At 20.3% G+C, this 115,343-nt stretch carries 115 protein-coding genes, 14 tRNA genes, 1 other RNA gene and 2 pseudogenes (2 of these 132 cut by a window edge); 28 read left to right on the top strand and 104 right to left on the bottom strand.

The window, feature by feature from the left end; all coding sequences use genetic code 11:
- Positions 1 to 807, top strand: the 3' portion of a protein-coding gene (locus GJT89_RS01070) for a homoserine O-succinyltransferase (protein WP_168894707.1). Its footprint begins 102 nt before the window's first position; 807 of the gene's 909 nt are visible here — the last part of the coding sequence; the start codon falls outside the window, past its left edge; it ends in the stop codon at positions 805 to 807.
- Between the two features lie 26 nt (positions 808 to 833).
- A complete protein-coding gene (locus GJT89_RS01075) occupies positions 834 to 2,123 on the top strand; it encodes an aminoacyl--tRNA ligase-related protein (RefSeq protein WP_168894708.1) in 1,290 nt (429 codons plus the stop codon).
- Here GJT89_RS01075 and tilS read toward each other — a convergent pair.
- The 10 genes from tilS to rpsB all read right to left on the bottom strand — a co-directional run bounded on the left by tilS (position 2,098) and on the right by rpsB (position 15,324).
- Positions 2,098 to 3,429, bottom strand: coding sequence for a tRNA lysidine(34) synthetase TilS (gene tilS / locus GJT89_RS01080; RefSeq protein WP_168894709.1), 1,332 nt, complete (start codon positions 3,427 to 3,429; stop codon positions 2,098 to 2,100). The two genes, GJT89_RS01075 and tilS, sit on opposite strands and share 26 nt — an antisense overlap.
- A gap of 63 nt (positions 3,430 to 3,492) precedes the next feature.
- Entirely contained in the window at positions 3,493 to 6,996 is a 3,504-nt protein-coding gene (dnaE, locus tag GJT89_RS01085; protein ID WP_168894710.1) for a DNA polymerase III subunit alpha, read from the bottom strand.
- 41 nt (positions 6,997 to 7,037) lie between these two features.
- A complete protein-coding gene (gene fabZ / locus GJT89_RS01090; protein WP_168894711.1) occupies positions 7,038 to 7,505 on the bottom strand; it encodes a 3-hydroxyacyl-ACP dehydratase FabZ in 468 nt (155 codons plus the stop codon).
- A gap of 66 nt (positions 7,506 to 7,571) precedes the next feature.
- Positions 7,572 to 8,096, bottom strand: a complete 525-nt coding sequence (locus tag GJT89_RS01095; protein WP_168894712.1) for an OmpH family outer membrane protein — start codon at positions 8,094 to 8,096, stop codon at positions 7,572 to 7,574.
- A 37-nt stretch (positions 8,097 to 8,133) separates the two neighbouring features.
- On the bottom strand, positions 8,134 to 10,629 hold the full coding sequence (gene bamA / locus GJT89_RS01100) for an outer membrane protein assembly factor BamA (RefSeq protein ID WP_168894713.1): 2,496 nt from the start codon (positions 10,627 to 10,629) through the stop codon (positions 8,134 to 8,136).
- A complete protein-coding gene (rseP, locus tag GJT89_RS01105; protein WP_168894714.1) occupies positions 10,610 to 11,974 on the bottom strand; it encodes an RIP metalloprotease RseP in 1,365 nt (454 codons plus the stop codon). The genes bamA and rseP overlap by 20 nt, the downstream gene beginning before the upstream one ends.
- A gap of 97 nt (positions 11,975 to 12,071) precedes the next feature.
- Positions 12,072 to 12,806: a polyprenyl diphosphate synthase gene (gene uppS / locus GJT89_RS01110; protein WP_168894715.1), complete on the bottom strand. Its 735-nt coding sequence runs from the start codon at positions 12,804 to 12,806 to the stop codon at positions 12,072 to 12,074.
- 78 nt (positions 12,807 to 12,884) lie between these two features.
- The gene (locus GJT89_RS01115) at positions 12,885 to 13,439 is read right to left on the bottom strand and encodes a ribosome recycling factor (protein WP_168894716.1); all 555 of its coding nucleotides are present in this window, start codon (positions 13,437 to 13,439) and stop codon (positions 12,885 to 12,887) included.
- A gap of 347 nt (positions 13,440 to 13,786) precedes the next feature.
- A complete protein-coding gene (gene tsf, locus GJT89_RS01120; RefSeq protein ID WP_168894717.1) occupies positions 13,787 to 14,593 on the bottom strand; it encodes a translation elongation factor Ts in 807 nt (268 codons plus the stop codon).
- Between the two features lie 17 nt (positions 14,594 to 14,610).
- Complete coding sequence (gene rpsB / locus GJT89_RS01125; protein WP_168894913.1) at positions 14,611 to 15,324, bottom strand: 30S ribosomal protein S2; 714 nt, start codon at positions 15,322 to 15,324, stop codon at positions 14,611 to 14,613.
- 168 nt (positions 15,325 to 15,492) lie between these two features.
- Here rpsB and map point away from each other — a divergent pair, with 168 nt between their 5' ends.
- The gene (gene map / locus GJT89_RS01130; protein ID WP_168894718.1) at positions 15,493 to 16,281 is read left to right on the top strand and encodes a type I methionyl aminopeptidase; all 789 of its coding nucleotides are present in this window, start codon (positions 15,493 to 15,495) and stop codon (positions 16,279 to 16,281) included.
- A gap of 62 nt (positions 16,282 to 16,343) precedes the next feature.
- Here map and rpoD read toward each other — a convergent pair whose 3' ends face one another.
- From rpoD to rpsU, 3 genes are all read right to left on the bottom strand, one after another.
- Positions 16,344 to 18,146, bottom strand: a complete 1,803-nt coding sequence (gene rpoD, locus GJT89_RS01135) for an RNA polymerase sigma factor RpoD (protein ID WP_168894719.1) — start codon at positions 18,144 to 18,146, stop codon at positions 16,344 to 16,346.
- 124 nt (positions 18,147 to 18,270) lie between these two features.
- On the bottom strand, positions 18,271 to 20,019 hold the full coding sequence (gene dnaG / locus GJT89_RS01140; RefSeq protein ID WP_168894720.1) for a DNA primase: 1,749 nt from the start codon (positions 20,017 to 20,019) through the stop codon (positions 18,271 to 18,273).
- Between the two features lie 48 nt (positions 20,020 to 20,067).
- Positions 20,068 to 20,283, bottom strand: a complete 216-nt coding sequence (rpsU, locus tag GJT89_RS01145) for a 30S ribosomal protein S21 (protein ID WP_168894721.1) — start codon at positions 20,281 to 20,283, stop codon at positions 20,068 to 20,070.
- Positions 20,284 to 20,418: 135 nt separating this feature from the next.
- Between rpsU and tsaD the strand changes: the two genes are divergently transcribed.
- Both tsaD and GJT89_RS01155 read left to right on the top strand, forming a co-directional pair.
- Complete coding sequence (gene tsaD, locus GJT89_RS01150) at positions 20,419 to 21,429, top strand: tRNA (adenosine(37)-N6)-threonylcarbamoyltransferase complex transferase subunit TsaD (protein WP_168894722.1); 1,011 nt, start codon at positions 20,419 to 20,421, stop codon at positions 21,427 to 21,429.
- 79 nt (positions 21,430 to 21,508) lie between these two features.
- On the top strand, positions 21,509 to 22,312 hold the full coding sequence (locus GJT89_RS01155) for an undecaprenyl-diphosphate phosphatase (RefSeq protein ID WP_168894723.1): 804 nt from the start codon (positions 21,509 to 21,511) through the stop codon (positions 22,310 to 22,312).
- An 11-nt stretch (positions 22,313 to 22,323) separates the two neighbouring features.
- Here the strand turns inward: GJT89_RS01155 and GJT89_RS01160 are convergent, their stop codons facing one another.
- Positions 22,324 to 23,553, bottom strand: coding sequence for a multifunctional CCA addition/repair protein (locus GJT89_RS01160; RefSeq protein ID WP_168894724.1), 1,230 nt, complete (start codon positions 23,551 to 23,553; stop codon positions 22,324 to 22,326).
- A gap of 220 nt (positions 23,554 to 23,773) precedes the next feature.
- Here GJT89_RS01160 and ribB point away from each other — a divergent pair, with 220 nt between their 5' ends.
- Positions 23,774 to 24,421 carry a 3,4-dihydroxy-2-butanone-4-phosphate synthase gene (gene ribB, locus GJT89_RS01165; RefSeq protein ID WP_168894725.1) on the top strand — a complete coding sequence of 216 codons (648 nt, stop codon included), beginning with the start codon at positions 23,774 to 23,776 and terminating at the stop codon, positions 24,419 to 24,421.
- A gap of 15 nt (positions 24,422 to 24,436) precedes the next feature.
- Here ribB and GJT89_RS01170 read toward each other — a convergent pair.
- The 5 genes from GJT89_RS01170 to trxA all read right to left on the bottom strand — a co-directional run bounded on the left by GJT89_RS01170 (position 24,437) and on the right by trxA (position 26,636).
- A tRNA-Pro gene (locus tag GJT89_RS01170) sits at positions 24,437 to 24,510 on the bottom strand.
- Between the two features lie 16 nt (positions 24,511 to 24,526).
- Positions 24,527 to 24,599, bottom strand: a tRNA-His gene (locus tag GJT89_RS01175).
- Positions 24,600 to 24,665: 66 nt separating this feature from the next.
- Positions 24,666 to 24,739 (bottom strand) — tRNA-Arg (locus GJT89_RS01180).
- Between the two features lie 88 nt (positions 24,740 to 24,827).
- Positions 24,828 to 26,087, bottom strand: coding sequence for a transcription termination factor Rho (gene rho / locus GJT89_RS01185; protein ID WP_168894726.1), 1,260 nt, complete (start codon positions 26,085 to 26,087; stop codon positions 24,828 to 24,830).
- A 222-nt stretch (positions 26,088 to 26,309) separates the two neighbouring features.
- Positions 26,310 to 26,636, bottom strand: coding sequence for a thioredoxin (trxA, locus tag GJT89_RS01190; RefSeq protein WP_168894727.1), 327 nt, complete (start codon positions 26,634 to 26,636; stop codon positions 26,310 to 26,312).
- Positions 26,637 to 27,103: 467 nt separating this feature from the next.
- On the opposite strand from trxA, the gene dksA reads away from it, so the two are divergent.
- A complete protein-coding gene (dksA, locus tag GJT89_RS01195; protein ID WP_168894728.1) occupies positions 27,104 to 27,556 on the top strand; it encodes an RNA polymerase-binding protein DksA in 453 nt (150 codons plus the stop codon).
- Positions 27,557 to 28,069: 513 nt separating this feature from the next.
- On the opposite strand, the gene GJT89_RS01200 is transcribed toward dksA, so the two are convergent.
- From GJT89_RS01200 to tsaC, 3 genes are read right to left on the bottom strand one after another with little or no spacing between them, the layout of a single operon-like run.
- Positions 28,070 to 28,687: a Fe-Mn family superoxide dismutase gene (locus GJT89_RS01200; RefSeq protein WP_168894729.1), complete on the bottom strand. Its 618-nt coding sequence runs from the start codon at positions 28,685 to 28,687 to the stop codon at positions 28,070 to 28,072.
- A gap of 31 nt (positions 28,688 to 28,718) precedes the next feature.
- Positions 28,719 to 29,546, bottom strand: coding sequence for a shikimate dehydrogenase (gene aroE / locus GJT89_RS01205; RefSeq protein WP_168894730.1), 828 nt, complete (start codon positions 29,544 to 29,546; stop codon positions 28,719 to 28,721).
- Between the two features lie 2 nt (positions 29,547 to 29,548).
- A complete protein-coding gene (tsaC, locus tag GJT89_RS01210; RefSeq protein ID WP_168894731.1) occupies positions 29,549 to 30,106 on the bottom strand; it encodes an L-threonylcarbamoyladenylate synthase type 1 TsaC in 558 nt (185 codons plus the stop codon).
- Positions 30,107 to 30,231: 125 nt separating this feature from the next.
- Here tsaC and def point away from each other — a divergent pair, with 125 nt between their 5' ends.
- Together def and fmt are read left to right on the top strand one after the other, a co-directional pair.
- Entirely contained in the window at positions 30,232 to 30,768 is a 537-nt protein-coding gene (gene def / locus GJT89_RS01215; RefSeq protein ID WP_168894732.1) for a peptide deformylase, read from the top strand.
- Complete coding sequence (fmt, locus tag GJT89_RS01220) at positions 30,765 to 31,739, top strand: methionyl-tRNA formyltransferase (RefSeq protein WP_168894733.1); 975 nt, start codon at positions 30,765 to 30,767, stop codon at positions 31,737 to 31,739. Before def ends, fmt begins: the two co-directional genes overlap by 4 nt.
- Here fmt and rplQ read toward each other — a convergent pair.
- The 28 genes from rplQ to rpsJ form a co-directional block, all read right to left on the bottom strand.
- Positions 31,732 to 32,118, bottom strand: a complete 387-nt coding sequence (gene rplQ / locus GJT89_RS01225) for a 50S ribosomal protein L17 (protein ID WP_168894734.1) — start codon at positions 32,116 to 32,118, stop codon at positions 31,732 to 31,734. The genes fmt and rplQ overlap by 8 nt on opposite strands.
- Positions 32,119 to 32,151: 33 nt before the next feature.
- Entirely contained in the window at positions 32,152 to 33,165 is a 1,014-nt protein-coding gene (locus GJT89_RS01230; RefSeq protein ID WP_168894735.1) for a DNA-directed RNA polymerase subunit alpha, read from the bottom strand.
- Positions 33,166 to 33,190: 25 nt separating this feature from the next.
- Positions 33,191 to 33,811, bottom strand: coding sequence for a 30S ribosomal protein S4 (gene rpsD, locus GJT89_RS01235; RefSeq protein ID WP_168894736.1), 621 nt, complete (start codon positions 33,809 to 33,811; stop codon positions 33,191 to 33,193).
- A gap of 58 nt (positions 33,812 to 33,869) precedes the next feature.
- The gene (gene rpsK, locus GJT89_RS01240) at positions 33,870 to 34,259 is read right to left on the bottom strand and encodes a 30S ribosomal protein S11 (protein ID WP_168894737.1); all 390 of its coding nucleotides are present in this window, start codon (positions 34,257 to 34,259) and stop codon (positions 33,870 to 33,872) included.
- Between the two features lie 24 nt (positions 34,260 to 34,283).
- Positions 34,284 to 34,640: a 30S ribosomal protein S13 gene (rpsM, locus tag GJT89_RS01245; protein ID WP_168894738.1), complete on the bottom strand. Its 357-nt coding sequence runs from the start codon at positions 34,638 to 34,640 to the stop codon at positions 34,284 to 34,286.
- Between the two features lie 54 nt (positions 34,641 to 34,694).
- Positions 34,695 to 34,811: a 50S ribosomal protein L36 gene (gene rpmJ / locus GJT89_RS01250; RefSeq protein ID WP_168894914.1), complete on the bottom strand. Its 117-nt coding sequence runs from the start codon at positions 34,809 to 34,811 to the stop codon at positions 34,695 to 34,697.
- Between the two features lie 40 nt (positions 34,812 to 34,851).
- A complete protein-coding gene (gene secY, locus GJT89_RS01255) occupies positions 34,852 to 36,174 on the bottom strand; it encodes a preprotein translocase subunit SecY (RefSeq protein ID WP_168894739.1) in 1,323 nt (440 codons plus the stop codon).
- Positions 36,175 to 36,181: 7 nt separating this feature from the next.
- Positions 36,182 to 36,610 carry a 50S ribosomal protein L15 gene (gene rplO / locus GJT89_RS01260; protein ID WP_168894740.1) on the bottom strand — a complete coding sequence of 143 codons (429 nt, stop codon included), beginning with the start codon at positions 36,608 to 36,610 and terminating at the stop codon, positions 36,182 to 36,184.
- Position 36,611: 1 nt separating this feature from the next.
- Entirely contained in the window at positions 36,612 to 36,791 is a 180-nt protein-coding gene (gene rpmD, locus GJT89_RS01265) for a 50S ribosomal protein L30 (protein WP_168894741.1), read from the bottom strand.
- Positions 36,775 to 37,305, bottom strand: a complete 531-nt coding sequence (gene rpsE, locus GJT89_RS01270) for a 30S ribosomal protein S5 (protein ID WP_168894742.1) — start codon at positions 37,303 to 37,305, stop codon at positions 36,775 to 36,777. Before rpsE ends, rpmD begins: the two co-directional genes overlap by 17 nt.
- 24 nt (positions 37,306 to 37,329) lie before the next feature.
- Entirely contained in the window at positions 37,330 to 37,683 is a 354-nt protein-coding gene (gene rplR / locus GJT89_RS01275; RefSeq protein ID WP_168894743.1) for a 50S ribosomal protein L18, read from the bottom strand.
- A 31-nt stretch (positions 37,684 to 37,714) separates the two neighbouring features.
- Positions 37,715 to 38,248, bottom strand: a complete 534-nt coding sequence (gene rplF / locus GJT89_RS01280; protein ID WP_168894744.1) for a 50S ribosomal protein L6 — start codon at positions 38,246 to 38,248, stop codon at positions 37,715 to 37,717.
- Between the two features lie 18 nt (positions 38,249 to 38,266).
- The gene (gene rpsH / locus GJT89_RS01285) at positions 38,267 to 38,659 is read right to left on the bottom strand and encodes a 30S ribosomal protein S8 (RefSeq protein WP_168894745.1); all 393 of its coding nucleotides are present in this window, start codon (positions 38,657 to 38,659) and stop codon (positions 38,267 to 38,269) included.
- A 32-nt stretch (positions 38,660 to 38,691) separates the two neighbouring features.
- Positions 38,692 to 38,997 carry a 30S ribosomal protein S14 gene (gene rpsN, locus GJT89_RS01290; protein ID WP_168894746.1) on the bottom strand — a complete coding sequence of 102 codons (306 nt, stop codon included), beginning with the start codon at positions 38,995 to 38,997 and terminating at the stop codon, positions 38,692 to 38,694.
- Between the two features lie 18 nt (positions 38,998 to 39,015).
- Positions 39,016 to 39,555 carry a 50S ribosomal protein L5 gene (gene rplE, locus GJT89_RS01295; RefSeq protein WP_168894747.1) on the bottom strand — a complete coding sequence of 180 codons (540 nt, stop codon included), beginning with the start codon at positions 39,553 to 39,555 and terminating at the stop codon, positions 39,016 to 39,018.
- Positions 39,556 to 39,573: 18 nt separating this feature from the next.
- Complete coding sequence (gene rplX / locus GJT89_RS01300) at positions 39,574 to 39,888, bottom strand: 50S ribosomal protein L24 (protein ID WP_168894748.1); 315 nt, start codon at positions 39,886 to 39,888, stop codon at positions 39,574 to 39,576.
- A gap of 18 nt (positions 39,889 to 39,906) precedes the next feature.
- Positions 39,907 to 40,278, bottom strand: coding sequence for a 50S ribosomal protein L14 (gene rplN / locus GJT89_RS01305; protein WP_168894749.1), 372 nt, complete (start codon positions 40,276 to 40,278; stop codon positions 39,907 to 39,909).
- Positions 40,279 to 40,369: 91 nt separating this feature from the next.
- Positions 40,370 to 40,624 (bottom strand): 30S ribosomal protein S17, encoded by a 255-nt coding sequence (rpsQ, locus tag GJT89_RS01310; RefSeq protein ID WP_168894750.1) that lies wholly within the window; start codon positions 40,622 to 40,624, stop codon positions 40,370 to 40,372.
- A gap of 4 nt (positions 40,625 to 40,628) precedes the next feature.
- Positions 40,629 to 40,826, bottom strand: coding sequence for a 50S ribosomal protein L29 (gene rpmC / locus GJT89_RS01315; RefSeq protein WP_168894751.1), 198 nt, complete (start codon positions 40,824 to 40,826; stop codon positions 40,629 to 40,631).
- An 8-nt stretch (positions 40,827 to 40,834) separates the two neighbouring features.
- On the bottom strand, positions 40,835 to 41,236 hold the full coding sequence (rplP, locus tag GJT89_RS01320; protein ID WP_168894752.1) for a 50S ribosomal protein L16: 402 nt from the start codon (positions 41,234 to 41,236) through the stop codon (positions 40,835 to 40,837).
- A 19-nt stretch (positions 41,237 to 41,255) separates the two neighbouring features.
- Positions 41,256 to 41,963, bottom strand: a complete 708-nt coding sequence (gene rpsC, locus GJT89_RS01325; RefSeq protein WP_168894753.1) for a 30S ribosomal protein S3 — start codon at positions 41,961 to 41,963, stop codon at positions 41,256 to 41,258.
- Between the two features lie 20 nt (positions 41,964 to 41,983).
- On the bottom strand, positions 41,984 to 42,319 hold the full coding sequence (gene rplV, locus GJT89_RS01330; RefSeq protein ID WP_168894754.1) for a 50S ribosomal protein L22: 336 nt from the start codon (positions 42,317 to 42,319) through the stop codon (positions 41,984 to 41,986).
- Between the two features lie 37 nt (positions 42,320 to 42,356).
- The gene (gene rpsS / locus GJT89_RS01335; RefSeq protein WP_168894755.1) at positions 42,357 to 42,644 is read right to left on the bottom strand and encodes a 30S ribosomal protein S19; all 288 of its coding nucleotides are present in this window, start codon (positions 42,642 to 42,644) and stop codon (positions 42,357 to 42,359) included.
- Between the two features lie 9 nt (positions 42,645 to 42,653).
- Complete coding sequence (gene rplB, locus GJT89_RS01340; RefSeq protein WP_168894756.1) at positions 42,654 to 43,475, bottom strand: 50S ribosomal protein L2; 822 nt, start codon at positions 43,473 to 43,475, stop codon at positions 42,654 to 42,656.
- An 18-nt stretch (positions 43,476 to 43,493) separates the two neighbouring features.
- Complete coding sequence (rplW, locus tag GJT89_RS01345) at positions 43,494 to 43,799, bottom strand: 50S ribosomal protein L23 (RefSeq protein ID WP_168894757.1); 306 nt, start codon at positions 43,797 to 43,799, stop codon at positions 43,494 to 43,496.
- Positions 43,796 to 44,401: a 50S ribosomal protein L4 gene (rplD, locus tag GJT89_RS01350; protein ID WP_168894758.1), complete on the bottom strand. Its 606-nt coding sequence runs from the start codon at positions 44,399 to 44,401 to the stop codon at positions 43,796 to 43,798. Before rplD ends, rplW begins: the two co-directional genes overlap by 4 nt.
- 39 nt (positions 44,402 to 44,440) lie before the next feature.
- Positions 44,441 to 45,076 carry a 50S ribosomal protein L3 gene (gene rplC / locus GJT89_RS01355; RefSeq protein WP_168894759.1) on the bottom strand — a complete coding sequence of 212 codons (636 nt, stop codon included), beginning with the start codon at positions 45,074 to 45,076 and terminating at the stop codon, positions 44,441 to 44,443.
- A 45-nt stretch (positions 45,077 to 45,121) separates the two neighbouring features.
- Positions 45,122 to 45,433 (bottom strand): 30S ribosomal protein S10, encoded by a 312-nt coding sequence (gene rpsJ / locus GJT89_RS01360; RefSeq protein WP_168868468.1) that lies wholly within the window; start codon positions 45,431 to 45,433, stop codon positions 45,122 to 45,124.
- Between the two features lie 243 nt (positions 45,434 to 45,676).
- Here rpsJ and ruvX point away from each other — a divergent pair, with 243 nt between their 5' ends.
- From ruvX to hemW, 3 genes are all read left to right on the top strand, one after another.
- Complete coding sequence (ruvX, locus tag GJT89_RS01365) at positions 45,677 to 46,108, top strand: Holliday junction resolvase RuvX (protein ID WP_168894760.1); 432 nt, start codon at positions 45,677 to 45,679, stop codon at positions 46,106 to 46,108.
- 73 nt (positions 46,109 to 46,181) lie between these two features.
- Positions 46,182 to 46,742 (top strand): hypothetical protein, encoded by a 561-nt coding sequence (locus GJT89_RS01370; RefSeq protein WP_168894761.1) that lies wholly within the window; start codon positions 46,182 to 46,184, stop codon positions 46,740 to 46,742.
- A gap of 9 nt (positions 46,743 to 46,751) precedes the next feature.
- A complete protein-coding gene (gene hemW / locus GJT89_RS01375; protein ID WP_168894762.1) occupies positions 46,752 to 47,900 on the top strand; it encodes a radical SAM family heme chaperone HemW in 1,149 nt (382 codons plus the stop codon).
- Here the strand turns inward: hemW and trmB are convergent.
- Positions 47,897 to 48,595 carry a tRNA (guanosine(46)-N7)-methyltransferase TrmB gene (trmB, locus tag GJT89_RS01380; protein ID WP_168894763.1) on the bottom strand — a complete coding sequence of 233 codons (699 nt, stop codon included), beginning with the start codon at positions 48,593 to 48,595 and terminating at the stop codon, positions 47,897 to 47,899. The two genes, hemW and trmB, sit on opposite strands and share 4 nt — an antisense overlap.
- A 71-nt stretch (positions 48,596 to 48,666) precedes the next feature.
- Here trmB and GJT89_RS01385 point away from each other — a divergent pair, with 71 nt between their 5' ends.
- Positions 48,667 to 48,900: an oxidative damage protection protein gene (locus tag GJT89_RS01385; RefSeq protein ID WP_168894764.1), complete on the top strand. Its 234-nt coding sequence runs from the start codon at positions 48,667 to 48,669 to the stop codon at positions 48,898 to 48,900.
- Positions 48,901 to 48,930: 30 nt separating this feature from the next.
- Here the strand turns inward: GJT89_RS01385 and GJT89_RS01390 are convergent.
- Both GJT89_RS01390 and GJT89_RS01395 read right to left on the bottom strand, forming a co-directional pair.
- Positions 48,931 to 49,003: transfer RNA gene (locus GJT89_RS01390), tRNA-Ala, on the bottom strand.
- A gap of 8 nt (positions 49,004 to 49,011) precedes the next feature.
- A tRNA-Ile gene (locus tag GJT89_RS01395) sits at positions 49,012 to 49,085 on the bottom strand.
- A gap of 475 nt (positions 49,086 to 49,560) precedes the next feature.
- On the opposite strand from GJT89_RS01395, the gene GJT89_RS01400 reads away from it, so the two are divergent.
- From GJT89_RS01400 to GJT89_RS01410, 3 genes are all read left to right on the top strand, one after another.
- Positions 49,561 to 50,388 carry a TatD family hydrolase gene (locus tag GJT89_RS01400; protein ID WP_168894765.1) on the top strand — a complete coding sequence of 276 codons (828 nt, stop codon included), beginning with the start codon at positions 49,561 to 49,563 and terminating at the stop codon, positions 50,386 to 50,388.
- 75 nt (positions 50,389 to 50,463) lie between these two features.
- The gene (gene asnS / locus GJT89_RS01405) at positions 50,464 to 51,867 is read left to right on the top strand and encodes an asparagine--tRNA ligase (protein ID WP_168894766.1); all 1,404 of its coding nucleotides are present in this window, start codon (positions 50,464 to 50,466) and stop codon (positions 51,865 to 51,867) included.
- Between the two features lie 83 nt (positions 51,868 to 51,950).
- The gene (locus GJT89_RS01410; protein ID WP_168894767.1) at positions 51,951 to 53,123 is read left to right on the top strand and encodes a porin; all 1,173 of its coding nucleotides are present in this window, start codon (positions 51,951 to 51,953) and stop codon (positions 53,121 to 53,123) included.
- Between the two features lie 91 nt (positions 53,124 to 53,214).
- Here GJT89_RS01410 and GJT89_RS01415 read toward each other — a convergent pair whose 3' ends face one another.
- The 14 genes and pseudogenes from GJT89_RS01415 to GJT89_RS01480 form a co-directional block, all read right to left on the bottom strand.
- Complete coding sequence (locus GJT89_RS01415) at positions 53,215 to 53,853, bottom strand: MBL fold metallo-hydrolase (RefSeq protein ID WP_168894768.1); 639 nt, start codon at positions 53,851 to 53,853, stop codon at positions 53,215 to 53,217.
- A gap of 99 nt (positions 53,854 to 53,952) precedes the next feature.
- A complete protein-coding gene (gene rpsA, locus GJT89_RS01420; RefSeq protein ID WP_168894769.1) occupies positions 53,953 to 55,620 on the bottom strand; it encodes a 30S ribosomal protein S1 in 1,668 nt (555 codons plus the stop codon).
- A gap of 229 nt (positions 55,621 to 55,849) precedes the next feature.
- Positions 55,850 to 57,148: a 3-phosphoshikimate 1-carboxyvinyltransferase gene (gene aroA, locus GJT89_RS01425; RefSeq protein WP_168894770.1), complete on the bottom strand. Its 1,299-nt coding sequence runs from the start codon at positions 57,146 to 57,148 to the stop codon at positions 55,850 to 55,852.
- A 42-nt stretch (positions 57,149 to 57,190) separates the two neighbouring features.
- A complete protein-coding gene (gene serC / locus GJT89_RS01430) occupies positions 57,191 to 58,288 on the bottom strand; it encodes a 3-phosphoserine/phosphohydroxythreonine transaminase (RefSeq protein ID WP_168894771.1) in 1,098 nt (365 codons plus the stop codon).
- A 41-nt stretch (positions 58,289 to 58,329) separates the two neighbouring features.
- Positions 58,330 to 59,445, bottom strand: coding sequence for a rod shape-determining protein RodA (rodA, locus tag GJT89_RS01435; RefSeq protein ID WP_168894772.1), 1,116 nt, complete (start codon positions 59,443 to 59,445; stop codon positions 58,330 to 58,332).
- A gap of 25 nt (positions 59,446 to 59,470) precedes the next feature.
- A pseudogene (gene mrdA / locus GJT89_RS01440) lies at positions 59,471 to 61,126 on the bottom strand (penicillin-binding protein 2); the annotation flags it as partial.
- Between the two features lie 14 nt (positions 61,127 to 61,140).
- Positions 61,141 to 61,335, bottom strand: a complete 195-nt coding sequence (locus GJT89_RS01445; protein WP_168894773.1) for a hypothetical protein — start codon at positions 61,333 to 61,335, stop codon at positions 61,141 to 61,143.
- 33 nt (positions 61,336 to 61,368) lie between these two features.
- Positions 61,369 to 62,391, bottom strand: a complete 1,023-nt coding sequence (gene holA, locus GJT89_RS01450) for a DNA polymerase III subunit delta (protein ID WP_168894774.1) — start codon at positions 62,389 to 62,391, stop codon at positions 61,369 to 61,371.
- Positions 62,392 to 62,427: 36 nt separating this feature from the next.
- The gene (gene leuS, locus GJT89_RS01455) at positions 62,428 to 64,980 is read right to left on the bottom strand and encodes a leucine--tRNA ligase (RefSeq protein ID WP_168894775.1); all 2,553 of its coding nucleotides are present in this window, start codon (positions 64,978 to 64,980) and stop codon (positions 62,428 to 62,430) included.
- 106 nt (positions 64,981 to 65,086) lie between these two features.
- Positions 65,087 to 65,545 (bottom strand): rRNA maturation RNase YbeY, encoded by a 459-nt coding sequence (gene ybeY, locus GJT89_RS01460; RefSeq protein ID WP_168894776.1) that lies wholly within the window; start codon positions 65,543 to 65,545, stop codon positions 65,087 to 65,089.
- A 15-nt stretch (positions 65,546 to 65,560) separates the two neighbouring features.
- Positions 65,561 to 66,901 (bottom strand): tRNA (N6-isopentenyl adenosine(37)-C2)-methylthiotransferase MiaB, encoded by a 1,341-nt coding sequence (gene miaB, locus GJT89_RS01465; protein WP_168894777.1) that lies wholly within the window; start codon positions 66,899 to 66,901, stop codon positions 65,561 to 65,563.
- A 63-nt stretch (positions 66,902 to 66,964) separates the two neighbouring features.
- Positions 66,965 to 67,036: transfer RNA gene (locus GJT89_RS01470), tRNA-Gln, on the bottom strand.
- Positions 67,037 to 67,041: 5 nt separating this feature from the next.
- Positions 67,042 to 67,130 (bottom strand) — tRNA-Leu (locus GJT89_RS01475).
- Positions 67,131 to 67,144: 14 nt separating this feature from the next.
- Positions 67,145 to 67,219: transfer RNA gene (locus tag GJT89_RS01480), tRNA-Met, on the bottom strand.
- A 105-nt stretch (positions 67,220 to 67,324) separates the two neighbouring features.
- On the opposite strand from GJT89_RS01480, the gene glnS reads away from it, so the two are divergent.
- Complete coding sequence (gene glnS, locus GJT89_RS01485; RefSeq protein WP_168894778.1) at positions 67,325 to 68,965, top strand: glutamine--tRNA ligase; 1,641 nt, start codon at positions 67,325 to 67,327, stop codon at positions 68,963 to 68,965.
- Between the two features lie 48 nt (positions 68,966 to 69,013).
- Here glnS and fldA read toward each other — a convergent pair whose 3' ends face one another.
- Both fldA and GJT89_RS01495 read right to left on the bottom strand, forming a co-directional pair.
- Complete coding sequence (gene fldA, locus GJT89_RS01490) at positions 69,014 to 69,526, bottom strand: flavodoxin FldA (RefSeq protein ID WP_168894779.1); 513 nt, start codon at positions 69,524 to 69,526, stop codon at positions 69,014 to 69,016.
- Positions 69,527 to 69,553: 27 nt separating this feature from the next.
- Entirely contained in the window at positions 69,554 to 70,333 is a 780-nt protein-coding gene (locus GJT89_RS01495; protein WP_168894780.1) for an alpha/beta fold hydrolase, read from the bottom strand.
- A 173-nt stretch (positions 70,334 to 70,506) separates the two neighbouring features.
- On the opposite strand from GJT89_RS01495, the gene pgi reads away from it, so the two are divergent.
- Entirely contained in the window at positions 70,507 to 72,123 is a 1,617-nt protein-coding gene (gene pgi / locus GJT89_RS01500) for a glucose-6-phosphate isomerase (protein WP_168894916.1), read from the top strand.
- 186 nt (positions 72,124 to 72,309) lie between these two features.
- Here pgi and GJT89_RS01505 read toward each other — a convergent pair whose 3' ends face one another.
- The 30 genes and pseudogenes from GJT89_RS01505 to ung all read right to left on the bottom strand — a co-directional run bounded on the left by GJT89_RS01505 (position 72,310) and on the right by ung (position 105,899).
- Positions 72,310 to 74,007: a DEAD/DEAH box helicase gene (locus GJT89_RS01505; RefSeq protein WP_168894781.1), complete on the bottom strand. Its 1,698-nt coding sequence runs from the start codon at positions 74,005 to 74,007 to the stop codon at positions 72,310 to 72,312.
- A gap of 202 nt (positions 74,008 to 74,209) precedes the next feature.
- Positions 74,210 to 76,321 carry a polyribonucleotide nucleotidyltransferase gene (gene pnp / locus GJT89_RS01510; RefSeq protein ID WP_168894782.1) on the bottom strand — a complete coding sequence of 704 codons (2,112 nt, stop codon included), beginning with the start codon at positions 76,319 to 76,321 and terminating at the stop codon, positions 74,210 to 74,212.
- A 76-nt stretch (positions 76,322 to 76,397) separates the two neighbouring features.
- Positions 76,398 to 76,667 (bottom strand): 30S ribosomal protein S15, encoded by a 270-nt coding sequence (gene rpsO, locus GJT89_RS01515; protein ID WP_168894783.1) that lies wholly within the window; start codon positions 76,665 to 76,667, stop codon positions 76,398 to 76,400.
- A 48-nt stretch (positions 76,668 to 76,715) separates the two neighbouring features.
- Positions 76,716 to 77,660 carry a tRNA pseudouridine(55) synthase TruB gene (truB, locus tag GJT89_RS01520; protein WP_168894784.1) on the bottom strand — a complete coding sequence of 315 codons (945 nt, stop codon included), beginning with the start codon at positions 77,658 to 77,660 and terminating at the stop codon, positions 76,716 to 76,718.
- A 35-nt stretch (positions 77,661 to 77,695) separates the two neighbouring features.
- The gene (gene rbfA / locus GJT89_RS01525; RefSeq protein ID WP_168894785.1) at positions 77,696 to 78,049 is read right to left on the bottom strand and encodes a 30S ribosome-binding factor RbfA; all 354 of its coding nucleotides are present in this window, start codon (positions 78,047 to 78,049) and stop codon (positions 77,696 to 77,698) included.
- A gap of 49 nt (positions 78,050 to 78,098) precedes the next feature.
- Complete coding sequence (gene infB, locus GJT89_RS01530) at positions 78,099 to 80,345, bottom strand: translation initiation factor IF-2 (protein ID WP_168894786.1); 2,247 nt, start codon at positions 80,343 to 80,345, stop codon at positions 78,099 to 78,101.
- A 36-nt stretch (positions 80,346 to 80,381) separates the two neighbouring features.
- Complete coding sequence (gene nusA / locus GJT89_RS01535; RefSeq protein ID WP_168894787.1) at positions 80,382 to 81,872, bottom strand: transcription termination factor NusA; 1,491 nt, start codon at positions 81,870 to 81,872, stop codon at positions 80,382 to 80,384.
- Between the two features lie 287 nt (positions 81,873 to 82,159).
- Positions 82,160 to 82,236, bottom strand: a tRNA-Met gene (locus GJT89_RS01540).
- A gap of 55 nt (positions 82,237 to 82,291) precedes the next feature.
- Positions 82,292 to 82,383: transfer RNA gene (locus GJT89_RS01545), tRNA-Leu, on the bottom strand.
- Between the two features lie 9 nt (positions 82,384 to 82,392).
- Positions 82,393 to 82,662 (bottom strand): preprotein translocase subunit SecG, encoded by a 270-nt coding sequence (secG, locus tag GJT89_RS01550; RefSeq protein ID WP_168894788.1) that lies wholly within the window; start codon positions 82,660 to 82,662, stop codon positions 82,393 to 82,395.
- A gap of 296 nt (positions 82,663 to 82,958) precedes the next feature.
- Positions 82,959 to 84,761: pseudogene (gene ftsH, locus GJT89_RS01555) on the bottom strand (ATP-dependent zinc metalloprotease FtsH); the annotation flags it as partial.
- 47 nt (positions 84,762 to 84,808) lie between these two features.
- Positions 84,809 to 85,444 (bottom strand): RlmE family RNA methyltransferase, encoded by a 636-nt coding sequence (locus tag GJT89_RS01560; RefSeq protein WP_168894789.1) that lies wholly within the window; start codon positions 85,442 to 85,444, stop codon positions 84,809 to 84,811.
- Positions 85,445 to 85,571: 127 nt separating this feature from the next.
- Complete coding sequence (gene rpoC / locus GJT89_RS01565) at positions 85,572 to 89,783, bottom strand: DNA-directed RNA polymerase subunit beta' (protein WP_168894790.1); 4,212 nt, start codon at positions 89,781 to 89,783, stop codon at positions 85,572 to 85,574.
- Between the two features lie 49 nt (positions 89,784 to 89,832).
- Complete coding sequence (gene rpoB / locus GJT89_RS01570; protein ID WP_168894791.1) at positions 89,833 to 93,852, bottom strand: DNA-directed RNA polymerase subunit beta; 4,020 nt, start codon at positions 93,850 to 93,852, stop codon at positions 89,833 to 89,835.
- A 107-nt stretch (positions 93,853 to 93,959) separates the two neighbouring features.
- A complete protein-coding gene (gene rplL, locus GJT89_RS01575; RefSeq protein WP_168894792.1) occupies positions 93,960 to 94,325 on the bottom strand; it encodes a 50S ribosomal protein L7/L12 in 366 nt (121 codons plus the stop codon).
- Between the two features lie 56 nt (positions 94,326 to 94,381).
- On the bottom strand, positions 94,382 to 94,870 hold the full coding sequence (gene rplJ, locus GJT89_RS01580) for a 50S ribosomal protein L10 (RefSeq protein ID WP_168894793.1): 489 nt from the start codon (positions 94,868 to 94,870) through the stop codon (positions 94,382 to 94,384).
- A 141-nt stretch (positions 94,871 to 95,011) separates the two neighbouring features.
- A complete protein-coding gene (rplA, locus tag GJT89_RS01585) occupies positions 95,012 to 95,713 on the bottom strand; it encodes a 50S ribosomal protein L1 (protein ID WP_168894794.1) in 702 nt (233 codons plus the stop codon).
- A 6-nt stretch (positions 95,714 to 95,719) separates the two neighbouring features.
- Positions 95,720 to 96,148 (bottom strand): 50S ribosomal protein L11, encoded by a 429-nt coding sequence (gene rplK, locus GJT89_RS01590; RefSeq protein WP_168894795.1) that lies wholly within the window; start codon positions 96,146 to 96,148, stop codon positions 95,720 to 95,722.
- Between the two features lie 65 nt (positions 96,149 to 96,213).
- Positions 96,214 to 96,759, bottom strand: a complete 546-nt coding sequence (gene nusG / locus GJT89_RS01595; protein ID WP_168894796.1) for a transcription termination/antitermination protein NusG — start codon at positions 96,757 to 96,759, stop codon at positions 96,214 to 96,216.
- A 4-nt stretch (positions 96,760 to 96,763) separates the two neighbouring features.
- Positions 96,764 to 97,141: a preprotein translocase subunit SecE gene (gene secE / locus GJT89_RS01600; protein ID WP_168894797.1), complete on the bottom strand. Its 378-nt coding sequence runs from the start codon at positions 97,139 to 97,141 to the stop codon at positions 96,764 to 96,766.
- A 150-nt stretch (positions 97,142 to 97,291) separates the two neighbouring features.
- A complete protein-coding gene (tuf, locus tag GJT89_RS01605; protein WP_168894798.1) occupies positions 97,292 to 98,476 on the bottom strand; it encodes an elongation factor Tu in 1,185 nt (394 codons plus the stop codon).
- 76 nt (positions 98,477 to 98,552) lie between these two features.
- The gene (gene fusA / locus GJT89_RS01610; RefSeq protein WP_168894799.1) at positions 98,553 to 100,673 is read right to left on the bottom strand and encodes an elongation factor G; all 2,121 of its coding nucleotides are present in this window, start codon (positions 100,671 to 100,673) and stop codon (positions 98,553 to 98,555) included.
- A gap of 161 nt (positions 100,674 to 100,834) precedes the next feature.
- A complete protein-coding gene (gene rpsG, locus GJT89_RS01615) occupies positions 100,835 to 101,305 on the bottom strand; it encodes a 30S ribosomal protein S7 (protein WP_168894800.1) in 471 nt (156 codons plus the stop codon).
- 62 nt (positions 101,306 to 101,367) lie between these two features.
- The gene (gene rpsL / locus GJT89_RS01620) at positions 101,368 to 101,739 is read right to left on the bottom strand and encodes a 30S ribosomal protein S12 (RefSeq protein WP_168894801.1); all 372 of its coding nucleotides are present in this window, start codon (positions 101,737 to 101,739) and stop codon (positions 101,368 to 101,370) included.
- A gap of 58 nt (positions 101,740 to 101,797) precedes the next feature.
- Positions 101,798 to 102,097, bottom strand: a complete 300-nt coding sequence (gene tusB / locus GJT89_RS01625) for a sulfurtransferase complex subunit TusB (protein ID WP_168894802.1) — start codon at positions 102,095 to 102,097, stop codon at positions 101,798 to 101,800.
- A gap of 20 nt (positions 102,098 to 102,117) precedes the next feature.
- Entirely contained in the window at positions 102,118 to 102,483 is a 366-nt protein-coding gene (tusC, locus tag GJT89_RS01630) for a sulfurtransferase complex subunit TusC (protein ID WP_168894803.1), read from the bottom strand.
- Entirely contained in the window at positions 102,483 to 102,881 is a 399-nt protein-coding gene (tusD, locus tag GJT89_RS01635) for a sulfurtransferase complex subunit TusD (protein ID WP_168894804.1), read from the bottom strand. Before tusD ends, tusC begins: the two co-directional genes overlap by 1 nt.
- A gap of 56 nt (positions 102,882 to 102,937) precedes the next feature.
- Positions 102,938 to 103,786 carry an FKBP-type peptidyl-prolyl cis-trans isomerase gene (fkpA, locus tag GJT89_RS01640; protein WP_168894805.1) on the bottom strand — a complete coding sequence of 283 codons (849 nt, stop codon included), beginning with the start codon at positions 103,784 to 103,786 and terminating at the stop codon, positions 102,938 to 102,940.
- A gap of 154 nt (positions 103,787 to 103,940) precedes the next feature.
- Entirely contained in the window at positions 103,941 to 105,050 is a 1,110-nt protein-coding gene (gene asd / locus GJT89_RS01645) for an aspartate-semialdehyde dehydrogenase (RefSeq protein ID WP_168894806.1), read from the bottom strand.
- A 168-nt stretch (positions 105,051 to 105,218) separates the two neighbouring features.
- Positions 105,219 to 105,899: a uracil-DNA glycosylase gene (gene ung, locus GJT89_RS01650; RefSeq protein ID WP_168894807.1), complete on the bottom strand. Its 681-nt coding sequence runs from the start codon at positions 105,897 to 105,899 to the stop codon at positions 105,219 to 105,221.
- Positions 105,900 to 106,036: 137 nt separating this feature from the next.
- Between ung and rpsF the strand changes: the two genes are divergently transcribed.
- From rpsF to trpS, 10 genes are all read left to right on the top strand, one after another.
- Positions 106,037 to 106,399 (top strand): 30S ribosomal protein S6, encoded by a 363-nt coding sequence (gene rpsF, locus GJT89_RS01655; protein WP_168894808.1) that lies wholly within the window; start codon positions 106,037 to 106,039, stop codon positions 106,397 to 106,399.
- A 52-nt stretch (positions 106,400 to 106,451) separates the two neighbouring features.
- Positions 106,452 to 106,679 (top strand): 30S ribosomal protein S18, encoded by a 228-nt coding sequence (gene rpsR / locus GJT89_RS01660; protein ID WP_168894809.1) that lies wholly within the window; start codon positions 106,452 to 106,454, stop codon positions 106,677 to 106,679.
- A gap of 56 nt (positions 106,680 to 106,735) precedes the next feature.
- Positions 106,736 to 107,185: a 50S ribosomal protein L9 gene (gene rplI / locus GJT89_RS01665; RefSeq protein ID WP_168894810.1), complete on the top strand. Its 450-nt coding sequence runs from the start codon at positions 106,736 to 106,738 to the stop codon at positions 107,183 to 107,185.
- A 51-nt stretch (positions 107,186 to 107,236) separates the two neighbouring features.
- Positions 107,237 to 107,331: signal recognition particle sRNA small type (ffs, locus tag GJT89_RS01670), an RNA gene on the top strand.
- A 48-nt stretch (positions 107,332 to 107,379) separates the two neighbouring features.
- Positions 107,380 to 108,471: a DNA polymerase III subunit gamma/tau gene (gene dnaX / locus GJT89_RS01675; RefSeq protein WP_168894811.1), complete on the top strand. Its 1,092-nt coding sequence runs from the start codon at positions 107,380 to 107,382 to the stop codon at positions 108,469 to 108,471.
- A gap of 143 nt (positions 108,472 to 108,614) precedes the next feature.
- On the top strand, positions 108,615 to 110,498 hold the full coding sequence (gene htpG / locus GJT89_RS01680) for a molecular chaperone HtpG (protein ID WP_211080458.1): 1,884 nt from the start codon (positions 108,615 to 108,617) through the stop codon (positions 110,496 to 110,498).
- A gap of 260 nt (positions 110,499 to 110,758) precedes the next feature.
- The gene (aroK, locus tag GJT89_RS01685; RefSeq protein WP_168894812.1) at positions 110,759 to 111,286 is read left to right on the top strand and encodes a shikimate kinase AroK; all 528 of its coding nucleotides are present in this window, start codon (positions 110,759 to 110,761) and stop codon (positions 111,284 to 111,286) included.
- A 42-nt stretch (positions 111,287 to 111,328) separates the two neighbouring features.
- On the top strand, positions 111,329 to 112,426 hold the full coding sequence (gene aroB / locus GJT89_RS01690) for a 3-dehydroquinate synthase (protein WP_168894813.1): 1,098 nt from the start codon (positions 111,329 to 111,331) through the stop codon (positions 112,424 to 112,426).
- Positions 112,427 to 112,469: 43 nt separating this feature from the next.
- A complete protein-coding gene (gene rpe / locus GJT89_RS01695) occupies positions 112,470 to 113,135 on the top strand; it encodes a ribulose-phosphate 3-epimerase (RefSeq protein WP_168894814.1) in 666 nt (221 codons plus the stop codon).
- Positions 113,136 to 113,197: 62 nt separating this feature from the next.
- Positions 113,198 to 114,205 carry a tryptophan--tRNA ligase gene (trpS, locus tag GJT89_RS01700; protein ID WP_168894815.1) on the top strand — a complete coding sequence of 336 codons (1,008 nt, stop codon included), beginning with the start codon at positions 113,198 to 113,200 and terminating at the stop codon, positions 114,203 to 114,205.
- Between the two features lie 17 nt (positions 114,206 to 114,222).
- On the opposite strand, the gene crp is transcribed toward trpS, so the two are convergent.
- From crp to GJT89_RS01725, 5 genes are all read right to left on the bottom strand, one after another.
- On the bottom strand, positions 114,223 to 114,852 hold the full coding sequence (gene crp / locus GJT89_RS01705; RefSeq protein WP_168894816.1) for a cAMP-activated global transcriptional regulator CRP: 630 nt from the start codon (positions 114,850 to 114,852) through the stop codon (positions 114,223 to 114,225).
- Positions 114,853 to 114,928: 76 nt separating this feature from the next.
- Positions 114,929 to 115,003: transfer RNA gene (locus tag GJT89_RS01710), tRNA-Thr, on the bottom strand.
- 31 nt (positions 115,004 to 115,034) lie between these two features.
- Positions 115,035 to 115,108 (bottom strand) — tRNA-Gly (locus tag GJT89_RS01715).
- A gap of 50 nt (positions 115,109 to 115,158) precedes the next feature.
- A tRNA-Tyr gene (locus GJT89_RS01720) sits at positions 115,159 to 115,240 on the bottom strand.
- Positions 115,241 to 115,300: 60 nt separating this feature from the next.
- Positions 115,301 to 115,343: transfer RNA gene (locus tag GJT89_RS01725), tRNA-Thr, on the bottom strand; it runs 30 nt beyond the window's last position.

Here is a 115,343-nt window from a genome sequence, read left to right on the forward strand (position 1 = left end):
ATTAAAATTATTTTATTAAATTTAATGTTTAAAAAAATTGAAACAGAAAATCAAATAATTAGGTTGTTATCTCATTCTTCATTATTAATAGATTTATCTTTATTATGTGTTCATGATGAAAAATCATCTAATAAATCATCAATAAATCATATAAGAAAATTTTATTTTAATTTAGATCAAATATCCAGTAAATATTATGATGGATTAATTATTACAGGAGCTCCTTTAGGTCTAATTGATTTTATCGATGTTAGATATTGGAAAGAATTTGAAAAAATTATATATTGGGCACAAGATCATGTTAATTCTATTTTATCTATATGTTGGTCTGTACAAGCTGTATTAAATATATTATATAATATCCCAAAAAATATTAATAAAAATAAATTATTAGGTATATTTAAACATAATATTTTATTAAAAAATAATTTTTTAACTAAAGGTTTTGATGATTATTTTTTTGTACCACACTCAAGATATTCTAATTTTTCTTTAAATTTTATTAAAAATTATAATAATTTTAAAATTATTTCAGCTTCAAAAAAAGCTGGTATTTATCTTTTTACTAGTAAAAATAATAAATATGTATTTGTTACTGGACATCCAGAATATGATTCTTTAACAATACACGAAGAATATTTAAGTGATTTGAAAAAAGATAAAAAAAATATTAAAATACCTTATAATTATTATCCATTAAATAATCCAAATTTAATACCTCAAATTAATTGGAAAAGTCATGGTAATTTATTATTTTTAAATTGGTTAAATTATTTAAATTATAAAAAAAATAATATTATTTATTAATAATTAATTTTTTAAAAGAGGTTTGAGTGTTAACTACTAACTATTTATTTTTTACATCTAAAAATAAAATATATAATCAAAATAAAAAAGATAGTTATTCTTTAATGATTAAAGCGGGAATGATTAAAAAATTATCTTCTGGAATATATATTTGGTTACCAACTGGATTAAGAGTAATTAAAAATTTTGAAAAAATAATACGTTTTTCAATGAATAATATAAATGCAATAGAATTATTATTACCCATAATACATCCAAGTAGTCTTTGGGAAAAAAGTGGACGTATAAATGATTATGGTGATGAATTATTAAAAATTTTAGATCGTAAAAAAAAGAATTTTATTTTAGGTCCTACTCATGAAGAGGTTATTAATTACTTAATAACTCATGAAATAAAATCTTATAAATTATTACCTATTCATCTATATCAAATACAAACAAAATTTAGAGATGAAATTAGATCTCGTTTAGGAGTTATACGTTCTAAAGAATTTATTATGAAAGATAGTTATTCATTTCATATGAATAAAAAATGTTTACAACAAACATATAAAATTGTATTAAATACTTATAAAAAAATTTTTGATTTAATAAAAATAAATTATTGTATAGTACAAGCAAATAATAGTTTTATTGGGGGAAATATTTCTCATGAATTTCATATTTTTTCAAAAAATGGAGAAAATAAAATATTTTTAGATAAAAAAAATAATTATTTTTTAAATAATAACTTTAAAAATAATTTAACTTTTAATCAACAAAATATAATAAAAATTAAAAATAGTATAGAAATAGCTCATATTTTTAAAATTGGGAAAAAATATTCTGAATCAATGAATGTTTATCTATATAATAAAAAAAAAATCAAAAAAAAATTATATATGGGATGTTATGGAATTGGAATATCAAGATTAATTGCTGCTGTTATAGAACAAAATTTTGATTCAAAAGGTATATATTGGCCTAATTCATTATTAGCTCCTTTTTTAGTAGCAATTATTCCTATTAATATGTATAACTATCCTATAGTTAAAAAAAAAGCTTTTTTAATTTATAAAAAATTTATTTCATTAGGTATAAAAGTTTTATTAGATAATAGAAAAGAAAATCCTGGTGTTATGTTTACAGATATAGATATTATTGGAGTACCACATATTATTATTATTAATAATAATAATATTATTAATAATAATATCGAATATAAATATAGAAAAACAGGATTTCAAAATATTATTGCTTTAGATTTGATTATTGATTTTATTTTAAAAAAACTTAAATTAAATAAATGTTTTAATATTTTTTTTCCCAAAAAATAAAAAAATTATTCTTTTTATTAAAAGAAGCTTTACCTTCTTGTGTAATCAAATTATTTTCTAGGTCAGCAATAAATTTATTATTATAAAATAATAATGGTATTTGTTCTCTTTTCCATTTAGGAATTAATAAATTTTTCCATATATCATTTATATTTTTTTTATATTTAAAATTATTTAAATAATATTTACCCGAAATATTAAATTTTATATATATTATTTCATAAATTTTTGGTTTTCTTATATATATCGATAAATTTTTATAATTTATATTAATATTTAAAATTATTAATTTTCCTAATTTATTAGGTAATACGAATGGAATATTTAAATTATCCCATTTAAATAAAATATTTTGTAAATTATCAAAATATTTTACACAATATAAATAATCTTTATATTTACGAATTATATATTTACCTATTTTAATTTGTGGATTTTTATTATGTTTACAACAAATTACTTCATTCCATATAATAAATAGCATTTTTCTAGAAGGCATATAATAAAATTTATTATATTCAATCCATTTTCTAAGTATAAAATTTCTTTTTATTATACTAAATTTATATAATGGAGTAATTAATAAACTATTATTTTTTTGTATTAATTTTTTTAATATTGGATTAATTAAGTCTGTTAAAAGTTTTTCTTGTTCTTTACAAATTATTGAAGATCTATAAACTGAATTTTTAAAAAAAGACCATCTATTTGTAATTTTAGGTAAAATAACATTTCTTAAAAAATTACGATCATATTTTATGTCTTTATTACTAGGATCTTCTATCCAATTTAATTTTTTTTTTATAGCATATTTATATATTTGATGTCTAGTTATTTCTAAAAAAGGGCGAAATAGTTTTATATTATTTAATATAGTTATTTTAGACATTCCTGATAATCCTTTAGGTCCACTTCCTCTTTTTAAAGAAAGTAAAAAAGTTTCACATTGATCATCTAAATTATGAGCAGTTACTAAAACTTCATCTTTTTTAAGAATATTTTGAAAAATTTTATATCTTTTTATTCTGGCATATTTTTCTATGTTATTTGTTTTTTTTATTTCTATGTTTTTCTTTATAAAAAGAACGTTCCATTTTTTACATTGTAACATACATGTTTTTAACCAATTATTTGATAAAACATTTAGGTTATGATTTATATGAATAACTCTTAATATAATTTGATATTTTTTTTTTAATTGTATCAAATTATATAATAGTACTGTAGAATCTATTCCTCCACTATATGCTATTAATATTTTTTTAAATTTATACAATATTAATTGTGTTTCATTTGTTATTAACATAATTTTATTTATAATAAAATATTTTATTAAATTTATAAAATTTAAATTTAATTACATATAAACTTAACTAAATTCAAACTTAATATTATCATTATCTAATAAATAAATGAATTTATTTTCTTTAATGGAAATATAATAAGATTTTTTAAAAAAAATTTTTTTTTTAATTCCAAAATTATTATAATAAAAATATATTTGTACTAAATTTTTATTATCATTTTTTTCAAAAAAAATTAATTTTTTAAGATTTTTTAAAAAAATATTTGTTTTTAAAAAAAAATTATTCATAAAAATAATATTTATATTATGTAAATATTTTTTTCTAGCTTGTTCAATATCTATTATATAAAAAGCATCACATATAAATAATTTTAAAAAGTTATTAAAATATATAATTCCATGTATTATTACTATATTATTTAATATAATTAAATTATTATTTAATTTATTTAACAAAATATGTACTTCAATTATATTGGAACTATCATCTAAATTAAAAATTAAAATTTTTTGTTTTTTTTTATTATAAGAAGTACGTATATTACTTATTATTCCTCCTATTTTTATAGGTAAATAAATATTTTTTTTATAATTAATAAGTATATTATTAATACTTTTATTTTGAGTATAAAACATAATTTCTTTAAAATAAATGTATATTGGATGACCTGTTAAATAAAATCCTAAGATATTTTTTTCTTTTATTAAAATATTTTTTTTAGACCAAAAATATTTTGTATTAGTATTCATAGAATTTATGTCAATGATTAATTTTTTATTATTTGTATTAAAAAAATCTATTTGTCCTGTCTGTTTTTCTTGTAAATATTTATTAATCATTTTTATAATTTTTTCTAAATTATTTACTAAAATTCCTCTATTGATATTAAAACAGTCTAATGATCCAGATGTTATTAATACTTCTAAAATTCTTTTATTTATTTTTTTAAAATCTATTTTAATAAAAAAATCAAGTATAGATTTAAAAAATCCGATCTTTTTTCTAATATTTAGTATATTATATGCTTGTTGTTTTCCAATTCCTTTTATTGCTCCTAATCCGTATATAATATCATTATGTTTATTAACATTAAATTTGTATAAACTATAATTAATATTAGGAGGTAAAATATTAATTTTCATATTTTTACATTCAGATATTAAATGAATAATTTTATTGGTATTATCCATTTCTGATGTTAAAACAGCAGCCATAAATTCTGAAGGATAATAAAATTTTAACCATAAAGTTTGGTAAGATATTAGAGCATATCCAGCAGAATGAGATTTATTAAATCCATATGAAGAAAATTTTTCTAAATAATCAAAAATTTTCATAGATAAAATATTATTAATTTTCATTTTTTTAGAACCTTGTAAAAACCGTTTTCTTTGTTCCAACATTTTTTCATGTTGTTTTTTACTTATTACTCTTCTTAAAATATCAGCTTCTCCTAAACTATATCCTGCTAATATTTGAACTATTTTCATAACTTGTTCTTGATAGAGAATAATGCCATATGTAGATTGTAATATTGGTTTTAATTTTTCATGTTGCCAATTTACATCAGGATATGATATAATTTCTCTGCCATGTTTTCTGTTAATAAAATTTTCAACCATTCCAGATTGTAATGGTCCTGGACGAAATAAAGCTAATAGAGCAATTAAATCTTCAAAATTATCAGGTTTTAATTGTCTTATTAATTTTTTAATACCTTTTGATTCTAATTGAAATATACCTGTAGTTCTAGCAGTTTTTAAAAAACAAAAAATATTTTTATCATTTAAATTAATATTATTAATATCTATTAATTTCTGTTTTTTTGTAAATCTTTTTTTATTAATTATACATAATGTATGATTAATTACAGTTAAAGTTCTTAATCCTAAAAAATCAAATTTAACTAAACCAATATCTTCTATATCATTTTTATCAAATTGAGTTACTATATTTTTACCATTATCATCACAGTATATTGTCGTATATTTTGTAATATTATCTGGAGATATAACAACTCCACCTGCATGTTTTCCAATATTTCTTATTGTTCCTTCTAATTTTAAAGAAGTATTTACTAATTCTTTAATATTAATATCAGATTTATATAAATTAAATAATTTTTTATTATTTATAAAAGCTTTTTTTAAACTAAGTCCTACATCTAAAGGTATTAATTTTGAAATACGATTAAGAAAATCATATGGATATCCTAAAACTCTACCAACATCTTTTATAACAGATTTTGCTGTCATAGTTCCAAATGTTATAATTTGAGATACTGATTCAGTACCATATATTTCTTTTACATGATTAATAACTAAATCACGTTTTTCCATACAAAAATCAATATCAAAATCTGGTAATGAAACTCTTTCAGTATTTAAAAATCTTTCAAATATTAGATCAAATTTTATTGGATCTAAATTTGTAATATTTAAAACATAAGCAACTAATGAACCAGCTCCTGAACCTCTTGCAGGACCTACAGGTATATTATTTTTTTTTGCCCATTGAACAAATTCCATAACTATGAGAAAATAACTGGAAAAACCCATTTTATTGATAATATTTAATTCTAAATTTAATCTTTTTGTATATTTTATTTCCTTTATTTTAAATAAATTACAATCTTTATATAAAATTTTTAATCTTTGTTTTAAACCTATACAAGCTTTTTTAATTAGATAATCTTTTGGTGTTATATTTGTTATTTTTAAAAAATTTGGTAAAATATAATTACCTAAATTTAAAAAAACATTACATCTTTTAGCAATTTCTACACTATTATTTAGTGCTTCAGGTATTTCTTTAAATAAGAGATACATTTCTTTTTTATTTTTTAAAAATTGTTCTTTACTGTAAATAGATTTTTTTTTACTTTCATTTAAAGTATAATTTTTATTAATTGCTATACGAATTTCATGCGCATAAAAATCTTTTTTATTTAAAAAACGTACATTATTTGTTGCAACAACAGGTATAGAAAAATAATTTGAAAATTTAATAATTAAATTTATATAATTTTCTTCATGTATATGATTAGTACGATTTAATTCAAAATAAAAACGATTATGAAAATACTTTTTATAAAAAAAAATAATTTTTTCTACTAAAAAAAAATTTTTTTGTAAAATATTTTTACCTATATCTCCATATATTCCACCTGATAATATAATTAATCCTTTATTATATTTTTTAAGTAAATTATAAGTTACAATTGGTCCAATATTAATATTATAACCATTTTTATAAATATCAAAAATTAATAATTTTAAATTTTGATAACCTATATTATTCATTACTAATATAGTTAATTTTGAATATTGATTATTATTATTTAAATTTTTAATTTTAAAATTTGCTCCAAAAATAGCTTTTAAACCAAAATTATGGGCAAATTTATAAAATTTTATTAAACCAAAAATATTACTAAAATCTGTAATAGCTATTGCTGGCATATTTAATAATGAAGCTTTTTTTACAATTTGTTCTATTTTAGATAAACCATCTTGTATAGAATAATCACTATGTACATTTAAATGAATAAATTCTGGATAATTCATAGAATATGTAAAATTTTTAAATTTAATTAATTAATGGAAAATTAAAGTTTTTTTTTTAAGACTCTCATACACATAATTTTTGCTTTACAAATAATATTATTATTAATTTTAGCTATGCTATAAAAACTCATAAAATATTTTTTTTTTTTTTTTAAAATACTTTTAATCATTATTTGATCTCCAGGAAAAGCAGGTTTTTTAAAACGTGCATTATCAATACCTGTTAAATAATATATTTCTTTATTTTTAATTTTTTTTTTATTAATACTTTTATATAAAAGAATACTTGAAGTTTGTATCATAGATTCTAGTAATAATACTCCAGGATAAATAGGTTTTTTAGGAAAATGTCCTTGAAAATAAGGTTCATTTATAGAAATATTTTTTATAGCATTTAAAAATTTAAATTTTTTGAATGCTATAACTTTATCAATTAAAATAAATGGATATCTATGAGGTAGAATATACAAAATTTTATTAATATCTAATATACAATTTTTATTATTCAAAATAGTTTTTCTTTATAACAAAAAATAAAATTTTCATATAATTATTTTATACTTAATTTTAATATTTTATATTGTAAATAATATATTTGCTTGTGTATTTGCTAATTCTATAACATCATTTGTTATATCTTTTACATTTTTAACATATGATATAAAAGAAATATCTATAATAATATTATAATGACCTTTTTCTGCAACAATATTAATTAATTTATTTATAAATAATAATATTTTATTACGTGCTTTTTTTTCTCTTTTGTTATTATTTATTTTAAAATTTATTATTTTTTTAAATAATAAATTTTTTTGATATGTTATTTCCTTTTCTATTTTTTGTTTAACTTTTTTTGACAAATTTTTATTTTTTAATTTTTTAATTTTATTTTTTAATGATATTTTCATTTTTTGAATTTTTCTAATTTCTTGATTATTTTCTTTTTTTAATTCTTGAAATATTTTTTCTTTCTGAGGTATTATCTGAAAAATTTTTGCAAGATTTATAATAGCTATTTTAGTAAAACAAAAAGCTTTATTATATGATATGCATAAAATTAATATTAATAATATTATACTTTTTAAGTAATATTTCATTTTATTTAAACCTTTTTATTAAATATATAACATAAAATTACCAAATTTTTGAAATATTAAATTGAAAAAATTCAATTTTATCTGTCTTTTCCATCTTAAATGGATATGCATAAGATAAAGTAATTTTTCCAAATGGTGAATACCATTTTAAAGAAAATCCAATTGATGCTTTAATTTTTGAAAAACTATTAAATTTTGGAATTTTATATAATTTAGATAAATAATCATTTTTCCATGAAGTATCTATTAAATTTCCAATATCTAAAAATATAGAAGATTTTATTTTTTCTTTATATTCATCCTTTAAAAAAGGAATAGGCATAATTAATTCATTATTAATATTAATTAAAAAATTACCTCCAATTGCATTATCTGATAAACAAATAGTTTTTCTCCCATTATTACAATAATTTCCATTTGAAAAATAATATACTGCTTTTGGTCCAATACTATTATTTTTAAATCCACGAATTGAATTAGTTCCTCCTAATAAAAAATTTTTATAAAAAGGATATTCTCCTCCGAGAAAACCGTTTCCATAACCAATATGACTTTTAAACAAAAATACTAAAGAATTATTTTCTAAAAAGTTATTTAAAAATCGTGAGTTTAAAGAAAAATATTGTAAGTAATTAAAATCTATTTTATAATTTTTATTATTATTATATAATGGAATTGTAAAATCTGTATCAAGAGAAATTAAATTTCCAGTTAATGGAATTTGAAGATTATTTAAACCATCATGTAAAAATGAGTATTTAATAATAAATTCATCCAATAAATAATTTTTATATAATTTATTATATGTTTTATATCCTATACTTTTAAAATAACGCCATAAAGATATTTGTGGTCGAATATTACTAATTTTATTTTTTATAAAACCAATATTACTCTCTAAAAGAGTATTTTCATCCATAGAAAATTTTATTATTCCAAGAATCCCTTTATTTTTATTAATAAAATCATAGAAAAAATTATTATTTTCTTTAAGTTTATTTATAAAAATTTTTATTCCAATATTTATTCTATTTAGAAAAACATTATTTTTTAAAATAAAAAATTCCAGATAAGAATGATAAAAATCTTTATTAAAATTAATATCTATATCATAACCAGTTCCTATAAAATTATTTTGTTTTATATTAGTATCTAATGATAATGTTCCACCAAGTCCTATTCCTAAATTAGTATTTAAAGCACCTATATTTTTTTCTTTAACTTTAAAGATTATATCTAATGTATTTGCTAAATCATGATTTTTATGTATTAAAATTTCAATTTTATCAAAATAACCTAATAAGTATAATTTTTTTTGTGTTTTTTTTAATAATTTAGTATTAAGAAAAGTTCCTTCCATTTGTAATACTTCATTTCTTAAGATATAATCTTGTGTAAAATTATTACCTAAAAAATCTATTTTTTTTACATAAAATTTTTTTTGTGTTTTGACATTAAAAATTAAATCTATTGTATTATTTTTATCATTAGATAATTTTTTTACTTTAACTTTAGCATCCAAAAATCCATGATTTCTTAAAAATTCTTTAATTTTATATTCTAATTGTAAAATTGTATTATTATTGTATACATTTCCAGGAATAATATTAATTATATTTTTTATATGTTTAAAATATTTTTTTTTATCTATATTTAAAATAATTTTATTATAAAAAAATTTTTTATTTTCTTTTATCTTAATTATTAAATTAAGTTTTTTTTTATCAAATGATAAATATTGAGTAATATTTTGAATTTTAAAATTAACATATCCTTTACTTAAATAAAAACTTTTTAATTTAATTAAAATATTTCTAATAAAATTATTTTCATATTTTTCTTTTTTTAAAAAAAAATTATTATTTAATTTTAAATATTTTAATAAAAAATCATTTGTATAATTATTATTTCCTATAATATTTATTTCATTAATTTGTGTAATATTATTTTCTTTAAATAAAATTTGAATATTTGCTTTATTATATATATCTGTTACAACTTTAATTTTTATTTTAGAAGAGAACATACCATTTTTTAAAAATATATATTCAATATTTTTTTTTAAATAAAACAATAAAACATCATTTAATATTTCTCCTTTTTTTATATTAAATTTATTGAGTAATAAATTAATAAAATCATTAGAAATAATTTTATTACCTTTAATAAAAATATTATTAATAATTGGTTTTTCTAAAATTTTAATAAAAATTAAATTTTTATATCTAAAAATATTAATATTTTTAAACATATTGGTAAAAAATAATATGTTTATAATATCAGATATATCTTTTTTAGACATACATTTTTTTTTATATAAATTTATATTAGTAATGAAATTTTTTAATTCTACTCTATTAATACCAAAAAATATTATTTTATTAATACAATATAAATTTTGTTTTTTGTTGATAGAAGTAGCATAAGTAATATTATTTATATTTAAAATAAATATAAATATAAATATAAATAAATATTTATAGTATTGATTTATTTTTAGAAAAAATTTTATTTTAAAATTGTTTAAAATCATTTATAAATGTAATCCCCATAATTATAATTAAAATAATTATACTAATATTATATATTAATTTTTTAAATTTATATGGTATTTTTTTACCTATAATTTTTTCAAAAAATAAAAAAAGTAACTGTCCTCCATCTAATATTGGAAAAGGAAATAAATTAATTATACTTAAATTAATATTTATTAAAGCTAAAAACATAAAATAATAAATAAAACTATTACGAATTAATTTTCCAGCAATATAACCTATAGAAATAGGTCCATTTAATTTATAAATATTATTTTTATTATAAAAAAGATTTATAAAAGAATTTATAATTAATTTAGTTAAATTAACTGTTTTTTTTAAAGATTTTTGTAATGCTTTAAAAAGATTAAATTTACATATAATTTCTGATGTATCTTTTATATTAATAATTTTTGGTAAAAATCCTAAAAAATGTATTTTTTTAAATTTAGTAAAAGAAGGTGAAATAGTAAAATTTACATTTTTTTTATTTCTATTAATACTAAAATGTATAGTTTTATTATTATTTTGATAAATAAATTTTTGAAAATTATACCAATTTGTAAATTTTTTCCCTTCTATATTTATGATTTTATCACCAATATGTAATTTTAATTTCTCTGCTACTGATCCAGGTATAATATAATTAATAATAGGAATAATTTTTAATCCTTTTGGTATAATACCTAGGGTAAATATTAAATTTTTTTCTTTTAAAGATTTAATAGATTTTTTATAAATATATAATGTTTTTTTTATTAAAATATTTGAATTAATTTTATTAATTTCTAAATTTATTTTTTTATTACTATTAATATTTTTCATTAATTCAATATTAAAAATATTCCAATCAGAAATATTAACTCCATTAATTTTTTTAATTTCAAAATTTGATTTTAATCCAATATCATTAGCTATTGAAATATAATTAATTTCATTAATAATGGTTTTTTTTATAGGAAATCCTATAAAAAAAATAACCCAATAAATTAATATTGCAAAAATAATATTTGCAAATGGACCTCCTAAAATAATTAAAATTTTTTTAAAAAAACTTAATTGATTAAAAAATATAAATTTATATTTTTTAAAATTATATTTAAGAGTATTTTTTTTTATTAAATCAGGCATTTTAACATAACCACCTAATGGAATTAATCTTATAATATAATTAGTTCCATATTTATCATTATACTCAAAAATTTTTTTACCAAAACCTAATGAGAAACACTCTACATATATATTAAAGAATCTTGCTGTATAAAAATGTCCACATTCATGAACTATAATTAAACTACTTATAGTAATAGTAAATATTATTATATTATATAAAATATTAAACAAAATTTTAACTCCTAAAATTAATATTAAATATGTATAATTATAATTTTAAATTATATTTATATTTAATAATATAATATTTTTTAAAAAATTTAGTAAATTAATCACCACCAAAACGACGATTTCTTTTTATAAAAAAATTTAACGCTTTTTTAAAATCTTTTTTATCAAACTCAGGCCATAATTTTTTTGTAAAATATAATTCTGAATATGCAATTTGCCAAATTAAAAAATTACTTATACGATATTCACCTCCTGTTCTTATTACTAAATCTATAGGAAAAATATTACTTAAACAAGTATAAGTATTTATTATATTTTCATTGATATCTTTAGGATTTAATAATCCCTTATTTATATTGAAAACAATTTTTTTAACACTATTAGTAATATCCCAACGACCACCATAATTTACTGCTATATTTAATAATAATTTATTATTATTTTTAGTTATAAACTCTGCTTTAGTAATTGATTTTTGTAAAGAAAGATTAAATTTTTTTATATCACCAATTATTTTTAGACATATGTTTTTTTTTTTTAAATTTATTGTTTCAATATCTAAAATTTCCTTAAATAAATTTATTAAAAATTTTACTTCAGTACTAGATCTTTTCCAATTTTCACTACTAAAAGCATACAACGTTAATGCTTTTATTTTATATTTTAAAGAAAGTCCGATTATTTTTTTTACAGTTTTAACACCTTCCCTATGACCTAAAAATTTTAATTTTTTATTTTTTTTTGCCCATCTTCTATTTCCATCCATAATAATAGCAATATGTTTAGGGTAATTAATATCAATATTTTTTATATTTAATTTATTAATTTTCATTTTTTATTTTAAAACATAAAAAGTTATTATATAATAATTTATAAAAAATAATATTTTTCAAAATTTGTTTTAAATATTTTAATTTAATAATTCTTTTTCTTTTTTTTTTAAAAATTGTTTCATATTATTTATGATTAATGTAGTTTGTTTTTGTATACAATGATGTAATTTTTTTTCTTGAGTTTCGTTTATTTTTTTTTCTTTTAAAAGAATTTTAATTTTATTATTTGATTTTCTACGTATATTACGAATATGAATTCGATTTAATTCAGTTTCTGTTTTAATATTTTTAAATATTTTTCTTTTTCTAGTTTCAGTAATAGGAGGAATATAAACATAAATATTACGATTAATTATTTTAGTAGTTACATCTAAATTAGAAAGAACAATACTTTTCTCTATATTTTTTATTATTTTAAAATCAAAAGGAGTTATTTTAAGAGTAAAAGAATTTTCAACTACTATAGAAGATATGTGTTTGATTAATATCAATTTATTATCTAATTTTATAGATATATTATTTAATAAATAAGGAGATATTCTATTTTGAGACATTATAGTAACCTTATTTATAAATGAATCTAAACATTTTTCCATATTTATTTTATTATTATTAATAATATCATTATACATATAATAATTACCTTTATTTTAGTTAAAATAATTAATTACCTAAAATTATTTTTATATAATTTTTTACTAAGATTATATAAATAAAATTAATATTTATAATATAAAAATATCTATCTACTATAATTATATTTTTTAAATATATATATTATATATAACTTATTTTTATTACATAACTATATCTAATATTTAAAAACAAATGTTAAAAAAATTATTAATAAATTTTAATATTATCTTATTTAAATAAAATTTAACTTTATCAAAAAATTTATAATTATAAATAATTTTTTTAGAAAAATTTAAAATATTAATAATATTTATGTAAAAATACTAATAAAATTATATTTAAGTTAATTTTCAATAATATTTGATCCTAATTCAAAATATATAAATTTAAAGATTTTCATATTATTTTCATTTAAATATTGCTTAATAGTTTTATTATTATCTAATAAAAATTTTTGATTATATAAAGTAATATTATTTATAAATTTTTTTACACGACCTTTTATTATTTTATTTATAATTGTTTGAGATTTATTATTTTTTTCTAAAATATTTTTTTGTATTTTATATTCATGATCAATAATATTTGTTGGAATATCTTTTTCATAAAGATAATCTGGTTTTAACATAGCTATATGCATAGCAAGTTGTTTCATTAACAATTTATTATTTATATTTGTTCTAATTAAAACTCCAAGACGTTTATTATGATGTATATATTTACCAATAAATTTTCCTTTAATATAACTAAGACGATTAATAAATATATTTTCTTTAAATAAATTTATTAATTCCATTTTTCTTGTATTAAATATTCTACGTATTATATTTATATCTGTTTGATCTTTATCAAAGATATATTTTAATATATTTTTTGCAAAACTTATAATTTCTATTGATTTTGTGACAAAATCTGTCTGACAATTTATTTCTAATAATATACCAAAATTTTTTTTTACATAATCTATAATTAATCCTTCTTTTGTCAGATTATTTAATTTTTTAATAGATTGTAATTTTGAATGTTTTCTTATATAATCAATAGCTAAATTTAGATCTTGTTTAGTTTCAATTAATGCTTTTTTACATTCTATAATTCCAATTCCGGTAATATTTCTTAATTCTTGAATTTTTTTTATATTAATTTTCAATATAAACTCCTACTTAATTAAATTTTATTTTCTAATTTAGAATTATTATAATTTTTTTTACTACTTAAAATAGTTTTAGTAACATAATATAAATATAATTTTATAGCACGAATAGCATCATCATTAGCAGGTATAACAAAATTGATACCTTCTGGATCAGAATTAGTATCAACAATTGCAAATATAGGAATATTTAATTTTTTAGCTTCTTTAATAGCAATTTTTTCATAATTTGCATCTATTACAAATATTGCATCAGGTAATCCTCCCATATTTTTTATACCACCTAAACTTTTTTCTAATTTTAATAATTCTCTATTACGTGTCAATGCTTCTTTTTTTATTAATTGTTTAAAAGTTCCATCTTTACTTTGTAATTCTAATTCTTTTAATCTTTTAATAGATTGTTTGACAGTCTTCCAATTTGTTAACATTCCTCCTAACCAACGATGATTTACAAAAAATTGTCCACAATTATTTGCTGTTTCTTTAATTAAATTTGAAGCAGCTTTTTTTGTACCAACAAATAAAATTTTTCCCTTACGAAAACTTATTTTTTTTAATTCTGATAAAGCAATATTAAACATAATAAAAGTTTTATCTAAGTTAATAATATGTATATTATTTTTATAATCAAAAATGAATTTTTTCATTTTTGGATTCCAATAACGTGTTTGATGTCCAAAATGAGCACCTACTTTAAACATTTTATTGATAGATAGAGACATTATTTATTATCCTTTTTTATATATTATTAAATAATATTATATATTAATTATTTATACAAAAAATTATTTAAAAATGAATATTTTTTATTTTTAATTTTGAATTTATTAAATTTTATTAGTTATAATATAATATTTAATATTATACAATTAACAATTATTTAAAATTAAATAATGAAAATATTAATTAAAAGTTCTGAAGAAATAAAAAAAATTTATAAATCTTGCCGATTAGCAGTAGAAGTTTTAGAAATGATTGAAAATTATATAAAACCAGGTATTAGTACAGAAGAAATAAATATCATATGTCATAATTATATTACTAAAATTCAAAAAGCTATACCAGCTACTTTAGGATATAAAGGATTTCCGAAATCTATATGTATTTCTAAAAATGATATTGTATGTCATGGTATTTCAAGTAGTAATGATATATTAAAAAATGGTGATATTATTAATATAGATGTAACTATTTTATATAAAAACTATTATGGTGATACATCTAAAATGTTTTTTGTAGGTAATAAAATTTCTTTAGAATCTAAATTATTATGTTTAACTGCTCAAAAAAGTTTGTATAAAGCAATTAATATTTTAAAACCTGGTATAAGACTATATAAAATTGGTCAAACTATTCAAAAATATGTAGAGTCAAAAAATTTTTCTGTTGTAAAAAATTATTGTGGACATGGTATAGGTAAAAATTTTCATGAAGATCCTCAAATTTTACATTATGATTCATATGATTATGGTATTATTTTAAAACCTGGCATGATTTTTACTATTGAACCAATGATTAATGCAGGAAATCATAATGTTTATTTAACAAATGACAAATGGACTGTTAAAACTACAGATAAAACTAATTCAGCACAATACGAACATACTATACTCATTACTAAATTAGGTAGTAAAATTTTAACTATAAGAAAAGAAGAAAAATCAATTTTATTAAAAAAATAAATTTGATATAATCAAGTAATTAATTTTTTAATTACTTGATTATATTTAAATTTATTAAAATTTTAATTATCTAAAAAACTTTTTAAAATTTCTGATCTACTAGGATGTCGTAATTTTCTTAGTGCTTTTGCTTCTATTTGTCTAATTCTTTCTCTAGTTACATCAAATTGTTTACCCACTTCTTCTAAAGTATGATCAGAATTCATATCTATTCCAAATCTCATTCTTAATACTTTAGCTTCTCTTGGAGTTAAACTAGATAAAATATTATAAGTGGCTATTTTTAAACTTTCTGATGTTGCAGAATCTAATGGTAATTCTGAAGTATTATCTTCTATAAAATCACTTAAATGTGACTCTTCATCATCTCCTATAGGAGTTTCCATCGAAATAGGTTCTTTGGCTATTTTTAATACTTTTCTAATTTTTTCTTCTGGTAACATCATATGTTCTGATAATTCTTCTGGAGTAGGTTCTCTTCCTAATTCTTGTAATATTTTTCTAGAAACTCTATTAAGTTTATTAATAGTTTCAATCATATGTACAGGAATTCTTATTGTCCTAGCTTGATCAGCAATTGATCTTGTAATAGCTTGTCTAATCCACCATGTTGCATATGTAGAAAATTTATATCCTCTTCTATATTCAAATTTATCTACTGCTTTCATTAAGCCAATATTCCCTTCTTGAATTAAATCAAGAAATTGTAAACCTCTATTTGTATATTTTTTAGCTATTGATATAACTAATCTTAAATTTGCTTCAATCATTTCTTTTTTAGCTTTTTTTGCTTTTGTTTCACCTGTAGTAATTTTTTTATTAATATTTCTAATTTTTTTAATTGTTAAGCCAGTTTCTTTTTCAATATTTATTAAATTTTTAAAATGATTTTTTAATTTTTTGAAAAATATATTTATATCATATGTGTTAAACTTATTTCTAAATTTATATTTTTTAAGATTTTTAAAAAAATATTTTCTATTAGTTTCTTTTCCATAAAAAATTAAGATAAATTTTTTTTTTGAAATATTATATTTTTGAATACACATATTCATAATATTATTTTCTTCTATTCGTACACGAGACATTATAGAACGCATATTATTTACTAAATAATTAAATTCTTTAGAAACTAAACGAAATTGTTTAAAAATTTCTGAAAGATTTTTAATCTTATTTAATGATTGATAATGATTTCTACCCTTTTTTTTTATAAAAATTAGTGTTATATCATGTTGTTTTTTTAATTCTACAAATTTTTTTTCAACTAATTTATTATCTATAATATTTTCATTATTTTCTGTTTGAATATTAGATATTTCTTGATTATTTAAAGATAAAGATGTTACAATATTTTTTTTATTATTTATAAAACCATGAATTAAATCTGATAAACGAATATCTCCTGATTTAACTTTATTATATTGTTGTAATAAATATTTAATTGATTTAGGATATTCAGCTACTGAACATTGTACTTGATTAATTCCTTCTTCTATACGTTTAGCTATATTAATTTCTCCTTCTCTTGTTAATAATTCTACTGTTCCCATTTCACGCATATATATTCTTACTGGATCTGTAGTTCTTCCCATTTCTGATTCTACATTAGATAATACTTGTACTGCTTCTTCTTCTTCTGTTTCATTTGTATTATTATTATTTAATATTAAATCATCATTATCTGGAGCTTCTTCCATTACTTGGATACCCATATCATTTATCATTTGAATAATATTTTTAATTTGATCGGAACTAATAATATTATCAGGTAAATGATCATTAACTTCTGAATAAGTTAAATAACCTTGTTCTTTACCACGCGTTACAAGAAGTTTGAATTGTAATTTTGAGTTATGATCCATAAATAGTTCCATAATTTTATTTATTATTTTAATAAATTTTCATAAAATTAATTAATAAAATATATTATATTTTAATAAAAAATATTATATATTTATATTAATAAATATTTTTAAATATAAATTTTTAAAATTTTAAATTATTTTTTTTTTTAATTAATATTTTATTTAAAGACCACAATTCTTTTTTTTCTTTAAAATTTAATCCTTTTTTTCTATCTAAAAATATTAAATATTCTTGTCTATTTTCTAAAATATTTATTTTTAATTTATTTATTAAATATATAAAAAAATTTTCTATTTTATTATCAAAAATCATATGGTTCCATGTTACTAAAATTTCAAGAATTTTTTTTAATTTTGTTCCTTTATATTCTTCTAAAATTTTTACTGTTGTTATATTTTTATTTTTATATAAATTTACAAATTTAATAAAAAAAAATAAACCATTTATATTCGAGGTTTTAAAAAATTTTAATTTTGGTACAAGTTTTATTAATTTAGGATTTTGTATCAATAAACTTAATAATCTACGAATAGTAGTTTTTTTTAAATTTTTATTTATAATAATATTTTTTTTATAATTTGATAAATTATATATATCAAGTAAATTAATGATTCCGATTTTTTCTCCTAATTTTTTTATCAAATTTATTTTAAAAAGATAATCAGGAACTAATCTTATTAAAGATAAAGCTTTATGAGAAAATTGTGTTTTTTCTTCACAAGAAGAAAAAAAATTTTTTGAAAGTAATCTTTGAAAAAAAAATTCAGAAAATGATAAAGTATTATTAATTCTTTTTTGAAATATAATTTTTCCTTCTTTTTTTATTAAACTATCTGGATCTTCTCCATTAGGTAATATAATAAATCTTATTTCTTTTCCATATTTTAAATATGCTAAACTAACTTTAAGAGCTTTCCAGTTTGCTTCTTTACCTGCTTCATCTCCATCATAACAGTAAATAATTTTATTTGTTAAATTAAATATTTTTTTTATATGTATACTCGTAATTGCAGTACCCATTGTAGCCACTGCATATTTTATATTAAATTGAAATAAACTAATAACATCAGTATAACCTTCAACAACTAATATTTTTTTAATAATATTATTATTTTCTTTTTTTGTTTCATATAATCCATATAGTTCATTACTTTTATGAAAAATAATATTTTCTGAAGAATTTAAATATTTAGGATTTTTTTTTTTAATTATTCTTCCTCCAAATCCAACTATAAAACCTTTTATATTTCTAATTGGAAAAATAATACGATTGTAAAAAATATCATAGTATTTATTATACTTCTTATCTATTTTTAAAATACCTAATTTTTTATGTAAAATTGAAATATTTTTTTGATTATGTGGTATTTGATTAATCCAATTTAATGGAGAAAAACCAATAGAAAAATATTTTATAATATTTTGATTAAATCCTCTATTTAATAAATATTTATATGCTGCTTTACCTGAAATAGTATTATAAAGAAAATTTTTATAAAAATTATTTATTTTAAAAATTAATTTATATAAAAGATAATTTTCAGGTATTTTATTATGCATATATGAATTATTATCTAAAATAGGTATTTTAAATATATTTGCTATTGATTCTATACCTTCTAAAAAAGATAAATGATCATAATTCATAACAAAATTAATAATATTACCATGCACACCACATCCAAAACAATGATATAATTGTTTTGAAGAATTTACAACAAATGAAGGATTTTTTTCTATATGAAAAGGACAAAGACCAAAAAAATTTTCCCCTACTTTTTTTAATTTAATTTTATTTTTAATTAAATAAACAATATCAGTTTTATCTAATAAATTACTAATAAAAGTATGATCAACATATTTAATCATTAAAATAATTTGCTATAATTTATTCTTTTTAATTAAGAATATTATATTTTAATATAAACGTTTTTTTTTATATTTTTCTCTAGAAATTTTTTTTGCATGTCTTTTAATTGCAGAAGCTTTTGTTCTTTTTCTTTCTGTTGTTGGTTTTTCATAAAATTCTCTACGTCTTACTTCTGCCAATATTCCAGCCTTCTCACAAGCTCGTTTAAAACGTCTTAAAGCTAAATCAAATGGTTCATTTTCACGTATTTTTATAACAGGCATATTAATATTTCCTATTTTAATATATAACTAACAATTTTATTATTTTTTATTATAATATATAATAAGAATTATATAAATAATTTTTTTATTTTACTTATAAAAATAAGTAATAAAAAAGGTTAGGTTAATAAATATATGCTTATAATGGGAATTGAGACATCATGTGATGATACATCAGTAGCAATTTATGATAAAAATATAGGTATATTATGTAATAATATTTATACACAAAAAATTCATTCTAAATATGGAGGTGTCGTTCCTGAATTAGCAGCAAGATATCATTTTAAAAAACTTATACCTTTAATAAAAAAATCTTTACGAAAAATAAATAAAAATTTAAGTAATATTGATTGTATAGCTTACACAGCTGGACCAGGACAAAAAAATTCTTTAATTATAGGAGCTATTATTGCACATTCTCTAGGATATTCTTTAAATATACCAGTTATTCCAGTAAATCATATGGAAGGACATTTATTTTCAATTATGTTACAAAAAAAAAAACCTAATTTTCCTTTTATTGGTTTATTAATTTCTGGTGGACATACACAATTAGTATACGTATATAAATTTGGAATATATAAATTATTAGGCACAAATATAGATGATGCTGTAGGAGAAGCTTTTGATAAAACATCTAAAATATTAGGATTAAATTATCCTGGAGGAAAAAATTTATCTAAATTAGCCAAATATGGAATTCCTAAAAAATTTATATTTCCTAAGCCAATGACTTCGAAAAAAAATAATTTAGATTTTAGTTTTTCTGGATTAAAAACTTTTGTAAAAAATTTTATAAAAAAAAAAAAATTAAATAATTTTCAATTTAAAGCAGATGTTGCACGTGCATTTGAAGATACAATCATAGAAACTCTTTATATAAAAAGTTTATGGGCTTTAAAAAAATATAATATTAATCAATTAGTAATTGCCGGAGGAGTAAGTTCTAATAAAAAACTTAGAATTTTTTTTAAAAAAAATTTAAAAAAAAATAAAATAAAATTATTCTATAGTAATATAAAATTATGTACTGATAATGCTGCTATGATAGCTTACATTGGATCAAAAAATTTTATTTTAAAGAAAAAAGAATATATATTTGGTAAAATAAAAATAGACTCAAAATTATCTTTTAATAAATAAAATTTTTTTTTAATTATAAATGTAATATAAGATAATTATTTTGATAAAATATAATATATAATTTTAAATTGAGTTGATAATGTTTATAAACTATTTTTCTATTATATTATTAAGTATAATACAAGGATTAACTGAATTTTTACCAATATCTTCAAGTTCACATATTTTTATTTTTTCTAAATTATTAAATATAATAGATGATAGTAATATTCAATTATTTGAAATAATTATACAATTAGGTTCTACATTAGCTATTTTTTTATTTTTTAGGTATAAAATTCTAAAAATTATATTAAATACTATTAAATTTAATTTTCTATATAGAAAAAAAATAAATTTATTACATATTATAATTACTACTTTACCAGTAATAATTATTGGTATAATTTTTTATTATAAAATAAAAATAATAATGAATGTTCCAAATATTATATATGGATTATTTTTTGGTGGAATATTATTATATTATGCAGAAAAAATAAAATTAAAAAAAAATATAATTAGTAATATTAATAATATTACATATAGTAATAGTTTTTTTATTGGATGTTTTCAAATTTTAGCTTTATTCCCAGGAATTTCACGACTTGGAGCAACTTTATCAATTAGTTTATTATTAGGATTAAAACGTATCATTGCAACAGAATTTTGTTTTATCATATCTATTCCAGTTGTACTAGGCGCAAATTTATTAGAATTATATAAACATTATTTAATAATAAATATAAATAACATACAAATATTTTTTTTAGGATTCATTATTTCTTTTATTACTAGTTTAATTGTTATAAAAATATTCATATATATTATAAATATTTTTTCTTTAAAATGGTTTATATTATATCGTTTATTTTTAATATTAATATTATTAAATTTCTTTTAAATAAAATTTTATTAATTTTTATTTATTAAATATAATTTTAATAATTTTAATCTTTCTTCTTGAATTTTTTTATTAATATCATTTCCTTTTAAATTATTTTTTTTAATTATATTTTTTATATTTATTTTAGAAATATATTCATACATATTAATAAAATATTTACCTTGTAAATATTCCATTTTTTCTAATGTTGCTCTTCCTCTAGCATCAGCTTCACTAATTAGTGCAATTTGTTTCACTCTATATGGTTTTCTCCAAGCATCAATCATATTATATATATTTAATATATCTTTTGGTTTTTGATTTTTTATATTATGTATAATATCATGTATTTGTGCTGCTAAAATAGATAAATTTTTAATATTATTAGGAATTTTTAATTTTTTACATAATTTTTTAATTAATGGTATACCAGCTTTACCATGTCCAGGATGTCTAGGTAATATTTTTTTAGGAGTTAAACTTTTACCTAAATCATGACATAATGCCGCAAATCTTGTTGATACTTTAGATGTTAATTTTGAAATTACATTTAATGTAAGCATAGTATGTATACCAGTATCTATTTCTGGATGCCATTTAAATGGTGCAGGAACTCCGTATAATTTATTTATTTCAGGGAAAATTATAGCTAAAGCATTACATTTTTTTAATATTTGAAAAAATATATGAGGATGTATAGATTGTAATGCAATATATGTTTCTTTCCATATTCTTTCTGGTTTTAAATAAGATAACTCACCTGAATTACTCATAATTTTCATTAATTCTAATGTACTATTATGAATACGAAAATTTAAATGTTTTAATTTAGCAGCAAATCTAGCTACTCTTAATACTCTTAATGGATCATCTTTAAAAGAATTTGAAACATGTCTTAATAAACGATTTTTAATATCTTTTATACCATTATATGGATCATAAAAATTTCCTAATTTATCTTGTGCAATAGAATTAATAGTTAAATCTCTACGTAATAAATCTTCTTTAAGGGTAATTTTTGAAGAAGCATGATATATAAATCCTTTATATCCATGACCCATTTTACGTTCTGTTCTAGCTAAAGCATATTCTTCATGAGTTTTAGGATGTAAAAATACTGGAAAATCTTTTCCTACTAACTTAAAACCTAATTTTAACATTAATTTTATATTTGAACCAACAACTACCCAATCTTTATCTGTAACTTTTATATTTAAAAGATGATCACGTACAGCTCCACCAACTAAATATATTTTCAATTTAATACTCCTTAATAATAAAGTTATATTTATGTTTTTATACTTATATTTTATTTCAAAAAAACATTTATTATAAATAATATCCTAATTATTAGGAATTAAACTTTTAATATAAAAATATAATTTTAAAATATTTTTTAAATAATTTTTTCAGATAAATAAAATTAATTAAGTTTTTTTAATATACAATATTATTAAATTATAATATAAAAATATTTTTATGAAAATACTTGATATAGAATTTGGTAATACTGAAAATCGTATTAAAAACGCTATTTTTTCTTTAAAAAATAAAAATGGTCTTTTAATTATAGATGATGAAAATAGAGAAAATGAAGGTGACATAGTATTTTCAGCAGAAAATATTTCTATTTCTCAAATAGCTTTTTCAATTAGATATGGAAGTGGTATTGTTTGTTTATGTATAACAGAATCTTTACGTAAAAAATTAAAATTACCTATGATGGTAAAAAAAAATACAAGCATATATAAAACAGGTTTTACAATTACTATTGAAGCAGCTTATGGTATTACTACTGGAGTATCTGCAAAAGATAGATTTACAACTATTAAAACTGCTATTGCTGATAATGCAATACCTCAAGATTTAAATAGTCCGGGTCATGTTTTTCCTTTAAGAGCAATACAAGGTGGTATTTTTAAAAGAAAAGGACATACTGAAGCAACAATTGACCTATTAAAAATTGCAAAATTAAAACCAGTAGGAGTATTATGTGAATTAACTAATAAAGATGGTTCTATGGCAAAAATATTAGATATAATATCTTTTGCAAAAAAGAATAAAATGATAGTTATTACTATAAATGATATAAAAAAATATATTATTAAAAATAATATTTTTATTTAAAATAAATTATTTTAATCGGCGAGAGAGGATTTGAACCTCCGACCCACTGGTCCCAAACCAGTTGCGCTACCAAACTGCGCTACTCGCCGTCATAATATATTTTTGGGTGGTTAATGGGAATCGAACCCATGACAACTAGAATCACAATCCAGTACTCTACCATCTGAGTTATAACCACCAATTATTATCTTTTTAAGATATAATTTTAATCATATATTATATTAATAATATATTTTATTATTTTTACACCCGACAGGAATTGAACCTGAGACCTCTGTTTTCGGAAAACAGTACTCTATCCTACTGAGCTACGGGTGCAACATTATTTAATATTACAAACAGATTTCTTTAATGTCTAGAACTTTTTTATTAAAAAATGATCTTTTTATAAAAAAATATTATAATATTAAGATCTTTTCATCATATCAAAAAAATCATTATTAGTTTTTGTCATTGATAATTTATTTATTAAAAATTCCATTGCATCAATTTCATTCATTGGATGAATTATTTTTCTTAAAATCCACATTCTTTGAAGTTCTTCTTGTGAACTTAATAATTCTTCTTTTCTTGTTCCTGATCTATTATAATCTATAGCAGGGAAAACTCTTTTTTCTGCTATTTTACGTGATAAATGTAATTCCATATTACCTGTTCCTTTGAATTCTTCATAAATAACATCATCCATTTTTGATCCAGTATCAATTAATGCTGTTGCAATAATTGTTAAACTTCCACCTTCTTCAACATTTCTTGCTGCTCCAAAAAAACGTTTAGGACGATGTAATGCATTAGCATCAACACCTCCTGTTAAAACTTTTCCTGATGCAGGTGCAACAGTATTATATGCTCTAGCTAAACGTGTCATGGAATCTAATAAAATAATTACGTCTTTTTTATGTTCCACTAATCTTTTTGCTTTTTCAATAACCATTTCTGATACTTGTACATGTCTAGATGGAGGTTCATCAAAAGTTGAAGCAATAACTTCTCCTTTAACTAATTTTTGCATTTCAGTAACTTCTTCTGGACGTTCATCAATAAGTAAAACTATTAATACACAATCTGGATGATTATAAGCTATACTTTGTGCAATATTTTGTAATAACATAGTTTTCCCTGCTTTTGGAGGAGCTACTATTAAACCTCTTTGTCCTCTACCAATCGGAGAAGCTAAATCTAATACACGAGCTGTTAAGTCTTCTGTTGAACCATTTCCTCTTTCCATACTTAATCGTAAATTAGCATGTAAAGGTGTTAAATTTTCAAAAAGAATTTTACTCCTAGCATTTTCTGGTTTATCAAAATTTACTTGATTTACTTTTAATAAAGCAAAATACCTTTCTCCATCTTTAGGTGGTCTTATTTTTCCTGAAATAGTATCTCCTGTACGTAAGTTAAAACGTCTAATTTGACTTGGAGAAACATATATATCATCTGGTCCTGCTAAATAAGAACTATCAGAAGAACGTAAAAATCCAAATCCATCTTGTAATATTTCTAATACTCCATCACCAAAAATATCTTCACCACTTTTGGAATGTTGTTTTAATATAGTAAAAATAATATCTTGTTTTCGCATTCTAGCTAAGTTTTCTAGATAAATACTTTCACCTAAATCTATTAATTCAGATATGGGTTTATTTTTTAATTCGGTAAGATTCATAATGGTGAGGTCTTAAACTTTGAATAATTCTTGAATGTTTTATAGAATAAATACAGAATATAATCATAATTATATTCAATATACGTATATTAACTAAAAATAATAAATACATTATTCTTTTTATAAAATAATTAAATCACTTTTGTAATTTTTTAGAAAAAATTTTCATAAAATACTTATTTCCTCCAAAGAAAAAATTCTTTTTTAAAAAATAAAATTTTATTATTTTAAATTTTTATTTAAAAAACTTTCCAATTGTATCTTATCAATTGATCCAATAATTTTATCTATAATTTTTCCATTTTTAAATAATATAATTGTTGGTATACTACGAATATTATACTGCTCAGCTATACTTTGATATTTTTCAACATTTAATTTAGTAAAAATTATATTTTCATATTTATGAAATAATTGTTCTAATATTTGAGAAAATATTTTACATGGATTACACCAATCTGCCCAAAAATCAACTAAAACTAAATTATTTTCTTTTATTTTTATTTTAAAACTTTGATCAGTTAAATTTATTATATCATTATCTTTCATAAATGTATATCCTATTATAAATTAAATAATTATAAAATTATGTGTTTTAATAATTTTAAAAAATTACTTAAGTATAAATATTTTTAGAATATTTTTATTTTTAAAAATAATTTAATATTTAAAATAAATTATTTCAAAAATTTTAATAATTAATTTTCTATTAAAATATTTAATTGTTATTGTATATTAATGTTTAGATTATTACAATATAATAAATAAAATTTTGAATATACTAAAAATATTTAAATTTAGAATAAAATAGTGTACAATATTTTTTTTATTTTATAAAAATTATTTCTGAAAAAATTTTATATATTTTATATAATTTTTTCTTTAAATAAATAGTAAAAAATAATTATATGGATATAAAAAATATAAATTAATATTTATTATTTTTTTTAAAAAAATTTTATTAAATAAATTTAAAAATTTTTATATTAAATAAATAATTTCAGATTGGAGTATTAATGAAAAAAAATAAAAATTTTTTATCTTCTTTGAATATTTTATCTATAGCTGGAGTATCTCCATACAAGTTAAAAGCTAAAGAAAGATATATGAATAAAAAACAATTATTACATTTTAAAAAAATATTACTCTCATGGAGAAATAAAATAAATAGTAAAATTAATAATACAATATCTTATATTCAAAATAAAGCATCTAATTTTCCTGATATTATAGATAGAGCTGCTCAAGAAGAAGAATTTAATTTATTACTACGTAATAAAGATAGAGAAAGAAAATTAATTAAAAAAATAGAAAAAACTTTAAAAAAATTTGATACAAAAAATTTTGGATATTGTGATTGTTGTGAAGTAGAAATCGGGATAAAAAGATTAGAAGCTCATCCTACAGCAAATTTATGTATTGATTGTAAAACTTTAGCAGAAATTCGTGCGAAACAAATTATTAAATAATTTTTTTATCTAAAATAAATACTTTTGTTTTATATTAAATCAAAAATTTAATATATACAAAATAATAATATTATGTATATTATATACATAATATATTTTAGAAATTTATAATAAAATTATAATATAAAAATATTAAAATCATAATAATAAACTAAATTAGTAAAAAAAATTATTTTTAAAAATATAATTTTAAAAATTAAATAATATATTGAATGTATAAACAAAAAATAAAGAAAATAATTATTATTTTAAAATTTTATTTTATTCAGTATTTATTATTAATAATAATAACTAACAGTAAGAAAAACAATATACTACATATAATAATTATTTTGATAATTATTATTATATATAATTAATATGAATAATTTATATATTTATTTTTAATAAATTTTATATATATTTTTAATTTTAATTTATATATATAATTTTTTTTAATAATATAAATTATTAATAATATTATTAAATTTTTTAAAATGTACTTTTTTTAAAAAAAAGTACATTTTATATTTTTTATTTTAAAAATAAAGATAATACTTTATCCCAATTTAAAACATGCCAAAAAGATTTAAGATATAAAAATCTTTGATTTTGATATTTTAAATAATAAGCATGTTCCCATAAATCTAATCCTATTATTGGATATTCTAATGATTTATTATTTATTTGGTTCATTATTGGATTATCTTGATTTTTTGTAGTTATTATTTTTAATAAATTATTTTTTTTAACTAACCAAATCCATCCTGATCCGAAAAAATTTAAAGCTTTTTTTTCAAAAATTTTTTTAAAATTTTCTAAATTAGAAAAATTATCTTTTAAAATATTTAAAATTATTTTATTAGGTTTTGTATCTTTTTTTAAAATTTTCCAAAAAAAACTATGATTAGCATGTCCTCCTGCATTATTACGTAATAATTTTTTTTGTTTAGAAGAAATAGATAAATTATCTAATTTTAATAATAATTCATTAATTTTAATATTTTTAATATTATTTTTTTCAAGTATTAAGTTAGTAGCATTTATATAATTTTGATGATGTTTAGTATGATGTATTTCCATTGTTTTAGTATCAAAAAAAGGTTCTAAATCTGAATATTTATATGATAATTTTGGTAATTGATAATTCATATCAGGCCTCTTACAAAGAAATTAATTAATATTAATAAATTTTTTTAAATTTTTGAATAATTATTTTAGTATTTGGCATAATACCATGCCATAAATAAAATGAATATGCTGCTTGTTCAATTAACATTCCAATTCCATCTGATATTTTTTTTGCTCCATGGAAACGACACCATTTTAGAAATGGTGTAAGAGAAATATCGTAAAAAAGATCATAATAAAAAATATTTGATTTAATAATTAAAGGAGAAATATTAGGAATATTTCCTTTCAGACTACTAGATGTAGCATTTATAATTAAATTATATTGTAATTGATTATGTAAATTCTTAGAAAAATGTTGTAATTCTATACAATTAAGATTTTTTATATTATGAAAATATTTTATAATATTTTTAGCATTTTGATAGGTACGATTAATAATTGTTATATTACAACCGAATTTAATTAGTGAATATATAATACCTTGAGCAGCCCCACCAGCACCTATTAATAATATTTTACTTTTAGGATGAATAAATTTTAAATTTTTTAAATCTTGTAATAAACCGATACCATCAGTATTATCACCTAAAATTTCTTGAGATTTCATTATTTTTATTGTATTTACTACTCCAGAATATTTAGCTCTTTCAGTAAATGTATTACATAATTTATATGCTTTTTTTTTAAAAGGTATTGTTATATTAGCTCCATTACCTCCATTTTTAAAAAAATTTAATAATTTTTCATGAAAATTATCTATTGGAACACAAATTTTTGTATATTTTTGTAATATACCTGTTTGCTTAGCAAATAATTTATGTATAATTGGTGATTTACTATGTTTTATAGGATTACCAAATACTGCAAACCTTTTCATATTTATCCTTTACGAATAATTAAGTTTGTAAAACTATCTCTAATTTCAGAAGGTTTTAAATATCCACCTGTTTTACCCTTTATAACTAAAATATTATTTTTTTTATTAAAATATTTTATTACTTCTTTAAAAGTTTTACACGGCATCATTCCTGAAATATTTGCACTAGTAGAAACTATTGGTTTACCAAAATAATCACATAATTTTTTTATAATATAATGATTAGTTACACGTACAGCTATAGTATTAAAATTTCCGATTAACCAATAAGGTGTATTATTTGAAATAGGCATAATCCATGTAATCATTCCAGGCCAAGTAGATAAAATTTTTTTTTTTTGATTTTGAATAATTTTTTTTTCATTTATATATTTTAATAATTGAGTATATTTTGAAGCAACTAAAATTAATCCTTTTTTAATACTACGTTTTTTAATTTTTAATAATTTATATACTGCTTTTCTATTATCAGGATCACATCCTAATCCAAATACAGACTCAGTAGGATATGCTATAATTTTACCCATTTTTAATGCATTAATAAATATATTTATATTCATAATTTTTATAAAAAATTTGATAAATTTATAAATGAATTATATATTAAAAATATATATATTTTTAATTTTTAAAAAATTTTCTGTTATATTATAAAAATTAATGTTTTATAAAAAAAATTTTAATTATGTCTATAATGAAATTATTATATTTTCCTAATAATAAATTACGTATGAAAGCTAAATATATTAAAAATATAAATAATGATATTAAATTATTAGGAAAAAATATGTTAAAAACAATGTATTTTTATAATGGTATTGGATTAGCAGCTACTCAATTAGGAATAAACAAAAGAATAATAGTAATTGATATATCTATAAACAAAAATAATCCTATTATTCTTATTAATCCTGAAATAATAAAATTTAATAAATTAAAAATTAAAAGTAAAGAAGGTTGTCTTTCTATACCTCTTAAACAAAAATATTCTATTTTAAGATATAAAAAAATAAAAATTAAAGCAAAAAATTTAATGAATGAAAATTTTGAATTAGAAATAAGTAACTTATTATCTTTTTGTGTACAACACGAAATTGATCATTTAAATGGAATTTTATTTATTGATTATTTATCAAATTTAAAATTTCAAAGAATTTATGATAAAATGTATAAATTAAATAAAAAAATAATATTTTTAAAAAAACATAATTACATAAAATGAAAAAAAAAATAAAAATTATTTTTGTAGGTACTTCAAATTTTGCTTCATATCATTTAAAAGGTTTAATAAATAATACATATATAACAATATCTTGTATTATTACTAAACCAGATACTCATGCTAATAGGGGACATAAATTAACTTTTAATGCTGTAAAAAAATTAGCAATAAAATATAAAATTAATATTTTACAACCTAAATCTCTAAATTCTACTATATTAATTAATAAAATTATAAATTATAAATGTGATTTAATTATAGTAATAGATTATGGTCTATTAATACCTAATCATATTTTAAATATTCCTAAATTATTTTGTATTAATATACATGCCTCATTATTACCTAGATGGAGAGGAGCAGCACCAATACAAAGAGCTTTATTAGAAAATGATTTAAAAACAGGTATTAGTATAATAAAAATGAATAATTTTTTAGATCAAGGAGATATAATTTATCAAATAGAATATAATATTTTATTATATGATACATATGGATCTTTGTATAAAAAATTAGCTGTATTAGGATTACAAGGTCTTTTATTAATTTTAAATAAAATTAAAAAAGGAGAAAAAATAAAATTTAAATCTCAAAATATAAATATGATAAAACCTACATATGCAAAAAAAATCTCTAAAATAGAATGTAAATTAAATTGGTATTTACCAGCTAAAAAACTGGAGTGCATGATTCGTGCATTTAATCCTAAACCAGGAACATATTTTATTATACAAAATTATAGATTTAAAGTATGGCAAGCAGAAGTAATTACTAATTTTAGTAATAATGATAAAAAAAAACCAGGAACTATTTTATCAGTAAATCAATATGGAATAAAAATAAATACTATTAATGGTATTTTAAATATTCAAATTATTCAACCTAGTGGTAAAAAACAAATGAATATTCAAAATTTTCTAAATTTTAATAAATATAAAAATATTTTTGTAAAAAATAATATAATTACTTAATTTTATTATTTTTTATAATTATTTTTCTTCCTATTAATTCTATATAAGCCATAGGTGCTTTATCACCAATACGAAATCCACATTTTATAATACGTGTATAACCACCTAATCTATTTTTAAATTGAGGTCCAATAATATTAAATAATTTTAAAATATTTTTTTTATTATTTAATTTAGAACGTAATAATCTTTTATTAGAAATACTATTATGTTTAGCAATAGTAATTATTGGTTCAATTATAGTTCTAAGTTCTTTTGCTTTTATTAAGGTAGTTTTAATAATTTCATTACAAATTAATGAATTTATCATATTATAAAACATTAAATTACGATGAGTATTACTTCTATTAAAATGACGACCTATTTTACGATGACGCATTACTATTTTCCTTTTTTAAAATTTTATGAATTATTAAATTTTTTTATTATTTTTTATTATTGGAGGCCAATTTTCTAATCTCATTCCTAATGATAAACCTCGAGAAGCTAATATGTCTTTTATTTCTGTTAAAGATTTTTTTCCTAAATTAGGAGTTTTTAATAATTCTACTTCAGTACGTTGTACTAAATCACCTATTAAATGTATCATTTCTGTCTTTAAACAATTTGCAGAACGAACAGTTAATTCTAAATCATCAACTGAACGTAATAAAATAGGATCAAATTCTGGTTTTTCTTCTTTAATTTCTTTTTCTTGTTTTATATCACGTAAATTTACAAATGATTCTAATTGTTCAGCTAAAATAGTAGCTGCTTTTCTAATTGCTTGTTCTGGATCTATTGTTCCATTAGTTTCCATTTCTATAATTAATTTATCTAAATCTGTTCTTTGTTTTACTCTTGCTGCTTCTACATTATATTTTATTCTTTTAATGGGACTATATGATGCATCTAATAATAATCTACCTATTTTAGGATTTTTTTTAATAATATTATCATTATTTATTCTTGTATGTGCAGCTACATATCCTCTTCCTAATTCTAGCTTAATTTTCATATTTATTGACGTATTTATATTAGTAATATGACAAATAATATGTTCTGGATTGATAATTTGTACTTCATTACCATGATCAATATCTGAAGCTTTAACTATACCAATTCCTGATTTATTTAACTGTAAAATTATCTTTTTTTTATTATTTTTAATTTTTATAGCTAATTTTTTTATATTTAATAAAATTTCAATAATATCTTCTTGAATACCTTCTTTTATACTATATTCATGTAATATTCCTTCTATTTCTACTTCTGTTGCTGCATAACCTGGAAGTGAAGATAATAAAATACGTCTTAATGCATTTCCTAATGTATGTCCAAAACCTCGTTCTAAAGGTTCTAATGTTACTTGCATAGTAAAATCATTAATTTTTTTTATATTTACTAAACGAGGTTTTAAAAATTCTGTTACAGAACTTTGTTCCATTTATACACTCTCTTTATTTTAAATATTATTTTGAATATAATTCAATAATTAAATGTTCATTAATATCTGCAGGAAAATCAGAACGTTCTGGAATTTTTTTAAATATTCCTGTCATTTTACGATGATCTACCTCTAACCAATTAGTTTTTTCTCTTTGTTTATATAAATCAATTGACGCAATAATTCTTAACTGCTTCTTAGATTTTTCACATATTGATATTTGATCATTTAAAGATAATTGATAAGAGGCTATATTTACAATATGATTATTAACTTGAATAGATTTATGAGAAATTAATTGACGAGATTCTGCTCTTGTAACTCCAAAACCCATTCTATAAACAATATTATCTAATCTTTTTTCTAATAAAAATAATAAATTAAATCCTGTATTTCCTTTTATACGTGATGCTTTTTTATAATAATTATGAAATTGACGTTCTAGAATACCATATAATCTACGTAATTTTTGTTTTTCTCTTAATTGAATACCATAATCAGATAATCTATTTTTTTTAAAACCATGTTGTCCAGGTAACTGTTCTAATTTACATTTTGTATCAATAGCACGTACATTTGATTTTAAAAATAAATCTGTACCTTCTCTACGACATAATTTTAATTTAGGTCCTAAATATTTAGCCATTATATTAATACCTTTTTATATTTTAATCTTAATAGTATTTTAAAATAATATATTTTATTTATACTCTTCTTTTTTTAGGAGGCCTGCATCCATTATGTGGAATAGGAGTAATATCAGTAATATTTGTTATTTTAAAACCTGAATTATTTAAAGCTCTAATAGTAGATTCTCTACCAGGTCCAGGACCTTTAACCATCACTTCTAAATTTTTAATTCCATAACTTCTAACAATTTCCGCACATTTTTCTGCTGCTATTTGAGCTGCAAATGGAGTAGATTTACGAGATCCTCGAAACCCTGATCCTCCTGCTGTTGCACAACCTAAAGAATTACCTTGACGATCTGTTATTGTAACAATAGTATTGTTAAAAGAAGCATGTATATGAGCAATACCATCTATAACTTGTTTTTTAAGTTTTTTTTTTAAATTTAAAGATTTTTTTTTCATTATATTTGTACCTAAATTTAAATATTATTTTTTAAAGTATTTATACAATTTTTTTCTAGTATGAGCATTTGTTTTAGTACGTTGTCCTCTAACAGGTAATCCTTTTTTATGACGTAAACCACGATAACAACCTAAATCTATTAATCTTTTAATATTTAAATTAATATTTCTTCTTAAATCTCCTTCTATTATAAATTTAGATATAATATTACGTAATAAATTTATTTTTTCTTTTGAAAGTTCATTAATTTTGGTATTTTGAGAAATATTAATTTTTTTACATATATAAGAAGAATGAGATGTACCTATACCATAAATATATTTTAATGCTATTATTGTACGTTTATTATCAGGAATATTAATTCCAGCTATACGAACCATTTAAAATCCTTTAATATAATTTTAAAAAATATTTTTAATAAATGAAAAAATATATTATCCTTGACGTTGTTTATGTTTAGGATCAGTACTACAATATATATATATTTTTCTATTTCTACGAATAATTTTACAATTACGACATAATTTTCTTACAGAAGCACGAACTTTCATTATATTATATTTCTCCAAAAAATATATATTTTAAATATGATTATTTTAAGTTAATTTTTTTGAGTATAGATTCATATTGATTAGACATAATTAATGTTTGAATTTGTGAAATAAAATCTATAATTACAACTACAACTATAAGTAATGATGTTCCACTAAAATAAAATGGAACATTAATGATATTACGTAAAAATTCAGGAATTAAGCAAATAAAAGTAATATATAAACTTCCAGTAAATGTTAATCTCATAATTATTTTTTTTATATATTTAGCTGTTTGTTCTCCCGGACGAATACCAGGAATATAGGCACCTGATTTTTTTAAATTATTAGCTGTTTCTTTAGGATTAAAAACTAAAATAGTATAAAAAAAACAAAAAAATATAATTGTTGATATATACAACATAATATATATTGGTTGTCTAGGTTGTAAAGATATAGAAATATTATGTAACCAGTTTAAACTAGTTATATTACTAAACCATGAAAATATAGTAGAAATAAATAATATAATACTAGAAGAAAAAATTGCAGGAATAACTCCTGACATGTTAATTTTTAATGGTAAATGAATATTTTGTTGTGTATATATTTTTTTTTCGTAATTTCTTCTTGCGTATTGTACAACTATTTTTCTTTGTCCTCCTTCTATAAAAACAACAAATAAAGTGATAAAAAATATTAAAAATAATAAAATTAAAATTGTAAAAAAATTGAAATTTCCTTGTTGAATTTGTTTTATTATTTGCCCTACAGCAGAAGGTAATCCAGAAATTATACCAATAACAATAATAATGGAGACTCCATTACCAATACCTTTTTTTGTAATTTGTCTTCCTAGCCACATTAAAAATGTAGTACCAGTAATGAGACTAAAAATAGAAATAATAAAATAATATATATCAGGATTTAAAACTAAATTTTTCATACCTGGTATATGTAATAGTCCTGTAGTAATACCTATTGCTTGTATAATAGATAAAATTAATGTAGTATACTTAGTATATTTATTAATTTTTTTTTTACCAGATTCTCCTTCTTTTTTAAGAGTGATAAAAGTAGGATGAATAGATGTTAAAATTTGTATAATAATAGATGCAGAAATGTAGGGCATAATTCCTAATGCAAAAATAGAAGCTCTGCTAAGAGCACCACCAGAAAACATATTCAACATGTCAATTATAGAACCATGTTTTTTAATAATTAATGTATGTAAAAGATTAACATTAATTCCTGGTATAGGTATAAAAGAACCTATACGAAAAATAATTAAAGAACTTATTAAAAATAATAATCTTTGTTTTAATTCATGGAATCTATTTTTAGTACTTTGAAAATTTAATTGGTTAAATGACTTAATCATTTATTATTTATTCCTCAATTATACCACCTAATTTTTTAATAATCATTTTAACACTTTTTGTACAACGTAATTTAATTATTTTTTTTGATGAATTAATATTTCCTTTATTAATAATTTTTACATATTTAATTTTTTTCTTTATAATTTTAGCTGATTTTAGAATATTTAAATCTATATAATCACCATTTATCTTTGATAAATCACTTAATCTAATTTCTTTATAATAAGCTTTTTTTCTTGATTTAAATCCAAATTTAGGTAATCTACGATATAATGGCATTTGTCCTCCTTCAAAAGATCTATTAAGATGACAACCAGAACGAGATTTTTGTCCTTTATGACCTCTACCACTTGTCTTCCCTTTACCAGAACCAATTCCACGTCCTAATCTCTTTTTATTATTTTTGATTTTAAAAAACAAAGTATTTAAATACATGTTAGTTATTAACCTTTATCATATAAGAAATTTTTTTAATCATTCCTAAAATATTAGGTGTATTTTTTTTTATAACAGTATGTCCAATATGTTTTAATCCTAAACTAATTAAAATTGCTTTATGCTTAGGTAATCTACCTATAGAACTTTTAATTTGTGTAATCTTAATATTTTTTAACACTTTTCATATTCCTTTTTATTTCTTCTATAGTTTTATTTCTTTTTGCTGCTATCATTTTTAATGATCTTATACTAGATAATCCTTTTATAGTTGCTCTTACAACATTTATTGGATTTGTTGAACCATATGATTTTGCTAAAATATTATATATTCCTGCAACTTCTAGTACAGCTCTCATGGCACCACCAGCAATAATACCAGTACCTTCATAGGCTGGTTGCATAAATACAAAAGAACCAGTATGATAACCATAAATCGGATATTGTACTGTATTATTTTTAATAATGATATTAATCATATTTTTTTTAGCTTTTTCCATAGCTTTTTGTATTGCATTAGGTACTTCTTTAGATTTTCCATAACCAAATCCAATTTTACCTTTTCCATTACCTACTACAGTTAAAGCTGTAAAAGAAAATATTCGTCCTCCTTTTACAGTTTTAGATACTCTATTAACAGAAATTAATTTTTCTTTTAATTCACTATTTTGATTTTTATTATCATAGATATTCATAAATTTTTTCTTTTAATATAAATGTTAAAATTTTAAACCTGTATTACGAGCTGCTTCAGCTAAAGCTTTAATACGTCCATGATATTTAAATCCTGAACGATCAAAAGATATATTTAAAATACCTTTTTTAATAGATCTACTAGCTATTTTATTTCCTATTAAAATAGCAGCTTCTATATTTCCAGTATATTTTAGTTTTTTTCTTATTTTTAATTCTAAGGTTGATGCTGTTACTAAAATTTTATTATTTATTGAAATTATTTGTGCATATATATGTCGAGAAGTACGATGTATTGATAAACGTGTTATTTTAAATTTTTGTAAATTTTTACGAAATTTAGTTATTCTCCGTATACGATTAATTTTCTTATTATTCATAATATTTATTTTAAATAACCTTAATTGAATCTTATTTTTTTTTAGTTTCTTTTATTTTAATTTTTTCATCACTATATCTAATACCTTTACCTTTATATGGTTCAGGAGGACGATAAGATCTTATATCAGCTGCAACTTGTCCTAATAATTGTTTATCTAATCCTTTTAATATTATTTCATTTGGATTTAAACATTCTCCTATAATTCCTTTAGGTAAATTATAAAATATCAAATGTGAAAATCCTAATGCTAAATTTAATTTATTATTTTTAATTGAAATTTTATAACCTACTCCAAATAGTATTAATTTTTTAGAAAATCCTTTTGTTACTCCAATAATCATTGAATTAATAATAGACCGAGTAGTACCTGCTTGTGCCCAACCATTTTTACATTTAGATATTGGTTCAAATGATAATTGATTTTTTTTTAAAAATATTTTCACTTTTTTATTAAAAGTATTTTTTAATGATCCATTTTTACCTTTTATATTTATATTTTGTTTTTCTATAAAAATTTTTACATTATTAGGAATAATAATGAATTTTTTAGCTATTCTAGACATTATTGTATATACCTTTTTTTAGGATACATAACATATTATTTCACCACCTATTCCATAAAGACGTGCTGTATAATCAGTCATTATTCCTTTAGATGTAGATATAATAGCAATACCTAAACCTGCCATTACTTTAGGTAAAAAAATTTTTTTTTTATAAATTCTTAATCCCGGACGACTAACACAATGTATTTTTTCTATTACTCCTTTACCTTTAAAATATTTTAAATTTATTTCTAATTTTAAATTTTTATTTTTTATTAAATTAAAATTTTCTATATATCCTTCAATTTTTAAAATATTCGCAATAGATTTTTTTATTTTCGAATATTGCATAATTATCTTAGATTTATGTGATAATTGTCCATTACGAATTCTTGTTAACATATCTGCAATTGGTGATTGCATACTCATATTGATATTATCCTATATTAATTTATAATAAATTACCAACTAGCTTTTTTTAATCCTGGAATATCTCCTCTCATAGCTGCCTCTCTAAATTTAATTCTACTTAAACCAAATTTTCTTAAAAAAGCGTGTGGTCTACCAGTTAATTTACATCTGTTTCTTTGTCTAGAAATACTAGAATCTCTAGGGAAAGATTGTAATTTAAAAATAGCATCCCAACGTAATTTATCTGGAGTATTAATATCAGAAATAATTTTCTTTAATTTTTTCCTTTTTAAAAAAAATTTCTTTCCTAATTTAATACGTTTTAATTCACGTGCTTTAACGGATTCTTTAGTCATTTTATTTTCCTTTTTATTTTATATTCTAAATGGGAAATTAAATTCTTTAAATAAAGTATAACTTTCTTGAATTGATATTTTATTAGTTGTTATTGCAATATCTAAACCTCGAATATAATCGATTTTATCAAAGTTAATTTCTGGAAAAATTATTTGTTCTTTTATACCTATATTATAATTACCATTTTTATCAAAAGATTTTTTAGATAAACCTCTAAAATCTCTAATTCTAGGAATTGCTATCCATAATAAACGTTCAAAAAAATACCACATTCTTTGTTTTCTTAAAGTTACTTTACACCCTATAGGATATCCTTTTCTTATTTTAAAACCAGATATTGATTTATGTGATTTAGTTACTATAGGTTTTTGTCCACTAATAACTGTTAAATCATTAATAGCATTATCTAAATGTTTTTTATCTAAAATAACTTTACCCACTCCCATATTTAAAGTAATTTTTTTTATACAAGGAACTTGCATAATAGAATTATATTTAAAATTTAATATTAGTTTTTCTACTATATTATTTTTATAATAATTATATAATTTAGACATATAATAATTATCCTTAATTTATTTAATATATTTATTATTTGATTTAAAAAATCTTCTTTTTATTCCTTTATCATACCGAATACCTATACGATCAGCTTTTATTGTTTCTGTATTAAAAATAGCAATATTAGAAATATGAACAGCTGCTTCTTTCTCAATAATTCCTCCCGTATGTGATATTGTTGGATTAGGTTTACTATGTTTTTTAACAATATTTATTCCTTCAACTATTACTAATTTTTTTTTTATAAAAGATTTAATTTTTCCTTTTTTACCTTTATCTTTACCTGTTAAAATAATTACTAAATCATTATAACGTAACTTACGTATCATAAATTTATATCTCTTTTTTTAAATTACTTCGGGGGCTAATGAAATAATTTTCATAAATTTTTCATTTCTTAATTCCCTAGTAATAGGACCAAAAATTCTTGTTCCAATTAATTGTTCATTACTATCATTTAGTAAAACACATGAGTTATTATCAAATCGTATTATAGAATCATCGATACGTCTTATTCCTTTTTTAGTTCTTACTACTACTGCTTTTAATACATCTCCTTTTTTTACTTTTCCTCTAGGAATGGCATCTTTTACAGTAATTTTAATAATATCACCAATATTAGCATACCGACGACGTGATCCTCCTAATACTTTAATACACATTACACTACGAGCTCCAGAATTATCTGCAACATTTAATATTGTATGTTCTTGTATCATATGATTATCTTTATATATTATTGTTCATATATTTTTAAAATAACTTTATAAATAAATATTTATTATTATTATTATTTAAAGGATTAAATAATTAAATTAATGATTTTTTTATGATATTAACTAAAATCCAAGATTTAGTTTTTGATAAAGGACGGCATTCTTTAATTTCAACAACATCTCCAACATTACATATATTTTTTTCATCGTGAACATGTAATTTTGTAGTACGATTAATAAATTTACCATAAATTGGATGTTTTATTAATCTTATAATGTTTACTACAATTGATTTTTGCATTTTATTACTTTTTACTTTTCCTTTTAAAATTTTTATTGTTTTTTTCATAATATTATAATCTTTTTATTTTTCTTTGCATTAAAATTGTTTTTATTCTTGCAATATTTTTTCTTGATTTTTTTAATAAATGACTTTGTTTTAAATTTCCTGAATTTAGTTGTATTTTTAAATTAAATTGTTCTCTTGATAAACTTAATAATTCATTTTTTAATTCTTTATTATTTTTTTTTAAAATATCATTTGTTTTCATATGTATTTTTATTTTTTTAAAAAAATTGTTTGTATAGGTAATTTTGCAGAACCTAATTTAAATGCTTTACGAGCTACAATTTCTGATACTCCATCAATTTCATATAACATTCTTCCTGGTTGTACTAAGGCAACCCAATATTCTACATTACCTTTACCTTTACCCATTCTAACTTCTAGAGGTTTTTCTGTTATAGGTTTATCTGGGAAAATTCTTATCCATATTTTTCCTTGTCTTTTAACTGCATGACTAATTGCTCTTCTTGCTGATTCTATTTGTTTTGAAGTAATTCTACCTCTATTAACAGCTTTTAATCCATAAATTCCAAAATTAATATTCATACCTATAACAACACCCCTATTCCTTCCTTTTTGCATTTTTCTAAATTTAGTACGTTTTGGTTGTAACATTATATAAAAACCTCTTTTCTTATTTACGTCTTTTATTACGTTGAGTTCTATAAGGATTAATAATAGGTTTTGTGAAAATTGATGTTTCTTGTGAAGAATTTTTTAAAATTTCTCCTTTAAAAATCCAAACTTTAACACCTATTATACCATAGGTAGTATTAGCTTCTGATAAACTATAATCTATATCTGCTCTTAAAGTATGTAAAGGAACCCTTCCTTCTCTATACCATTCTGTTCTTGCAATTTCAGTACCTCCTAAACGACCACTTACTTCTACTTTAACTCCTTTAGCTCCTAGTCGCATCGCATTTTGTACTGCTCTTTTCATTGCTCTTCTAAACATTACTCTTTTTTCTAATTGTGAAGATATAATATTAGCAATTAATTTAGCTTCTAATTCTGGTTTTCTTATTTCTGTTATATTAATTTGTGCTGGTACTCCAGTTATTTTAGATATATTTTTTCTAAGTTTTTCAACATCTTCACCTTTTTTACCAATAACTATACCAGGACGTGCTGTATAAATATTAATTCTAATACTTTTAGATGGTCTTTCTATTATAATTTTTGATACAGAAGCTTTTACTAATTTTTTATTTAAAAATTTTCTAACTTTAAAATCACTATGTAAATAATTAGCATAATCTTTTGTATTTGCAAACCAAATAGAATTCCATATTTTTATAATACCTAATCTTAATCCATTTGGATGTGTTTTTTGTCCCATTTAAATATTTCTCCAATCAATTATATATGATCTGATAATATAATAGTAATATGACTTGTATATTTTAAAATTCGATCAGAACGTCCTTTAGCACGTGGCATAATACGTTTCATATTTGTTCCTAAATCTATAAAAATTTTTGATACAATTAAATTATCAATATCTAATCCATAATTATGTTCAGCATTTGCTATAGCCGAATTTAATACTTTTTTAATTAAAAAAGAAGATTTCTTATTAGAAAAATTTACAATATCTAAAGCTTCAGATATTTTTTTCCCTCTAATTAAATTAGCTATTAATCTTAATTTTTGTGCAGAAGAATGTGCATATTTATGTTTTGCTAAAATTTCCATTTTTTCCCTTAATTAAATAAATATTTAAAATAAATATTTATTTTTTTGAAGTTTTTGTAATTTTTTTATCAGCAGTATGTCCTCTGTATGTACGTGTTGGTGAAAATTCACCTAATTTATGACCAACCATTTCTTCAGAAATATATACTGGAATATGTTGTTTACCATTATGTACAGCAATAGTTAATCCTATCATATTTGGAAATATAGTAGAACGTCTAGACCAAGTACGTAATGGTTTTTTGTCTTTATTTTTTATTGCTTTTTTAACTTTTTTTAATAAATGTTGATCAATAAAAGGACCTTTTTTTAAAGAACGAGGCATATTTATCCTTTACTTATTACGATGTTTAATAATATATTTATCTGTTCTTTTATTCTTTCTTGTTTTCTTACCTTTAGTCTGTATTCCCCACGGAGTTACAGGATGTTTTCCAAAATTTTTACCTTCTCCTCCTCCATGAGGATGATCTATGGGATTCATAGCTGTACCTCTAACAGTAGGTCTGATTCCTTTCCAACGTTTAGCTCCTGCTTTACCAAAAGATTTTAACATATGTTCATTATTACCAATCTCACCTAATGTTGCTCGACAATTAGATTGTATTTTACGAATTTCTCCTGATTTTAATCTTAAAGTTATATATAATTTTTCTTTAGCTATTAATTGTACATATGTTCCAGCTGCTCTAGCCATTTGGCCACCTTTACCAGGTTTCATCTCAACATTATGTAAAATAGAGCCTACTGGAATATTATTCATTGGTAATGTATTACCAATTTTTATACTAGCATTTTTCCCTGATTTAACAATATCTCCAATTTTTAAATTTTTAGGAGATAAAATATAGTTTCTTACTCCATCTTTATATTTAATTAGTGCAATATGAGCTGAACGATTAGGATCATATTCAATTCTTTCAACTATAGCAGAAATATTATCTTTATTTCTTTTAAAATCTATAATACGATATAATTTTTTATGTCCTCCACCAATATGACGAGTTGTTATGCGACCATAATTATTTCTACCATTTGATTTATTTTTTTTTGCTATTTGAGAAAATAATGGTTTACCTTTATATAAATAATTATTAACAACTTTAATCATATGACGTCTTCCAGGGGAAGTAGGTTTATATTTTTTAATTGTCATATTTTATTAATTTAATCCTTATAAATTTTTATTTATATTAAAATCAATATTCTGATTTTTTTCTAGTAATATATATGCTTTTTTCCAATCATTACGTTTATAAGTATATTTTTTATTCTTTTTAAGTTTACCTTTTACAATTAAGGTATTAATATTTTTAATATCAACATTAAATATCCTTTTTATTACTTTTTTAATATCTATTTTTGTTGCTTTTTTAGAAACTTTTATAATTAAAACATTATTTTTTTCAGAAATAAAAGAAGATTTTTCAGAAAAATGTGGACCTTTTATAATTTTAAAATCATATTCTTTTAAAATCATGATAATATCTCTTCTATATGTTTAATAGCATTAACAGTCACAATTATTTTATTTGAATTTATTAAATAAAGAGGATTTATATTAATTGAATTTTTTATTTTTATATTATATAAATTACGAGATGCTAAAAATAAATTTTTATCAATAAATGTTGTAATAATCATTATTTTATTTGACAAATATTCTTTTAATTTTTTAATTAATATTTTAGTTTTTGGTTTATCTATTATAAATTCTTTTACTAAAATTAATCTTTTTTTTCTAATTAATTCTGAAAAAATACTTTTTAATGCACCACGAAACATTTTTTTATTAATTTTTTTATTATATATTTTATTTTTTGAAGCAAAAGTTATTCCACCTGAACGCCAAATTGGACTTTTTACAGAACCAGCTCTTGCTTTACCAGTTCCTTTTTGTCTCCATGGTTTTTTTCCAGAACCTATTACTTCTCCTCTTGTTTTTTGAGCTTTTGTTCCTTGTCTTCCTATTGTTCTATAAGATTCTATTATCTGATGTATTAATGATTTATTATAATTTCTATTAAAAATTTTATCTGAAATTATAACTACATCTTTTGTATCTCTTGTTATAATCTCCATTATTATTACCTAATAATATAATATTTTATTTATATAAATTTAAACTTTAATTGCTGGTTTTACAATCACATTACTTCCTGTATATCCAGGTATAGCACCTTTTATTAACATTAAATTTTTTATTAAATTTATTTTAATAATATGTAAATTTTGAATAGTAATTTTTTTATTACCTAATTGTCCAGCCATTTTTTTACCTTTAAATACTTTTCCTGGAGTTTGATTTTGACCAATTGATCCTGGAACTCTATGTGATAAAGAGTTACCGTGACTAGCATCTTGTGTTTTAAAATTCCATCTTTTTACAGTACCTGAAAAACCTTTTCCTTTTGAAATACCAGTAATATCAACTTTTACTATTTTTTTAAAAATATCAATATTTAATTTTTGTCCAACATAAAATTTATTTTTATCATTATTAGAAATACGATATTCCCATAAAATATATCCTGCTTCAGTTTTAGCTTTTGTAAAATGTCCTATTTCAGATTTATTTATTCGACTAGTTTTTTTATAACCTGTTGTCATTTGTATAGCATTATAACCATTATTTAAAACATTTTTAATTTGTGTAATACGAATATTTTCAAATTGTATAACAGTTATTGGAATAGATATTCCAGTATTAGTAAAAATTCTAGTCATACCCATTTTTTTACCAATTAATCCAATCATTATATACTCCACATAAATAATGTTTAAAAATTGTAATAGATTTTATTAACCTAAACTAATTTGGACATCAACTCCAGCTGCTAAATCTAAGCGCATCAATGCATCTACAGTTTTTTCTGTGGGTTCTATAATATCAACTAAACGTTTATGAGTACGAATTTCGTATTGATCTCTTGCATCTTTGTTTACATGCGGAGAAATTAATATTGTAAATTTTTCTTTGCGAGTAGGCAAAGGTATAGGACCACGAACTTGAGCACCAGTACGTTTAGCAGTTTCAACGATTTCCGCTGTTGATTGATCAATTAAACGATGATCAAAAGCTTTAAGACGAATACGGATTCTTTGGTTCTGCATTAGACCAGAGCCTCCCATTTTTAAAATTAAAATAACCCTCTATAAATTTATAATAATATTGAGAGCACCTATTTGGTTATATTAAAAAATAATACTAATTATATTATTATGACTTATAAAGTATTAATAAAGCAATATATTTTCATTTATAAAATTAAAAAAAAATTATATAATAATTATTAATATTATTTATAATAAAATAATAATTTAATTAAAATTATTTTAAATAAAAACATATTTGGTATGGAACAAAATTATAATATAACATTATTAGCTTTTGATTACGGTATTAAAAATATAGGAGTTGCTGTTGGACAAAGTATTATAGGAATAGCACATACACTAAAATTTATTAAAAATAAAAAATCTGGAGTTATTAATTGGGAAATATTATATAACTTAATAGATGAATGGAATCCAAAAAAAATTATAGTAGGATTACCACTACAAATGGATGGTAGTCAACAATATATTACTATATTAACTAAAAAATTTGCTTATTATATAGAAAAAAAATTTAATATAAATGTAGAATTACATGATGAAAGATTAAGTACTGTTGAAGCTAAATATCTTTTATTTAAGTATGGAGGATGGAAAATATTAAAAAAAAACAATATTAATTCTTTATCTGCATCAATTATTTTACAAAGTTGGTTTGAAAAAAATAAATAAATTTTTATATTAAATTAGATATTTAATATAAAAATTTTTTGTATAAAGTATTTTTAATGTAATTTAGGAATCTATGATAACAACAATATTTTTATGTAAAAATTTAATGGAAATAATAATATTAATTTTTTTATTAAGATTATGGATTTTTTTTACTATAAAGAATAATTGTAATTCTTTTACAAAATTTATTTTTTTACTAAAAGAAATATTTTTAATATATATAAAAAAAATAGTTCCTAACATAAAAAAAAATGAATTTCTACCTTTATTAACATTAATATTTTTAATATTTATTAAATATCCAGTAATAATATTACTACAAAATGGAAATTTATTTCATCATAATTTAATTTTTTATATATTTATAAGTATTTTAATTTTATTAAAATCTTTTGGATATTTATTTTTTTGGATAATAAATATATATTTATTTACTTATTTTATTAATATAAAATTTAATAATATTAATTATATTATAGATGAATTAGTTAATCAAATTTTATATTTTGTAAAAAAAATTTCTCCAAATATTTATAATATAAATTTATTTTTGTTAATAATTAATTTAATTTTATATTTAATTAATAATTTATTAACAAATTTTTTTCCTCAATTGTGGTTTTTAATATAATTATTATATATGCTTAAATTAAATCAACATTTATATAGTTTATATATTCATATTCCTTGGTGTTTAAAAAAATGTCCTTATTGTGATTTTTATTCTTCTATTTTTATTAAAAATAAAAAAATAATATATAAAAAATACATAGATAGTCTTTTACTTGATTTAGAACATGATTTAATTTTTATTAAAAATAATATTTATATTACAAGTATTTTTTTAGGTGGAGGTACTCCAAGTTTAATAGATACAAAATTAATTTTTTTTTTATTAAGTGAAATAAGAAAAAAAGTTTATATATCAAAATTTGTAGAAATTACCATTGAGATAAATCCATCTTCTATTTCTGAGACAAAAATTATAAATTATATAAAAAGTGGAATTAATCGTTTTTCATTAGGAATTCAGAGTTTTGATGATAATAATTTAAAAATTTTAGGAAGAATACATACATCTAAAGATGCTATAAATGCAATTAATATTTTAGTTAAAAATAAAATATCAAATTTTAATTTAGATATAATTTATGGGATACCCGGTCAATCATTAAAAAATGCTTGTAATGATTTATATCAAGCTATTTCTTTTAATCCTAATCATATTTCATGGTATCAATTAACAATTGAAAAAAATACAATTTTTGAAAAATATATACCTAAGAATCTTTTAAATGATAATTTATTATGGAAAATATTTATAAAAGGTATTAAAATTTTAAAAAAAAATCAATATTTTCAATATGAAATTTCTTCTTTTGTTAAAAATAAAAATTATATATGTAAACATAATCTTAATTATTGGTATTTTGGAAATTATTTAGGTATTGGTTGTTCAGCTCATAGTAAAGTAAATATTTTCAATAACCAAATTATTAGAATTATTAAAAATAAAAATATTAAACAATATATAAATGGACATTTTATATCATATAAAAAAAAAATTTTATCAAAAGATATAGTTTTTGAATTTTTTTTAAATCGTTTTCGTTTATATAAAAAGATAAAAAAAACAGAATTAAAAAAATTAATAAATATAAATACAAATATTATATTTTGTATTCAAAAAGCATTAAAATTAGGATATTTACAAGAAAATAATGATTTTTGGTTTGTAACAAATAAAGGACATCTATATTTGAATGATTTGTTAGAAATTTTTCTTTAGAAAAAAGATATTTTTTGATATTCTATGTAAAATATTTTTTTATTCTGTATTTTTGCTTTATCTAAAAATTTTGTACTTAAAGATAATATATTAAAATTTTTATATATATTTTTATATTCATTAGATTTAATAATAATAAATTTATTTTTATGTTTAAGATTTTTTATACAAGAAATAATATCGATATAATAATCATAACAATCAGTAATTATATATAATAATCCTTTATTTTTTAATTTATAAAATAAATTTTGAATAAAAATTATTTTTAATAATCTTCTTTTTTTATGTTTTAATTTTGGCCATGGATCAGGAAAATATAATTGAATTAATTTTATTGAATAATTAGGAATCATATATTTAAATACAAAAAAAACATCACAATAAATTAATTTTAAATTTTTAATATTATTTTTCACAATATTTTTAAGACAATTAATAATTCCTGGTAAATATATTTCTACTGCAATAAAATTATATTGCAAATTATTAATGGCAAAATTACAAATATTATTATCTATACCAAAACCAATATCAAATATAATTGGAAATTTATTATTAAAATAATGTTGAAAATTTATAACTTTTTTTTGATTTTTAATACTAAAAAAATTAAAATACTTAGAAAAAAATATATTGTTAAATTTTGTTAATTTTCTATATCGACAACAATAACTTTTAATATTATTATTCATAGTTTTGTATAAATATTATTTTATATATAAAATATATAATTAATTAAATAAATTACTAAGGATTCTATATTATGTCAAAAAAAATTTTTTGTATTTATTTTCAAAAAAGATTAGAACAATTAAATCATAAAGTATATCCAGGTAATATAGGTAATATTATTTTTTATCATATATCTAAAAAAGCATGGTCTGAATGGATAATTCATCAAACTAAAATAATTAATGAAAAAAAATTAAATATGATAAAAGAGAAAAATATTATTTTTTTAGAAAACAAAATGATTAAATTTCTTTTTTGTAAATAAAAAAATCAATAAAAAATTATAAAATATTTATGGAGCTAAGCGGAATCGAACCGCTGACCCTCTGCGTGCAAAGCAGATGCTCTACCATCTGAGCTATAGCCCCTATTTTTTTAGGCTTGAGTGGACTTGAACCACTGACCTCACCCTTATCAGGGGTGTGCTCTAACCAACTGAGCTACAAGCCTATTATATAATAAAACATAATATGTAATTATCCATAATTAATATTAAAAGTCAACTTAAATGTTTTTATATTATTAATAATAATTATTTTTCTAAAAAATTAATAATGGTAAAATTTTTTAGAAAAATTTAATATATTAAAATCTTTTTTAAAAAAATTTAGTTTTATATAAGTTATTATTTTTTAATAATAAATCTTTTTTATAAAAGATATAATTTAAATAATTTTAAAAAATATAATTTAATATAATTAAAAAATTTATTTATAAAAAATTATTAAAATTTTAATAAAATTAAATTATTAAATTATATTTAAATATTTATTTTTAATAAATTAAAATTTATAATTATAAATTTTAAACTTTATTCATTAAATAATTTAATAAAATTAAAAATAATTTTAATAAATTAATAATATTAATGATATGATTAAAGATAAATTAAAATAATTTTTATAAAAAAATGTAAAAATATTATATGTTTGATATTAGTGTTAATTTAACAAATAAACAATTTAAAAATGATAAAAATAATATAATTAATAGAGCAATTAATAATGGTGTTAACGGTTTATTAATAATAGGATCTAATTTAGAAAATAGTTATGATGCTTATAAAATAAGCAAAAAATATAAAAATTATTGTTGGTCTACAGTAGGATTACATCCTCATTATGCTAATTTATGGAATAATAATTATATTAATAAAATTATAAAATTAATAAAAAATGATAAGGTAGTTGCAATAGGAGAATGTGGTTTAGATTTTTATAGAAATTATTCATCTATAAAAGAACAATTATTTGCTTTTAATGCTCAACTTGAATTATCTTATTCTTTTCAAATACCAATATATTTACATTGTCGTAATGCTTTTAAATTTTTTTTTAAAACACTAAAATTTTGGTATTATAAAATACCGGGAATAATAATACATTGTTTTTCAGGAAATGAATATGAATTAAAAAAATGTTTAGATATGAATATGTCAATAGGAATATCAGAATTATTTTTTAATTTAAAATACAGAAAAGGTTTTAAAAATGATATTAATTTAATTCCAAAAAATAAATTACTAATTGAAACTGATTCTCCTTTTTTATTATTTAAAAAAACATATAATAAAATATATAAAAAATTAAAAGGTCGTAATGAACCTTCATTATTACCTAATTTATTAAAAAAAATATCATTATTAAGAAATGAAATTTTTACCGAATTAGATGAACAAACAGAAATAAATGCATTTAAAATATTAAAATTAAATAAAAATAATTGTAATTATAATTTCAATAATTTAAAATAAAAAATCTAATAAATATGTTAATTTAACATTATAAATGTAAAATAAAATTTAAAAATTTAAATAAAGAGTAAAATTATGTGTTTAATCTCTAATATATCGCAATTAATAACAAATAAAAAAAACATTGATAGTGAAATATCTATAGGAGGTTGGGTACGTAATAGAAGACATTCTAAAATAGGTATTACTTTTATTAATTTATATGATGGTTCTTGTTTAGAAGACATTCAAATTATTGCTAGTTATAAATTAAATAATTATAAAAATGAAATTTTATTTATTACTAGTGGATGTTCTTTAAAAGTTATAGGAAAATTAAAAATTTCACCTAAAAAAATACAGAAATATGAAATACATGCTTCAAAGATAAAAATTACAGGATGGGTAGATAATCCTGGAAAGTATCCTATTTCACCTAAAAAACATAGTTTAAAATATTTAAGAGAAGTATGTCATTTACGTCCTAGAACTACAATCATTAGTAGTATTACCAGAATAAGACATAATATAGCATTATATATACATAATTTTTTAAATAAAAAAAAATTTTTTTTAATAAATACTCCATTAATTACTACTTTAGATACTGAAGGTTCAGGAAAAATGTTTAAAGTATCGACTTTAGATTTTTTAAATTTAAAATACGAAAAAAATAAAAAAAATTTTTTTAAAAAAGATTTTTTTGGTAAAGAATCATTTTTAACTGTTTCAGGACAATTAAATTTAGAAACATATGCTTGTTCTATGTCTAAAGTTTATACATTCGGACCTACTTTTAGAGCAGAAAATTCTAATACTAAACGTCATCTAGCTGAATTTTGGATGTTAGAAATAGAAATTGCATTTGCAAATTTAAAAAATCTTATAAATTTTGCAGAAAAAATGTTAAAAAGCATTTGTAAATATATTTTATGTTTTCATGAAAATGAAATTTCTTTTTTATCTAAAAAAACAGAAAATAATTTATTTAATAAAATTAATAAAATTTTATTAAATAAATTTATTATAATTAAATATAATAAAGTCATAGAAATTTTAAAAAATAGTAAAAAAAAATTTTCCCATTCCATAAAATGGGGGGAAGATCTTTTTATAGAACATGAAAAATATTTAACAAATACTTATTTTAATAATCCAGTAATAATATATAATTATCCTAAAAAAATTAAAGCTTTTTATATGTATCTTAATAGTGATAAAAAAACTGTTGCTTCTATGGATTTATTATTACCAGATATTGGAGAAGTTATTGGAGGTTCTCAAAGAGAAAATAGAATAGAAATATTTGATAAAAGATTAAAAGAATTTAAACTTAATCAAAGTGATTATTGGTGGTATCGTGATTTAAGAAAATATGGTACAGTTCCACATTCTGGATTTGGTTTAGGTTTTGAAAGATTAATATCTTATATTACTGGTTTATATAATATTAAAGATGTTATACCATTTCCAAGAACTCCATATAATGCTAAATTTTAAAAATTTTTTATAAATATAAAAAAATAATAAATTTTTAATATTAATATCAATGAATAATAATTTTATTAATCAGGATAAAAAATATGAAATTTAATATATTTAAAATTTTAATACTTTTTCTATTATCAATAAATTTTGTTAACGCTAGTGAAATTTATGATAATAATGGACAAAAAATAGATTTATATGGAATTTTAGAAATTAAAAATACTGTTTCTAAAAATAATATTAAAATACCTCAGCAGTATAGAGATACTGAATCAAATATAATTTTAGGTCTTAAGGGAGTAACTAATATATATAATGATATATATAGTTATGCACAAATAGAATATAGTCTACCAATACATCAAGTTGAAATAAATAAAGATATTTATCCATCAATACGTTTAGGATTTATAGGTGTAAAATTTAATCATGGTAATAGTTCAATAGATTATGGAAGAAATTATGGAATATTATATGATGTAACTTCTTACATGAAAAAAAATTCTTTTTTTGAAAAAAATTTTATGTATGATAAAAATGATTATTTTATGTTTGGAAGAACTAATAATCTTTTAACATATAGAAATAAAAATTTTTTTGGATTAATTAAAGGGTTAAATATTGCTTTACAATACAAAAATTCTGATCAAAATTATGATGATAATGAAAATTCTTTAGAAAATTCTTTAGAAAATTCAAAACAAGGATGGGGTACTTCTATTAATTATAAAATAGGTAATACAGGAGTAAGTATTTCAGGTGCATATTTTAATGTTTTAAAAACAATTGATAAAGATAAAAAAATTTTTTCTAATACTAAAAAAATTTTTGATAATAAAAATATTAATACTTATTCAATTGGAGCTAAGTATCAAAAAAATAATATTTATTTAGCAGCTGTTCTTAGTAGTTCATATAATGGATTAAAATATACAAATTTTAATAGTAATGATAATGGACATTTGTTTGCTCATAAAATTACAAATTTAGAAATTATTGGACAGTATAAATTTGATGATAATTTAAAAACTACTATATCATATACACAATCACAAGGATATGATATACCAGCTGGATATCATTATTTAGGTGGTAATATAGATTTATCAAAATATATTTTGATAAATACAATGTATAAATTTAATAAAAATTTTTCTGCTTATATTGGTTATCGTATTAGTTTACTAAGTAATAATAATGATTATATTAAAAATAATAGAATATTTAATGGAAATATTTTAGGTATAGGTATAACTTATAATTTTTAATAACTAAAATTAGTAAATAAAAATAAAATATTTTTAACTTTAACTAACTATTTTTAATTTAAAAATTTTATAAAAAATAAATTTTAAATAGTTAGTTAAAATTTTTATATAAAATATAATTTTTAGTAATTTCTTTATAAATTGTTGTTTGTTTACCATGTCCAGGTAAAATAATATTATTCATTCCTAACGGAATTATATTATTTCTAATAGAATTAATTAAAATATTTAAATTACTTTTTGGTAAATCTGTTCTTCCTATACTATTATTAAAAATAATATCTCCTGATATTAAAATATTATTTAATTTATTAAAAAATATAATATGACCTGGAGTATGTCCAGGGCAATGATATATTTTTAGAATATTTTTTCCTATACTTATAATTTCATTGTTTTTTAACCATATATTATTTTTAAATATACATTTTGGAAGTTTAAAAATTTTATTTTGTAATTCTATATTTTTTAACCAAAAAATATCTTTTTTATGTGGTCCTAAAATAGGTATTTGATAAAAATCAGCTAATATAGAAGCAGCACCAATATGGTCTAAATGGCAATGGGTTATTAATATTTTTATTACATCTAGTTTATATATACTTATAATTTTTATAATTTTTTGATATTCACCACCCGGATCAATAATAGCTGCTTTTAATGTTTTTTTACACCATATTAAATAACAATTTTGTTTGAAATTTGTAACAGGTATTGATAAATATTTCATATTTATTACTTTATATATATTTTTAATATATATTAAAAAATATTTTTAAAATTTTTTAAAATTATTTAACTTAAATTTTTTTAAAAAAAATAATAATTATTATTCACATTTTGCTGCTTTAAAAGCTTCTGTCATTACATTAGAAAAATTATTATTTTTTTTGTTATTATCTTTTTTTTTAATGATTTTATTTTCTAATTCTTTCATATTTATAGTAATATTAACTATTCTAGTTTTACGATCAATATTATTGATACTACCTTCTATATTTTGTCCTATTTTAAGATTTTTTAATATATTATCAATTTTATAATTTTTATATTCAGATAATTGAATATTACCTAATATACCATTATTTAATTTTAATTTTATATTCTTAATATCTTTATTAGTAATAATACCTTTAATTTTATTATTTTTTTTCTGTTTTTTTAAATAATAATTTAATGGATCTTCTATTAATTGTTTAATTCCTAAAGAAATTCTTTCTCTTTCTGGATCTACTTGCAAAACTATAGTTGTAATATTATCTTTTTTCTTATATTTATGAACTTCATCTTCGCCTTTTTTTATCCAAGATAAATCAGATAAATGAACCAAACCATCTATACCACCAATTAAACCAATAAAAAGACCAAAATCTGTTATTGATTTAATTTTTCCTTCTACACGATCTCCTTTTTTATAATTTTTTGAAAATTCTAACCATGGATTTAAAGTACACTGTTTAATTCCTAAAGATATTCTTCTTCTTTCTTCATCAATATCTAATACCATAACTTCTACTTTATCATTAACAGATACTACTTTAGTAGGATGTATATTTTTATTTGTCCAATCCATTTCTGATACATGTACTAATCCCTCTACTCCTTCTATAATTTCAACAAAACAACCGTAATCTGTTAAATTAGTTACACGTCCTATTAATTTACTATTTTCAGGATAACGTTTAGATATAGAAATCCAAGGATCTTCTCCTAGTTGTTTTAATCCTAATGAAACACGAGTTTTTTCTTTATCAAATTTTAATATTTTTATTGTAATTTCTTCACCAATACTTACAATTTCGCTAGGATGTTTTACCCTTTTCCATGCCATATCTGTAATATGTAATAATCCATCTACTCCTCCTAAATCTACAAAAGCTCCATAATCAGTAAGATTTTTAACTAATCCTTTTATTTTCATTCCTTCATATATAGTATTAAGTAAATGATTTCTTTCAGCACTATTTTCTGATTCTATTACTGCTTTTCTAGATATAACAACATTATTCCGTTTACGATCTAATTTTATAACTTTAAAATCTAATTCTTTACCTTCTAGATGAGAAGTATCTCTAATTGGTCTAATATCTACTAAAGAACCTGGTAAAAATGCTCTAATACCATTAAGATCTACAGTAAAACCACCTTTTACTTTTCCGTTTATAATACCTTTAGTATTATTATTATTTAAATTAGCTTTTTCTAAAACTAACCAAGCTTCATGTCTTTTCGCTTTTTCTCTAGAAAGAATAGTTTCACCAAATCCATCTTCTATTGAATCTAAAGCAACATCAATTTTATCCCCTATTTTTATTTCCAGATTACCTTGAGAATTTTTAAATTGTACAATAGGAATACAAGATTCTGATTTTAATCCAGCATCTACTAAAACAACATCTTTTTCAATAGAAATAACAGTACCAGTAATAATTGATCCTAAATTAATAATTTTATTTTTTAATGATTTTTGAAATAATTCAGTAAAACATTTACTCATATTAGTAACTTTAAAATATTTGTTAAAAAATATATACTTAAATCATATTTAGTATTATTTTGAAAAAAACTCACACTATCCTTATATGAGGATGAGATAAAATAAATAATTTAATTTAATTATATATAATATAATTTATGTTAAAATTAACATTAATAGTATTTTTCTGCAACTACTATATAAATTTTTTAAATATTTTCATTAATAGATATTTTAATTATTTTTTTTATTATTTTTTTTTGTAAAAACTAATTTTTTTTAGTTCTTTAAAAAAGTTTGGATATGTTTTATTTATACATTGAGGATTAATAATACTTACAGAAGTGTTTGAAAGTGCTAATAATGAAAAACACATAGCAATACGATGATCATTGTAAGTTTCAACAATAACTTTTTTTATTTTTTTAGGAGGAGTAATTATAATATAATCTTTACCTGTTATAATTTTTGCTCCTGTTTTTTTTAATTCATTAGACATTGCTTTTAAACGATCAGTTTCTTTTACACGCCAATTATATATATTTTTAATAGTTGTAGTACCATTTGCAAATAAACTAGTAACAGCAATTGTCATAGCTACATCTGGAATATGATTCATATCCATATTTATTGATTTTAAAATATTTTTAGTACAACTAATATAGTTTTTACCATAATGTATAATAGAACCCATTTTTTTTAAAATATTTAAATATTGAATATCTCCTTGGATACTATTTTTAGTAATATTTTTTATTTTTACTGTTCCCCCTTTAATAGCTGCTGCAGATAAAAAATATGAAGCAGAAGATGCATCTCCTTCTATAATATATTCTCCAGGAGAAATATAATTTTGTTTCCCTAAAATTTTAAAATATTTATAATTATTATTTTGTACATTAACTCCAAAAATTTTCATTAATTTAATTGTTATATCAATATATGGTTTTGATACTAAATTACTATTTACAGTAATTAAAATATCCTTTTTTATTAAAGGACTAATCATTAGTAATGAAGTTAAAAATTGACTTGATATGGAACCTTTTATTTCTATATTTTTTAAATTTTTTAACCCTCCTTTTATATGTATAGGAGGAAAATTTATATTTTCCAAATATTTTATATTAGCTCCATGGAATATTAAAGTATCTACAAGATGTTTAATAGGTCTTTCTTTCATTCTTGTATCACCAGTTAAAATAATATCACATTGTTTATTTAATGAAAGTAAAGCAGTTAAAGGTCTTATTACTGTACCAGCATTACCAAGATATAATTTTAATTTTTTTTGTGGATTAATAATTCCATTATTTCCTGTAATTTTACATATTGTTTTACCATTTGATAGTACAAATTTAATACCTAACAACTTTAATGCTTTTAACATATAATTAACATCATCACTATTAAGTAAATTTATTAATTTAGTATTACCTTGAGCTAAAGAAGATAATAATAACACTCTATTAGAAATACTTTTTGATCCAGGTAATGTTATAGAACCTTGGATTTTTTCTATAGATTTTAAAATTAAGATATTTTTCATAATATATTATTATTTAAATTGAAATTAAAATCATCATAACATTTATAAATATGATTTTTCAAAATCATTCATAAAATTTATTAATTTTTTAACTCCTTCTATAGGCATAGCATTATATATTGAGGCTCTAATTCCTCCTATCATTTTATGTCCTTTTAAATACATTAATCCATTTTCTTGTGCTTTTTTTAAAAACAAATTTTCTTTTTTAGGATTTTTTAAATGGAAAACAATATTTGTTATAGATCTATTATTATTAGATATTTTATTTATATAGAAATCACTACTATCTATAGTAGAATATAATAATTCTGCTTTTTTTTTATTTATTTTACCAATATATTTTACTCCGCCTTTTTTTTTTAACCATTTTAGTACTAATCCAGATAAATATAAAGAAAATGTAGGAGGAGTATTAAACATTGAATTATATTTCAAAATAATTTGATAATCTAATACTGAAGGTAACTCTTTACGTTTTTTTTTTATATCATTTATTATTAAATCTTTTTTTATAATAATAATGGTTAATCCAGCAGGACCAATATTTTTTTGTACACTAGCATAAATCATTCCATAATTTTTTATATTTATTTCTTTTGTAAGAATAGAAGATGATAAATCTGCTACAACAATTTTATTTTTTAATTTAGGTTCTTCATTTATTGCAATTCCTTCTATTGTTTCATTAGGACAGTAATGAATATATTTTGTATTATCATTCAAATTCCAATTTTCTATTTTTTCTATATAATAAATTCCATTTTTTTTTCTTACAGGATTAATTATATTAGGTTTGCAATATTTTTTTGCTTCTTTTATAGCTTGATTAGACCAATGACCAATATTTGCATAATCAGCAGTTTCATCATAATAAAGTAAATTCATAGGTATAGCTGAAAATTGTGTTCTAGCTCCTCCCTGGCAAAATAATATTTCATATTCAAATGGTATATTCATTAATTCACGTAAATTATTTTTTATATCTTTCATTAATTTAATAAATTCATTATTACGATGACTAATTTCCATAACAGAAATATTTAAATTATGCCAATTTGTAAATTCATTTTGTGCTTTTTTTAATACTTCGTAAGGTAATGAAGCTGGACCGGGACTAAAATTAAATATTTTTTTCATTTTTATGATCCTATTAATTTATTATATAAACATTATATATTTTATATTTTTTTATGTATTCTATTGAAATCATATGTATACATAGACATAATAATACCAAAATTAGTCATAACAACTACAAAAGATGTACCTCCATAACTAACTAATGGTAAAGGAATACCAACAATTGGTAATAAACCACTAACCATACTTATATTAATAAATACACATAAAAATAATACTAATATTATCCCTCCAATTATCATTTTATTAAAAATATTTTTACAATTTAATGATAAATATATCCCTCTTATTATTAAGAACATATATAATGTTATAAATAATAATGTTCCTATAAAACCAAATTCTTCAGCTAAAACAGAAAATATAAAATCAGTATGTTTTTCTGGTAAAAAATTTAATTGTGCTTGAGTTGCATTTTTCAAACCTTTACCTAATAATCCTCCAGAACCGATTGATATTTTAGATTGAAAAATATGATATCCTTTTCCTAAAACATCATAATTACTTTTTGATAACATTAACATTCTTTCTCTTTGATAATCATGTAATAATAACATCCATATAAAAGGAATAGATATTATAAATATAATTATAGTTTTTATTATAATTTTCCAAGATAATCCTGCTAAAAATAACATAATAAGACCAGAAAAACTAATTAAAATAGCAGTACCTAAATCAGGTTCTTTAGCAACTAATATTGAAGGTATTAAAATTAAAATAATTACTTTTAAAAATACTTTTATATTAATAGGATATTTATTTTTATTTAAAATATATGTGACTACTAAAGGAACTGATATTTTAGATATTTCAGAAGGTTGAAATTTAATAAAATTAATATTTAGCCATCTTTTTGCACCTTTAGTTGTATAACCAAAAAAATTTACTATAACTAATAAAATAATAGAGAATAAATAAAATATAAAAGAATATTTTTTATAAATATGAGGAGGAATTTGTGAAGCTATTATCATAATTATAAAACCTATTATAAATTGTATTAACTTATGTTTTATTAAATTATAGTTATAAGTTTCTGATATACTCCATGTTATAAACATACTTAACATTGAAATTAATATTATTAATGTTAATAAGATAATATCTATATGTAAAATAGAATTTATAAAATAACTTATTTTTTTTTTCATAATTAATTATATAATAAATTTATATTTAAATTAAAAATTTTTCTTTATGTTTAAAAATATAATCAAAAATTTTTCTTGTTATATATCCTATTGAAATATTACTATTTTCTATAATAATTGTAATAGCTATTTTAGGGTCTTCAAAAGGAGCAAAAGCTATTATAAGCTTATGATCTCTTAATTTTTTTTTGATGCTTTTAATATTATATTTTTTTATGTTTTTTAAATTAAAAACTTGAGCAGTTCCTGTCTTTGCAGCTATATGATAATTTGCTGAAGAAAAATATTTATACATAGTACCTTTTTTTTTATTAGCTACATTATACATTCCTAATTTTACTATATTCCAATATTTTATTGGTAAATCTATTACTTTTTTATCTTTAGGTGGTAAATAGTAATAAAACATATTATTTAATTTTCGTTTTTGATAAATATGTAGAGTTTTACTAATACCATTATTTATTAAAATAGTTAATGCATTATGTATTTGTATAGGTGTTGCATTCCAATAACTTTGTCCTATTCCAACTAAAATGGTATCTCCTAAATACCAGGGTAGTTGTATATTATTAAATTTCCATTTTTTTGTTGGCATATTACCTGATTTTTCATCAAATAAATCAATATTAGTTAATTTACCATAACCAAATTTAGTCATCCATTGATGAATTTTATTAATACCTATATTATAGGATAATTGATAAAAAAAAGAATCAGATGATTCTTGTATAGCTTTTATAATATTTAAATATCCATGACCATTTTTTTTCCAATCTTTATAAATTTGATGAATTTTAGGTATTTTCCACCATCCAGGATCAAATAAAATTGTATTTTCATTTATTAAATTAAAATTTAAAGCAATTAAAGATAAATATGGTTTTACAGTAGAAGCAGGAGGATATATTCCTTGAATAGCTCTATTAACTAATGGATGATTATGATTTTTTAATAAAATATTTAAATTATTATTTTTGACATTACTCATAAATAAATTAGGATCATAACTAGGTGTTGAAACCATCGCTAAAATATTACCATTTTTTGGATTACTAACAATAACAACACCTTTAATATTAGTCATTAATGAATAAATATATTTTTGTAAAAAAAAATCAATTGTTAAAAAAATATCACTTCCTGTATATGCATTTTTTTTACAAATTTTGTATTTATATTCACCTTGATTATTTGTAGCAATTTTTTGATAACCTACAGTACCATATAATAAATTTTCATAATATTTTTCAATACCATTAACTCCTATTGGATGATTTTTAATATATTTTTTTATAAGATTTGTATTTTTAAAAAAAATACTTTTTTTATTATCATATAATTTAACATAACCTATTACATGAGAAAATATCCTACCATGAGGATAAAAACGTTTTTGAAAAGATACTAAAGATATTTCAGGAAATTTATATTTATTTACTAAAAATTTTGATTTTTGTACTTGACTTAAATTAAATTTTAATATTATTGATTTATAGTTATTATTTTTAATTTTTTTATTTATAATATTGATAATATTATATTTACTATTTTTTAATTTCAAAATTTTTTGTAAATTTATAATTTTTTGAAAAAAAATATTAGTGTTATTAGGTTTTATTTTTAAACGATAAAAAATTAAATTTTTAGCTAAAACTATACCATTTCTATCATAAATTAATCCTCTATTTGGAACTAAAAAAAAAAATTAGTATAATTTAATTCTGCCTGTAATTTATATTTTTTATAAGATTTAATTTGTAAGTAATATAAATTATATATTAAAATAATCATTAATATGAAAAATATTTTTATTAAAAATTTTGTTCTTTGTAAAAAAACTTTTGATTTTATTTCTTTTTTTTTTAAAAAATTATAATTAATATTCATTAGTAATTTATAACCTATAATATTTTAAATATTTTATGAAAATAATAAAGCTAATCTTTCTAAATCAATCCAAAAATATTTTTCTATATAATTATTTATTATAAAACTTTTAATATTTATTTCAATTTCTAATAATAATTTAATTATTAAATATAATTTTTTATAATTTAATTTTTTTAATGATGTTTTAAAAAAACCAATTTTTTTTATAGAAATTATTTTATTTTGTTTAAAAATTGTATTTAAAGAACATTTTTTTAAATTTCTATATATTTTTAAAATTAAAAAAATATTTTTTTGTAATTGATATAATATTAAAAATGGATTTTGTTGAGTATATTTCATATATTTAATTATATTAATACTATTTTCTATATCTCCTTTTAAAAGAGAATTAATTAAATTACTTTCTTTTATAAGAACAAAATTACTAATATTATTTAATATAATTAACAAAGAAGAATAATTACTATTTTTTTTTTGTAAAGAAATATTTTTTATAACTTGATTTAGTAAAATTAAATTATCAGAAAAATAATTTTTTAATAAATGACAAATATTATTATTAATAGGTAAATTAAATTTTTGAAAACAATAATTAATCCAATTAACTAATTTTATATTATTTAACTTATTACATTTTATAAAAATAGAAAATTTATTATTTATAATATTCTTTATTATTTTTTCTGTATATAAATTTATATTATTATGAATTTCTATAATTAATATATTATTATTATTTGTTAAATTTATTAAAAATATTAAATTTTTTATATATTTAATAAATATATTTTTATCTAAAAATATTAAATGTATAATTTGTTTTTTACAAAAAAAATCATTTGTAGAAAATTTAAAAAAAACATATTTCCAATCAAAATTATTATCTACAATAATAACATTATTTTTAACAAATTTTAATTTTAGAAATTTATATAATAATAAATTTATATTTTTTTTTATAAAAAATAATTCATCACCAGCTATAATATAGCAAAAATATTTTTTATCATAAATTTTTTTATAGAAAGTATTAAATAATATTTTACTCATTTTTTATTGAAAATTAATTTTAAAATTAATAAAAATTTATATTTTTTTTGTTACTATATTAAATATTTTATATGGAATATAAATTGTTTTTATGACTGTAATATCTTTCAAAAATTTAGATATTTTGTTATGTAATAAAATATATTTTTGAATATTATTTTCTTTTTTTTTATATTTTAATGGAACTTCAAGATTATATTTTTTTTTACCATTAATTTGAATTACAATATTAAAAGTATCAAATAATTTAGTATCAATATTTTCAATTATAGGCCATGATTCATAATCTATATTAGTCTTATTTTCTATATGTTTCCATAATACAAAACAAAAATGTGGTGTAAATGGATACAAAATTTTTAATACTATTAATAATCCATTATAAATAATTAAATAATCTATTTTATTAGATATTTTATATTTAATAATTTTATTAACTAAAGACATTATAGATGATATAGTTGTATTAAAAATTTGATATTTTTCAAAATTATTTGTTGCTTTTATAATAGTATTATTTATATAATTTTTTATTATTAATTGTTTTTTATTATATTTAGTAAACATATAATATTTTTCATAAATTCTTTTATAATTATAATTTAATTTTTTATATTGATAAATAAATCTCCATAATTTTTTTAAAAATTTAAACATTCCGTTAATTCCTGATTCTTTCCATTCTAAGGACATAGTTGGAGGAGCAGCAAACATAATAAAAAGACGTAAGGTATCAGCCCCATATTTTCGAATAATATCTTGAGGATCAATACCATTATTTTTAGATTTAGACATTTTTATCATACCATTATAAATTAATTTTCTTCCTTTTTTATCAAAAATATTTGTATTATTATTATTTTTTTTAGAAATAACATTTTTAGATGAAACCCAATGGTATTGATTATTTTTATCTATATAATAATAAGAATCAGCTAAAACCATTCCTTGACATAGTAATTTTTTTACTGGTTCATCTGTGTCTAATAATCCTATATCTCTCATTAATTTATGAAAAAAACGAAAATATAATAAATGCATTGTTGCATGTTCTATGCCACCAATATATTGATCGATAGGCAACCAATATTTTGCTTTTTTTTTATCTAACATATTATTACTGTCATGAGGACATGTATATCTTGCGTAATACCATGAAGATTCAATAAAAGTATCAAAAGTATCAGTTTCTATTTGTCCAATTATTCCATCTTTATTATATTGAAACCATTTTAAATTTTTTCTAATTTTTTCATTATAATTTTCTTCTATATTTTTATTAAAAAATTTTTTAGGAAAAATTAGAGGTAAATCTTTTTTTTTAAAAGGTATAAAATTACCATCATTTTTTATAATAATAGGAATAGGAGTTCCCCATAATCGTTGTCTTGAAATACTCCAATCTTTTAAGTGATAATATTTTTTATAAAAAGCAATTTTTTTTTTCACTAAATCATTAAATAATAATTTATTATTAACTTTATTATTTTTATCAGAATTTAACATTTTATTTTTATTTATAATTAAAATATTACATTTTTCTGCTAATAATAAATCTATTTTATTATATTGAGGAATGCCAATAGTAGCATTAATTTCATGAATTTTAGATAAATAATTTACTATTATTATTGGTATTTTTTTTTTTGTAAAAATATTTACAGCAAATAATAAACTATTTATACATTTTATTTGAATAGGTAAAGATAATTTTTTTTCATTAGAAAATGAAAATTTACATTTTTGAATAAATTTTTTAATTTCTTTGTTCTTAATTAATTTTTCACATATAGGATGATTATATAAAATTTTTATAAAATTAATATTTATACATTGATATTTTAATTCCAAAAAAACATTAAGTTTTAAATTAGTATTAAATATTTTAAAAAAAATTTCTATTCCTTCTATTTTACCTATCCAATTTTTTTGCATATTTTTAACTTGATTAGGCCAATTTTCTAATTTTTTTAAATAATTTAATAATTCTTCAGAATAAGAAGTAATTTTTAAAAACCATTGTTTAATCCACTTTTTTTTAATAAAACTATGACATCTCCAACAAGAATTATTTACAACTTGTTCATTAGCTAATATTGTTTTATCTGTAGGACACCAATTTATTAAAGATTTTTTTTTATATGCTAATCCTAATTTATATAATTTTAAAAAAAACCATTGTTCCCAACGATAATATTCAGGATCACATGTTGTAATTTCTCTATTCCAATCAAAACTAAATCCTAATAATTTTAGTTGTTTTTTCATGTATAAAATATTATTTTTAGTCCAAATTTTAGGAGAAACATTATTATTATAAGCTGCTATTTCGGCAGGTAAACCAAAAGCATCCCATCCAATTGGATGTAAAACATTTTTACCTAACATACGTTGATATCTAGCAATAACATCTCCTATAGTATAATTACGAACATGACCCATATGTAATTTACCAGATGGATATGGTAACATTGATAAACAGTAAAATTTTTTTTTATTATAATTTTCTGTTACTTTAAAAGTATTTTTTAAATCCCATTGTTTTTGAACGTAAGATTCTATTTCTTTAGGAAAATATTCTTTTTTCATATAAAAAAATTTCCGAATTTATTATTTTTAAAATTATTAAAAAATAATAAAATATTTTTTATAAAAATAATTTATTATTATATATTGTAATTTTATTAAAAATTTTTTATAAATATGGATTTTTATGTCCAAGTAATTTAAGTATATTAATTTCTTTTAATTCCATTAAATTTGCTTCATAAAAATTTTTATGCTTATATTTTAATAAATGTAAAACTGAATGTATAATAATATGAGTATAATGTAATTTAAATGTTTTTTTTTGTAAAATAGATTCATATTCAATAATTTCTTTACATAAAATAATATCTCCTAATAATGTTTTTTTTAAAAAATTATTTTCTAATAAAAAAGATAAAACATTAGTTGGTTTAGATATTTTTAAATATTTTTTATTAAGTTTTTGTATAATATTTTTTTTTACTATAGAAATAGTTATTTCAACTTTTTTAATGTTTTTTTTTGTAAAAATTATATTTAACCAATAAAAAATTTCATTTTTTGTTGGTAAATTATTATTATTTTTACAATAATTATAATAATTTAAAATAATATTTGATCTCATAAAATCCTAAATAAATTAATTTTTACAAACAGAAATAAATTTTGCGTATAAAGAGTATAAATAAGAATCAATAATTTTTACATTTACAAATTCACCAATACAATTGTAATCGTTTGTAAAAAAAACAGTTCTATTATTTTCTGTTTTTCCAAAATATTGATTATTTTGAGTAGATATACCTTCTACTAATACAATTTGTATTGTATTTATCATTTTTAAACTAAATTTTTTAGTTTGTTGTTTTAAATAATATTGTAATAAATGTAATCTTTCTTTTTTTTCATTTATACTTATATTATCTTTCATTTTACTAGCTGGAGTTCCAGGTCTAGCAGAATAAATAAAACTAAAACTCATATCTAAATCAATATCTAAAATTAATGAGATAGTATCATAAAAATCTTTTTTAGTTTCACTAGGAAAACCGATAATAAAATCTGAGCTAATTTGAATATTAGGTCTAATATTTTTAAGTTTATTTATAATTTGAATATATTCATTAACATTATATCTTCTTTTCATTAAAGAAAGAATTCGATCGGATCCACTTTGTACTGGTAAATGTAAAAAACTTACTAGTTGAGGAATTTTTTTGTATATATTTATTAAATCATCAGAAAAATTTTGAGGATGACTTGTAGTAAATCTAATTCTTTTAATATTTTTTATTTTAGATATCATTTTTAATAATTTAGTAAAATTACAATAATCTTGTTTTATAATATTTCTATAATTATAGGAATTAACATTTTGTCCAAGTAAATGTATTTCTTTAACTCCTTGTAATGATAAATTTTTAATTTCTAAAATTATATCTTTATAAGGTCTACTTATTTCTTTTCCTCTAGTATAAGGAACTATACAATATGTACAATATTTATTACAACCTTCCATAATTGTAACAAAAGAACTTACATTTTTTGTTTTGGTTAAAGGAAAAGATTTAAATTTTTCAATTTTTGGAAAACTTATATCAATTAAATATTTTTTAAACTTACGAACTTTATATATCATTTTAGGTAATCTATGAAAAGTTTGGGGACCAAAAATAATATCTATATAATATGCTCTTTTTAATATTTTTTCTCCTTCTTGTGAAGCGACACAACCTCCAACTCCAATTATAATTTCTGGATTATTTTTTTTTAAATTTTTCCATCTTCCTAATTGATGAAATAATTTTTCTTGTGCTTTTTCTCTAATAGAACATGTATTTAATATTAAAATATTAGCATTTTGAACTGATTTAGTAATTTTACAATTTAATTCTTTTTTCATAATATCAATAATCTTTGAAGAGTCATATTCATTCATTTGACAGCCCCAAGTTTTGATATATAATTTATTATTTAGCATAATTAGATTACAAAAATTATTTTTATAAAAAAAACTGAATAAAAGTAATAATGTTAAATTATTCTGGGGTACCTGGATTTGAACCAGGGATGCCGGTATCAAAAACCGGTGCCTTAACCACTTGGCTATACCCCATATTTTGCGGAAGACGAGACTCGAACTCGTATTATCCTAAAAAATAGCCAGAACCTAAATCTGGTGCGTCTACCAATATTTCCGCCACTTCCGCAGAAATAATTTCTATAGCTACGATGGGAGTTGAACCCATGACCTCAGCTTTATGAGTGCTGTGCTCTAACCAAACTGAGCTACGTAGCTAAACAATTATTATTATATTATGTAAATAATTAAGTATAACGTCAACTAATTTATTTATAAAAATTAATATTTTAAATTAAAATTAATAAAAGGAATAAATATAAAATGTATAATTATTATAAAAATAATTTTATTTTTCGAATTATAGATAATGATATAAAAAAAAAAAAATATGATATGATTTGTACAAGATTTCCTCCTGAACCTAATGGATACTTACATATAGGTCATATAAAATCTATTTATTTAAATTTTTTAATAGCTAAACATTATAAAGGAAAATGTTTTTTGAGAATTGATGATACTAATCCTTCTACAGAAAATATCCAATATATTAAATCTATTATCAAAGATTTAAAATGGTTGGGATTTAAATGGGATGAAGAAATTAAGTATTCTTCAAATTATTTTAATTTAATGTATAAATATGCTATAGAATTAATAAATAAAAATTTAGCTTATGTTGATCAATTAAATATTAATGATATTAAAAATTATAGGGGTACATTAAAAATACCAGGGGAAAATAGTCCGTATAGAAATCGTTCAAAACAAGAAAATTTAGAGTTATTTGAAAAAATGCGATTAGGTTATTTTCATGAAGGTAGTATGTCTTTACGTGCTAAAATTAATATGCAATCAAAAATAATTGTAATGAGAGATCCTGTATTATATAGAATCAAGTTTAAAAAACATCACCAAACTAATAAAAAATGGTGTATATATCCTACTTATGATTTTAGTCATTGTATTTCAGATGCAATAGAAGGTATTACACACTCTTTATGTACATTAGAATTTCAAGATAACAGATTATTATATGATTGGATACTAAATAATATTAGTATAGGATTTCATCCTAAACAATATGAATTTTCTAAATTACAAATAGAATATAATATTACTTCAAAAAGAAAAATTAATTTATTAATCAAAAAAAAAATTGTAAATAGTTGGAGTGATCCTCGTTTATTAACTATTTCTGGATTAAGAAAAAAAGGATATACTCCTTCTTCTTTAAAAGAATTTTGTTATCGTATAGGTGTAACAAAACAAAATAATATTATTGAAAAATCTTTTTTAGAATATTGTATAAAATTTAAATTAAATAAGATAGTTCCTAGAACTATGGCAATTTTACGACCTTTAAAAATAATTATTAGTAATTTTCCTCCAGGACAAAAAATAAAATTATCTATACCTAATCATCCTAATAATTTAAATATGGGATATAAAAATATTTATTTTACAAAAGAAATATATATAGATGTTTTAGATTTTTCTGAAAAAAAAAAAAAAAATTATAAAAGACTTATTTTAGGGGGAAAAGTACGATTAAGATATGCTTTTGTAATTAAAGCAAATAAAATTATTAAAGATAAATATGGAAATATTCTTTATATTGATTGCAATTATTATAAAGATACATTAGGAATAAAAATTAAAAAAAAACAAGAAATCAAAGGAATTATACATTGGATATCTTGTTCTTACTCACTTTCAGCATATTTTTATTTATATGATATTTTATTTATAAAAAAAAATATTAATAATTCTGATGATATTTTTTCTATTTTAAATAAAAAATCATTATTAATATATAATGGTTTCATAGAAAAAAATTTACTAAAAGAAAACAAAAATAAACATTTTCAATTTGAAAGAGAAGGATATTTTTATTTAAATAAAAAATATAAAAATAAAATTATTTTTAATAGAATTGTGTCATTAAAAAAAAATAATTAATTTTAAAAAAATAAAATCAATTATATTAATATAATTGATTTTATAATTTTATTTTTTTAATTCTTTAGATATTTGTTTAGTCCATGTTATAATACGTGAATTTGTTAATTCTGGTTGTCTGTCTTCATCTATAGTTAATCCTAAAAAATAATTTTTATTTTTTAAACTTTTAGTACTATAAAAGTTATAACCTTTAGTAGGCCAATATCCTATAATTTGTGCTTTATTTTTTTTTGTTATATCATAAATAATTTTTATTGCATCACAAAAATAATCTCCATAATCTTCTTGATCACCACAACCAAATAAACTTATAATTTTATTTTTAAAATTAATTTGTTGTAAGATAGGTAAAAAATCATCCCAATCGCATTGAACTTCTCCATAATACCATGTTGGTATTCCAAATAATATAATATTATATTTTTCAATATCTTTTTTTTCTGTTTGAGAAATATTGAATACTGATGAAATTTGATTTCCCAATTGTTTTTGTATTTTCAATGCAACATTTTCTGTATTACCTGTATCACTACCAAAAAAAATACCTATTTTTGACATTTTTTATTATTTTTTCTCCAATGAATATTATCTATAAAAAAATTTTAAAATAAAATGAAAAATTAATTTTTCATTTTCAATATATAATAAATGACCAACATTAGGAATATTATAAATTTTAGCAAAAGGAAATTGACGAAATATATCATTATAATATATAAAATTTATATAATTAGATAATTCAGCTTTTAAGAAAAAAATATTTCCATTCCATTGAGGAATTATATTCCAATCTAATATTTTTTTATATTCTTTTTTTAAAATTTTTAAGTTAAATTTCCATTTTCCATTTTTAAATGATTTTAATAATATATTTATTATATACATATTTTTAATATGTGATTTCATTATTTGAAAAATTTTTTTTCTAGTTAAAATATTTTTTTGATATATTATATCAAATACAGTAAAAATATTATTATCATAATATTTATATTTAATAGGAGCAATATCTAATATCACAATAAATTTTATTTTATGAGGTATCAATTGAGTAAGTTTCATTGCTATTTTACCACCCATAGAATGTCCTATAATAATAAGATTATCTTTAATATTTAAAAAATCTAAAGTATCTAAAACATCTTGAGACAAAAAAATATAATCCATTTTTCTTCTATGAGAAATTGATAGGCCATGATTTCTTATATCTAATAATATAATCTTATATTTTAAATATTTATTTAAAAATTTTCCCATTACATATAAACTTTTTTTATTACCAAATAATCCATGAAGTATAATAACTGTATATTTACTTTTAATAAATAAGTTACTATATGGAATAATTAAATAACTTAAAATCATATAAAATAAACTCATTGTAAATATAATTTTTATTATATATATAAATTTAAAAAATTGATTTTTAATAAATTTTAAATTTATGATATAATTTTTTTATTAAAAAAATTTGATGTTTAAAAATATTATTTATTTTAAAGTTCACATTTTATTATATAAAAAATAATATGTCTATTATGAAAAATATTAATCCTACAAAAACTATTTCTTGGAAAAATTTACAAAATCATATAAAAGAAATTAAAAATATTACTCTTCATCATCTTTTTAAACAAGATAAAAATAGATTTAAAAATTTTTCAATTAATTTCGAGAATAATATTCTTTTTGATTATTCAAAAAATATAATAAATAAAAATACAATGAAATTCTTAATTAGTTTAGCAAAAGAAACTAATTGTATTAATGCTATTAATGCATTATTTTATGGTAAAAAAATTAATGTTACAGAACAACGTTCAGTATTACATATAGCAACAAGAAGTAACAATTTTTTATTAAAAAATACGAAAATACATAATAATATAAATTTTATTTTACAAAAAATAAAAAATATTTCTGATGATATTATTTCAAAAAAATGGAAAGGTTATACAAATAAAAAAATTAAAAATATTATAAATATAGGTATAGGTGGATCAGAATTAGGACCATTAATGGTTACAGAATCATTAAAATCATATAAAAATAACTTAAATCTATTTTTTTTATCTAATATTGATTCTGATCAATTAGTAGAGATTATAAAAAAAATAAAACTAGAAGAAAGTTTATTTATTATTGTATCAAAAACCTTTACCACACAAGAAACAATAACAAATGCTTCAAGTATAAAAAAATGGTTTATGAAAAATATTATTACAAACATAAATAAAAATTTAATACTATTAAAACATTTTATTGCTGTAACAAATAATATTAATGCTGCAATAAATTTTGGTATTAATAAAAATAATATTTTACCATTATTATCTGAAATAGGAGGACGTTTTTCTTTATGGTCTTCTGTTGGATTATCCATTTCTTTATCTATTGGATTTCATAATTTTAAAAAATTATTAAAAGGAGCTAATAAAATGGATAATCATTTTTTTTATACTCCTATAAATAATAATATTCCTATTATTATGGCATTAATCAGTATTTGGTATAGTAATTTTTGGAATACAGAAACAGAAGCAATAATACCTTATTCTTATAATATGCGTTTTTTCCCACAATATTTACAACAACTATGTATGGAATCTAATGGTAAATCTATAGATAGAAATGGAAATAAAATAAAATACCAAACAAGTCCCATAATATGGGGAGATATTGGTACTAATGGACAACATTCTTTTTTTCAAATGTTACATCAAGGAACTAAATTAATACCATGTGATTTTATAGCTTCAGTAAGTAATTTAAATAATTTTTTTAAAGAACATCATAATAAATTAATTTCAAATTTTATTGCACAAACTAAAGCATTAGCATTTGGTAATACTAATAATAAATATATATTACAAGAAAACATATATAAATATTGTTTTGGTAATCATCCAAGTAATTCTATTTTTTTAAGAAAAATTAATCCTTATAATTTAGGATCATTAATTTCTTATTATGAACATAAAATTTTTGTACAAGGAGTAATATTAAATATTTTTTCTTTTGATCAATGGGGTGTTGAACTTGGTAAAAAAGTAACTAATATTTTATTAAATAATATTAGCCAAGAAATAAAGAAAATAAATAAATATGATAGTTCAACTAATGGATTAATAAATTTTTATAAATCTTTTAGTTAATTTTTATTAATTAAAAATCAATAAATAAAATTTATTTAATTAATAAAAATAAAAAGTAATGTTTTATAATATATATATTTTTTTATTTGAAGGTATTATTATAAATACAATTTAAATATTATTAATAATAATATTTATATATTTTACTAATTAAATAAAATTTTTTAAAAAAATTTTTACTAAATTTTATATATCTTTTTTTATAATTTTATTATTTTTAAATTTAAAATTAAGATTTTTATATGATCTTTTAAATTTAGGTATTAAAATAAAATTTATTTTTTTATTTAAAATCCTAATATTAGGATATTGAATAATATTTTTTTTAATTTTTGAATTTAATTCAATAGTACTATAACTAGTAAATAATTTAATATTACCAATATTATTACTATTAATATTAAATTCATTAATAATTGCTCCTACAATATGACGAACTTCTACCTTATCTTTTTTCCCTATATTAATACGATATATATCCATATAATTTTTTATTTTTTTATATTTTTTTATATAATTATTTTTAACAAAATTTGATTTTTTATAAAATTTTTTTCTTATATTATAAGAAGGATCAGGAGGTAAAATTAGAGGTCTTTTTTCCTGTGCCATTTTTAATAAAATAGTCATTAATGTTTCTTGATTTACATCAATTCGAATTAGTATTTTTGATAAAATATCTTTATATTTTTTTAAATTAATATTATTTACTTCCTTTTGTACTTTTGTAATAAATTTTTCTAATCTTTTTTGACATAAAATTTTTGAATTTGGTAATACTATTTCTCTAATATTACATTTAATTCTACGTTCAATATTTTTAAGTAATCTTTTTTCTCTGTATTCAATAAATGTTAAAGATTTACCTTGTCTACCTGCTCTTCCTGTTCTACCTATACGATGAATATATGATTCTATATCCATAGGAAAATCATAATTTATGACTAGATTAATTTTGTCAACATCTAAACCTCTTGCAGCAATATCTGTAGCAATTAAAATTTTTAATTTTCCATTTCTAAATTTTTCTAAAGTTTGTTCTCTATTACTTTGTTTCATATCACCATTTAATGGTGCACTATCGTAACCAAATTGTTTTAGTATATCTGATATTTCAATTGTAGATGTTTTCATTTTAACAAATATTAAAACTGCATCAAAATTTTCAGTTTCTAAAAATTTCATTAAAGCATCTATTTTTTTACCATATATTATCCAATAAGTTTGTTTAATATCAGGGATGGTTTTAATATTTGTTTTTATAAATATTTCATATGGATGTATCATAAATTTTTTGGTTATATTTTTTATTCTTTGTGGCATTGTTGCTGAAAATAATGAAGTTTGATATCCTTTAGGTATTGTTGATAATATTTTTTCTACATCTTCAATAAAACCCATTCTTAACATTTCATCAGCTTCATCTATAACTAAACTACGTAACTTAGTTAAATTAACAGTTTTTTTTTTTATATGATCTAATAAACGTCCTGGAGTAGCTATAATAATTTGTACTCCTAAACGTAAATTTTTTAATTGTATATGATATGACTGTCCTCCATATAATGGAGCAATATTTACACCATGAATATATTTTGCAAAAATTAATGTAGCTTCTGCTACTTGTATCGCTAATTCTCTTGTAGGTGTTAAAATTAATACTTGTGTTGCTTTTATAGATAAATTTAAATTATTTAATAATGGTAATATAAATGCTGCAGTTTTGCCACTTCCTGTTTGTGCTATTCCTAATACATCTTTACCTGTTAATAAATAAGGAATGCATTTTTTTTGTATAGGAGAAGGTTTTAAGTAACCTGTATTATTTAATGATTTTAAAAGAAACTTATTTAAACCAAATTTTGCGAAAGTAATATTAGTCATTCATTATGTTCCTTAATAGATTTAAAAAAAAGATTAATATTTTATTTTAATAAATAAAATAATTATAAATATTTAAATTGTAATTATGTTTAAAATAAACATAATTACAAATATTAATAATTAATTTTAATAAATTACTACATTAATTATTATTTATATTTTGAAAATGTTATTTAAATTAATCTTTTATACAAAATAAAAATTAAATTTTTTTACTAACATTTTTATTAGCAGCTTTTATACTTAATCTGATTCGTCCCTGTTTGTCAATTTCCATAACTTTTACAAATACATTTTGTAATAATTTTAAATAATCACTAACTTTATTTACATGTTTATTAGCTATTTGAGAAATATGTACTAATCCTTCTTTTCTATTACCTATAGAAATAAATGCTCCAAAATCAACAATACGAATAACTTTACCATTATAGATTTTTCCAATTATTATATCTGCTGTAATTTCTTCTATACGACGAATTGCAAATTGAATTTGTTCATTATTTTTAGCTGCTATTTTTATAACTCCATTATCTTCTATTTCAATAATTGTATCAGTTTCTTCTGTTAAAGCTCTAATAACAGAACCTCCTTTACCTATCATATCTTTAATTTTTTCTGGATTAATTTTAATGGTATGAATTCTTGGTGCAAATTCTGAAATATTTTTTCTAGGAAAACAAATAGCTTGTTTCATTATTTTTAAAATATGTAATCTAGCTAATTTTGCTTGTGCTAAAGCTAATTTCATAATTTTATAGGTTATACCTTCTATTTTCATATCCATTTGTAATGAAGTAATACCTTTTTCAGTACCTGCAACTTTAAAATCCATATCACCTAAATGATCTTCATCACCTAAAATATCTGATAATATTATAAAATTTTTATTTTCTTTAATTAATCCCATTGCTATTCCAGCAACAGCATTTTTTATAGGAATACCTGCATCCATCATAGCTAAAGAAGCACCACATACTGAAGCCATTGAAGAAGAACCATTTGATTCTGTTATCTCTGATACAATTCTTATTGTATATGGAAAATTATTTATATCAGGCATTACTGGGATTAATGATTTTTTTGCTAGATTACCATGACCAATTTCACGTCTTTTAGGATTACTAATAATCCCAATTTCACCAACAGAATAAGAAGGAAAATTATAATGAAATAAAAAATTATCTATTTTATTATTATTAATTAAATTATCTAAAGATTGAGCATCTCTAGTAGTACCTAATGTTGCTGTTACTAAAGCTTGTGTTTCTCCACGTGTAAATAAAGCTGAACCATGTGTTCTAGGAAGAATTCCTATACGTACATCTAAATTACGGATCATATCATGTTCACGACCATCAATTCTAAGATTTTTATTAATAATATTTTTTCTTACTATTTTCTTTTCTAATTCATAAAAAATTTCATTTATATGATTAATAGATATATTTTCATATTCTTTTTCTTCCTTTAGTAATTCAATAATTTTTAATTTAATTAAATCAATTTGATTAATTCTATTCTGCTTCTCTTTAATACTATATGCGTTTATTAAATCTTTTTGTGATAAAAAAATGATTTTTTGTTTAAGATTTTTATTTATAGGATATAATGTCCATTCTTTATCTTTTTTTTTAACTTTATTAGATAAATGAATAATATTATCAATTAATTTTTGTTGTTTATTATGACCATATATTATTGCATTTAAAATTTGTTCTTCAGTTAATAAATTAGATTTTGCTTCTACCATTAAAATAGCTTTTTTTGTACCAGTAACAATTAAATCTAATTCACTATTTTTCATCTCTTTTATACTAGGATTTAATATATATTTTTTATTAATATAACCAACACGAGCAGTTCCAAATATTCCATTAAAAGGAATTCCAGATAAATTTAAAACAATAGATGCTCCAATAATAGCTACAATATCCGGATTAATATCAGGATTTAAAGACATAACAGTAGCAATTATTTGTACTTCATTTAAAAAACCTTTTTTAAATAATGGCCTTATAGGACGATCTATTAAACGAGAAATTAATATTTCTCCTTCACTAGGACGTCCTTCTCTACGAAAAAAATTACCAGGAATACGCCCAGCAGCATATGATTTTTCTTGATAGTATACTGATAATGGGAAAAAATTTTGTTCTGGTATTACTTTTTTATCTACTACCATTGTTACAAAAACAGCTGTATCATCAATACTAATCATTACTGCTGATGTTGCTTGTCTAGCTATCATTCCTGTTTCAATAGTTACAGTATTATTACCGTAACGAAATCTATGAATAATGGGATTTAACAAAATAAATATCCTTTAAAAAAATTTAATATTAAGAATTTAAACTTTTAAAAATTTATAAATAATATTAAAAATATATTTATTTTTTTAATCCTAAATCTTTAATTAATATGTTAAAATCATGTAATTTTTTTTTTTTAAAATAATTTAATAATTTTCGACGTTGTGATATCATATGCAATAATCCTCTACGACTATGATGATCTTTTTTATGTAAATTAAAATGTTTATGCAAATAATTAATTTTAAATGTTAGTAAAGCTATTTGTATTTTTGTTGATCCTTTATCTTTATTATTTATTTTATATTTTTCTATGATTTTTTCTTTTTTTTCTTTATTAAAATACATAATTAAACTCCAATAAATTATTTATTAATTAAAATAATTATAAAATTTTTAAATGAAATTTATTAATTTATATTTTGTTATATAACCTTCATTATTAATTTGACAAACACCTATAAGGTTATAAGAATTATCTTCGAATATACGAAATATTTTGTATTTTTTTACTAAAGGAAAGATTTTTATTTTTTTCCCATTTTTAATATTATTTATTAAAGTAAATGATAAATACAATTTAGGTAAATAATTTATCATGTAATTAATTGGTAATAATAATTTATCTATTAAAAAAATATTTAATTTATTATTTTTATAATTTTTAATTAAAATATTTAACTGTTCAATAGTTATAACATTTTTGTGTAAAATAGAAATGTGAGATATTTGTATTCTACGTAATTTTATTATATGTGCTCCACAATTTAATTTATCTCCTAATTCATCAATAATACTACGTATGTACGTCCCTTTAGAACAATTAATTTTTAATTTAATTTTATTTTTATAAAATTTTAATAACTTAATTTCATAGATTATGATTTTTCTTTTTTTCAAATGAGAAAAATTAATTCCTAATCTAGCATATTTATACAGAGGTATACCTTTATATTTAATAGCAGAATACATAGGAGGAATTTGTGTATTTTCTCCTTTAAAAAAATTTATTTTTTTAATAATATTTTCTTTATTTACATAAATATTTCTTTTCTTAATAAGAACACCATCTTTATCGGCAGTATTAGTTTTTTCACCTAACAATGCCGTAACTATATAAATTTTATTTTTATTTATTAAATAACTACTAAATTTAGTATATTCTCCTAAACAAATCGGCAGTAAACCACTTGCTAGTGGATCTAATGTTCCTGTATGACCTGCTTTTTTTGCTCTAAAAATAATTTTAATATATTGAAGAAGTTTATTTGATGTATAACCTATAGATTTATCAAGTAATAATAAACCATTTATATTACGTTTCTTTATTTTTTTAGACATATATTAATATTTATATTATAATTTTACTTATATAATTAAGTATTTTTTTTAATTTTACTTAAAATATCATTAATATATTTTCCTTTTTTTAAAGAAAAATCTAAAAAAAATTTAATTTTTGGTATTTTTCGTAAATTAATTTTATTTTTAAGAATATATCTAATATATTCTGTAATATTATTTAAATGGTAAAGTGAATTTTGTTTATTATTTATTTTTTCTTCTTTATATGGTAATACTATAAAAATTTTTGCATATGAAAAATCTTTTGATATTAATATATCAGTAACAGTAATAAATTTATTAATTCTTATGTCATTAATATTATTTTGTAATATTTTTGCTATTTGTTTTTTTAATTCATATGAAATACGTAAATTACGGTACAAAAAACCCCCATTTTAATATTTAATAATATTAAAAAATATTATTTTATTTCTAATTACTATTTTTTATAATTTCAGTTTTTTCAAAAACTTTTATTTTATCTCCTATTTTAATATCATTAAAATTTTTGATACTAATTCCACACTCCATACCATTACGTACTTCATTAACATTTTCTTTAAATCTTCTTAAAGAATCAAGTATTCCTTGATAAATAATATTTTTATTTCTTAATAATTTTATTAAATTATTACGTTTAATAAATCCATATGTAACTATACATCCAGCTATAATTCCTATTTTAGGAATTGTAAAAATACTTCTTACTTCTGCTAATCCTAATAATTGTTCTTGATATTTTGGTAATAAAAGTTTTTTTATATATTTTTTCATATCATTTATTAAATCATAAATAATAGAAAAATATTTAATTTTTATTTTTTCTGTTCTTATTAAATTTTTAGCAATATTATTTACTTTAATATTAAAAGCAATAATAATAACATTATTTTTATTACTAGCTATTGCAAATAATACATCTGTTTCTGTAATTTCTCCTACTCCTGAATTAATAATTTTTATATTAATTTTTTCATTAGATAATTTAATTAAATTATCTTTAATAGCTTCTACAGAACCTTGTACATCTCCTTTTAATAAAATATTTATTTCATGAATGTTTTTATTATTATCATTTAAATTTAAAAACATTTTTTTAAATTGTTCTTGTTTTCTTTCTAATTTAATTTCACGATATTTATTTTTTCTATATAATGCTACTTCTTTAGCTTTTTTTTCATTATTTACTTCTATTAAAATATCACCAGCATATGGAATTTCAGATAAACCTAAAATTTTAATGGGAGTAGAAGGTCCAGCTTGGATTATATTCTCTCCTTTAAAATTCATTAATCTTTTTATTTTACCATAAGTACATCCACATAATACTATATTACCTTTTGTTAGTATTCCTTCTTTTATCAAAATATTAGCTATAGGACCTTTTCCCTTATCTAAATAAGAATCAATAACAACACCTTGAGCCATACCTATATTAATTGCTTTTAGTTCTAACATTTCAGCTTGTAATAAAATAGCATTTAGTAAATCTTTAATACCTTCTCCTGTTTTAGCAGAAACATTAACAAAAATATTATCTCCACCCCATTCTTCAGATATAATATTATATCTACTTAAATCACTTTTTATTTTTTTAAAATTTGAAATTTTTTTATCGATTTTATTAATAGCAACTATAATAGAGACCTTTGTTTTTCTTGCGTGTTTTATTGCTTCTATAGTTTGTGGCATAACTCCATCATCAGCTGCAATAACTAATATAATTATATCTGTAATTTGTATTCCTCTTAATCTCATAGAAGTAAAAAATTTATGTCCAGGAGTATCAAGAAATGTGATACCTTTATTATTAAATTTTATTTCATAAGCATTTATATATTGAGTTATTCCACCTACTTCTTTTAAAGCAATATTACTAGAAAAAATATAATCTAATAAAGAAGTTTTTCCATGATCTACATGGCCCATAATTGTTACTATAGGAGATCTTGTTTTTGGTTTTATATTAATATTATTTTTATTATTATTAATTAATAATTTTTCTATATCATTTTCATGACGTAATATAACTTTATGTCCCATTTCTTCTGCAATTAATTGAGCAGTTTCTTGTTTTAAATATTGATTAACATCAGAAATTTTTTCTCCCATATTTATCATAGTTTTTATTAATTCTGAACTTTTAACAGCCATTTTATTAGATAATTCTAATATACTAATAGTTTCATTAATAACAATATTACGATTAATATTTTTTTTAATAGGTTTATTAAAATTTTGATATAATTTAGAAAAATTTAATTTATATTTTTTGTTAGTAGTATTTTTTTTCTTATCTTTATAATTTTTAGAATTTATTTTATATTTTCTTTTCTTATATATTTTTTTTTTATGTAATTCTAAATAATTTTTTTTCTGATAATCTGTAATATTTTTTATATTACTGATTTTTTTATTTTTAATTTTTATAGATTTTTTTTTACCTTTATTATTGTTGACATATAAAACATTATATTTTTTTTTATGTAAAGTTAATAATTTTAAATTTTTTATTTTTTTATTTTTTAAAAATATTAAAAGTTTTTTTTTTTCTTCTATATTAACAATATCATTTTCTAATTTAGAAATACCTGTATCAGAAAAATATTTGATTATATTTTTTACTGAAATTTTAATTTCATTAGCTAAAGATTTTATAGTTATAACAGCATCTATCATGCTGTCTACTCCTCTATTTTTATAATTAATTATGTATTATTTTTTTTTATTAAACCAACAAATATTTCGTGCAGACATAATTATTTTCCCCGCTTCTAATTCATTTAGATTATCTATATCAGATATATCTTCAATACTTTGTTCTGCTAAATTTTCAATAGTTAAAATTCCTTTATTTATTAATAATTCAGATAATTTTTTATTAATTCCTTTTAATTGTAACAAATTATTTTTAAATTTTTCATGATTATTTTTCTTTACTAAAGATTCATTATTTATATTTTTAGCTAATTTTTTAATTTTTTTTAAATAATTTATTTTTAAATTAAAACTATTAGTTATCTTACATAATTTATTTATTGGAATTAATATTAAGTCTTTAAAAGAAGATATCTTCCCATCTTCAACTATTGTTTTTGATAATTTATATTCTATTTTTAAATGTTTTACAAACATATCAATAATATTATTTTTTTCTTGTTTATGTTTATGAAATAAATCATTTTTAGTCATAACATTTAATTCCCAGCCACTTAATTGTGATGCTAAACGAATATTTTGTCCATGTCTGCCAATAGCTTGCGCTAAGTTATTTTCCTTTACTACAATATCTATAATATGTTTTTTTTTATTTAAAATAATTGTTGATATGTCAGCAGGAGACATTGCATTAATAACAAATTTTTCAGGATCAGAATTCCATAATACAATATCAATACGTTCTCCGTTTAATTCATTAGAAATTGCTTGTACTCTAGCACCTCTCATACCTACACAAGCTCCTACAGGATCTATTCTTTTATCATTTGTTTTTACAGCAATTTTAGCTCTAGATCCTGGGTCTCTTACAACACCTTTAATTTCAATTAATCCTTCTGCTATTTCAGGAACCTCTATATGAAATAATTCAATTAACATTTGTACCTTAGATCTACTTAAAAATAATTGTGTTTCCTTAACATTTTCTTTAATATAAAAAAGTAGACCTCTTATTCTATCTCCTAGTCTAAAATTTTCTCTTGGTAACATATCAGAACGTAAAATAATGGCATCAGTACTATGTCCTAAATCTAAATTTAAGTATTTTCTATTTACTTTTTTAACTATTCCACTTAATATTTTACCTTCTTTTTTTTTAAATTTAGCAATAGTAATAGCCTTTTCAGCTTCTCTTACCTTATGTACAATAACTTGTTTAGCAGCTTGAGTAGTAATACGATCAAAATTAATAGATTTAATTTGATCATAAATATAATCACCTAATTTTAAATTATTATCTTCAATACGTGCAGCATCTAATGTAATTTCTTTCGTAGGATAATTAACTTTTTTTACAATTAACCATTTTCTAAAAGTATTAAAATTACCATTTTTACGATCAATATTGACAAATACTTCTATATCTTGTTCATATTTTTTTTTTGTAGCACTAACTAAAGCGCTTTCCATAGCTTCAAATATTTTTTCACGAGGTAAAGATTTTTCATTTGAAACTGCTTCAATAACAGCTAATATTTCTTTATTCATCCTAGTTATCCTTAAATATTAAATTCTAAAATTAGAAAACTAGATTATATTCAAAGATTATTACTTATATTAGCAATATGAATGTATTTTTTTAATAAAAATAATAATTATTTGAAATAATATTTTTATTATCTATATAAATATAAATATATCTATATTATAGATTAATTTTATTTAATTCAAAAAAAATTTTATAAGTATAAAATATATAAAATAATTATATAAATTATATATATATATTATAAAAATATCATCATTAATTAGGAATTAATATAAAATGTGGTATTTGGTTGCGGGAGTTGGATTTGAACCAACGACCTTCGGGTTATGAGCCCGACGAGCTACCAAACTGCTCCACCCCGCGTCTACTTTAGAGAATATATGATATGCTAAAAATATAAATAATGCAATATTAATTTTGGTACCGAAGACGGGACTTGAACCCGTAAACCCAAAATAACAGGGTACTACCACCTCAAAGTAGCGTGTTTACCAATTTCACCACATCGGTAAAAAAATACTATTTATATTTTATATGATATTGTTGCACCATATTATCTTTTTTATATTTTTTTACATTAATATTATTTAACATTAAACTAATAATAAAAAATAAAGATGTTAATGTAATAATCAATCTAGTTAATATTTTATTTGACATATTTGTTTCAAAAGGTGATTTTGTATTACTTAATGAACTAATATCAATTTCATCATTATCTTGAAACATAATAACACTAACTAAAATAGTTGTAATAAAAATAAACAAAATCAATAATAATTTATACATATAATTTTAACAAATAATATCTTAATAAAATATCAATTTGTATATATTATATAATAATAAATATTAATTACAATAAAAAATTCATATTTTATATAAAAATATATTTTATATTTCTATTATTTTTAATAAAAAATCCTAATTTTATAAAAATTAGTTATTAAAAATTATTTATTATTATTAATAATAATATTTAATATAAAAAATCTATGATATTTTATCATATTCCTTATATTAATTTTTATAAAATATTATAAATTATTTATATATTTTAAATATTATTTTTTTCTATATTATTTAGGTGGTCTGACTTTTTTTCTAGCCATTAAATCATCAATTTGTATTATACCTATTGTTTCATATTTAATTAGAGTATTTTTCATAGCATGTAAAATATCAATATTATCACTTAAAATTTTAAATGCTCTATTATAATTTTCTTGTATTAAATATTTAACTTCTTGATCAATTATTTTTGCTGTTTCATCAGACATATGTTTAGCTTTAGCAACTGATCTTCCTAAAAAAATTTCATCTTCTTCTTCTGCATATAATAAAGGACCTAATTTTTTTGAAAAACCCCATTGTGTTACCATATTTTTTGCAATATTTGTTGCAATTTTAATATCATTAGATGAACCTGTTGAAACATATTTTTCACCATAGATAATCTCTTCAGCTATTCTACCACCATATAATGTAGATATTTTACTTTCTAATTTTTGTCGGCTAATACTAACTATGTCAATTTCAGGTAAAAAAAATGTTACTCCTAATGCTCTTCCTCTAGGAATAATTGTTACTTTATGTACTGGATCATGATCTGGAACTAATCTTCCAATGATTGCATGACCTGCTTCATGATAAGCAGTAGCTTCTTTTTGTGCTTCTGTCATAACTAAAGAACGTCTTTCTGCTCCCATCATAATTTTATCTTTTGCTTTTTCTAATTCTAACATAGAAACAAAATTATAATTTTGACGAGCTGCTAATAAAGCTGCTTCATTTATTAAATTCGCTAAATCGGCTCCTGAAAAACCAGGAGTTCCTCTTGCTAAAATTTTAAGATCAACTTCTTTTGATATAGGTATATTTTTTATATGTATTTTTAATACTTGTTCTCTTCCCCTTATATCTGGTAAACCAACGATTACTTGACGATCAAAACGTCCAGGTCTTAAAAGAGCCGGATCTAATACATCAGGACGATTAGTAGCTGCAATAACAATAATACTTTCATTATCATTAAAACCATCCATTTCAACTAACATTTGATTTAAAGTTTGTTCTCTTTCATCATGTCCACCACCTAATCCTGCTCCTCTTTGTCTACCTACAGCATCTATTTCATCAATAAAAATAATACATGGAGAAGATTTTTTAGCGATACTGAACATATTTCTTACTCTAGAAGCACCAACTCCTACAAACATTTCAACAAAATCAGAACCAGAAATAGTAAAAAATGGTACTTTTGATTCTCCTGCTATAGCTTTTGCTAATAAAGTTTTTCCTGTTCCTGGAGGTCCTACCATTAAAATTCCTTTAGGAATTTTACCTCCTAATTTTTGAAATTTTGCTGGTTCTTTTAAGTAATCAACTAATTCTTTTACTTCTTCTTTTGCTTCATCACATCCAGCTACATCATTAAATGTAATTTTTATTTGATCTGTTGTTAACATTTTAGCTTTACTTTTTCCAAAAGATAAAGCTCCTTTACCACTACCTTGTAGTTGACGTATAAAAAAAATCCAAACCCCAATTAATAATAACATTGGGAACCAAGAAATAAAAATAGATAGTAATATACTAGGGGGTTCAAGAGGTTCTCCTAATACTTTTATATTTTTTGAAAGTAGCATTCCAAGTAAATGTGAATCATGCATTGGTAAATAAGTAGTATAATTACTATTATCTTTTCTAAAAACACGAATTTTTCTTCCATTAATACTTGTTTTAATTATTTTATCTTGTTTTATTTCAGATAGAAAAGTTGAATATTCAATTTTAGTTTTTTTATTTGATCCATTTGGATTCAAACTCTGGAAAACAGATATTAATATGACTGTAATTGCTAACCAGAGAATTAGATTTTTTGCCATATCATTCAAAAGAATAACCTCTTGTAACTTTGTTAGTATATTTTATATTAATTCTTATATTTTTTTGCAACAATATAAATTTCACATGATTGAGATCTTGAAGCATTAGGTTTACTAATTTTAATTTCTTTAAATAAAGAATTGACTTTATTATAATATTTAACCAATTCTTTACTTTGAAAAGTTTTTACTAAAAAACTCCCATTATGTTCTAATAAAGAACAGCATAATTTTAATGTTATTTTATTCAAATGAATAACACGTGGTATATCTATTTCTTTTATACCAGATATATTAGGAGCCATATCAGACATTATAATTTGAACTTTTGTTTTTTTTAATATTTGAAAAATTTTATTTAATGTAATAGAATTACATATATCTCCCTGATAAAAATTAACTTTTTTAATTGGATTCATTGGTAATATATCACAAGCTATAATTTTTCCATTATTACCAATTTTTGATGCAGCAAAGCTAGACCATCCACCAGGTGAAGATCCCAAATCAATTACTGTCATATCATCATTTTTAAATATTTTGTATATTTTATTTATTTCTTCTAATTTAAACCATGATTTAGATCTAAATTTATTAATATTTTTTTGTACTTTTTTTATATAAAAATCTTTAAAATGATTTTTTAACCATTTTTTAGATTTTCTATTTTTTTTAAAATTCATAAAAATTATTTGTTATTAAATATTTAATAATTTTTTAAAACTACATATTAAATAGTAACAAAAAATTTAAAATATTACAATTTGTAATGAAATAAAAAATACATAAAATTGATAATTTTAATTTTTTTTAATTAGCATTTAATAATTCAGTTAAATTAGCAGCAGCTGAATCTACAGAAGAAATATTATTTGTTTTTTTATTAAATTTTAATTTTTTTTTCTTAATTCTATCTTGATGATAAGAATATCCAGTTCCAGCAGGAATTAATCTTCCTACAATAACATTTTCTTTTAGTCCTTTTAATTGATCACATTTTCCAGCTACTGATGATTCAGTTAATACTCTTGTTGTTTCTTGAAAAGATGCTGCAGAAATAAAAGATGAAGTTGCTAAAGATGCTTTAGTAATACCTAATAAATCATGATTATATAATGCTATATTTTTCCCTTGTTCTTGTAATTTTTTATTTACAATTTTTATTTTTGATACTTCTACTTGTTCTCCTTCTAAAAAATTAGAATCTCCCATTTTTATTATAGTAGCTTTGCGTAACATTTGACGTATAATAACTTCTATATGTTTATCATTAATTTTTACTCCTTGAAGTCGATAAACATCTTGTACTTCATTAATTATATAGTTGGTAACTGCATTAATTCCTCTTAATCTTAAGATATCATGTGGAGATTCTGGACCATCTGAAATAATATCTCCTTTATTAATTAATTCTCCTTCAAAAATATTCAATTGTCTCCATTTTGGTATCATTTCTTCATATGGTTGAATGTCAGAATTTATAGGAGTAATTATTATTCTTCTTTTTCCTTTTGTTTCTTTACCAAAAGAAATAATACCACTAATTTCTGCTAAAATAGCAGAATCTTTTGGTTTCCTAGCTTCAAATAAATCAGCTACTCTTGGAAGTCCTCCAGTAATATCTTTTGTTCCACCTGATTCTTGAGGAACTTTTGCTAAAACATCACCTGCATTTATATGGACACCATCTTTTAAATGAACTATTGATTTATTAGGTAAAAAATAATGTGCAGGAATATCTGTACCGGGGATAATTATATCTTCATCACGATCATTTATTATTTTAATCATGGGTCTAAAATTTTTACCTATAGAAGTTCTTTCAAAAGTATCTAAAACAACAATAGATGTTAATCCAGTTAAATCATCGGTTTGTTTTATAATTGTTTGTCCTTCTAACATATCAATAAATTTTACTTTTCCACTTACTTCACTAATAATAGGCATACTGTGAGGATCCCAATATGAAATTATTTCTCCTGCATTAATATTTGATCCATTTTTTTTTGTTATAATAGCACCATATGGTATTTTATAACTTTCTATAATTTTATTAAAATTATTAATAATTTTTAATTCAGAATTTCTAGATATTATTACTAATTTATTAGTAGAGTTTATAACTGATTTTACATTTATTAACTTTATAATTCCATTATCTTTAACTTGAATACTTGATTCAGTAGCTGAACGAGAAGCTGCACCTCCAACATGAAAAGTCCTCATTGTTAATTGAGTTCCAGGTTCACCTATTGATTGTGCTGCAATAACTCCTATAGCTTCTCCTATATTTATTAAATGTCCTCTTGCTAAATCACGACCATAACAATATGCACATACTCCAAAATTATTTTCACAACTTACTACAGATCTTACTTTAATATTATCAATTGCATATTGTTCTAATATATCACAGTATTTTTCATTTAATAATGTATTTCTATTAATTAAAATTTCTTTTCTATCTGGATAAAAAATATTTTCTGCAACTACTCTTCCTAATACTCTTTCTCTTAATGATTCTTTTATATCTCCTCCAGTAATAATAGAGGAAATTTTTATACCATCTAAAGTTAAGCAATCATTTTTTGTTATAACTAAATCTTGAGCTACATCTACTAATCTACGAGTAAGATAACCAGAATTTGCTGTTTTTAAAGCAGTATCTGCTAATCCTTTACGTGCTCCATGAGTTGAAATAAAATATTGTAAAACATTTAATCCTTCTCTAAAATTAGCAATAATCGGAGTTTCAATAATAGAACCATCTGGTTTTGCCATTAAACCTCTCATCCCAGCTAATTGTCTAATTTGTGCTGCAGAACCTCTAGCACCAGAATCTGCCATCATAAAAATATTATTAAAAGAACTTTGTTCTGTTATAAAACCTTTTTTATCTATTACTTTTTCTACAGACAAATTTTTCATCATAGCTCTCGCTACTTTTTCATTAGCAGCAGCCCAAATATCAATAACTTTATTATATTTTTCTCCTGCAGTCACAAGACCTGATTGAAATTGTTCTTGAATTTCAGTAACTTCAGATTCTGCTTCAGAAATAATATCTGTTTTATTATTAGGTATTATAATATCATCGATACCTACAGAAGAACCTGATTTAGCAGCATAATAAAAACCAGTATACATAATTTGATCAGCAAAAATAACTGTAGATTTTAATCCTAAAATTCGATAACATATATTTAAAATTTGTGATATATCTTTCTTACCTAAAGTTTTATTTATCATATTATATGATATACCTTTAGGTACGTAATTCCAAAAAATAGCCCTACCAATAGTAGTATCCACAATACTACTATTTTTTATCCATATATTCTTAATTAAATTTTTTTTATATTCTTTTATTTTTACTTTAACACGAGCATGTAAATCAGCTTGTCCTAAAATATAAACACGTTCTGCTTCTTTAGGACCTGTTAATATCATTCCTTCTCCATAAGCATTAATTTTATCTTTAGTCATATAATATATACCTAAAACTACATCTTGTGATGGTACAATAATTGGTTCTCCATTTGCAGGAGATAAAATATTATTAGTAGACATCATTAAAATTCTTGCTTCTAATTGAGCTTCTAATGTTAAAGGAATATGTACAGCCATTTGATCTCCATCAAAGTCTGCATTATACGCAGCACACACTAAAGGATGTAATTGTATCGCTTTTCCTTCAATTAAAATAGGTTCAAAAGCTTGAATTCCTAACCTATGTAGGGTCGGAGCTCTATTTAACAGAATAGGATGTTCTTTTATTACTTCATCTAAAATATCCCATACTATTGATTCTTCTTTTTCTACCATTTTTTTTGCGGCTTTAATAGTAGTAGCAAAACCTTTAACTTCTAATTTTCCGTATATAAATGGTTTAAATAATTCTAATGCCATTTTTTTAGGTAATCCACATTGATGTAATCTTAAATATGGACCTACAGTAATTACTGATCTTCCTGAATAATCAACTCTTTTACCTAATAAATTTTGTCTAAACCTACCTTGTTTTCCTTTAATCATATCAGCTAAAGATTTTAAAGGACGTTTATTAGAACCGGTAATAGATTTACCCCTTCTTCCGTTATCTAATAAAGCATCAACAGCTTCTTGTAACATACGTTTTTCATTTTTAATAATAATACCAGGGGCTGATAATTCTAGTAAACGTTTTAATCTATTATTACGATTAATAACTCGACGATATAAATCATTTAAATCAGATGTTGCAAATCTTCCTCCATCCAAAGGAACTAAAGGTCTTAAATCTGGTGGTAGAACAGGTAATACTGTCATAATCATCCATTCTGGTTTATTACCTGAACTTATAAAAGATTCTAGTAATTTTATTCTTTTAGATATTTTTTTTCTTTTAGTTTCGGAATTAGTATTATTTAATTCATCACGTAATATTTTACATTCTTGTTTTAAATTAATATTTTTTAATAAATACTGTATTGCTTCTGCTCCCATCTTAGCTTCAAATTCATCCCCAAATTCTTCTAATGCACTTGAATATTGTTCTTCAGATAAAATTTGTTTTTTATTTAATGAAGACATACCTTCTTCAATTACTACATAAGATTCAAAATATAATACTCTTTCTATATCCCTTAAGGGAATATTTAATAATAAACCTATTCTAGAAGGTAATGATTTTAAAAACCATATATGTGCAATAGGTGATGCTAATTCAATATGTCCCATACGATCTCTTCTAACTTTAGTTTGTGTTACTTCTACTCCACATTTTTCACAAACAACACCTCTATGTTTTAGACGTTTATATTTACCACATAAACACTCATAATCTTTAACAGGACCAAAAATACGTGCACAAAATAATCCATCTCTTTCTGGTTTAAATGTACGATAATTAATTGTTTCAGGTTTTTTTACTTCTCCAAAAGACCAAGATTTTATCATATCAGAAGAAGCTAAAGAAAGTTTTATTGTATCAAATTCTTCAATTTTGTTTTGTGATTTTAAAAAATTAAATAAATCTTCCACAAATTTATTACCTCAATCATATTATGAGTAGATAAAACTTTAATAATTACTATTTATTTTCTAAATTAATATTTATACCTAAGGATCGTATTTCTTTTAATAAAACATTAAATGATTCTGGAATACCAGCATTCATTTGATGATTTCCATCAACAATATTTTTATACATTTTTGTTCTACCATTTACATCATCAGATTTAATTGTTAACATTTCTTGTAAAGTATATGCTGCTCCGTATGCTTCTAATGCCCAAACTTCCATTTCACCAAATCTTTGTCCTCCAAATTGAGCTTTTCCTCCTAATGGTTGTTGTGTTACTAAACTATAGGAACCTGTAGATCTAGCATGCATTTTATCATCTACTAAATGATTTAATTTTAACATATACATATATCCGACAGTAACAGGATTTTCAAAAGACTCTCCTGTGCGTCCATCATATAATTTAATTTGGCCAGAAACTGGTAAATCCGATAATTTCAATAATTCTTTAATTTCATTCTCTTTAGCACCATCAAATACTGGTGTTGCTATAGGTAATCCTGTTTTTAAATTATTTGCTAATAACATTATTTCGTTATTATTAAAATTATTTAAATTAATATCTTGATAAGTATTATCACCAATATTATATGCTTTTTGTAAGAAAATACGTATTTTTTCTATATTTTTTTCTTTTAATAAAGAATTAATTTTATTACCTATTTCTTTAGCTGCCATACCTAAATGAGTTTCTAAAATTTGTCCTATATTCATTCTAGATGGTACACCTAAAGGATTTAAGACAATATCAACAGGAATTCCATTACTATCGTAAGGCATATCTTCTACAGGACAAATTTTAGAAATAACACCTTTATTTCCATGTCTTCCTGCCATTTTATCTCCTGGTTGTATTTGTCTTTTTACTGCTAAATTTACTTTAATAATTTTTAAAATTCCGGGAGCTAAATCATTACCTTGTGTAATTTTTTTTTTTTGTATTTTTATTTTCTTTTCAAATATATTTTTTATTTTTGTATATTGTTTAATATAATCATTTAATTTTTTTTGTTTTATTTTATCTTCTAAAGAAATAGAACTAAAATAGTTAATATCAAAATTTTTTATATTCTCTTTTACTAAAAAATTATTATTTAATAAAAATTTTTTTATATTTGAAATAATATTTTCTTCAAAAATTTTTTGTTCAGCAAATAAATCTTTTTTTATTTGATTAAATTGCATTTCTTCAATTTCTAAAGTCCTTTTATCTTTTTTTACTCCATCTCTTGTAAAAATTTGAACATCAATAACTGTACCTAAAGTTCCATTAGGAACACGTAAAGAAGTATCTTTTACATCAGAAGCTTTTTCTCCAAAAATAGCACGCAATAATTTTTCTTCTGGAGATAACTGTGTTTCTCCTTTTGGGGTAACTTTACCTACAAGAATATCACCACTTTTAACTTCAGCACCAATATATACAATTCCACATTCATCTAATTTAGATAAAGAAGATTCACTTACATTTGGTATATCTGATGTAATTTCTTCTTTTCCTAATTTTGTATCACGGGATATACAAGATAATTCTTGTATATGTATAGTGGTAAATTTATCTTTTTGCACAATTTTTTCTGATAATAAAATTGAATCTTCAAAGTTATAACCATTCCATGGCATAAAAGCTACTCTCATATTTTGTCCTAATGCTAATTCTCCTAAATCTGTAGCTGGACCATCTGCTAAAACATCACCTTGATATACTAATTCATTTAAGTGAACACATGGAATTTGATTAATACATGTATTTTGATTAGATCGTATATATTTTTCTAAATTATATATATCTATATTATTTTGAGTATTAATGTTATCATTTATTTTTATAATAATTTTTGAAGAATCTACATATTGTACAATACCAGAATTTTTAGCAATAACAGTTACACCAGAATCAATTGCTACAATTCTTTCCATACCAGTTCCTACTAATGGTTTTTCAGCTTTTAAAGTAGGAACTGCTTGTCTTTGCATATTAGCACCCATTAAAGCTCTATTAGCATCATCATGTTCTAAAAAAGGAATTAATGAAGCTCCTACAGAAACAATTTGTTGTGTAGAAACATCCATATAATGAATTTGATTTTTTTTAAATAAACCAGATTCTCCTTTATAACGACATATAATAAATTCATTAATTATGTATCCATTTTGATCAAAATCAGTATTAGCTTGTGCAATAATAAAATTTCCTTCTTCTATGGAAGACAAATAATTAATTTTATTAGTAACTAGTCCATTTTTTACAAATCTATATGGTGTTTCTAAAAAACCATATTCATTTGTTCGTGCATAAACTGACAATGAATTTATTAAACCTATATTAGGACCTTCTGGAGTTTCAATTGGACATACTCTTCCATAATGAGTAGGATGTACATCTCTAACTTCAAATCCAGCTCTTTCTCTAGTTAATCCTCCTGGTCCTAAAGCAGAAATACGTCGTTTATGTGTAATTTCAGATAATGGATTATTTTGATCCATAAATTGAGATAATTGACTAGAACAAAAAAATTCTTTTATAGCTGCAGAAATTGGTTTAGCATTAATCATATCTTGAGGAGTTAAAGTATCTAAATCTCCTAAAGATAATCTTTCTTTTACAGCTCTTTCAACACGAATTAAACCTATGCGAAATTGATTTTCGGCCATTTCACCAATAGAACGTATTCTTCTATTACCTAAATGATCAATATCATCGATACTTCCTTTTCCATTACGGATATTAATTAATTTTTTAATTACATCAATAATATCTTTTTTACTAAGTATCCCTTTACCATTAACATGTTCACGTAATAATGAACGATTAAACTTCATTCTGCCAACAGGAGATAAATCATAACGATCTTCTACAAAAAATAACCTTTTAAATAACATTTCTGCTGCTTCTTTTGTAGGTGGTTCTCCTGGTCGCATCATTCTATATATTTCTACTAAAGCTTCTAAACGATTTGTAGTAGTATCTAATTTTAATGTTTCAGAAATATAAGCACCATGATCTAAATCATTAGTAAAAATTGTTTCAATAGAATTATTACTTTTATAAATTTTATTAATTATATCTATAGATAATGGAGAATTAGCAGAAATAATAATTTCTCCAGTAGAATTATCTATATAATCTTTATTAACTATTTTACCTACCATATATTCTATAGGAATATTAATACATTTTACTTTATTCTTTTTTAAATGATTAATATGACGTATAGTAATTCTTTTACCTTTTTTTACATAACAAATATTGTCATATTTGATATCAAAAAATGCTGTTTCTCCTCTTAATCTATCAGGAACTAACATCATTGATATTTTTTCATCTTTTATATGAAAAATAATTTTTTTAAAAAAAATATTTAATATTGATTCTATATCATAGCCTAAAGCACGTAAAATAATTGTAATAGGTAATTTTCTTCTTCTATCTATACGTACAAAAATATTATCTTTAGCATCAAATTCAAAATCTAACCAAGAACCTCTATAAGGTATAATTCTAGCATTATATAATATTTTACCTGATGAATGTGTTTTTCCTTTATCACTATCAAAAAAAACTCCAGGACTTCTATGTAATTGTGAAACAACTACACGTTCAATTCCATTTACTATAAAAGTACCATTTTTTGTCATTAAAGGTATTTCACCCATGTATACTTCTTGTTCTTTTATATTTTTAATTGATAATTTTGATATTTCTTTATCATAAATAATTAATTTTAATTTTACTTTTAAGGAAGCTGAATATGTCATACCTCTTGTATGACATTCTTTAACATTATAAAGAGATTTTCCTAAACTATAATCAATATATTCTAGTTTAGAATAACCACTATAACTACATATAGGAAAAATACTTTTTAATGCAGCTTCTAAACCATATTGTCCTTTAGGATCTTTTCTTATAAATTTTTTAAATGAATCTATTTGTATAGAAAGTAAATATGGAATATTTAAAACTTGAGGTCTTTTTCCAAAATTTTTACGAATGCGTTTTTTTTCAGTTTGAGAATAAACCATATGGTTCCTCAGTTATCTGATAAATTAAGCAATTAAATTAGTATTATTATGAGTAATAAAAATTACTTATATAATAAAATTATTATTATATAATAATTATTATAAGATTATTTAATCTCTATTTCTGCTCCAGAAATTTTTAATTTTGATTCTAAATCTAAAGCTTCTTCTTTACTAATAGATTCTTTTAGTATTACAGGAGCTGATTCTACTAAATCTTTAGCTTCTTTTAATCCTAAATTCATTATACTTCTAACAACTTTTATAACGGATATTTTATTTTTTCCTATACTTTTTAAGTATACATTAAATTCTAATTGTTCTTTTATTTCTTTCTCATTATTATTATTCTGTTCATTTTTTATTATACTAGTAACACCAAATTTTTTTTCCATGGAATTAATTAATTCCATTATATCCATAACGGACATAGATTCTACAGCTTCTATTATTTGTTCTTTAGTTATAGGCATAATATATATTTTCCTTTATCAAAAAGAATAAAATTTTTTATTAAAATAAATTTAATTTATTTTATATTTTTAATGTTGATTAAAGTTCTTATTAATTTTCCTATAGAAATGTCTTTTATAATTATTAAAAAACGTACTATAGCCTCTTTATAAGTAGGTAATTCTGCTAAAATAGAAATATTTTCACTATTTATTATTTTATTATTATATGATGCTGCTTTAATTTTAAATTTTTCATCAATTTTATTAAATTCTTTAATTAAACGCGCGGCAGCTCCAGGATGTTTAAGTGAGTAAGCAATTAATATTGGTCCATTTATTAACGGTTCTAAACATTTAAAATTACTATTTTTTATAATTAATTTTAGTAATTTATTTCTAATAATATTTATGATTACATCATTTTCTCTACTTTTTTTCCTTAATTTGTTTAAGTCATTAGTACAAATTCCGGAAAAATCGATAATTACAGCTGATAAAGCACATTGATTTATTTTACTTATTTTTGCAACAATCATTTTTTTTTTTTTTATATTTAATGACATTAGAAGATTATTGCACTCCTGAATTTTTATAAAAAAAGAATTAAAATTATAACATAAAATATAAAATTTTTAAAAAAATACCAAATAATTTTATAAAAAAAGAATAATCTATATATTAAAATTTTTTCATAATATAAAAAATTAATTTATTAAATTCATACAATCTTTAGTAATATTTATAGAAATTCCCATTGTAGAAGATATATATATTTTTTTTATATAATTTCCTTTTAATTGTACTGGTTTATACTTTATTAATGTTTTTAATAAACATTGTAAATTTTCTTTAATTTTATAATTTTTAAAATTAATTTTTCCTATATTAGTATGAATAATACCATTTTTATCATTACGAAAATTTATTTGTCCATGTTTGATTTTTTTAATTGTTTCACTAATATTATTAGTTATTGTACCTAATTTAGGATTAGGCATTAATCCTTTTGGACCAAGAATAGGTCCTAATTTACTTACTATATCCATAGCTCCTGGTGTAGCTATTACCACGTCAAATTTTTTTTCACCATTATTAATTTTACTTGCTAAATCAGACATACCAATAAATTCTGCTTTTAATTTTTTTGCTTGTATTGCTTCATCACCATCAGCAAAAACTGCTATTCTAGTATAATTACCAGTACCATGTGTTAAACAAACATTACCTCTAATATTTTGTTCTGTTTTTTTTGTATCTATTCCTAAACTTATAGCAATATCAATACTTTCAATAAATTTTACTTTACTTAATGATTTTAAATTATTAATAGCATCTTCAATAGAAAATTGTTTTTTAACATTTATATTTTTATACATTAAATTCATACGTTTTGTTAATTTTAACATTATATTTTAATCCTTAATAGTTAATCCCATAGAACGTGCAGTACCTTCTATAGATAACATCATAGATTCAATATTAATTCCGGTCATATCAACATATTTTATTTCTGCAATTTTACGTATTTGATCGCGTGTAATTATTCCAATTTTATCTATATTTGGTTTGCTTGATCCTTTTTTAATACCAATTATTTTTTTTATTATTGCAGATGTAGGAGGAGTTTTTGTAATAAAAGTAAAAGTTTTATCAATATAAACAGTAATAACTACCGGAATAGGCATATTCTTTTCTAAATTTTTGGTCTTTGTATTAAAATCTTTACAAAAATTCATGATATTTAATCCATGTTGTCCTAATGCAGGTCCAATAGGAGGACTAGGATTAGCATTACCAGCAGGAACTTGTAATTTTATGTAAGTTTTTATTTTTTTTGCCATAATATTTTCTCTAATTATTATAAAATAAATATTTAAATCAATTATATAAATTTCTTAAATAAAAATTATCCTTTTTCTATTTGACAAAAGTTAAGATCAACAGGTGTTGATCGTCCAAAAATTGATACAGAAACTTTTAATCTACTTTTTTCATAATCTACTTCTTCAACTATTCCATTAAAATCAGAAAAAGGACCATCTTTTACTCTAATCATTTCTCCTGGTTCAAATAAAATTTTTGGTCTAGGTTTATCACCAATTTTTTGTAAACGTCCTATAATAATATTTACTTCTTTTTCACTAATAGAACAAGGATTATCAGGTGTTCCTCCTATAAAACCTAAAACTTTAGGAATACTACGTACTAAATGCCAACTTAATTCTTTCATAATCATATTAATTAATATATATCCCGGAAAAAATTTACGATCACTTTTATATTTTTTCCCTTTACGTATTTCAATAATAGATTCAGTAGGTACTAAAATTTTACCAAAAAAATCACCCATAGAATGAATTTTAATATATTCTTTTAATGATTCTACAATACGATTTTCAAAACCAGAACGAGCTTGAATTACATACCATTTTTTTTTTAAAGATTTATACATAATATTATACCCTTGTTCCAGTTAAAAATGATATTAAATAAATTAAAAAATTATCTAATATCCAAATAATAATTGACATTATTATGGTAATAATTGTAATAACTAAAGTTGTTTGCCAAGTGTATTTATATGTAGGCCATATTACTTTATGAGTTTCTATTCGTGTTTCATTTATAAAAAAAAGTAATTTTTTACCTTTATTAGTAGATAATATAATATAACTTATTAAAGTTAAAACTAAAAAAAATAATATTAAACGAATAAATAAAGATATATTTTGATAATTATAGTTACATATTATAGTAAAAATTAATAAAAATAAACTAATAAACCATTTGATAATTTCTATAAGATTTTTATTTATATTTTTTCTAAATTCCATAATATTAATTGTCTATTAATTAATAAAAATTTAATTATATAAATAATAAAAATTTTTTACTAATAATTTATTATTATTATAATTTTGAATATTAAAAAGAATCAAAGGGAGGCTTTATATATATTTCCCTTATCTTCTTTTATTTTTCATTTATTGTAAAATTTTTGTAACTACTCCTGCTCCAACAGTACGTCCGCCTTCACGAATAGCAAAACGTAAACCATTATTCATTGCTATAGGATTAATTAATGTAACGATCATATTAATATTATCTCCAGGCATAACCATTTCAATATTTGAAGGTAATTCTATAGTTCCAGTTACGTCTGTTGTTCTAAAATAAAATTGAGGACGATATCCTTTAAAAAATGCTGTATGTCTACCACCTTCATCCTTAGATAAAATATATACTTCTGCTTCAAATTTAGTGTGAGGTGTTATTGATCCTGGTTTTGCTAAAACTTGTCCTCTTTCTATATCCTCTCTTTTTATTCCTCGAAGTAAAACTCCTATATTTTCGCCAGCACGTCCCTCATCTAATAATTTACGAAACATTTCTACCCCAGTACAGATAGACTTAATAGTATTTTTAATACCTATAATTTCTACTTCTTCTCCAATTTTTATTATCCCTTTTTCTACTCTTCCAGTAACTACTGTACCTCTTCCTGAAATTGAAAAAACATCTTCAATTGGTAATAGAAAAGGTTTATCAATATCTCTTATAGGATTAGGAATATAACTATCCAAATATTTTGTTAACTCTATTATTTTATTTTCCCATTTTTTATCACCTTCTAATGCTTTTAAAGCAGATCCTCGAATAACAGGTGTAGTATCTCCTGGGAAATTATATTGTGTTAATAAATCACGAACTTCCATTTCAACTAATTCTAATAATTCTTCATCATCAACCATATCACATTTATTAAGAAAAACAATAATATAAGGAACACCTACTTGTCTTGCTAATAAAATATGTTCTCTAGTTTGAGGCATAGGACCATCTGTTGCTGCGACAACTAATATAGCACCATCCATTTGAGCAGCACCTGTAATCATATTTTTTACATAATCAGCATGCCCAGGACAATCTACATGAGCATAATGACGAGATTTAGTATCATATTCAACATGAGAAGTATTTATAGTTATACCTCTTTCTTTTTCTTCTGGAGCATTATCAATTTGGTCAAAAGCTTTTGCGGTACCACCATATTTTTTAGATAAAACAGTTGTAATAGCTGCTGTTAAAGTTGTTTTACCATGATCAACATGGCCTATGGTACCTACATTAATATGAGGTTTAGATCGTTCGAATTTTTTTTTAGACATAGTAAAAAATATCCTTCTAAATAAATTAAAATTTTTTATAAAAATTTTAAAATTTGATTAAAATTTAATTAAAATTTTATGACTTAGACCTAGATTCAATAATTATTTTTGAAATACTATTAGGTGCTTTATTATATTTTAAGAATTCCATAGAATATGAAGCCCTTCCTTGACTACAAGAACGTAAATCAGTAGCGTAACCAAACATTTCTGATAATGGTACACAAGCACGTATAGTTTTTCCAGTAGGTATATTATTCATACCTTCTATAATTCCTCTTCTTCGATTTAAATCTCCAATTATATCTCCCATATATTCTTCAGGAGTTTCAACTTCTACTTTCATTATAGGTTCAAGTAAAATAGGATTAGCTTTTTTAAATGCATTTTTAAATGCAATTGCTGCGGCTATTTTAAAAGCTAATTCAGAAGAATCTACATCATGATAAGATCCAAAATGTAGTCTTACTGCAATATTAACTACAGGATAACTTGCCATAGGACCTGATTTTAATTGTTCTTTAATACTTTTGTCTATAGCTGAAATATATTCACTAGGTATTACACCACCTTTTATATCATTAGTAAATAAATAACCTTCATTATTTTTAATAGATTTTAATGGAAATATATCAATTACTACGTGACCATATTGTCCTCTACCTCCTGTTTGTTTTATATATTTACCTTCTATATTTTTAACACTATTTTGTATAGTTTCTCGATAAGAAACTTGTGGTTTTCCAATATTTGCAGCTACATTAAATTCTCTTTTCATTCTATCAATAATTATTTCTAAATGTAATTCACCCATCCCTGCAATAATAGTCTGATTTGTTTCTATATCAGTCCATGTTCTTAAAGAAGGATCTTCTTTTATTAAACGATTTAATGCTAATCCCATTTTTTCTTGATCTATTTTAGTTGTAGGTTCTATGGCAATAGAAATTACAGGTTCTGGAAATTCCATATTTTCAAGAACTATAGAATTATTAATATTACATAATGTATCTCCTGTTGTAACATTTTTTAATCCAATAGCTGCTGCAATATCTCCTGCATAAACTTTTTTTATTTCTTCTTTTTTATTTGCATGCATTTGAACAATTCTACCAATACGTTCTTTTTGTTTTTTTACTGGATTAAATATAGTTTCTCCATTACTAATGGTACCTGAATATACTCGGAAAAAAGTTAAATTACCAACAAAAGGATCATTAGCTATTTTAAAGGCTAATGCTGAAAATGGATCATTATCATTAGTATTTCTAGTAATTATATTTTTTTTATTATCAATACTAGAAATTCCTTGAATTGGAGGTTTATCTTTAGGAGATGGTAAATAATCAATAATTGCATCTAATAATGATTGTACTCCTTTATTCTTAAAGGCAGAACCACATGTAATTAGAGTAATTTCATTATTTAAAACTCTTTTTCTTAAAGAAGTCTTAATTTCTTCTACAGTAAAATCATATCCATTTAAATATTTTGTTAATAACTTTTCATCTGATTCAACTGCAGATTCTATTAATTTTTGACGCCATAATTTTACTTCTTTATTCATATTCAAAGGTATTTTAGTACAATTACATTTTATTCCTTGATCTTTTTCATTCCAATATAAAGCTTTCATTTGTATTAAATCAATAATACCAGAAAATTTATCTTCAATACCTATTGGTAATTGTAATGGAACAGTTTCTGTTATTAAATTATGTTTAATTTGTTTAATAACTTTTATAAAATTAGCACCCATACGATCCATTTTATTTATAAAAGCAATTCTAGGAACTTTATATTTATTAGCTTGTTTCCATACTGTTTCAGATTGAGGTTGTACTCCTCCTACAGCACAATAAATCATAACAACTCCATCTAATACTCTCATAGAACGTTCTACTTCAATTGTAAAATCTACATGTCCTGGTGTATCAATAATATTAATTCTATGTTCTTTATATTGATTAAACATTCCTGACCAAAATGCTGTAGTAGCTGCTGAAGTAATAGTAATACCTCTTTCTTGTTCTTGTGCCATCCAATCCATTGTAGCAGCTCCATCATGAACTTCACCTATTTTATGATTGACTCCTGTATAAAATAAAATTCTTTCTGTTGTAGTAGTTTTTCCAGCATCAATATGTGCGCTAATACCAATATTACGATAACGCGTTATAGGAGTTATACGACTCATCTTATTCCTCTAATTTAATTAGATAAAAATTTTAAAATTATATTAAATATTATTTTTTAATAAAATAATAAATATTAATTTAGCTACACATATCTTTTAATTAATTGATTTATTTTCATTTTAAATTAAAATTAGTTTAATTTTTTTATGATTAAATAGTTTTACCAACGATAATGTGCAAAAGCCTTATTAGCTTCTGCCATACGATGTATTTCTTCTCGTTTTTTAACAGCATTTCCTTTTTTTTCTAAAGCATCTAATATTTCATTAGTAAGTTTTAAAATCATTGATTTTTCTTGTCGTTTTCTTGCAGCATTAACTAACCAACGCATAGCTAAAGTATTTCTTCTTGTAGGTCTTATTTCAACAGGAACTTGATATGTTGATCCTCCTACTCTCCTAGATTTTACTTCAACTACTGGTCTGATATTTTCTAATGCAGTTAAAAATATATCTATTTCTTTTTTTCCTAATTTTTTAGTGATTAAATTTAATGAAGAATAAACAATAGATTCTGCAATAGATTTTTTACCATCTATCATAATAATATTAATAAATTTAGCTAATAAATCTGATTCAAATTGAGGATCTGGTGTTATTTTACGTTGACTAACTATACGTCTACGTGACATATAAATACTCCATTATTTAATAATTTTACATAATTTATGAAATATAAATTTTTTATTTACTATTATTTAGGTTTTTTCGTACCATATTTTGATCTTCCTTGTTTACGATTTTTTACTCCTGTACAATCTAAAGTACCTCTAATAGTATGATATCTTACACCTGGAAGATCTTTTACTCTTCCTCCTCTTATTAAAATTACTGAATGTTCTTGCAAATTATGTCCTTCACCAGATATATAAGAAGTTACTTCAAAACCATTTGTTAATCTTACTCTACATACTTTACGTAATGCTGAGTTTGGTTTTTTTGGAGTTGTTGTATATACTTTTATACAAACTCCTCTTTTTTGAGGACATGAATTTAATGCAGGAACATTAGTTTTAATAATTTTACGAATTCTATTTTTTCGTACTAGTTGATTAATTGTTGACATATTTTTTCCTAAATAGAAAATTTAATTAATTTTAAATTAAAATTTTTATTTTTATAAATTACCATATAATTTGTTGTTTATTTTTAATAACTAAATCAACAAATTGTTCATAATTTATACGTATAATTTTATTTGAAATATTTAAATCTAAACCTCTAGCTAATATATCATCATCAATAGCAAATATTAATAATTTTATTTTTTCTTTAATTTTAATTATTTTTTTCATAAATTTGCTATTACTTAATCCTGCTAATACACCATCTTGAATTAAAAGTAAATCATCATGTTTATTTAAAACTTTTAATAATAAAGAAAAATTACAGGATGATGGTGAACTAAATAAGGTATATAACATAAGAAATATAATTTATCTAACTAAAAATTCATAATTATATTATAATTAACAATATTTTTTTTCCATAATAATAAATCTATTATTTGAATAGGTACGATCCAATCATTTTTTTTATATTTTTTTATTCCTAATATTTTTAAAGATTGTGAACAAACAAAAAAATTACTAATATTACATAAATTTAAAATTTTAAAACTTACGTTATAATTTTTTAATAAGATATTTTTTGTTTGTTGATAATTTTTTATTTGTAAAATTCCATCTCCTATAAAAAATAATGCTATATCCTCAGTAAATGAGGATATAGAAATTACGGCATCGAGTCCTTCTTTTCCAAGACTATTTCCATAAGGAGATGTTGTAAATATAAATGCTATTTTATTCATTAAAATTGGACTAATCTATTACAAGTTAATATAGATTTTGCTAATGTACTTAAAGTAGTTATTTTAAATCTATTATTAATTATATTATCATCTGATTGATAATTTAATATTTTAACTTGATCATAATTGTCTTTTATTAAACCTCTTTTCTTAGCAGATGTAATACATATATACAAGTTTATATGATATTTTTTACTCAATTTTTCCCAAGAATAAATTAAATTAAATTCATCTTCATTGAATTTAACATTTTTATTAGCATTACAAACACCATCACGATAAAAAAATACACTTTGTACAAAATTCTTTTTTTTTATTACTGCATTAACAAATAAATATGCTGAATAAGAATTTTGTGTATTAAAAGGAGCTCCTGTAACTAATATGATAAAAATCATATATTTTTTTGTTTATTCATAATATTTAAGTAATTATAAAATACTCACTTATTTTCTTATTTAGATACTACTAAAGGCATAATATCTAAAAGTTCCATATCAAATATTAGAGTAGAATTAATTGGTACACCAGGAATTATTTCTGTACCATAAGCTAATTTAGGAGGTACAACTAATGTAATTTTACCACCTTTTCTAATATATTTTAATCCTTCTTGCCAACCAGGCATTACTTCTTGTAAGCTTATATATAATGGTTCTTTTATAGATGAATTATCAAATATAGTACCATCAATTAATTTTCCTTTATATTTAATAACTATTATTATATTATTATTAGTTATTTTTTTACCCTTTCCCATTTTTATAATTTTATATACTAATCCACTTTTACTTTTTTTAGCGTTTTTTTCTTTTAAAAATTTTTTAATATATTTTTTTGCTTTAATATTATTTTGCTGTGCTTGTTTTTTTGTTTCTTGTATTGTATATGCTTGTATACCATCATTATATTTTTGAAGTTGTTTATCAATTTCATCTTCAGATATTTTAACTTTTTTATCTAAAACATCAGATACACCTTTAAGAATAATTTCTTTATTTAAAATAAATTTATATTTATTTTGTGCTTGGAATGTTTTTGATAAATATTTACCAATAGAAACTCCCAAAGCATAAGACATTTTTTCTTGTTCAGTTAACAAATGAACATTTTTTTTATTGTTTTTTAAATTTAATTTCTTTTTTATAATTATTCTTTCTTTTTTTATAATAATTTTATTTTTATTTTTATTATTCCACCAAGATGTATTTTTTGATAAAAATGCATTTGTATTAGATATATTTAAACCAATAATTAATATTAACATAATAAATATTAATTTTTTTTTAGTAAAAAATCTCATTTTTGCTCCAAAGTTTTTAATAAGATTAATTTTTAAAAATTTAGAATATATTATAATTTTGATATAAATAAGATAATAAATTACCTTATTTATATAAAATATTACTTTTAATAAATAAAAAAAACAAGTTAAAAAAACATTTTTTTAAAAAAATTTAAATTAATAATTTTAACATTCTTCTTAATGGTTCTGCAGCACCCCAAAGTAATTGGTCACCAACAGAAAACATGGAAAAACAATTTTTATCTATATTTAATTTTTTTATTCTTCCTACTGGTAAGTCTAATTTACCATTAATAAAAGATGGAGTAAGAAAATTAATAGTATCATTAAAATCATTTAAAATAATTTTTACCCATTTATTATGAGAATTGATAATATTTTCAATATTATTTATAGATAAATTTTTTTTTAATTTTACTGTAAAAGATTGACTATGAGAACGTAAAGTAGCTACCCTAACACAGGTACCATCTACTGGAATAATTTGATCTAAATTTAAAATTTTATTTGTTTCAAATTGTCCTTTCCATTCTTCTTTAGTTTGTCCATTATCCATTTTTTTATCTATCCAGGGAATCACATTATTAATTAAAGGTACCTTAAAATTATCTTTAGGAAAATTAGAGGAATTCATCTTATTACTAATTTCTTTTTCTATTTCTAGAATGTTAAAAGAATCATTAATTAAATGAGATATATTTTGATATATATATTTCATTTGGTTAATAAGTTCTTGCATAAATTTAGCACCAGCACCTGACGCTGCTTGATATGTAGAAACAAAAATCCATTCGATAAGATTATTATCAAATAATCCTCCTAAAGCCATTAACATCAAACTAACAGTACAATTTCCTCCTATAAAAGTTTTAATACCCATGTTTAATTTTTGTTCTATTAGTTTTAAATTAACAGGATCTAATACAATAACAGAATTTTTTGATGTTCTTAAATTAGATGCTGCATCTAACCAATAACCACTCCAACCTATTTTTCTTAATTTATAATAAATTTTATTTGTATAATCACTACCTTGACATGTAATAATTATATCCAATTCGAATAATTTTTCTAAATTATAAGCATTTTGTAATTTTATATATTTATTTTTTAAATTTGGGAAAAGAATAGATTTTCCATATTGAGAAGTAGTAAAAAAAATAGCATTAATATTTTGAAAATCTTTTTTTTTTATCATTCTTTCAATAAGAACAGATCCTACCATACCTCTCCAACCAATAAATCCTACATCTTTCATCATCATACCTTATAAAATTATTTTATATATTTATCTAATAAAAATATTTATATGATATTATCAGTTTTTAATTTTAAAAGAATTATAAAAAATATAATTATTTTATAAATTTTAATTTATATAATTAAATAATCAATAAAAAATTAAAATTAATTTTTTTAAATATTATATTTATAAAATTTTATGTATATTCCAGTTAATTGGTTTTTGTTTATGAAAAATAAGATATTTATTTGCTTTAGAAAAATGCTTACAAAAATAAAATCCCTTATAGAATGAAAAAGGTGATGGATGAGATGAAGTTAATACTAAATTATTTTTTATTAAAAAAGATTTTTTTTTTGCATATGTTCCCCATAATAGAAATACAATATTATCATAATTTAGAGTAATTGTTTTTATTACATTATCTGTAAATTTTTCCCAACCAATATTATAATGAGATTTAGGTTTTCCTTTTATGACTGTTAAAATAGAATTTAAAAGCATTACACCTTCATTAACCCAATCTATTAAATAACCATGTTTAGGAATAATAAAATCTGGTATATCAAATTTTAATGCTTGATATATATTTTTTAATGTAGGAGGAATTTTAATATTAGGCATAACTGAAAAAGCTAAACCATTTGCTTGATTATCATTATAATATGGATCTTGTCCTAAAATAACTACTTTTATTTTATTAAAATTTATTTTTTTAAAAATATTAAAAATATATTTTTTTTTAGGATAAACAATTTTATTTTGGATAATATCCATATTAATCTTTTTTATTAATTTTATAAAATAATCTTTTTTTTTCTCTTTTTTAAAAAAATTTTTCCATATAATGTCTTTATTTTTAATCATAATATATAATAAATTTTAAGTACAAAATTAAATTATTAATAGATAAATATTATCTTATTTTTTTTATATTAAAAAAATTTTTTTCATCTTTATTTTAATATTTATTAAATATGATCTATTTATAAGGAAAATTATAAATGAAATACTATGAAATAGTATTAATGATAAACCCAGATCAAAGTGATCAAATAAATAATATAATAAAATATTATAAAAAATTTATTTTTAAACATAAAGGATCAATTTCTAGATTTGAAGATTGGGGTAGAAGACAATTATCTTATCCTATATTAAAATGGCATAAAGCACACTACATATTAATAAATATATTTTTAGATAGTAATTTAATAAAAAATATTGAAAAAAGTTTAAGAATTAATGAAAACATTATAAGATATCTTATAATAAAAACAAAAACAGAAAGAAAAGATATATCTTATATTTTAAAATCTAAAGATGAACGTCAAGAAAAAAGAGATGATGTTATAAAAACAATATAATTATATTTATGAAAACAATTAATATATGTTTTAAAAATTTTGGAGTTATTACATGATACGTTATTTTCGTCGTCGTAAATTTTGTCGTTTTACTGCAGAAGGAGTTACAGAAATTGACTATAAAGATATAAATATTTTAAAAAATTTTATTACTGAAAGTGGTAAAATTGTACCTAGTAGAATTACTGGTACTAAGGCAAAATATCAACGTCAACTTACAAAAGCCATAAAATTAGCAAGATATCTATCTTTAATATCATATACTGATCATCATAAATAAATTCGTAAGATTATTATTCTAATGTTACATATATTAAATAATCAAGAGTATTAATAATGAAAATAATTTTATTAAATGCTATTCCTGGTTTAGGAGAAAAATCACAAATTGTAGAAGTAAGACCTGGATATGCTCGTAATTTTTTAATACCTAATAATAAATGTATTTCTGCAACAAAAATTAATATTGATTTTTTGAAAAAAAAATTATTAGAAAAAAAATCTCAATTATTGAATATTTTAAATAATGCTAAATTAAGATTAGAAAAATTTAATCATATAAAAAAAATAGTAATTAAAGCAAAAGCAGGTAAAACAGGTAAATTATTTGGTTCAATAGGTAGAAATGATATTCTAAAAAAAGTTAAAGAAATAGGATTTGATATTTTAAAAAAAGAAATAAAATTACCTACAGGACATATAAAACATATAGGAGATTATAATATAATTTTTCAATTTCATAAAAAAATTTTAGTAGAAAAAATAGTTAGTATAATAAATAATTAATAAATTGACTAATCTAAAAAATTAATTATAATATATAATATTATGTAGAACATGATTATTTACAACAATATTATTTTGTGAATCCAGTCAGGTCTGGAAAGAAGCAGCTGTAGCAAATGTAATATGTGTAAAAAAATAGTCATGTTCTATTAAGTTTTTAAAATTTTAATTATATAATAAATTTTTATAATAAAATGAATTCTCATGTTTTGGCTACAAAATGGCGCCCCCAATCATTTATTGATGTTATTGGCCAAGATTCTACAGTACAAGCTATAACAAATAGTTTATCTACGAAAAAAATTCATCCTGCTTGGATATTATCAGGTAGTAGAGGTGTAGGTAAAACAACAATAGCACGTATATTTGCAATGGGATTAAGTTGTGTAAAAGGCATAACAAAAAATCCATGTGGTTTATGTGAAATTTGTATTTCTATAAAAAAAAATTCTTTTTTAGATTTAATTGAATTAGATTCTGCATCTAAAACTAAAGTAGAAGATATTAGAGAAATACTAGAAACAATTTATTATCCTCCTGTCAAAGGAAGATATAAAATATATATTTTTGATGAATTTCATATGTTATCAAAACATAGTTTTAATGCATTACTAAAAGTTTTAGAAGAACCCCCAAAATATATAAAGTTTATTTTTGCAACAACAGAACTAAAAAAAATACCTATAACTATTAAATCTAGATGTTTACAATTTCATTTACAATTAATTGAAGAAAATTTAATTTTTAGTCAATTAAAAAAAATTTTGAATAAAGAAAAATTTCAATATGATATAGAAGCTATAAATATTATAGCAAAAACAGCTAATGGAAGTATGCGTGATGCATTAAGTTTAACAAATCAATTAATATCTATGGGTTCATTAAATATCAATAATGTTTCTTTAATGTTGGGATTAGTTGAAAAAAAATATTTACTTTTACTATTATATAATTTAAAAAATAAAAAAAATAATTTAATTTTAAATTTAATTAATAAAATATCTATTTTTAATATTAATTGGGAAAATATAATAGTAGAAATAATGATTTTAATACATAATATATTAAAAATTAAAATTTTAAATAAAAATTCTCAATATTTTTTAAAAAATTTAGATTTTAATAATTTAAGATTTTATGAAAAAATTTATAAAAATTATTCAGAACAAGAATTAAAAATTTTATATAAATTTTTTAGTACAGGAAAAAAAAATTTATATCTTTCCCCGAGTCCTAAAATAGGATTTGAAATGATTATATTAGAAATCATAATCTATTTTAATTAAAAAATAATATTTTAATTTAAAATAATAAATAAATAAATTAACATTAAGATTTTAATTTTTAAAATATTCAAAAATAATATTGAATTTTTATAAATAAAAATATATATATTTTACGTTAAAATATAAATAAGAGAGAAATAATTATGCAAAAAAAAGAAACTTTAAATTTTCAATCTGAAGTAAAACAATTATTACATTTAATGATTCATTCTCTTTATTCAAATAAAGAAATATTTTTAAGAGAATTAATATCTAATGCTTCTGATGCTATTGAAAAATTAAAATTTAAAACTTTATCTAATCCTGATTTATATGAAAATAATTCAATATTAAAAGTACAAATTTCTATAAATAAAGAAAAAAGATTAATTATTATTAGTGATAATGGTATTGGTATGACTCGTGAAGAAGTTATTAGAAATTTAGGTACAATAGCAAAATCTGGAACTAAAGATTTTATTAAATCTTTAAATTTATCTTTAAATACAAAATCAGAAAAAACTTCAGAATTAATAGGTCAATTTGGTGTTGGATTTTATTCTGCTTTTATAGTTTCTAATAAAGTTTCTGTTAAAACAAGATTAGCCGGGAAACCTATTAATCAAGGAGTATTTTGGGAATCTACAGGAGAAGGTAATTATCAAATTTCAAATATAAATAAAGAATTTCGAGGAACAGAAGTAATTTTACATATTCGTTCTAAAAATGATGAATTTTTAGATACATGGCGTATAAAAAATATAATTAATAAATATTCAGAATATATTTCTTTACCTATAGAAATTGAAATGTATAATGAAAAAGAAAAAAAATATTATTGGGAACAAATTAATAAGGCACAAGCTCTTTGGTTACGCAATAAAAATGATATTAGTGATAAAGAATATAAAGAATTTTATAAACAGTTAACATATGATAATATTGATCCAATAGTTTGGAGTCATAATCATGTTGAAGGTAAACAAGAATATATTAGTTTATTATATATTCCTTCAAATGTTCCATGGGATATACGTAATCGTGATTATAAAAATGGATTAAAATTATATGTTCAAAGAGTTTTTATTATGGAAGATGCAGATCAATTATTACCTAAATATTTAAGATTTGTAAGAGGTTTAGTTGATTCTAATGATTTACCTTTAAATATTTCAAGAGAAATTTTACAAAAAAATAGTATTATTCATAATATGAAGATTGCATTAACAAAAAGAGTTCTTAGTATGTTAATTAATCTTACAAAAAAAAAAGATATATATAGTAATTTTTGGAAAAAATTTGGTTTAATTTTTAAAGAAGGACCTGCTGAAGATATAAAAAATAAAGATATTATTGTTAAATTATTACGTTTTTCATCAACATATAATAATAATGATGAACAAAATGTATCTTTAGAAGAATATATTCAAAGAATGATTAAGGGACAAAAAAAAATATATTTTTTAACATCAGATAATTATATTTCAGCAAAAAATAGTCCACATCTAGAATTTTTTTATAAAAAAGGAATTGAAGTATTATTATTAACTGAACATATTGATGAATGGATGATAAGTTATATTACAGAATTTCAAGGTAAAACATTACAATCAATTAGTAAAGAAGATGATTCATTAGATGAATTTATTAAAAAAGATTATAATTCTAATCAAAATAAAATAGAAGATGAATTTAAACCTTTTTTAGAAAAAATACAAAATTTATTAGGTAATCAAATAAAAAAAGTAAGATTAACAAATAAGTTATTAAATACACCTGCTATTGTTACTACAGATGTAAATGAAATGAGTACTCAAATGGCAAAATTATTTGTTGCTGCTGGACAAAAAATACCAGAAATTAAGTATAATTTTGAATTAAATCCTAATCATGTTTTAGTAAAAAAAATTTTAACAATAAAAGATGAAAAATATTTTTCTGAATTTATTCACTTATTATTAGAAGAAGCTATTTTAGCCGAAAAAGGTACATTAGAAAATCCACATAAATTTATTCATCGTATAAATTCTTTTTTATCTAAAATATAAATTTTTTTTTAGATAAGATAATTAAATAATAAATTTTATTATCTTATCTTTTATTTATAAAATAAATTATATTTTATTTTAAATTTATTTAATTTATATATATTTTAGGTTAAACTATTTTATAGTTAAATTTAAATATCTAAAAATCTATTAAAGTAATTATTTTTAAAATATTTTATATGAAGATATATATCTTATCTTTTTATTAAAAAAAGATAAGAATTTTATTCACAACTAAATTATTAATTTAATAAAAAAAAATGGCAGAAAAAAGAAATATATTTTTAATAGGACCCATGGGAGCTGGAAAAAGTACAATTGGACGTCATCTTGCAAATTTATTGAAAATGGAATTTTTTGATTCAGATCAAGAAATTGAACTTCGTACAGGAGCTGATATAAATTGGGTATTTGATGTAGAAGGTGAAAAAGGTTTTAGAAAACGTGAAAAAAAAATTATTAATGAAATAACTCAAAAAAAAGGAATTATATTAGCAACAGGAGGAGGATCAATTAAATCTAAAGAAAATAGAAAATTTTTATCTTCTAGAGGAATTGTAGTTTATCTTAAAACAACTATAGAAAAACAATTAAGTCGTACTAAAAGAGATAAAAAACGTCCTTTACTTAATATTGATAAACATCAATCAGCTCAAGAAATTTTAAATAATTTAGCAAAAAAAAGAAATCATTTGTATAATGAAATAGCTGATATTATAATTAAAACAGATGAACAAAGTGCAAGAATTGTAGCTAACAAACTTATTAAGTTATTAGAAAAAAATTAATTTTACTAATGTTATTATAATAAACATTAAAGGTTATTATGTATGGAAAAAACTATTTTAGTTGCAACAAAAACACATAATTATCCTATTATCATAGATTTTAATTTATTTGATACACCATTATCTTTTCCTTTTTTAAAAAAAAATGATAATGTTATGATTGTAACTAATAAAATAATTTTCTCTTTGTATTTTAAAAAAATTTGTAATCAATTAAATAATATTGGTGTTAAAATAAATTATGTTATTCTTCCTGATGGTGAAAAATATAAAACATTAGTAACAGTAAATATTATTTATACAGCATTACTACAAAATTTATATAATAGAGATACTACTCTAATTGCTTTAGGTGGAGGTGTTATTGGTGATATCACTGGATTTGCAGCATCAAGTTATCAAAGAGGAGTAAATCTTATACAAATACCTACTACTTTATTATCTCAAGTAGATTCTGCTGTAGGAGGTAAAACAGCAGTAAATCATGCTTTAGGAAAAAATATGATAGGTAGTTTTTATCAACCTAATAGTGTGATAATTAATTTAAGTTGTTTATATACTTTATCCAAAAGAGAATTTTCTGCTGGTATGGCTGAAGTTATAAAATATAGTATTATTTTTGATAAAAAATTTTTTTGTTGGTTAGAAAATAATATCTATAATTTATTTAATTTAGATAAAAAATCTATACTTTATTGTATTAGTAAATGTTGTAATTTTAAGGCTAAAGTTATTTATGAAGATGAATATGAAAAAAATAAAAGAGCATTATTAAATTTAGGACATACTTATGGACATGCTATAGAATCAAAATTAGGATATAAAAAATGGTTACATGGTGAAGCTATTTCAGTAGGAATTGTTATTGCTGCATTAACTTCAGTAGAATTAAATTTACTTGATAACAAAGAAGTAATAAGAATTATTAATTTACTCAAAAAATGTAATTTACCAGTTCAAGGACCAGTAAGTATGAATGATAAACAATATTTAAAATATATATATAGAGATAAAAAAATAAATAATAATAAAATTAATGTAATTCTTCCTATTAAAATTGGAAAAACAATTATATATAAAAATATTTCTGAAAAAATTATTTCTAATGCTATTAATAAAAATAAAAATTTAATTTTTTAGAATATTTATTCTATAATTAAATTTTATTATAATAGACTATAAAATGAAAAAATTTTTAATTGCAGCATCTATTTTATCAGCTAATTTTGCATTTTTAGGAAAGGAAATTTCTAATGTAATTAAATCGGGAGCGGATATTATTCATTTTGATGTTATGGATAATCATTATGTTCCTAATTTAACTATTGGTCCTTCAGTGTTAAAATCTTTAAGAGATTATGGTATAAAATCAATAATTGATATACATTTAATGACAAATCCTGTAGATAATTTAATAGTTGATTTTGCAAATGCAGGAGCAGATATTATTAGTTTTCATCCTGAAAATTCTCTTCATATTGATAGAAGTATTTCCTTAATAAAAGAGTATGGCTGTAAAGCAGGACTAGCATTTAATCCTTCTACTTCTTTAAATTATTTAGATTATATAATAAATAAATTAGATATAATATTAATTATGTCAGTAAATCCAGGTTTTGGAGGACAAAAATTTATAAGTTATATTTTTAATAAAATTAGAAAAGTTAAAAAAATTATTAATAAAAATCAAAAAACAATTTTATTAGAAGTTGATGGAGGAATAAATATAAATAATATTAACCAAATAGCTGTTTTAGGAGTAAATATATTTGTGATGGGTTCTGCTATTTTTAAAAGTTCATTATCATATAATAAAACAATAAAAAATATAAAAAATTCTATTAAATAAAAATTTTAAAGAAATAAATAATTATTAAAATATTTCTTAATTTACTTAAAAATAAAAAAATTATGAAAAAAAAAAAAATAGTATTTAGTGCAATTCAACCAACTGGGTTATTAACTATTGGTAATTATATTGGAGCATTAAGTCAATGGGAAAAATTACAGAAAAAATATTTTTGTATTTATTGTATAGCTGATTTACATTCTTTAACTATATATCAAAAAGATTATATTTTAAATAAAAATATACTTGATACTTTATCTATGTGTTTAGCATGTAATATTAATCCAAAAAAAAATATTATTTTTATACAATCTCATGTGCCTCAGCATTCTCAATTAAATTGGATTTTAAATTGTTTTACTAATTTCGGTTCATTAAATAGAATGAATCAATTTAAAGAGAAAAAAAAATTAAATAAACAAAATATAAATGTTGGTTTGTTTAATTATCCGATATTAATGGCTGCAGATATATTATTATATAAAACAAATAAAGTTCCTGTAGGTAAAGATCAAGTTCAACATATTGAACTTGTTAAGAGTATTGCTTATAAATTTAATAATATTTATGGAAATATTTTTAATATTCCAGAAAAAAAATTAAATGATTATGGTTCATGTGTTATGGCTTTATTAAATCCTATAAAAAAAATGTCAAAATCTGATCCTAATAAAAATAATATTATTAGTTTATTTGATAATGATATAATGGTCAGAAAAAAAATTAATAATGCTGTTACTGATTCAGATTTTCCACCTAATATTAAATATAATTTATATTATAAACCAGGTATTTCTAATTTAATTACTATATTAGCAAATATAACTGGAAAATCTATAAAAGAAATAGAACTAGATTTTATCAATAAAAATTATAATGATTTAAAAGAGTCTGTAATATATAACTTGTGTATGTTTTTAAAAAATTTAAGAAAAAAATATTATTTTTATAGAAACAATGAAATATATTTAAAAAAAATTATGTTTAATGGAGCAAAAAAAGCTGAAAAACATGCTAAAATTACATTAAATAATGTATATAATTCATTAGGACTTAATTTTTTATTATAAAATAATTAAAAAATATTTTATCTAGTTCCATAGACTACAATAGTCTTACCATGTACATAAATCAAATTACGATTTTTAAGTATTTTAAGTGTACGTCCTACTGTTTCTCTTGAACACCCAACTATTTTCCCTATTTCTTGACGGGTTATTTTAATTTGCATGCCATCTGGATGAGTAATTGCTTCTGGAGATTTAGCTAAATTTAATAAAGTTTCAGATATTCTATCAGTAACATCTAAAAAAGCTAAATTACTTATTTTTTTAAAAGCATTTTGTAATTTATTAGCAAGTTGTAAAGAAATTTTCATAAGAATATTATTATTAATTTTTATTAAGTTAAAAAAATTTTTATAAGAAATTTTTGCTAACTCACATTCTGTTTTTAATTTAACTACTGTAATTTCTTTATAAACATTATAAAAAATACCCAACTCACCAATAAAGTTACCCGAACTTAAGTAATTAAGTATAATTTCTTTACCATTCTTATTTTTAATAGAAACCATAATAATTCCTTTTAAAATATAGTATAAATTTTTAGAAATATTTCCTTGTTTAATTAAAATTATTTTAGAAGGGTATTTATTAATATGACAATAAGAAAGAAACCATTCTATAGTAGAATCTTTTTGTAACTTAAGAATCATTAGTAATTATCCTTCGATGATCTATTGTATTATTATATAAATTTTATATTTTAAAATATTTTCTATTAAAAAAATATGCTGATACCCAGAATTGAACTGGGGACCTCATTCATACCAAGAATGTGCTCTAACCTTTCTAAGCTATATCAGCTAAAATAATATTAATTTATTTTGTAAAAAATTGGAGCAGGCAGCGGGAATCGAACCCGCATTTCCAGCTTGGAAGGCTAGAGTAATACCATTATACAATACCTGCATATATATATAATATATAAAATATTTTGAAAAAATATTAAACTTTTTTATTGGTGGGAGAAGGATTTGAACCTTCGAAGTCTTAGACGACAGATTTACAGTCTGCTCCCGTTAACCACTTGGGTATCCCACCATATCATAAAAATATTTTTTAAAATAATTTTATTTTTATATAATAAAAAATTATGTTTTATGCCGGTTACCGGAATCGAACTGGTGACCTACTGATTACAAGT

Origin of the sequence: Enterobacteriaceae endosymbiont of Donacia versicolorea (genome assembly GCF_012570965.1) — a bacterium.
In the GTDB taxonomy this organism is placed as follows: Bacteria; Pseudomonadota; Gammaproteobacteria; order Enterobacterales; family Enterobacteriaceae.

What these genes read in the sequence shown, in the direction of transcription:
- tilS (WP_168894709.1), bottom strand. Translation starts at nt 3,429, where the DNA reads ATGTTAATAACAAATGAAACACAATTAATATTGTATAAATTTAAAAAA.
- dnaE (WP_168894710.1), bottom strand. Translation starts at nt 6,996, where the DNA reads ATGAATTATCCAGAATTTATTCATTTAAATGTACATAGTGATTATTCT.
- GJT89_RS01095 (WP_168894712.1), bottom strand. Translation starts at nt 8,096, where the DNA reads ATGAAATATTACTTAAAAAGTATAATATTATTAATATTAATTTTATGC.
- bamA (WP_168894713.1), bottom strand. Translation starts at nt 10,629, where the DNA reads ATGATTTTAAACAATTTTAAAATAAAATTTTTTCTAAAAATAAATCAA.
- uppS (WP_168894715.1), bottom strand. Translation starts at nt 12,806, where the DNA reads ATGAAAATTAATAAATTAAATATAAAAAATATTGATATTAATTACCCT.
- GJT89_RS01115 (WP_168894716.1), bottom strand. Translation starts at nt 13,439, where the DNA reads ATGTATAATGATATTATTAATAATAATAAAATAAATATGGAAAAATGT.
- map (WP_168894718.1), top strand. Translation starts at nt 15,493, where the DNA reads ATGAAAATATTAATTAAAAGTTCTGAAGAAATAAAAAAAATTTATAAA.
- rpoD (WP_168894719.1), bottom strand. Translation starts at nt 18,146, where the DNA reads ATGGATCATAACTCAAAATTACAATTCAAACTTCTTGTAACGCGTGGT.
- dnaG (WP_168894720.1), bottom strand. Translation starts at nt 20,019, where the DNA reads ATGATTAAATATGTTGATCATACTTTTATTAGTAATTTATTAGATAAA.
- rpsU (WP_168894721.1), bottom strand. Translation starts at nt 20,283, where the DNA reads ATGCCTGTTATAAAAATACGTGAAAATGAACCATTTGATTTAGCTTTA.
- tsaD (WP_168894722.1), top strand. Translation starts at nt 20,419, where the DNA reads ATGCTTATAATGGGAATTGAGACATCATGTGATGATACATCAGTAGCA.
- GJT89_RS01155 (WP_168894723.1), top strand. Translation starts at nt 21,509, where the DNA reads ATGTTTATAAACTATTTTTCTATTATATTATTAAGTATAATACAAGGA.
- ribB (WP_168894725.1), top strand. Translation starts at nt 23,774, where the DNA reads ATGAAAATACTTGATATAGAATTTGGTAATACTGAAAATCGTATTAAA.
- rho (WP_168894726.1), bottom strand. Translation starts at nt 26,087, where the DNA reads ATGAATCTTACCGAATTAAAAAATAAACCCATATCTGAATTAATAGAT.
- trxA (WP_168894727.1), bottom strand. Translation starts at nt 26,636, where the DNA reads ATGAAAGATAATGATATAATAAATTTAACTGATCAAAGTTTTAAAATA.
- dksA (WP_168894728.1), top strand. Translation starts at nt 27,104, where the DNA reads ATGAAAAAAAATAAAAATTTTTTATCTTCTTTGAATATTTTATCTATA.
- GJT89_RS01200 (WP_168894729.1), bottom strand. Translation starts at nt 28,687, where the DNA reads ATGAATTATCAATTACCAAAATTATCATATAAATATTCAGATTTAGAA.
- aroE (WP_168894730.1), bottom strand. Translation starts at nt 29,546, where the DNA reads ATGAAAAGGTTTGCAGTATTTGGTAATCCTATAAAACATAGTAAATCA.
- tsaC (WP_168894731.1), bottom strand. Translation starts at nt 30,106, where the DNA reads ATGAATATAAATATATTTATTAATGCATTAAAAATGGGTAAAATTATA.
- def (WP_168894732.1), top strand. Translation starts at nt 30,232, where the DNA reads ATGTCTATAATGAAATTATTATATTTTCCTAATAATAAATTACGTATG.
- fmt (WP_168894733.1), top strand. Translation starts at nt 30,765, where the DNA reads ATGAAAAAAAAAATAAAAATTATTTTTGTAGGTACTTCAAATTTTGCT.
- rplQ (WP_168894734.1), bottom strand. Translation starts at nt 32,118, where the DNA reads ATGCGTCATCGTAAAATAGGTCGTCATTTTAATAGAAGTAATACTCAT.
- GJT89_RS01230 (WP_168894735.1), bottom strand. Translation starts at nt 33,165, where the DNA reads ATGGAACAAAGTTCTGTAACAGAATTTTTAAAACCTCGTTTAGTAAAT.
- rpsD (WP_168894736.1), bottom strand. Translation starts at nt 33,811, where the DNA reads ATGGCTAAATATTTAGGACCTAAATTAAAATTATGTCGTAGAGAAGGT.
- rpsK (WP_168894737.1), bottom strand. Translation starts at nt 34,259, where the DNA reads ATGAAAAAAAAATCTTTAAATTTAAAAAAAAAACTTAAAAAACAAGTT.
- rpsM (WP_168894738.1), bottom strand. Translation starts at nt 34,640, where the DNA reads ATGGTTCGTATAGCTGGAATTAATATTCCTGATAATAAACGTACAATA.
- rpmJ (WP_168894914.1), bottom strand. Translation starts at nt 34,811, where the DNA reads ATGAAAGTTCGTGCTTCTGTAAGAAAATTATGTCGTAATTGTAAAATT.
- secY (WP_168894739.1), bottom strand. Translation starts at nt 36,174, where the DNA reads ATGATTAAGTCATTTAACCAATTAAATTTTCAAAGTACTAAAAATAGA.
- rplO (WP_168894740.1), bottom strand. Translation starts at nt 36,610, where the DNA reads ATGTATTTAAATACTTTGTTTTTTAAAATCAAAAATAATAAAAAGAGA.
- rpsE (WP_168894742.1), bottom strand. Translation starts at nt 37,305, where the DNA reads ATGAATATCTATGATAATAAAAATCAAAATAGTGAATTAAAAGAAAAA.
- rplR (WP_168894743.1), bottom strand. Translation starts at nt 37,683, where the DNA reads ATGAATAATAAGAAAATTAATCGTATACGGAGAATAACTAAATTTCGT.
- rplF (WP_168894744.1), bottom strand. Translation starts at nt 38,248, where the DNA reads ATGTCTAGAATAGCTAAAAAATTCATTATTATTCCTAATAATGTAAAA.
- rpsH (WP_168894745.1), bottom strand. Translation starts at nt 38,659, where the DNA reads ATGAGTATGCAATCACCAATTGCAGATATGTTAACAAGAATTCGTAAT.
- rpsN (WP_168894746.1), bottom strand. Translation starts at nt 38,997, where the DNA reads ATGACTAAAGAATCCGTTAAAGCACGTGAATTAAAACGTATTAAATTA.
- rplE (WP_168894747.1), bottom strand. Translation starts at nt 39,555, where the DNA reads ATGTCTAAATTATATAATTATTATAAAAATAATATAGTAGAAAAACTA.
- rplX (WP_168894748.1), bottom strand. Translation starts at nt 39,888, where the DNA reads ATGATACGTAAGTTACGTTATAATGATTTAGTAATTATTTTAACAGGT.
- rplN (WP_168894749.1), bottom strand. Translation starts at nt 40,278, where the DNA reads ATGATACAAGAACATACAATATTAAATGTTGCAGATAATTCTGGAGCT.
- rpsQ (WP_168894750.1), bottom strand. Translation starts at nt 40,624, where the DNA reads ATGAAAAAAACAATAAAAATTTTAAAAGGAAAAGTAAAAAGTAATAAA.
- rpmC (WP_168894751.1), bottom strand. Translation starts at nt 40,826, where the DNA reads ATGAAAACAAATGATATTTTAAAAAAAAATAATAAAGAATTAAAAAAT.
- rplP (WP_168894752.1), bottom strand. Translation starts at nt 41,236, where the DNA reads ATGTTACAACCAAAACGTACTAAATTTAGAAAAATGCAAAAAGGAAGG.
- rpsC (WP_168894753.1), bottom strand. Translation starts at nt 41,963, where the DNA reads ATGGGACAAAAAACACATCCAAATGGATTAAGATTAGGTATTATAAAA.
- rplV (WP_168894754.1), bottom strand. Translation starts at nt 42,319, where the DNA reads ATGGAAATTTTAGCAAAACATAAATATGCACATTCTTCTGCACAAAAA.
- rpsS (WP_168894755.1), bottom strand. Translation starts at nt 42,644, where the DNA reads ATGCCTCGTTCTTTAAAAAAAGGTCCTTTTATTGATCAACATTTATTA.
- rplB (WP_168894756.1), bottom strand. Translation starts at nt 43,475, where the DNA reads ATGACAATTAAAAAATATAAACCTACTTCCCCTGGAAGACGTCATATG.
- rplW (WP_168894757.1), bottom strand. Translation starts at nt 43,799, where the DNA reads ATGATTTTAAAAGAATATGATTTTAAAATTATAAAAGGTCCACATTTT.
- rplD (WP_168894758.1), bottom strand. Translation starts at nt 44,401, where the DNA reads ATGGAGATTATAACAAGAGATACAAAAGATGTAGTTATAATTTCAGAT.
- rplC (WP_168894759.1), bottom strand. Translation starts at nt 45,076, where the DNA reads ATGATTGGATTAATTGGTAAAAAAATGGGTATGACTAGAATTTTTACT.
- rpsJ (WP_168868468.1), bottom strand. Translation starts at nt 45,433, where the DNA reads ATGCAGAACCAAAGAATCCGTATTCGTCTTAAAGCTTTTGATCATCGT.
- ruvX (WP_168894760.1), top strand. Translation starts at nt 45,677, where the DNA reads ATGGAACAAAATTATAATATAACATTATTAGCTTTTGATTACGGTATT.
- GJT89_RS01370 (WP_168894761.1), top strand. Translation starts at nt 46,182, where the DNA reads ATGATAACAACAATATTTTTATGTAAAAATTTAATGGAAATAATAATA.
- hemW (WP_168894762.1), top strand. Translation starts at nt 46,752, where the DNA reads ATGCTTAAATTAAATCAACATTTATATAGTTTATATATTCATATTCCT.
- trmB (WP_168894763.1), bottom strand. Translation starts at nt 48,595, where the DNA reads ATGAATAATAATATTAAAAGTTATTGTTGTCGATATAGAAAATTAACA.
- GJT89_RS01385 (WP_168894764.1), top strand. Translation starts at nt 48,667, where the DNA reads ATGTCAAAAAAAATTTTTTGTATTTATTTTCAAAAAAGATTAGAACAA.
- GJT89_RS01400 (WP_168894765.1), top strand. Translation starts at nt 49,561, where the DNA reads ATGTTTGATATTAGTGTTAATTTAACAAATAAACAATTTAAAAATGAT.
- asnS (WP_168894766.1), top strand. Translation starts at nt 50,464, where the DNA reads ATGTGTTTAATCTCTAATATATCGCAATTAATAACAAATAAAAAAAAC.
- GJT89_RS01410 (WP_168894767.1), top strand. Translation starts at nt 51,951, where the DNA reads ATGAAATTTAATATATTTAAAATTTTAATACTTTTTCTATTATCAATA.
- GJT89_RS01415 (WP_168894768.1), bottom strand. Translation starts at nt 53,853, where the DNA reads ATGAAATATTTATCAATACCTGTTACAAATTTCAAACAAAATTGTTAT.
- rpsA (WP_168894769.1), bottom strand. Translation starts at nt 55,620, where the DNA reads ATGAGTAAATGTTTTACTGAATTATTTCAAAAATCATTAAAAAATAAA.
- aroA (WP_168894770.1), bottom strand. Translation starts at nt 57,148, where the DNA reads ATGAAAAATATCTTAATTTTAAAATCTATAGAAAAAATCCAAGGTTCT.
- serC (WP_168894771.1), bottom strand. Translation starts at nt 58,288, where the DNA reads ATGAAAAAAATATTTAATTTTAGTCCCGGTCCAGCTTCATTACCTTAC.
- rodA (WP_168894772.1), bottom strand. Translation starts at nt 59,445, where the DNA reads ATGAAAAAAAAAATAAGTTATTTTATAAATTCTATTTTACATATAGAT.
- GJT89_RS01445 (WP_168894773.1), bottom strand. Translation starts at nt 61,335, where the DNA reads ATGAATATTAATTATAATTTTTTAAAAAAAAAAGAAATAAAATCAAAA.
- holA (WP_168894774.1), bottom strand. Translation starts at nt 62,391, where the DNA reads ATGAGTAAAATATTATTTAATACTTTCTATAAAAAAATTTATGATAAA.
- leuS (WP_168894775.1), bottom strand. Translation starts at nt 64,980, where the DNA reads ATGAAAAAAGAATATTTTCCTAAAGAAATAGAATCTTACGTTCAAAAA.
- ybeY (WP_168894776.1), bottom strand. Translation starts at nt 65,545, where the DNA reads ATGAGATCAAATATTATTTTAAATTATTATAATTATTGTAAAAATAAT.
- miaB (WP_168894777.1), bottom strand. Translation starts at nt 66,901, where the DNA reads ATGCTAAATAATAAATTATATATCAAAACTTGGGGCTGTCAAATGAAT.
- glnS (WP_168894778.1), top strand. Translation starts at nt 67,325, where the DNA reads ATGTATAATTATTATAAAAATAATTTTATTTTTCGAATTATAGATAAT.
- fldA (WP_168894779.1), bottom strand. Translation starts at nt 69,526, where the DNA reads ATGTCAAAAATAGGTATTTTTTTTGGTAGTGATACAGGTAATACAGAA.
- GJT89_RS01495 (WP_168894780.1), bottom strand. Translation starts at nt 70,333, where the DNA reads ATGATTTTAAGTTATTTAATTATTCCATATAGTAACTTATTTATTAAA.
- pgi (WP_168894916.1), top strand. Translation starts at nt 70,507, where the DNA reads ATGAAAAATATTAATCCTACAAAAACTATTTCTTGGAAAAATTTACAA.
- GJT89_RS01505 (WP_168894781.1), bottom strand. Translation starts at nt 74,007, where the DNA reads ATGACTAATATTACTTTCGCAAAATTTGGTTTAAATAAGTTTCTTTTA.
- rpsO (WP_168894783.1), bottom strand. Translation starts at nt 76,667, where the DNA reads ATGTATTTTAATAAAGAAAAAAAAGAAAAAATCATAGAAAAATATAAA.
- truB (WP_168894784.1), bottom strand. Translation starts at nt 77,660, where the DNA reads ATGTCTAAAAAAATAAAGAAACGTAATATAAATGGTTTATTATTACTT.
- infB (WP_168894786.1), bottom strand. Translation starts at nt 80,345, where the DNA reads ATGATAGATGCTGTTATAACTATAAAATCTTTAGCTAATGAAATTAAA.
- nusA (WP_168894787.1), bottom strand. Translation starts at nt 81,872, where the DNA reads ATGAATAAAGAAATATTAGCTGTTATTGAAGCAGTTTCAAATGAAAAA.
- secG (WP_168894788.1), bottom strand. Translation starts at nt 82,662, where the DNA reads ATGTATAAATTATTATTGATTTTGTTTATTTTTATTACAACTATTTTA.
- GJT89_RS01560 (WP_168894789.1), bottom strand. Translation starts at nt 85,444, where the DNA reads ATGAATTTTAAAAAAAATAGAAAATCTAAAAAATGGTTAAAAAATCAT.
- rpoB (WP_168894791.1), bottom strand. Translation starts at nt 93,852, where the DNA reads ATGGTTTATTCTCAAACTGAAAAAAAACGCATTCGTAAAAATTTTGGA.
- rplL (WP_168894792.1), bottom strand. Translation starts at nt 94,325, where the DNA reads ATGCCTATAACTAAAGAACAAATAATAGAAGCTGTAGAATCTATGTCC.
- rplJ (WP_168894793.1), bottom strand. Translation starts at nt 94,870, where the DNA reads ATGTCATTAAATATAAAAAAAAAAAAAATGATTGTTGCAAAAATAAGT.
- rplA (WP_168894794.1), bottom strand. Translation starts at nt 95,713, where the DNA reads ATGTTAAAATTAACAAAACGTATGAATTTAATGTATAAAAATATAAAT.
- rplK (WP_168894795.1), bottom strand. Translation starts at nt 96,148, where the DNA reads ATGGCAAAAAAAATAAAAACTTACATAAAATTACAAGTTCCTGCTGGT.
- nusG (WP_168894796.1), bottom strand. Translation starts at nt 96,759, where the DNA reads ATGTATAAATCTTTAAAAAAAAAATGGTATGTAATTCAAGCTCGTTCT.
- secE (WP_168894797.1), bottom strand. Translation starts at nt 97,141, where the DNA reads ATGGAATTTAGAAAAAATATAAATAAAAATCTTATAGAAATTATCAAA.
- tuf (WP_168894798.1), bottom strand. Translation starts at nt 98,476, where the DNA reads ATGTCTAAAAAAAAATTCGAACGATCTAAACCTCATATTAATGTAGGT.
- fusA (WP_168894799.1), bottom strand. Translation starts at nt 100,673, where the DNA reads ATGAGTCGTATAACTCCTATAACGCGTTATCGTAATATTGGTATTAGC.
- rpsG (WP_168894800.1), bottom strand. Translation starts at nt 101,305, where the DNA reads ATGTCACGTAGACGTATAGTTAGTCAACGTAAAATAACACCAGATCCT.
- rpsL (WP_168894801.1), bottom strand. Translation starts at nt 101,739, where the DNA reads ATGTCAACAATTAATCAACTAGTACGAAAAAATAGAATTCGTAAAATT.
- tusB (WP_168894802.1), bottom strand. Translation starts at nt 102,097, where the DNA reads ATGTTATATACCTTATTTAGTTCACCATCATCCTGTAATTTTTCTTTA.
- tusC (WP_168894803.1), bottom strand. Translation starts at nt 102,483, where the DNA reads ATGAATAAAATAGCATTTATATTTACAACATCTCCTTATGGAAATAGT.
- tusD (WP_168894804.1), bottom strand. Translation starts at nt 102,881, where the DNA reads ATGATTTTTATCATATTAGTTACAGGAGCTCCTTTTAATACACAAAAT.
- fkpA (WP_168894805.1), bottom strand. Translation starts at nt 103,786, where the DNA reads ATGAGATTTTTTACTAAAAAAAAATTAATATTTATTATGTTAATATTA.
- asd (WP_168894806.1), bottom strand. Translation starts at nt 105,050, where the DNA reads ATGATGAAAGATGTAGGATTTATTGGTTGGAGAGGTATGGTAGGATCT.
- ung (WP_168894807.1), bottom strand. Translation starts at nt 105,899, where the DNA reads ATGATTAAAAATAAAGACATTATATGGAAAAATTTTTTTAAAAAAGAG.
- rpsF (WP_168894808.1), top strand. Translation starts at nt 106,037, where the DNA reads ATGAAATACTATGAAATAGTATTAATGATAAACCCAGATCAAAGTGAT.
- rpsR (WP_168894809.1), top strand. Translation starts at nt 106,452, where the DNA reads ATGATACGTTATTTTCGTCGTCGTAAATTTTGTCGTTTTACTGCAGAA.
- rplI (WP_168894810.1), top strand. Translation starts at nt 106,736, where the DNA reads ATGAAAATAATTTTATTAAATGCTATTCCTGGTTTAGGAGAAAAATCA.
- dnaX (WP_168894811.1), top strand. Translation starts at nt 107,380, where the DNA reads ATGAATTCTCATGTTTTGGCTACAAAATGGCGCCCCCAATCATTTATT.
- htpG (WP_211080458.1), top strand. Translation starts at nt 108,615, where the DNA reads ATGCAAAAAAAAGAAACTTTAAATTTTCAATCTGAAGTAAAACAATTA.
- aroK (WP_168894812.1), top strand. Translation starts at nt 110,759, where the DNA reads ATGGCAGAAAAAAGAAATATATTTTTAATAGGACCCATGGGAGCTGGA.
- aroB (WP_168894813.1), top strand. Translation starts at nt 111,329, where the DNA reads ATGGAAAAAACTATTTTAGTTGCAACAAAAACACATAATTATCCTATT.
- rpe (WP_168894814.1), top strand. Translation starts at nt 112,470, where the DNA reads ATGAAAAAATTTTTAATTGCAGCATCTATTTTATCAGCTAATTTTGCA.
- trpS (WP_168894815.1), top strand. Translation starts at nt 113,198, where the DNA reads ATGAAAAAAAAAAAAATAGTATTTAGTGCAATTCAACCAACTGGGTTA.
- crp (WP_168894816.1), bottom strand. Translation starts at nt 114,852, where the DNA reads ATGATTCTTAAGTTACAAAAAGATTCTACTATAGAATGGTTTCTTTCT.